Here is a 115,343-nt window from a genome sequence, read left to right as displayed (position 1 = left end):
TTGCTTTTCCTTTTTCCAACTCCTTTGCCATGAGCAGGGCTCCGAAAGGACATGAAGGCAGGTATATGGCTATTTTTACTATGAGCTACAGCTTAGCCCATATTCTTTCTGCCAAAACAGGTTTTACCATCATTGAATTTTTCGGTGGTTACCAGACCAATTGGATCATCATGGGAATTTTAGGGCTGATCGGTACACTCTTAGGGATTTTAGTTTTTATTCTGGTTCGCTATGAAGACAAAACATTTAAAAACGTTTTCTTTATTGTACTGGCTAAGTTTAACAAGCTTATCCTACCTAGTTTCACCAAACAAAGACTTGATCCTATTAAAGGTAAAAAATGGCAGAAAGCCATTATTGCATGGCGCTATTATGTTACGGCAAGAGCTTTAGAAGATACTGAAAAACGTAAAATTTAGTTAAATAACTATTTTTATAGTTGTGTAACTAAAAAAATAGTTGTAAGTTTGACTCATCAATGTCGAAACAACTATTGCTATGCAAAAATTAACCAATAAAGAAGAAGAGATCATGCACATTTTATGGAAGCTTAAAAAAGCTTTTGTAAAAGATGTATTGGCTGAGATCGTAGAAGAGAAACCACATTACAATACGCTGTCAACAATAATCAGAAATTTAGAAGAAAAGGGCTATGTTTCTCATACTGCCTACGGCAATACGCACCAGTACTTCCCTATCGTAAGCAAAGAAGAGTATCGCAAAGCTTTTATGAATACGGCTATTTCTCACTATTTTAACAACTCGTATAAAAATTTAGTTTCCTTTTTTGCTGAAGAAGAAAAAATCACTGCTGACGAACTTCGGGAAATTTTAGATCTAATCGAAAAAAAGAAATAGTATGGATGTTTTATGGCTCTACTTTCTTAAGGTAAATGGTTTATTACTACTCCACTATGGTGTGTACCAGTTTTTCTTGAAAAAGGAAACCTTTTTTCAAACTAACCGCTGGTTCCTTATTGCCGGAGTTTTCATTTCTTTTCTCTTGCCTTTATTCAGTTATACCAAGATCATCTGGGTCGACCCGGAACCTCAGGTTCAAAATTATTTTCCTTTTGTAAGCGCTAATTCTACCGCTAGCATTCCCTCAGTGGATGTTACAGAAATACCTATCGACTGGAATTTTATTGCTACTTCTGTTTACAGTATCATTGCTCTATTACTGGCTACTACGCTACTACTTGAGATCTTTTCACTCATCAGAATTTTTCGTCAAGGCAATCGTCGGAAAGAAAATAACATCTGGGTTGTAGAAACCTCGCAGGGTCAAAATCCCTTCTCATTTTTTAATATTTTAGTATACAACAAAGAAAAATTTACAACAGAAGAGCTTAATCTGATCTTTTTACACGAAAGGGTACATATTGAACAGCGTCATTCTTTTGATGTACTACTGGGAAAAATACTTTGTTTTATCCTTTGGATCAACCCCGTATCCTGGTTATACCGCAAAGCTATTCTCCAAAACTTAGAATATATTGCGGATTCAGAAACGGCACGTTTGAGTAATAATTCTTATCAATATCAAAAAACATTAGTAAAGACTATTATCAATCACAATCAATTATCAATCACCAATCAATTTTATCAATCATTAATCAAAAAACGAATCGTTATGTTAAACACCAATCCATCAAGCAAGAAAAAGATGTGGAAATACACTGTAGTACTTCCTTTATTGACCTTATTCTTTTTGGCATTCCAGATCAAAACATTAGCTCAGGTTAAAGAGCGGGTCTTCATCACTCCTAATGATGAAACAACCGAATTCATCATTACTAAAAACACTACCGATGAAGAAATCAAAAAAGAAACAGCTATTCTTAAAAAAGAGCACGATGTTACTTTCAAGGTTTCAAAACTAAAAAGAAACACAGACAATGAAATTATTGCCTTAGATATTAAGTTCAAAGACAAAGACGGTTCCACCGGAAGAATGTCAGCCAATGGTGATCAGCCGATACAACCGATCCGTTTCTTTAAAGAGGTTGATATGAGCGGAAAAACGAATATGGGTTTCGGAGGAAAGCAGCTTCGAACAGTTTTCAAAAAGATCGAAACAATGGGGCCGAAATCAGTCAAAATCGGTGACAGCCTTATCAATATCAAAACAGTAGAGATCCGAAAATCAAGCAATTCCGATCAATCAGAACTATATATCATCAACGGTAAAGAATACACAAAAGATGAGCTAAAGAATCAAAAGATAGAACTGGAAGAAGGTTCAGTTCTGCAATTGTCTGAAGAAGATGCTATTGAAAAATTCGGAAAAAAAGGAAAAAACGGAGTAATTATCATGAATGGTAATGCTACTTTTAAATACGATGACGATTCCGATGAAGAAGCGATCTATATCGTAAATGGCAAACAAATTTCTCCTAACGAATTTAAAACGCTAAAAACAAAACAAGCTAAAACCGTTCATGTTTATACTAATACGAATGACGAAGAAGAAACAGAATTTATCATTATGAATGATATGATGGCTGATCTACCGGAACCGCCGGCACCACCGACATTCAATTTTGACAACTTACCTCCGGCGCCCAAAGCACCTTCCTTTCCAAACCCGCCAGCTTTACCTTCCGATCTTAGTGATGAAAAAGCCATGAAAGATTACGAAAAGCAAATAAAAGCTTTTGAGAAAAAAATGGAGAACATGGAGCCTCAGATAAAAGAATTTGAAAAGAAGATGGAGAAATTTGAAAAAGAAATGCTGAAAAGAGAACCTGCCATGAAAAAATACGAAGAGGCTATGAAAGTCTATGAAGAAAAGATGAAAGCTTATGAGGAAAAAATAGGGGCTTATCAAAAGAAACTGGAAAAAATGTATTAAATACCTGAATATCTACTAACGGAACTTATTCCATCTAAACTTTCTGAGCAAAAAAATCCCTTGGTACATTCGTCCAAGGGATTTTTTTATTTCTTTTAAAAACACTGAATATCAACTGTGTAGTTTTTACAGCTGTATTTTTTATTATTTTTTTCTTTTTTTGATTTGCAGGTTACACAATTATGGCTATATTTGCACCCACAAAACAATGGCCTCGTGGCGCAACTGAATAGCGCATCTGATTACGGCTCAGAAGGTTACAGGTTTGAATCCTGTCGAGGTCACAATTTAATCCCCAATCCCTTATAAATAAAGGTTTTGGGGATTTTTATTTGTTACTTGTTTCTTTTTTTGTGTCAAAATATTTTATAACCTCTTTTCACTTAATAGATAAAATTATTTTTTAAATAGTTTTAAAAATGCAGCAGTATCCGAAAAATAATCTGCCCTTTATCGATTGTAAGTAAATATTTATTAGATTTGATAAAATTAAAAATGCGTATTTTTAAATATAATTTCATAAAACACTAATTAACAAATAATTAAACAACAAAAACTCTTAATAGACTTTCGTATATATGAGAGTTACCTGCAAGCTGAAAAAAAACGAAATTGAATGGACATAAAACACTACGAAATTGAAATTGTGCCTGAGAACCCATTTACGAACTGTAAGTTAGGTAGACAAAAATATTCGAGTGTCCTAACAAACATTATCAAATCTTATCCTTATGGTTTTGTTCTTGCACTAAACAATAAATGGGGAACAGGAAAAACCACGTTTGTTAAAATGTGGGAACAGGATTTAAAAAATAATGGTTTCCAAACACTTTATTTCAATGCTTGGGAAAATGACTTCGAGAATAATCCTCTTACAGCATTAATGGGAGAATTAAAAACTCTAACAAATAAAGAAACCGAGCCAGCATTTAAAAAGACTTTAAAAAAAGCATCAACATTAACCAAACATATAGCACCAATTATTGCTAAAGCGATAGCTGATAGATATATTGATACAGAAGGTGTAAAAGAGGCTATCGTTGGTGTAACAGAAGGATTGTCTGACGTTTTTGAAAATGAAGTTCACGAGTATGAAAAAAAGAAAAAAAGTATTTCTGATTTTCGACAAAGCTTATCGGAATTTATCGCTAATACAAATGAAGGGAAACCTTTAATTTTTATAATCGACGAACTTGACAGATGTCGTCCAAATTACGCTGTTTCAATATTAGAACAAATTAAACACTTCTTCTCTGTTCCTAATATAGTTTACATATTATCAATCGATAAGGAACAACTTGGTAATGCAATTAAAGGTGTATATGGTAGTGATGCCATTGACGCTGATGAATATTTAAGAAGATTCATCGATATAGAATATTCAATTCCAGAACCCGAAGTAGATGTTTTTTATAAATATTTATATGACTATTTTAGATTTGACGAGTTTTTTCAATCAACAGAAAGACTGAAACACTACGAGCTAAAATCAGACAAATCCAACTTTTTAGAAACGTGTAAGCTGTTGTTTACGAATGCAAATATACCATTAAGACAACAAGAAAAGATTTTTGCCCATTCAAGATTAGCACTAAGAAGTTTCACTTCAAATATGTATGTAACACCTCATATTTTTCTATTACTCACATTTATAAAGGTTAAGCATAACAAGTTCTATAATGAGTTGAAAAGTAAACAACTATCTATTGAAGAAGTACAAGAAAAGTTTTTATCAATAATTAAAATCGATATTAATGAACAAACCGACAGACAACTTATGTGGTTAGAAATTTCATTGGTAAATGTTTATAACAATTTTTCACAAGACAGATATTATCGTAGACAGTTGTTTGAAAGGGTAAAAGAAACAGGAGAAAATAAATCATTAATTGGTTCAGTGATAAAAAAGAACGCTGAAAAAGATGTAATGAACATTTTAGAAAGCATTAATCGTGGACATAGAGAAGGCGATTTAGACTTGTCGTATTACGTTAACAGGATTGACCTATTAGAAGAAATGAAAATATAAAAAAGCCAGCAGGTAACAATGGCTATAAGTAATTGCTTGTTCTCGCCATCCAAAATTTAAAATACAGCTCCCATGAAAATTATTCAAATAATGTTTCTAATGTTAGTTTCCATTACTTCTTTTGCTCAAAAGAAGATTGAAATTAATTTTAAAATTGAGAACGATTCCACCATTATTCACTATTTAAAAGCTAAAAAAGTTGACTTTTCAAACGATCAAATAGCAACTTTAAAAGGAATCGGAACCTTTGCGGAATTTAGCAAAACCGGAAGACTGGTAGTTCCCGATGCCTTTTTCTTTAATTCTAAAGGTGAATTAATCAAGAATAAGGGAAAAGGAATGTATTGCGGAGCAGAATTAAAAAAGTTAGAAAAAATTTCAAAAATGAAATCCGATCCCGGTCAAACATTAGAGAACTTCCTGAAAGAAATAACTATTTTAGATGGTAGCACCATAACTGATGAAAATGTCGACATGTATATTTTTATCACTTGGGGGAAATTTTTGAGTGCTGAAAGCGAAACCTCTTTAAATTGGTTCTCAAATCTCGCAAACCAAGAAAATTTAAAAATAAAAGTTCTGCTTCTTAATCTGGATATTCAGGAAAACTGGAACTTAACAGAGAATCAGAAAGAGTATTTAGGGATAACCGAATAAAAAAATCGGTTACAATAATGACTCGGTTTAGAATTTTCCGAAAATCTCCCGAATCCTTTAAATTTTGCCTACATTAGCTTTGGTATAACCTAACATTTTTAGCCAATATTTCTATGAATGATATTCTGAATAAGGTCAAAACTGAAATTTATGACACATGCGGACTACTACTTTCTGATCTACAAACAGAACCGGAAGGTCAGGAATATGATGCCTGTCGATTTGAGTTGGACGGATTGAAGGTCATCAGCAGAACCGCTAAAATAACCCCTAAAAAAATAGGGCAGTTCGTTACTTTCTGGAAACGGAATAAAAACGGAATTACAGAACCATTCTCTGAAAACGATCCTGTTGATTTCTTTGTTATTCATGTTCTTAAAGAAAATAAGCTGGGACAATTTGTCTTTCCAAAATCGGTTTTAAAAAACCAGGGAATACTACGTACAGATAAAAAAGACGGAAAAAGAGGATTTCGGGTATACCCGGTTTGGGATACGGCAAACAACAAACAAGCCGAAAAAACTCAGAAATGGCAACTTGATTATTTTTTCCGGATAACAGATGCAACCGAACTCGATCGGGTCAAAGAATTATACACAAAGCCAACCTACTGATCTTATTTTCTATTTTAATTGATAACCTCGATAGCGAAATCGTATTTAACTTCTTAAAACCTCAACGGTTCATACACTCTGAGCACACTCCTGAAATTGATGCGTTAAAATTTTGAAAAACATAATTTTCAGGCAAAGAGATCTCTATTTCTGACGTTAAACACTCTACTTTCCCACAAACGGTACATCTGAAATGAAAGTGATTGTGCTTATGCTTTTTCTCTTGACAATTCGTGCAAAAAGCAAAATATTGCTTTCCGTCATCTCCCATGACTTTATGAACAAGCTTATCTTCACAAAAACGATTAAGTATTCTATAAATTGTAGCTCTGTCCGCATTACTAGTTAGTTTTGACCGGATCATATCGTGGCTTAATGCCGATTTAGATGCTTTAAGCAATGCGTATATTTCATTAGTCGATTCTGTATTTCTTCTTTTCATATAAATGCAACTTTGTCGCAATAATAAAAATTTTTTATATCTTTACCAAAAAAGATATGGTTACAGTATTAAAAATTATAGCAATTGGGATCGGAGCAACTTTAACAATGGATATCTGGGCTTACATTTTGAGTATTTTTAATATAAAATCTTTAGATTACAGATTAGTAGGAAGGTGGATCGGAAGCATGACAAAAGGGAAATTTAAACATGATAAAATAATTCATACAACTCCTTTTCCTAATGAATCCCTGATCGGGTGGATTGCTCATTACTTCATCGGAATTGCTTTTGTCTTCCTACTTGTTTTAATTTATGGTACGGAATGGATTGAAAATCCTACTCTACAACCCGCACTATTTATCGGACTACTGACGACAATTGCTCCGTTTTTTTTAATGCAGCCTTCTTTCGGTTTCGGAATAGCCGGCTCTAAACTTCCTGAGCCTAACATTGCCCGCTTAAAAAGTATAATTACTCATTTCATATACGGACTTGGAATATATATAGCTTCATTAGGCTCAAGCAAATTAACTGAGTTCTTATAAATAAAGAATCGCTATTCTGTTCCGTAATTTTCATGCTAAAAAAATTAATCTTACATTTATATCTCTTATAAAAAACAGATTCCAATTCTTTCAGCATGGAAAAAAAACAACTTAAAAAGCTTAACGAACTTGCTTCGACAGCTATTTGCGGAAATGATATCAGTTCTTCTTGTTTATACGTATCGGCTTTAGCCATTGTTTACTCCGGACAATATGCCTGGCTCGCTTTACTGATGGTTGGTGTTGTTCTCTTTTTATTCCGTAAAGTATACGGAGAAGTGGTAGGCGCACTTCCTTTAAACGGTGGTGCTTACAACGCCCTACTGAATACCACCAGTAAATCATTAGCTTCTCTGGCAGCTACCTTAACCCTGCTATCTTATATGGCTACTGCTGTAATTTCAGCCAATGAAGCCATGCACTACGCTTCAATTGTATTTGACCATTTACCTATAATTATTGCAACAATCGTTTTGCTTGGCATTTTTATGGGATTAAGCATAATCGGGATCGGAGAATCTTCTAAAGTCGCCATCTTTATTTTTATCTTTCATTTAACCTCACTGGTCATTCTGGCTTCTTTTACGATATTTTATCTCTTTCAAAACGGCTTTACCGTTTTTACCGAAAACAATCTTTTACCCACCAAAGGGGGAAACATTACCACAGCCTTATTTTTCGGTTTCTCGGCAGCCATGTTAGGGATCAGCGGGTTTGAAAGTTCGGCTAATTTTGTAGAAGAACAAGAACGCGGCGTTTTTCCGAAAACATTGCGAAACATGTGGGTCGTTGTAACCATCTTTAACCCGCTGATGGCTTTTTTAGCTTTGGCCGTGATTCCTATGGGAGATATTGAGAACAATCAGGAAGCTTTATTATCCTATATGGGAAATATCTCCGGAGGATCCTGGCTTTCGGTTCTGATATCTATTGATGCTGCTTTAGTGTTAAGCGGAGCCGTTTTAACTTCGTTTGTCGGCGTAACCGGTTTAGTAGAACGAATGACACTGGATCGGGTGTTGCCTCCTTTCCTACTCAAAAAAAACAAAAGAGGAAGCTCGTATCGCATTGCTATTGTTTTCTTTTTATTATGTGTTTCCATTTTATTGATCACAAGAGGAAAACTAAGCGCCTTAGCAGGTGTTTATACCATTGCTTTTCTATCCGTAATGGTCTTATTCGGTATCGGTAATATATTACTCAAAGTAAGGCGACAAAATTTGCCGCGACCGGAAAAATCTTCCTGGATCGCCCTGTTAATTGCTATCGGAGCCGTGATCATAGCCATAACCGGAAATGCCATCTTGAACCCTGCTTATCTGGGAGTATTCCTTCAGTATTTTTTACCTACAATATTAGTTGTTGCCGTGATGCTGAACCGGACCTCTATTTTAAAACTCCTTTTAAAGATCATTAAATATTTTCTGTCGCCCGTGCAGTCGTTTTTAACCCGATCCAATGACGGGATCCTGAAAGTTATAGACACCATCAATTCGCAAGAGTTTGTTTATTTCACCAAAGATGACGATGTGGCTACGTTAAATAAAGTAATGCTCTACATTCAGAATAACGAACATACTAAGAACCTCAAAATCGTAGCCGCTTTTAAAGAAGGTGAAAAAGCCTCCCCTCAATTCCTTGCCGATCTGGATGTACTAGACAGGGAATATCCCAATATTAAGATCGATTTCATTCAGCTACAAGCAGAATTCGGTCCGGGTCTGATCAATGAACTATCTGAAAAATGGAACATTCCGGTCAATTTTATGTTTATTGGTTCGCCCGGCGATCATTTCCCATATAAGATAGAACAATTGGGCGGTGTTCGATTGATTATTTAAGGTTTTCAAGGAATTGACTAAAAGACTAATTCTCTATTTTTCAATCGGATAGCAATTGTCTGGGTTTATGGAAAACCGTAAAAAAGACTTTCAATAAAATATTACATTTGAAAAATAATTCTTCTTTTTATAAAGAAAAGTTGTATATATTTGGTGATATATACTAGTTAGCAGAAAGCATATTCAACAACAAGAAATAATTATGGAAGAATACAAGCAAGAATTACATAGTATTGATACAAGTGGTAAAGTTGCTTTACCTTTTAATGAAGAGCAATTTAAAGATTTTATTGTTAGTTTACTTGGAAAACCACAAACTATTTCTAAATACCTAAGAGGATCTTTTGAAATTAATAAGGAAAATATTATTTCGTTGTTCGAAGTAATAAATCAACGCATTTATCAACAAAATGACTCAAAATTAATTCAGTTTCGAGCTTCTATATACTATAATGACAACACAACAGTTACATTAAACGGCTTTGACCATTTAGTACATTATAACGAAAAACTGCCGTTAGTTTCAAGAGCCGTACATCTAACTTGGCAATACCTTGTCAAATTTAGAGATAAAGAAACATTTGAAAAGCAAGAAATTTCTATTTCATTTGTAACAGATAATAATGGTCCAATTCCGAGTTTTGATGATGATATACATCATAGATATTATGACAGCGGTGTTAGTTTTAGAATTTCTCATACCGCAAGAACTTGGGGAGCTGATATAGAAGCAATGTTGACAAAAAACTTGCAGACTCTTATTAAAAAGGACAATAAAATAATAGACTTTTTTAAATTTAACAGTGAGAGAGTTGGTCATTTAATTTCAGCAGCTTTAATTGCAATCACATTAATCTTATCTCTAATAAACACAAATGAAAAGATTAAATTGAATGAAAATATTAATAATTCAACATTATGGATTCATCATTATGGTAATTATATATTTTTGTTTTTAGGAATATATTTTTTACAAAAAATTACTTTGATAGTGCTAGAAGAATTTGAGTTTTATGGTGCGCCAAGTTTTATTATTTTAACTCCCGAATCAGAAAAAAACAAAATTAAAGTACAAAATAGTTACAAAAGAAAATTGAGCAAATATTTATTAACAGTAATAGGTAGTTTAATTTTAGGAGTGGCTGGTAATTACTTATATACATATTTAACAACAAAATAATGCCTTCTGCTAACAGCGGTTAAAGTAAATGGCTAGGTCAAGAATTTCCTAAAAACCGCTCCCCTATGACCTTTCGGATGGAAACAAAACCGATATTTTCTAACGTAATCTCGGAACGCTTTACCCAAATCAAATCCTGAATTTCATCTTCGGCATTGATTCGGATAGTATCGGTTGCCAACGAACATTCATAAAAAATATCCATCGTTCGGTAGGGAACACTTTTATACAAATAATTATTAGGCGAAGTCGTGATGTATTTCAAATCTTTCGGTACAATCTGTAATCCCAATTCTTCCTGAATTTCCCGGCAAGCCGCTTCTTCCGCATTTTCACCCGGATCGATAAATCCACCCGGTAAATCCCACTTTCCTTTATCAGGATCCACATTGCGCACCGTAAACAAGATTTGATCTTCAAACGTAAACACAACCGCCACTGCAGCGGCTATATTATGGTAATACGTAAAATCACAATCCAAACAATGAAAACGAACGTTATTCGTAAATTCAAAATGTTCGGATCTGCAATTCGGACAGTATTTAAAAAATGTCATTTTTTAATTGTTCTTTTTTAATATCTTTAAACTTCTACTTTGAATTTTTGACTTTCTCAAAAAAGTAAACTTACACAATTACATTACAATTATTTATCTTCTATTATTAACATAAAGCGTTAATCCATAATAAATTAATCCAGTTCCTATAATTCTATAAATTACAGAAAATACAGGGACAGACAAAGTTTTTTCATCTATAAACAGAGCAATAAACATATTGGAAATAAAAAAACTTAATAAAACTCTAACAAATGTTATCTTTAAATATCTCATGAATAAAACTACTATTTTATCAACATCAATTTAATGTATTATGTTACTTTCCAAAACAATAAATACAAACCAGATTATTGATTATTCTGTATTCAACATTCTATATTCCTCATTCCTTATTCTTCTCCCTTTCAACTTGTGACTCGTGACTTTTGACTTTCAACTTTTAACTTTCAACTTGTGCCTTCTCATTCACTTCGTAAAAACCCGATTCTCCTGTTCGCTTACACAGATAAAAGTCGTTCGTTTTGACAATTCTTTCAGTTGAGCTGCGCCCACATACGTACAGGTACTTCGCAAACCGCCTAAAATATCCAAAACGGTATCTTCCACAGCACCGCGATACGGAACTTCCACCGTTTTTCCTTCGCTAGCGCGATATTCCGCAACACCACCCGCGTGTTTTTCCATCGCCGTAGCCGAACTCATCCCGTAAAACAATTTATAGCGTTCGCCGTTGCGTTCGATCAATTGGCCGCCGCTTTCATCATGTCCTGCTAACATTCCGCCCAACATCACGAAATCAGAACCCGCACCGAAAGCTTTCGCCACATCGCCCGGAATACTGCAACCGCCATCGCTAATAATGTGTCCGCCCAATCCGTGAGCCGCATCGGCACATTCAATAATTGCCGACAACTGTGGATAGCCTACTCCTGTTTTAACACGCGTGGTACAAACCGAACCCGGACCGATGCCTACTTTTACAATATCAGCGCCCGAAAGCAACAGTTCCTCTACCATTTCGCCTGTCACTACATTTCCGGCAATAATGACTTTTTCCGGTAAAAGCGCGCGCATTTTTTTGACAAATTCCACAAAATGTTCCGAATAGCCATTGGCCACATCAATACATAAAAATTGTAACCTCGGATTTTGTTCAAAAATGAGCTGCACCTTTTCAATATCCTCTTTTCCCGTTCCCGTACTCACCGCAATAAAATGTTCAACACCGGCAGGAGCTTTAGCCATAAAATACTTCCACTCTTCTACCGAATAATGTTTGTGAACAGCCGTAAACATACTTTTTTGAGCCAATGCCAATGCCATTTCAAAAGTTCCCACCGTATCCATATTAGCCGCCATGATCGGTACTCCTTTCCATACGAACGGACTGTGCCTGAATTTGTATTCGCGTTCCAAATTGACCTGTGACCGACTGCTTAGTGTTGAACGTTTAGGGCGAATCATAACATCTTTAAAACCCAATTTTAAGTCTGTTTCTATTCTCATGCGATACCATTTTGTTTCTATAAAATTACGATAAAGTGTTTTTTACAGTACATTTAGTTATCAAGAAAGCACATAATTTATCAACAATTAGCCTTAAAAAGCTATTTTTGTGGCATGCAAAAACTCGTTATCATAGGAAGTGTATGGCCGGAACCGGAATCGACAGCAGCCGGAAGCCGAATGTTGCAGCTCATTACTCTTTTTCAGGAAATGAATTTTGAGATTTCTTTTCTTTCGGCGGCAACAGCCAATGAATTTTCCTTTGATGTCAGCCAATGGAATATTGCAGCGTATTCCATTCAATTGAATCACGACAGTTTTGACGAACTGATTACAAAACTGCATCCGGATGTGGTGGTTTTCGACCGCTTTATGATCGAAGAACAATTCGGTTGGCGCGTAGCCGAAAATTGTCCGGATGCCTTACGGATTCTGGATACCGAAGATTTGCATTTTCTACGAAAAGCCCGGGAAACCGCTTTCAGGCAGAACCGAACGCTACGTTTTGACGATTACCTCAACGATACGTTTAAACGCGAACTGGCTTCGATCTACCGTTGCGACCTCAGCCTGATCATTTCTAAATTTGAAATGGAATTGTTAACGCAGACTTTTAAAGTTGATCCGGTTCTTTTAGAATATCTTCCGTTTTTAGTCGAAACTGATATACTTTCAGACAAGCCAAGCTTTTCGGAACGAGAACATTTTGTAAGTATCGGTAACTTTTGGCACGAGCCCAATTGGCAAACGGTGCTACAATTGAAAAAACTGTGGAAATCCGTCAAAAAACAAATTCCGCAAGCCGAATTGCATATTTATGGTGCTTATGCTACCGATAAAGTTTACCAACTGCACAATGAAAAAGAAGGCTTTTTGATTAAAGGCAGAGCCAACAGTGTTGAAGAAGTCTTCTCAAAAGCCAGAGTTCTACTGGCTCCTATTCCGTATGGTGCGGGTTTAAAAGGAAAATTGCTGGAAAGTATGCTTTTCGGCTTGCCGAATGTCACTACCGAAATAGGCGCTGAAGCTATGAAACACAGCGATCTCTGGAATGGTTGTATTGCTGATGACGAATCGGAATTTGTGGAAAAAGCGGTCGAATTGTATACTAACAAAAGGCTTTGGAACCAATGCCGGCAAAACGGTTTTGTAATTCTCCGAAACGAATTTGACAGAGAACTATTTACATCTCATTTTCAAAACAGAATACAACATTTACTGGAAAACTTGGAAGCACATCGCCGACAAAACTTTTTAGGACACGTTTTGCAACATCAATCTCTTCAAAGTACTAAGTTTATGAGTAAATGGATTGAATTAAAGAATAAATAATGTAATTTTCAATCCTATTATTTTCCAAGTTTTAATATTCTTACTGCTCCTTGAATCACTAAAACAAAAACGATTGTACCAATAATCAGATCCGGTTTATTTGACTTAAACCCATTGACTAAAATTGCCGCTATTATTACGCCCAAGTTGATAATCACGTCATTTGAAGTAAAGATCATACTGGCTTTCATGTGAGCTTCTTCTTTATTTTTTGATTTAAGGAGTAGATACAAACAAATTCCGTTTGCAATAAGTGCAAAAATTGAAACGATAATCATTGTTGAAAAATCCGGTAATTTAGCGACTCCTAAAAACCTTCTTAATACTTCTATGAATCCTATAATGGCAAGGGTTATCTGAAAATATCCGGCAAGTTTTGCAACTCTGCTTTTCATTATTAAAGTTCCTCCGACGGCAAAAAGGCTAATCCCATAAACAAAAGAATCGGCAAGCATATCCAAACTATCTGCAACCAATCCCATTGATTTTGAAACAAATCCGCTTATCATTTCGATAATGAAAAAAGCAAAATTTATTCCGAGTATTGTCCAAAGTACCTTTTTCTGGTCAGCATTGTCTTCAAAACGGACTTCTTTAACTTGTTCAGTCGATATCTTTTTACCTCCTAAATTCAATTCCGAGACTGATCTCTCGATCTGATCAATTTGACCGCTGTGAAAAACGGTTAATTTGCGGTTAGGTATGTCAAAATCTAAATTTGCGATACATGGAATTCCATCCAATTTCATTCGAATTAAATGCTCTTCCGAAGGACAATCCATTTTTGTTATCTCAAATATAGTTTTTTCCATTCACGCTCTCGCCTTTAGCATTATTAGGATTTGGTTTATCCGTGAACCGTTTCTTTCGTTCCGTAGTTTTGAATAATTTTTGCTTCAGCTTCTAACCATTCGTTCCAACGTTTTTCAACATCAATAGTTTCTGAATATTTACGGGCAAAATTGATGAATGAAGTATAATGCATCGCTTCGCTTTCCATTAATTCACGGTAAAACTGTGCCAGTTCCTGATCTTCAATGTTCTCGCTCAACACTCTGAAACGTTCGCAGCTACGTGCTTCGATCATAGCAGCAAACAACAAACGCTCAATAAGTCCGGATTCTCTTGAACCGTCCTGATTCTTTTTTAAATATTTCAACAATTCGTTAACATAATCATCTTTTCGTTCGCGTTTAAACTCATAGCCGCGTTGAATAATGATATCGTGAACCATTTTAAAATGTTCCATTTCTTCAATAGAAATTTTTAGCATTTCTTCTACCAGATCCTGCTTTTCGGAATTATTAATGATTAAATTAATGGCATTAGTCGCTGCTTTTTGTTCGCACCAGGCGTGATCTGATAAGATCTCTTCTAAATTTCCTTCGGCTATGTTTGCCCAACGCGGATCAGTAGGTAATTTTAAACGAAACATATATAAAAAATATTAACTTTAAATGTAAAGCGAATTAAGCCACAAAATTACTATTATCTATGAAATATTAAAATTATATAACAAACTATCTAAATGTTATAAAACGTTTGGGATAAAACAGAGCTAACTTGCGAAAGAATTAAAAATCAAATTATTATGAAGAAAATGAGTTTAGCTATCGCAGGAATTGCACTATTAGGTATAGTCGCTTGCAACGAAAAAAAAGAAGAAAGTCCGGAAAACGTAGCTGTTGAGCAAGAGGCTGCACCGCAACAGGAAGAAACTGACGGAACTTCGCTAAGTGTAAGCGAAGACGGTGTTGAGTTTTCAACGCAGGACGGAGAAAAGAAAACAGAAATTGATATTAACACCTCTGAAGAAGAAAAGAAAGAAGAAAAATAAACAAGAACTTGCAATGCGTTATATAAAAAATCCCGAATTCAGTTCGGGATTTTTTATTATTTCTAAGCCAGGTGCAATCCGTTCTTGACTTTAAAATCAGGCGATAAAAGGGTAACTTCTTTTCCTTCTCCCACTAACCCCAGTACCAAACATTCGCTCATGAACTTCCCTATTTGTTTTTTCGGAAAATTGACTACACTTATAATCTGTTTGCCTGTAAGATCTTCTTTCCGGTATAAATCGGTTATCTGAGCCGATGATTTTTTAACACCGATCTCTTCTCCGAAATCAATGGTTAGCTGATAAGCCGGATTTCTGGCCTCCGGAAAATCATTTACCGCTATAATAGTTCCTACTCTAATATCTACTTTCTCAAAATCACTCCAAGAAATCTGATTATCTTCCATTAAAAATTGAATGTAAGACCCATGCCGGGCCGATTAATAAAAATTGTAAATCTTTAAAAAAAGAAGGTTTCTTACCTTCTACTTTATGTCCGTAAAATTGTCCGATCCAAGCCACTGTAAAAATCAGCAACGAAACTTTCCATAGCGTCACATATTGTGCAATATAATAATTCAACAGCAAACATACCAATGAGAACAGAACAATCTGAAATCCCATTTTTACGGATAATCGGAAATAAAATATTGATACGAATACTAAGGCTACAAAAGCCCAATTGGCTAAAAATGCCGGTAAAAAATGTAATATTCCGTTAGGAATACTCATCAACAATCCTACAATAGATAAAAAAATAGCCGGTACACAAATATAGTGAATCGCTTTGTTGGTTTTGTTTTGGTGGCTTTGGCTATACTCTCCGAACCAGTCCTGTAATGTTCTCATGATCGTTCTTATTTATTTTGTTTTTGGTGTAACTAATTTAAAAATTATAGCGTATAATAAAAAGAGAATCTCATATTTTCATCAAACCGACAAACTATAAACATCTTAAAATGGCTCGAACACCTTCAAATATGCTTCCGCTTGGCACAAAAGCGCCTGATTTTAAATTACCCGCAACTAATTTCAATGATTCATATACTTATAATGACGTAAAAGGAACCAAGGGTACTTTAGTTATGTTCATTTGCAATCACTGTCCTTATGTTGTACATGTAATTGACGAAGTTGTCATGATCGCTAATGATTACCGAGTGCAGGGAATTGGCGTGGTGGCAATTTCGAGTAATGATGTAGTGAACTATCCACAGGACGCTCCTGATAAAATGGCTGATTTTGCTTTGGGAAACAGAATTGACTTTCCCTACCTGTACGACGAAACACAAGAAATAGCTAAAGCTTATGATGCTGCTTGCACCCCTGATTTTTATTTATTTGACAATCGCGACCAACTGGTGTATAGAGGTCAACTCGATGATTCCCGCCCGGGAAATTCTATTCCCGTAAGCGGTAGTGACTTACGTGCGGCTATAGATGCTATCTTATATAACCGAAAAATTGACGAAGATCAAAAACCAAGTATGGGTTGTAATATTAAGTGGAAATAAACGCTATAGTCTCACTAAATACCGGACTGAACAGTAGATTAAATGCCGAATAAAATCATGACACAAACCGAACTTATACTTTTAAATCTATCAGAGATCAGGCGAAGAAGCATCAAACTTTGGAAAGCGCTACCTGAAGAATATTACCATTGGCAACCGGATAACGAGGCTATGACCGCTATTCAAATGATTCGGCATGTTCTGGAAGCCGATTACGGCTGGAATATTATTATCAATCAAGGAGATATGACGCATTATAGAACACCGTGGGAAAATCGTCCGTATCGGAATGTAAATGAAGAACTTGAATTTGCTCAGCCCTATCGAGAACAATTTCTGGATAGTATCAAAAAGTTTTCTGCTGAAGAACTCTCAGAAAATCAGATCATCCATCCCGGAAACGGTGAAAAGAAAATACTCGGAGACTATTTATTGCGTATCGGTTACCACGAAGCCGTTCATGCCGGCAATTTTTTATCGTATTTAAGAGCTATGGGAGTTGACCGACCTAATGTTTGGGATTAATTTTTTTAATACTTTCCGCTTTTAAAAATAGAATATGCTAATCGCAGGCTCAACAAACCGGAAATTATAAAACCGACAAAACCTAAAAAAGGAACGTTGTAGATCTTAGGTGGCATATTCGCAAAAACCAATATGGACGAACCGATGGATAAGGCTGCAATAATGACGGCCAAAACCAAACGATTGCTGGCTTTTTGAATAGTATCACGCATCTCTTCAAGTCCGTGAACTTCATGCTTTATTTTTAATTCTCCCCGTTTTGTTTTTTCTAAGATCTCTTTAAGATCCGAAGGCAGATTATCAACCAGATCATAAATCTCTTCAAAGCGTTTGACCAATTTATTGAAAATGCGTTTCGGACTGAACCTTCTGCTGATGATCGATGTGATATACGGCTCCACATTTGACATCAGACTATATTCCGGATCAAGTTTTAACCCGATAGCATCAATAATTAACAAGGCTCTCATCAACATATACAAATAATGCGGCAGAACGACTTTGTTCTCAGTCAGGATCTCTTTGAACTTCCCGATTCCTTCTTCCAGTTTAATATCCTGAAGTTTCATGGAATCAGCTTCACCTAAAAGCTTATTCAGTTCATATTCTACTTTTTTTCTGTCGGCAATATCACATTTTATGGCGATCCTTTCAACGGTACTGATGATCTTTTTGGTATCTTTTCTAACAAAATACAGGATCAGGTCTTCCAGTAATTCACGTTCAGAAGTAAGGATTCTCCCCATCATCCCGAAATCAATAAAACACAGTTGTTCCCTATCGGGCAAGAAAAATAAATTACCCGGATGCGGATCGGCATGAAAAAAGCCGAATTCGAGAACTTGCTTCAAATACAGATCAACACCTACTTTCGCTAATTCCTTTCTGTCAACCCCTAATCCGTCTAAAGCAACAACATTACTGATTTTGATTCCTTCAATATATTCCATACAAATTATTCGTCGGTTCGACAATTCTTTGTAAGCTCTTGGAACATGTAAATAAGGTTCGTCTTCAAAATTTTGAGCAAAACGCTCTAAATTGTATAATTCTCGGGTAAAATCAAGTTCTTCTAAAATACTTTCTTCAAAAGTCTCTACCATATTCACCGGCTGGAAAGACTGCAAAGTTGCACTGTAACTTTCCAAAGTCTTAGCCAGCGATTTCATGATCTCAATATCGGCTTCAATGACTTCTTTGATATCCGGTCGCTGAACTTTAAAAACGACCTTTTCACCATTTGTTAATGTTGCTCTGTAAACCTGAGCTATAGAAGCAGCTGCCAAAGGTTCCTCTTCTATTTGCTGAAAATAACTATTCGGATCAATTTCAAATTCGGCTTCCAATAACACCCGTATATCAATACTGTCACGAGCCGGAACTTTATCCTGTAATTTTGTTAACTCTTCCAACAACTGTTTCGGAAGCAGATCTTCTCTATTGCTGAATATCTGACCGAATTTAATATACGTTGGTCCCAGTTCTTCCAAAACCATCCGTATTCTTTCATAAGTAGAATGTTCTAAATTTTGCTTTAAAGCCTGATGTTTCTCCAAATAAGAAACAGGCAGGTAATTGAACAAGCCGGAAGCGGCAATCAAATCCTCAAAACCGTATTGGGTTAACACCATTGCCAGTTTTTTGTATCGGCTTGCCTGTTTTTTATCTAAAACACTCATACTTATAATTTCTTTACTTTTTTTCTAAGACCACCTCAATCGGTCGGTTACTTCTCGGACCGAAAGAACGTGCTTGACGCTCATTTTCCGCCGAACATAAGATATAAAGGTTATAACTCTGTAAAGGAAGCATCTGACTTTTATAGATACCATTGGGATCTTCGATCTTTATACTGAATTGCTCTGCCGGAAATGTATTGGTAACCGAAATAAAGTATTGATCTTTTGCGTACGGAAAAAAATAACGCTCCTTTTCGCCTTCATTACTCACCAGATAATTCTGAGTAAACACCATCGGCAGATTGGCTTTATTCCAACTGTACAAATTATTTACATTGACTACTTCATTTCCGTTTTCATCTACAATTGAGATTTTTAACTCTTTTACATTTTCCGTTTTTCCGTTTTCGTAAACATCCACCACCAGATAAGACGTAAAATCGTAACCGCAATGCTGAATCTGGCTAAAAGAGTTCCAAGAGAAAAAGAAAATTAAAAGAGAAAAGATGCACTTCATATTTTAAAATTTATCTTGTAAAAATACAAAACATTTTTCTACTTAATACTAATTGAATACAACAGTTTTTTCTTATCTATTTAATATGTAATTTCATCTATAAAATCACGGAATTCATCTATTTGTTGCTTAATCATGCTTCTTTTATCTGTATATTTGATATGAGTTTTAAATTTAATCAACTAAAATTTAAACAAGTATGAAAGCACTAAAAAAAATAGGATTGACAGCTTTATTGTTAGCTGCATTCGTAGGAACAAATGCTCAGAACAGAAGATCGTCTTCTACAGCTAATCCTCAGAGAACTGATGGCAGGACTCAACAACCCAGATCTACTTCTGTTGACAATCAACCTAAACCTTATAATGTAGATAGAGAACAGGTAACTTATAAAAGAAATGAGCCCAAAGTAGTTGTTGTACGAGATGACAACAATCGTGATATGCGTAAGATTGTGCATCAAAATAACGAATATTACACGAATGCCGGCTTCTATTATAAAAGAGTAAACCATAACTATGTTCGTACAGCTCCGCCGATCGGATTGCACATTACCATTTTACCGGTAGGCTACATTATTGTAACGATCAACAGCGGAACGTATTTCTATTATGAAGGAACTTATTACATAAGTTCCGGAAACGAATATGCTGTTGTAAACCCTCCTATCGGAGCTATTGTGTATGCGATCCCTGTCGATTATGAAAAAGTGATTGTAGACGGTAAAACGTACTATGAATACAATGGAATTCTATACAGTAAAATATACTATAACGGAGAACGTGCTTATCAGGTTATAGGATATGTAAATTAGTAGATTAAATTTTAAATTAGCACACCTCAAAACCAAAAAATCCCGACAGACTGTAGTCTTCGGGATTTTTCATTTATCTTTTGAATTAAAGGATAAAAGCTTACTTCACATCCATCAATTCTACATCAAATACTAATGTTGCATTAGGTGGAATAACTCCTCCTGCTCCACGGCTTCCGTAACCTAAATAAGAGGGGATCACAAAACGAGCTTTATCTCCTACTTGTAACAAAGCAATTCCTTCATCCCAACCTTCTATTACCTGACCTACACCTAAAGTAAATTCAATTGGTTCTTTTCTTTTATAAGAAGAATCGAAAACCATTCCGTTATCTAAAGCACCTTGGTAATGTACGGAAACTTTACTTCCTTTTTGCGGCTTTTTACCGTTTCCTTTTTGAATAATCTGGTAGCGTAAGCCACTTTCTGTTTTTTGAAAACCGGCAGCTAATTTTTCAAGAGCTTCTTCTGCTTGTTTCTTCTCTTCTGCAATACGTTGCTCTCTTGATCCTTCAAACGTTCTGAAAGCTTCAATAGCATTCCATTTCTTTGCTTCTTCACCTACTCTTATAATTTCTACAGAATCAATTCTGTCTCCCTGAGCAATAGCATCCACTACATCCTGTCCTTCCACCACATGTCCGAATACGGTATGCTTTCCGTCTAACCAAGGAGTCGGAACGTGCGTGATAAAAAATTGAGAACCGTTCGTTCCGGGACCTGCATTTGCCATAGACAATACCCCGGGACCATCGTGAACCAAATCAGGATGAAATTCATCATCAAACTGATATCCCGGTCCGCCTACTCCGGTTCCCTGAGGGCAACCTCCCTGTATCATAAAATCAGGAATCACTCTATGAAACGTCAGTCCATCATAATAAGGTTTTCCCATTGGTAACACATTGTTCTCTAAATGTCCTTCAGCTAAGCCGACAAAGTTACCAACTGTACCCGGTGTTTTATCGTGAGTTAATTTCACCAAAATACTACCTTTTGGCGTATTAAATTTTGCGTAAATTCCGTCTTGCATTATTGTAATTTTTAGTTGAGTGGCAAAAATACTAATATTTTTTGACTATTTTTGACCCTAAAGGACATCTTTTAGCAATCCTGATCACCGGTAATACGATTTAAAATGAACTACGAAAATTATTTTGAAATCAACAAACAAACCTGGAACACTAAAGTTCCGGTACACATTGATTCTGATTTCTATGATATGGAAGGTTTTTTAAACGGAAAGAATACGCTGCCTGATCTTGACCTGAAACTCTTAGGAGATGTCTCCGGTAAAAAAATCCTGCACTTACAATGCCATTTCGGTCAAGATTCTTTGTCTCTGGCACGCATGGGAGCTCAGGTTACCGGAATAGACATTTCTGATAAAGCTATAGAAGAAGCCCGAAAACTGAATGACCAATTAGGGTTAGATGCCCGGTTCATTTGTTGCAATGTGTATGACACTCCGGAATATGTTAAAGAACAATTTGATATCGTTTATACCAGTTACGGTGTCATCGGTTGGTTACCGGATCTGAACAAATGGGCTGAAGTCATTTCAAAATGTTTAAAACCAGGAGGTAAACTGGTCTTTGTAGAATTTCATCCGGTAGTATGGATGTTTGATGATGATTTTACAAAAGTTAATTACCATTATCATAACGAAAGACCGATCATAGAATCGTATACCGGAACCTATGCTCAAAAAGAGGCTGACATCAAAACCGATTATGTCGGTTGGAACCATTCCTTAGCAGAAGTCCTTACTGCCTTACTCCAAAACGGTTTAACGCTGACTGATTTTCAGGAATTTGATTATTCTCCTTATAATTGTTTCAATAAGACGATCGAATTTGAAAAAGGCAAATACAGAATTCAGCATTTAGAAAATAAAATCCCGATGCTTTATTCATTAATTGTAAAAAAATAATTAAGTTTAAAAAATTAACTTTTTATTACGATTTTTTTTCTTAAATTGTCACTGACAAGAAATTTTTATTTCTATTAACTCGTTACAACACTCTGTTGTAAGCAACGATCCCCCCCTTCACAAGACTGTTATTGTATTTATTGTTAACACAAAAATCAAGTGTATGAAAAGTATTTTTAACGCCCTTGATAACAAACAGATTATTATGAGAATACATCTGTTAGATGAAGATTCAAAAACAATTAGCGGTAATTTTACTGCCGAAATGCTATTTCGTCAATCTCTCTTAGAGTTAGACATTGCTTTCGGCAAACAAGACGTTAAGGTGGATCAAGTCAGAAAAGTCATGTGTCGTTTTTTTAAAGATCAGTTCATCAAATCAGTTATTTATGATGAATCGCAAAGGTTTTACAAACGTAAAACACCTAAAGAAGCAAATAAATCGCAACTCAAAGAAGAACTGATCCAGAAGATCAACCGCATCGGAAATCAAGGCAAACATGCCATCATGCGCATGCACCATCCTTTTTGGGGCAGAATGACTTATAACGATTGGAACTATTTAGTCTGGAATTATATTGACAATCATTTAAGTGATTTGGGAGTATAATACCGTTTCAATAGGTAAGTTTACTTTAAAGTTTTACCTTTGCGTCAGTAAAATATTTTTTCCATGCGCATTGATATCATCACCGTTTTACCTGATCTGCTTCGTAGCCCGTTTGAAGGCTCTATCATGAAACGTGCCATTCAAAAAGGTTTAGTTGAGGTACACTTTCATAATCTAAGAGATTACAGTACTAACAAGCATAAAAACGTAGACGATTATCAGTTCGGAGGCGGTGCCGGTATGGTTATGATGGTTGAGCCAATTGATCTGTGTATTTCCAAATTAAAAAGTGAGCGTCATTATGACGAGATCATATACATGACACCTGACGGAGAAACTCTCGATCAAAAAATGGCTAATTCCATGTCAATGTTGGAAAATATCATTATTCTATGCGGACATTACAAAGGTGTTGACCAAAGAGTTCGGGATATGCACATCACTAAAGAAATCTCTATCGGTGATTATGTACTGAGTGGCGGGGAGATCGGAGCTATTGTATTGTGTGATTCGATCATTCGCTTAATTCCCGGTGTTTTAAGTGATGAAACCTCTGCTCTGACAGATAGTTTTCAGGATAATTTATTGTCACATCCTATTTATACACGTCCGGCAGAATACAAAGGCCTAAAGGTTCCTGATATCTTATTAAGCGGTAATTTTCCGGAGATCGAAAAATGGCGTGAACAAAAAGCCTATGAGCACACCAAAGAACGAAGACCTGATCTGTTAGAAGAGTAAATTTCTAAATTGAAACTTATTAACTTATAAAAAATCCCGACTTTTCAGCCGGGATTTTTTCTATTCATTTGAAATAATAATTTTAATTGCTTTTTCTTTTGCACCATCCAGAAAAACCTGATAGGCATGCTCAAGTTCATCCAGTTTAAAATGATGAGTGATCATTTTTTTCAGTGGTAATTTATTGGTCGCTGCCGCTTTAAGCAACATTGGTGTTGTATTCGTATTTACTAAACCTGTAGTAATGGTCAGGTTCTTTATCCATAACTTTTCAATTTCAAAGTCTACTTTTTTACCATGAACCCCTACATTAGCAATATGTCCGCCCGGTTTCACTATTTTTTGACAAATATCCCAAGTTTGCGGAATACCTACTGCCTCGATCGCTACATCTACTCCCTCTTCTTCTACTATTTTTTTGATAACCTCTTCTACGTTCTCACTTCCGGAATTAATACTATGTGTAGCGCCTAATTCTTTTGCCATTTCCAAACGGTTTTCATCCAAATCTATCATTATAATTTTAGAAGGCGAATAAAACTGAGCTGTCAATAAGGCTGACATTCCAACAGGTCCTGCTCCTACAATAGCAATTTCATCACCCGGTTTAACATTTCCGTATTGCACTCCGATTTCATGTCCGGTAGGTAAAATATCGCTTAACAAAACAGCCGTTTCATCATCAATAGTTGACGGAATTTTATGCAAGCTGTTATCTGCATGAGGAATACGTACGTATTCTGCCTGAACACCGTCTATCATATACCCTAAAATCCATCCGCCATCTTTACAATGCGAATACATTTGTTTTTTACAATAGGAACAAGATCCACATGCTGAGATACAAGAAATAAGTACTTTGTCCCCTGCTTTAAATTGGCTTACACTACTTCCAACTTCTTCTATAATCCCTACTCCTTCATGCCCTAAAATCCGGCCACTGGCTATTTCCGGGTTTTTACCTTTGTAAATTCCTAGATCTGTACCACAAATCGTTGTTTTTAAAACTTTTACAATCACGTCTGTTGGTTTCAGGATCGTCGGTTTTGGCTTTTCCTCTAACTTAATGTTATGATCGCCATAATATACCATTGCTTTCATAAGAATATTTTTTTCATTTATGTAAAAATATCAGTAACTTTAGAGAAGAATTTGAAGTATTCTGCTAAAATATATCACAATTCTATCATTTTTTTAATTTTTATATTCCGTACTTTAATTTAAGTTTAACTTTCATTTTTTAATGAACATTACAGACAAAATATATCAAAATCGAAAATTAGAAACTTGGGTTGAGAACAAAACCTCTCATACTTTAAATAGTGCCGAAATGCACATTTTTGAAACCCATCAAACGGAGAAGAATTTTTTATTAAAGTTCAGGCATCCGGTTTTAGCAACTATGTTTGAGGGTAAAAAAGTAATGCATCTCAGAGGAATGGACTCTTTTGATTTTTTGCCCGGCGAATCATTAATTTTACCTGCAAATGAACTGATGACCGTTGATTTTCCTGAAGCAAGTTTAGATACGCCTACAAAATGTTTGGCAATGACTATTTCTGAAGAAATGATTAGGAAAACCATTGACGACATGAATGAAAGAAGAGCTAAAATAGACGGTGAATGGGAATTTAAGGATTATAATTTCCATTTTACCAATGATATGGCTATTCAGCAAATTATTGAACGATTATTATTTCTTTTCACTGAAAATCACCGTTCTAAAGACATCTTCGCTGATTTTATGCTACGAGAATTAGTCATCAGAATTTTACAGGCTGAAACCAGAAGCCAGTTAGTTAACGACTCTAAATCGTTAGCTATAAACAACCGATTAGCCTTTATTGTTGATTATATCCGACAAAATTTAGACAAAAACCTTACGATCAAAGAATTGAGTAACAAAGCTTATATGAGTGAATCGCATTTTTATAGGGTTTTTAAAAACGAATTGAACCTTTCTCCTATCGATTTTATTAATAATGAACGTATAAAATTAGCCACTGAATTATTAAGAGATCCTAAAAAGCAGATCAAAGAAATTTATATGGAATGCGGGTTTAACAGCCCTTCTTATTTCAATAGAATTTTTAAACGAGTAGAATTAATTTCTCCCAGTGAATATAAAATGCGTTTTATGAAAGAATAATTTTTAAAATTGAGGTCCTATTCACAACAACCTCAGATATTTATTTTCTTCTGAAAAAGAATCGATTTTGAACTTAAATTCACGAACTGATGTAAAAAATTAAGAATTCAAAATTAAGAATTCAATTTTTTTTATATATTTGCACCCACATTTGGACTAACCTCTGGCGAAAGACGTGATATGTTATTCTGAATCAAACTTTTATATTAAATAAAATGGCTAATTTAGTTGATTTCGTACAAAGCGAATTTGTAGCAAAAAAAGATTTTCCTGAATTTAATTCAGGGGACACAATTACTGTGTATTACGAAATTAAAGAGGGTGAAAAAACAAGAACTCAGTTCTTCAAAGGAGTTGTAATCCAAAAAAGAGGTGCTGGTTTAACTGAAACTTTCACTATCCGTAAAATGTCCGGATCAGTAGGTGTTGAGCGTATCTTCCCTATCAATATGCCGGCTTTACAAAAAATCGAAGTGAATCAAAGAGGTAAAGTTCGTAGAGCTCGTATCTTCTACTTCAGAGAACTTACCGGTAAAAAAGCAAAAATTAAAGAAAGAAGAAGATAATCTGTTTTTCTCTTTCGAAAAAAATAAAAAAGTCTCAACAATGTTGAGACTTTTTTATTTTACGCACTTTTCATCTTCTTAAAATTAAGGATTTCAAAAAATATTCCTTATAAATTATCATATTCTCAATTCAATCGTTTTCGAGAGCTATTCGTCTGAAATTCACTGTAAAATTGTTATATTTGCGAGATTTTCTTTTGAAATTCTTAAAAAACAAACAAACTTAAAAATAAATTTTCATGTCAAATCAACCAAAAATCATCTATACGATTACCGATGAGGCTCCTATGTTAGCCACACATTCATTTTTACCGATTGTACAAGCCTTTTCTAAACCTGCCAACATTACTTTAGACACAAGAAACATCTCTTTAGCAGGAAGAATTTTAGCTAATTTTCCCGAGTTCTTAAAAGACGATCAAAAAGTTAATGATGCTTTAAGTGAATTAGGACAACTGGCAACCACTCCGGAGGCTAATATCATTAAACTACCGAATATTTCTGCATCTGTTCCGCAATTAAAAGCAGCTATTACAGAATTACAATCACAAGGATATGCTGTTCCTAATTTTCCGGAAGAACCAAAAAATGACGAAGAAAAAGCAATTAAAGCTAAATATGCTAAAGTATTAGGTTCTGCAGTTAATCCTGTATTACGTGAAGGAAACTCTGACCGTCGTGCGCCTAAAGCCGTTAAAAATTATGCTAAAGCTCATCCGCACTCTATGGGAGCTTGGTCAAAAGATTCTAAATCACATGTTTCTCACATGGAAGAAGGTGATTTTTATGGTTCTGAAAAATCAGTTACTGTTAATGAAGCCAATAGCTTTGCCATTGAATTTACTGATGAGAACGGAAACACTACCACTTTAAAAGCCGCTGCTCCTTTAAAAGCAGGAGAGGTTATTGATTCTGCTGTAATGAGCATGAAAGCTTTGAAAAAATTCATTTCTGAACAAGTAGAAGATGCAAAAGCTAAAGGTGTTTTATTTTCTGTTCACTTAAAAGCTACAATGATGAAAGTATCTGATCCGATCATGTTCGGTGCTTTTGTCGAAGTATATTTCAAAGATGTTTTTGCCAAATACAATGACTTGTTTGAAGAATTAGGTGTAGATACTCGTAACGGTTTAGGCGATGTGTATGCTAAAATTGCCGGACATGCCAAAGAAGAGGAAATCAAAACAGCTATAAACGAGGCTATTGCAAATGGTCCGGATTTAGCTATGGTAAATTCTGATAAAGGTATTACGAACTTAAATGTTCCTTCAGATGTAATTGTAGATGCTTCAATGCCTGCCATGATCCGTAATTCAGGGCAAATGTGGAATAAAGAAGGTAAATCACAAGATACAAAAGCCAATATTCCGGACAGATGTTATGCAGGCGTTTATCAGGCAACTATCGATTTTTGTAAAGAAAACGGAGCTTTAGATCCAAAAACTATGGGAAGTGTTCCTAATGTAGGTTTGATGGCTCAAAAAGCTGAAGAATATGGTTCTCATGACAAAACATTCCAAATGACTGCAAATGGTACCGTAGCGGTAAAAGATGCAGAAGGAAATACTTTAATGGAACAAAAAGTTGAAGCCGGAGATATTTTCAGAATGTGCCAAACAAAAGATGCGCCTATTCAAGACTGGGTAAAACTAGCTGTGAACAGAGCTAAAGCTACGGGAGTTCCTGCTATTTTCTGGTTAGACGAAAACAGAGCTCATGACAGAGAACTGATCAAAAAAGTAAATACTTATTTAAAAGATTACGATACAACCGGATTAGACATCCGTATTATGAACCCTGTTGATGCTACTAAATTCTCTTTAGAAAGAATCGTTAAAGGTTTAGATACAATTTCTGTTACCGGAAACGTTTTACGTGACTATTTAACAGACTTATTCCCTATTTTAGAGGTTGGTACTTCTGCTAAAATGCTTTCAATTGTACCATTGATGAATGGTGGCGGATTGTTTGAAACAGGTGCCGGAGGATCAGCTCCTAAACATATTGAACAATTCTTGCAGGAAGGCTATTTGCGTTGGGATTCTCTAGGTGAATTTTTAGCTCTTGGCGTTTCTTACGAACATTTAGGAAATTTGTACAACAATGCTAAAGCTTTAGTCCTTTCTGAAACTTTAGACGATGCTACTGAAAAGTTCTTAGAGAACGACAAATCTCCTGCTCGTAAAATTGGCGGAATTGATAACAGAGGTTCTCACTTCTATTTAGCATTATACTGGGCTAACGCTTTGGCTAATCAGGATAAAGACGCTGAATTGAAAGCTAAATTTGCTCCGATCGCTGCTGAATTAAATGCAAACGAAGCTAAGATCAACGAAGAGTTGATTGCTGCTCAAGGTAAAGCGCAAAATATTGGCGGTTATTATCACCCGAATGAAGAATTGACCACTAAAGCAATGCGTCCTAGCGAGACTTTTAATGCTATCTTAGCAAAATTGAATTAAGAATAAAATTCTCAATTTATAAAAAAACGGCTTCTGAAATCAGAAGCCGTTTTTATTTTTTTAAAGGATAAGAGTGAGTTTACTCATCCATCGGTTTAACATATTCTATAGTAAATTTTGCCGAAACTCCTGTTTTTAAATTCCAATCGTTAGCTGTAATCAAATTTTCATTAGCATCGTAGATCGCAAAGTTTGCTGTATTAGGTCCTGCAAGCCCTTGATTAAGAGCCATAATGTTAACTAAATTATCTCCTTCTCTCAGATTAATAATATAGGTGTTATAATGCCCCTCTAAAAGCTCATTTGAATACATGGTTTCCGCATTCAACATGATTCTTACTCTGTCCCCGTCCGGATCCATATAATCCCTCATCTTCACTATAATCGACGAGGTATGCACCACAAATTTACCGAAGAAGACGTCTTCCCAATCTCCGTCTCTGTTGATCTCTCCATTCAATTTATCCTTTACCTCATCTCCCGGATTCTTAAAATCAGTCGTCTTATCAAAGACACTTTTAGTTTCCTCTTTCTTATTTAATATCGAATATCTTTTTAAAATATTATCGTCATTATTTTCAAAAGGGCTTTTATAATCCAGACTTGGCAAAGAAGAACCATCAAAAGAATTAGTACTGCTACTTGGCAGCCTAAGGTCTAAGTTCAAAGATTCTTTTTTAGTATCGATCTGGGCAAAAACCGAAGCAGTAACTAAAAAAAACACAAATACTAATTGATTTTTCATCAATACCTATTTTTAAAACAAATCTATTTAAAAGCAGTCTATTTTACCACAAATTAACCAATGATTAACAATTGTTTTGAAACAAAAAGCAATATTAATCGTCAAATTTGTAACTCAAAAAATATACCATGTTGACAAACATTAGGCAAGTTAGTATTTTTTTATTCTTTTTTATCGGATTTATCAGTTATTCTCAGGAAAAATTCACGATAAGCGGAACAGTAAAAGACAGTCTATCAGGAGAAACACTCATTGGTGTTACCATTGCTATTACAGAATTAAAAACCGGAACCACTACAAATGAATACGGTTTTTATTCGCTAACCTTGCCTGAAGGCGAATACACATTATGGGTTAGTTATATTGGTTTTGGTGATTTTACTCAAAAAATCAATTTGAATAAAAACAAGAAGATCAATATTAATCTAAAAGAATCGCTACAGAATCTCCAGGAAATTATAGTTACTGAAAATCCGAATAAAGTCAATATTCAAAAACCGGAAATGAGTACTCATAAAATAACCGCAGCTACCATCAAAAAAATGCCGGTGGTTTTAGGAGAAACTGACGTACTGAAATCCATACTGACACTACCCGGCGTTACCAATGCCGGTGAAGGGCAATCCGGATTCAATGTCCGTGGCGGTGCAGCCGATCAAAATTTAATTTTACTGGACGAAGCTACACTTTACAATTCCTCTCACTTGTTCGGCTTCTTTTCTGTTTTTAATACAGATGCCATAAAAGATATCAAACTATACAAAGGAGGAATTCCTGCCCGTTTCGGCGGACGGGTTGCTTCTGTCTTAGAAATTTACCAAAAAGACGGAAACAATTCCGACTTTCACATGAACGGCGGAATCGGACTGATCTCCAGTCGGCTATTAGCAGAAGGTCCTATTGTTAAAGACAAAGGCTCGTTTTTAGTTGCCGGAAGAAGCTCATACGCTCACTTGTTCCTTAAAATGACCGGAAACAACAATTCTGCTTACTTTTATGACTTAAATACCAAACTGAGCTATCAATTAAATGACAACAATAGTTTATTTATTTCCGGATATTTCGGCAGAGATGTATTCAGTCTCAATGACCAATTTAAAAACACCTACGGTAATTCTGTTTTCAACTTAAGGTGGAATCATTTATTCTCCGAAAAATTATTCTCTAACCTATCAGTTATTTACAGTGATTACTATTACGGTTTAACCTTAGACTTTATAGGATTCAATTGGGATAGCGACATAAAGAATTACAATCTGAAATACGATTTCAAACATTATCTTTCCGATAAGATCAAATTATTCTACGGTGCTAATGCGATCTACTATGATTTCAATCCCGGAAAAATAGAGCCGACCGGTACTGATTCAGGAATCAATCCGGATCAATTGGCTAAAAAATATGCTTTTGAGCCTTCAATTTATGCTGATATCGAACAAAAGATCTCAAAAAAACTAACCGTGAACTACGGTCTCCGTTATAGTAAATTCTATCGCCTAGGAGATGAAGAGATCAATTTATATGCAAATAACGAAGCTGTTATCTTCAATGAAGCTTATCAAATTTACGAGAAAGCGACACCCGTCGGCACTCAAAAATATGGCAAAAATGATATTATTTCGCAATTCGGATACTTAGAACCGCGTTTCTCATTGGCTTATACACTAAACGAAAACAGTTCGGTAAAAGCTAGCTATAATCGAATGACACAGTATCTACATCTGATCTCTAATACACAATCTCCTACTCCACTGGATGTTTGGGCACCAAGTGACGATTACCTGAAACCACAGATTTTAGATCAGGTAGCATTGGGATATTTCAGAAATATTAAGAACGGAGATTACACTTTAGAAGCAGAAACTTTCTATAAAAAAGTAAAAAACAGATTGGATTATATTGACGGTGCCGACCTAATTGCGAATGATGATATTGAACAAGTCGTTTTAAAAGGAGAAGCCAGGGCCTATGGATTGGAACTGTTAGCTCGAAAAAACAATGGCAACCTGACAGGCTGGGTATCCTACACGCTTTCACGTTCTGAACAACGAACTCCGGGAAGAACGGCTAATGAAACCGGGATCAACAATGGAGAATGGTACAAAACCGGTTGGGATAAACTACATAACCTTTCCGTTACAGCGATGTATCAACTAAACAGTAAATGGAGTTTTAGCAGCATCTTTACACTACAAAGCGGACAACCTGTTACCTATCCTAATGGACAATATCAGTATCAGGGTATTACTGTGCCGACCTACGGTTTACGAAATGAAGATCGTTTGCCAGCTTATCATCGTTTAGATGTTTCTGCGACTTTGGTTCCTAGCAAAAATAAAAACAGAAATTGGTACGGCGAATGGGTATTCGGAATCTATAATTTATACAGCAGAAAAAATGCGGCTTCCATCAGTTTCAGACAAAATCAGGATTCCGGACAAAACGAAGCTGTTCGATTGTCGATTTTCGGTATTGTTCCTAGTGTAACCTATAATTTTAAATTTTAGTCATGGTTAAAATTATTTATAAAATAGTAAGCTTTTTTCTTCCGCTTTTACTGATCCTTTTGAGTTTAATCAGTTGTGAAGATGTTGTTAATGTTGATCTGGATACAGCTCCTCCAAAATTAGTTGTAGATGCCTCTATCAAATGGCAAAAAGGAACTTCCGGAAACGAACAAATCATTTATTTAACGACTACGGGAGATTACTACACTACAGATGTCCCTAAAGTTTCAGGTGCAACTGTTTACATCACAGATGAAAACAGTAATCAGTTTAACTTTACCGAAAATCCGGGAACGGGGCAATATATTTGCGGAAATTTTATTCCGACAATTGACGGGATCTATACATTAACCGTAAACTATAACGGAGAAATTTACACTGCTACAGAAACATTAAAAGCTGTTCCTACTATTGATAGTGTTTCTCAAAATGATAATGGCGGTTTTACCGGAGATGAAATAGAACTTAAGTTTTTCTTTCAAGACAACGGAAATGAAGATAACTTTTACCTGATCCAGTTTACCGGTAGTTTTACTTCCCTACCCGAATATACAGTCGTTGATGATGAATTTTTTCAGGGAAATCAAATGTTCGGTCTTTATATTAATGAAGACATGCAGGCGGGTGATGATGTTACCTGTACACTTCAAGGAATTTCTGAGACCTATTACAATTACATGAACATTTTATTGAGTATTGCCGGAGATAACAGCGGAAGCCCTTTTCAAACACCACCGGCTACCGTACGGGGAAATCTGGTGAACCAGACTGATTTTGACAATTATGCTTTAGGGTTTTTCAGATTATCAGAAATTGACACAATGAATTACATAGTTGAATAATTATTGCTAATTTCGCAATTCTAAACGGCTAATTCTAAATTCTTAAATGTCTTCACATCATATTGTACGCGACGATCAGGAACCGGCATTAATCATTGCTAACGGTGCTTCTTGCAGCATCGAACTAATGGGACAATTACTGGAGTGGTCTCCTTATGTAATAGTTCTGGACTCAGCAATGGACAGAGTATTAGAATTAGGTGTAAAAGTAGATGTCTTATTAGGAGATTTTGACCGTGATTTTGATCCGGGTTCCTACAAAGATTCTCAGTACCCTTTAGAAATAATTCACACACCGGACCAAGATAAAACAGATCTGGAAAAAGCGTTTGATTTCCTTATTGAAAAAGGGCACCAAGCTGTAAATGTTATTTGGGCCACCGGAAAAAGAGCCGATCACACGATTACGAACATCACAAATATTGTTCGCTACCGTAATTCTTTAAAAATAGTCATTTTAGATGACCACTCTAAGATTTTTCTTCTTCCTCAGAAATTTCAAAAATGGTATCCGAAAAACACACCGCTTTCTTTAATTCCCATTGGAAAAGTAAGCGGTATACACTCTCAAAACCTTTTTTATCCTTTAAAAGACGATGAATTAACTATAGGATACAGAACCGGAAGCAGTAATCATACTACTGAAGATGGAATTGTAGTTATTGAACACCAACAAGGCGATCTTTTATTAATGGAATGTTGGGATTAACATAAACTATTTTATGAAGCAAAACTACAATCTTACACTCATACTGTTCTTCATATTGCTTAATTTAAGTAATGTCTACTCACAAATTGTCGTTAACGGAGAATACGGAATAGGGAGAACCTCACCCGCAAACAGCTTTTTTCCTGAATTAAAAGCAAATCAGACTGCCAGCCTTTCCATCGGAAAAAAACACAATTCCGATCTTGCCTGGTCTCAAGAATTAAACCATCCGGAAACAGGACTTACCTTTGAATACAGTAATTACGGTAACAATCAGATCATCGGTTCATCCTATTCTCTTTTACCTTATCTTGAATTGCCTTTTCTGAAATCTAAAATCAAAGGACTGGCTTTAAATACTGCTATGGGTGTTTCTTATTTTGATAAAACGTATGATAATGGTGCTAATTGGACAAACAAAGCGGTTTCAACCCATTTCACTTGGTCCTACAGAATGTTTTTATACTATTCACTGTTTTCTAATTCCAACTTAAAAACAAGACTCAGCTTAGGTTATACACATCATTCTAATGGGCATGTAAAATGGCCTAACAATGGTTTAAACACCTTTCTTTTAGGGCTAAACTTTAAATTTCAGAAAGAAAAAGTAAACCTTGAAAAAGATTCTATTATCAGTTCTCTACCAGTAAAGTTCTTTTCTATCAGAACCGGAATCGGACAACATTCTTTATCTCGATTAGAAAATAAAAACAAAGAAGTATATAACGTGGCTCTTTCTTATGGAAAAATTTATAAGAACACTTATAAAGTAGGAATCGGATTATATTACAGATTTTATGAAAGTTATTATGATTATATCAAATCGGAAGGCTATCTAATTAACGAAGAATATCCCGAATTAAAGAAAAACGCCTTTTATAATTCTTCTACTTACGGAGTATTCATCAATGGAGAACTCTTATTAAATCATATTGCCTTTGAAGCTGAATTAGGCTTTAATATTGATAAGCCTTTTTACAAAGTAGATTATCGTTTAAATGACGAAAAATATATTCCTGAAACCAATTCCTATGAAGTCGGAACACTTGGTGGTTATTACAACGTAAAGCGATTCGTTGCCGGAAAGCTCGGTTTAAAATATTACCTCTTAAACACAAAAAACTCCCCTAAACACAACCTGTCAATCGGAGCTTCAATTTGTAGTAATTTAGGACAGGCAGATTATAGTGAATTGGCTCTAAGTTATACTTATTGTTTAAAATAAGTCTTCTCAGAAACGAGACGCATTTTGTTTTATTGAATTATGATCTTCTTTTGAATAAATTGATCGCCTGATCCCAGTTTAACCAGATACATTCCTTTAGAAAGATCAGTAATACAGATGTTCTCTACAACCTTCGGATTCTCAAAATTCTGTTCCAGAACTATTCTCCCGTTGCTATCGATAATTTTTAAGTTTGACTTTTTATTTGTTAAAGTACCGAAATTAATGTTTAAATAATCTTTTACCGGATTAGGAAAAAAACTCACTTTTAACGCATTATCAAAAGTATTGCCCGATAATGCCGTAGTAGCAATTGCAAAATGTAAAATAGCTCCGGTTGCTGCTTTCGCTACATTATAATTATAAACCGGATCCATATTAACGAATAGATCCGTTGACGAATGCGGATGAGTTGATTCATTGGTCTCATAAAAACCAGTGATAATTTCATTATTATCCTCAAAAGGCATATAATCAGATGCATAAGCGTATGATAAATTTGCATTTAAAGGCGAATACAAACCTACACAAGTCATCAATTCATTGGTAACAGTAGTAGACGCAGCATTGTTTGTCGTAGGATTCCCCGTATCTCTTTCACAAGTAATTGTATTATTAGTAACTCCGGCTACACCGCCAACTTCATCAATGTTAAAAACTAAACGAATATCCATTTTAGGAGTAGTCGCATTGACCACGTTATTAACGTAATGCTGGCTTCCTACTAAACCGTCTTCTTCCCCGCTGAAATGAATAAATTTAATAGAATATTCCGTATCTACATTTTGCAACAATCGGGCTGCTTCTAAAATGGTCACGGTCCCGCTTCCGTTATCATTAGTTCCGGTTCCGCCAATGGAATCGTAATGTCCGCAAACAATCACATACGTATTCGGATATACCGTTCCTACTTTGGTTACAATCAGATTTTTACAAGTATAGCCTGCATTCGTAAAAGTATCTTCCTGCATTTGTCCGGATACATAGCCATAACTTAGGTATTTATTCACAAGCCAGTTATAGGTATCTTCTAAAGGCTGTGTTCCTCTTCTTTTTATTCCTAATGCCTCAAATTCTGTTAAATAATCAGTGACATTCGTTTGGGAAACCTGATTCACAATATCGGAATAAGCCTGAACAAAAGTTTGCGAAAAAGACATGTTAGTCAACAACAATAAAATAGAAGAAACCAATATTTTTTTCATAAGCTATATTATTTTGAGGGTGAAACAAATATACTCTTTTTCATTTAATCGCAAAGTCTTATCTGCTTTTGGGAAGTTTAGCTTAAATTTGCAAAAAACTATTCCGAATAGATGAAATTCCAAGTTGTATCTGAATATCAGCCTACAGGTGACCAGCCACAAGCTATAAAAAAACTTTCCGACGGTATCGTTAATGGTGAAAAGTACCAAACTCTTTTAGGAGTTACCGGTTCCGGAAAAACATTTACTATGGCTAATGTTGTTCAAGAAGTACAACGCCCGACTTTAGTTTTAGCGCATAACAAAACGTTAGCAGCTCAATTGTATTCAGAATTCAAACAATTTTTTCCGAACAATGCTGTAGAATACTTCGTATCTTATTACGACTATTACCAGCCTGAAGCCTATATTCCTGTTACCGGAACCTATATCGAAAAAGACCTTTCCATCAATGATGAACTGGAAAAAATGCGTTTAAGCACCACTTCTGCTCTGCTCTCCGGACGCAGAGATGTTCTGGTCGTAGCGTCCGTCTCTTGTTTATACGGTATCGGTAATCCGGTAGAATTTCAGAAGAATGTAATTTCTATTGAGAACGGACAAGAAATTTCCAGAACCAAATTATTACACCGATTAGTTCAAAGTTTATATGCCCGAACTGAAGCCGATTTCCTTCCCGGAACTTTCCGTATAAAAGGCGATACCGTTGAAGTTTTCCCTAGTTATGCCGATGAACCGTTCCGTATTCATTTTTTCGGGGATGAAATTGAAGAGATCGAGGCTTTTGATGCCAAAACTTCTCAGGTTCTTGAACGTTATGAAAAATTAAATATTTATCCGGCTAATATGTTTGTAACTTCTCCTGATGTATTGCAAAAAGCCATTTGGGAGATCCAACAGGATTTAGTTAAACAAGTCGATTATTTCAAAGAAATAGGCAAACATTTAGAAGCCAAACGATTAGAAGAACGAACCAATTTTGATTTGGAAATGATCCGTGAACTAGGATATTGTTCGGGTATTGAGAACTATTCCCGCTATTTAGACGGAAGAGCTCCCGGAACTCGTCCTTTCTGCCTTTTAGATTATTTCCCTGATGATTATCTAATGGTCATTGACGAAAGTCACGTTACCATTTCTCAGGTTCACGCGATGTATGGCGGAGACCGAAGCCGTAAAGAGAACTTAGTGGAATATGGTTTCCGATTACCGGCAGCTATGGATAATCGTCCGTTAAAGTTTGAAGAGTTCGAAAGTTTACAAAATCAGGTGGTTTATGTTTCCGCTACTCCGGCAGATTACGAACTGAAAAAATCAGAAGGTATCTATGTGGAACAAGTTATTCGCCCTACAGGTCTACTGGATCCTATTATAGAAGTCCGCCCAAGTGCCAACCAGATCGACGATCTGATTGAAGAAATTCAGCAAAGAGTTGAAGTTGACGAAAGAGTTTTAGTCACCACTTTAACCAAGCGTATGGCCGAAGAATTAGCTAAATATCTAACCAAAGTTGCTATTCGTTGCCGTTATGTCCATAGTGACATTGATACTTTGGAACGTGTAGAGATCATGCAAGACCTGCGCAAAGGTTTGTTTGATGTATTAATTGGTGTCAACTTATTACGGGAAGGTCTGGATTTACCCGAAGTTTCTTTGGTTGCCATTTTAGATGCTGATAAAGAAGGTTTCTTACGCAGCCACCGTTCGCTAACACAAACTGTTGGTCGTGCAGCGCGTAATGTTAACGGAAAAGCCATTATGTATGCCGACAAAATTACAGATTCTATGCAACGAACGATTGACGAGACAAATTATCGTCGCGAAAAACAAATGAATTACAACCAAAAGCACAATCTGGTTCCTAAAGCATTGAACAAATCGATTGAAAATCCGTTAATGAAAAACAATTACGTAGAATCAGATTTTGTGATCAAAGCAAATCAAGCGGCTGAAAAAGAGACCGAATACCTTTCAAAAACCGAAATTGAAAAACGCATCCGGGAAAAACGAAAAGCTATGGAAAAGGCGGCTAAAGATTTAGACTTTATGCAAGCCGCAAAGCTCAGAGATGAAATAAAAGCATTACAGGAAAAAATTTAATATTTCAAAAGCACCCATGGTTATGCCTTTTAATTGTGTTGCTCACTAAAGACAGATAAAAGAGTTTCTCCGTCAACCATTCGTGTCGGGGATTCCTTCATCAAATGCAATACACGCTTCATCGCATAAGGATTCAACCCCATATTAATTCCTATTTCATTTATTTTTATTTGTTCTCTTTCATGCAATACACCATCACAATGCATTAACAAAGCTAAGCGGTAAAACTGGCACACTCTGTTAAATTCATCTTTTATTACTACTTTCTCCTGTTTCTTGTCAAACAACTTAAAAACCGTTTCTTTATCCACCTCTAATTCACTGGCAATAACCATGATAAAGTCAAACTCACGATCATGCAGTTCTCCGTCAACAAGTGAAAAAGCAATCATTTCTTGTAGCAATCCTATCTTTTCCTGATAAGTACTGTCCATAATTTCACAAAGATTTTTAACTAAAATAAACATTTTTTTGATTTCAACAATTATTTACGGCAGTTAATCGATAAAATGAATTCATTTCTTTAACAAAATTGTAGCTTTACTATAGTTCTTTAACAAAATGTAATCGGTAACAAATAAATAAATTTTCTATGAAGCATTTAATTACTCTAGTTACCATTTTGAGTATCAGCTACGGCTACACTCAAGTTGGTATTGGTACAACGTCCCCAAATGCTCAATTAGAAATCGCTGCTTCAAACCCCGCTAACCCCACCAATAGCGATGGTTTGATCATTACGAGATTAAACAGCTTACCTACTGCGAACCCTACTGTTAATCAACACGGTATGTTGATTCAGTTATTAAACACAAGTGGTGCGAAATCGCCTGGTTTCTATTATTGGGACAATACTGTTCCGGACTGGATTCCATTCGTAACCGGCACTTCTATAGGAGGATATCAGGATGCTGATTGGTTTGAAGAGGGAACCTTAACAGCACCGGATGACATTAACGACTCTATGTTTCACATTGGTAATACTGCTATTGGTAAGAATACGGCTACAACCCAATTAGATATTTCCGAAACTACAGACACGAACAATTCCACTTTATTAGTCACAAGGACCAATACGAGTGCTACCGCAGCATCCGCTATAAAAACTGCATTTACTGTAGCCGGTAACTCAGCTTATGGCCTTGAAAATAATTTAACCGGAACAGCTAATGCAAGTGTCGTTGGTGGCGTACACAATATATTAAACCATTCCGGTTCAGGTGAAAAAAGAGGTTTATACAATGAATTCTTGGCCGGAAGCGGACCTGTTACAGGAGTATACAACCTGATCAGTGCTCCGTCAACTGGAGTACAAAACGGTTTGTTTACTCGTTTTGCAGGAACGAATAGTGCCGCTCATTACGGGATCAATATTGAATTCAGAGGTACCGGTAACGGGAATAATACCGGAGTTTACATTGATAACGCTAAAAACGGTTCAGGCGTTTTTCACGGAGCTTTATTTGAAGTAGGCGGAAACGGAAACAACACTAAATACGGTGTTCAGAATATGATTTCCGGTTCGGGTTCAGGTGATAAATACGGGACTTACAATTATGTAGACAGTAGTGCCGGTGGTATACACTACGGAGTTTACTCAGCCGCTTTAAAATCAACTGGTTATGCAGGTTATTTCTTAGGAAGAGTTTCCATTGGAACAACCAGTACTAACAATTATATTTTACCGTTATCAAGAGGTACTGACGGACAAATCATGGTTACTGATGGCAGTGGCAATGTGAGTTGGTCCAATCCAAGCAGTGTCAGCTCTGTTCAGAGTATCAGCACTGTCAGTTCCGGTACCTATAACGTTACGGCAAATGACTATACATTACGAATCAGCAACTCCGTTTCTTCTATTGTTTTGCCGGATCCGGCAACTGTTAACGGAAAAATATTGGTCTTAATAGGTATTCCCGGCATAAGCTCTAAAACGATAAGCTGTTTAAGCGGAAGTCTTTTTGACGATGCTACAAACAGTACTATCACAGCATTAGCGGCCGGAGAACGCTACATGATTCAAAGCAATGGAACTAATTGGTATGTAATCGGAAACTAACTGCCAATTATTCCATACAACTGTTGAACTTTTACTTAGAGAACATTTTCACTCTATAACCATAACAACACTCTTCTTTAAGACGTTCAACAGTTGTTTTTTTATCTTTCATTTAAAAATATACTTACCTTTGCCAAAAATCCATTGGCAGAAAAGCCTTTCCTAAAAGAAACAGAATGAATAATAATGACGTTATAAAAAAACTAAGAGTAGCACTACAACTACGAGATGATCAAATTGTAGAAATTTTAAAATTAGTTGATTTTAGAATGTCAAAAGGAGAATTAGGCAATTTTTTCAGAGATGAAAAACACCCTAAATACATGGATTGCGGAGATCAGGTATTGCGAAACTTTCTAAATGGTTTAGTCATTTATCTACGTGGAACCAAAGAAGAGCCAAAGAACCCGATGGAAGTATTAACTGAAGTAAATCAGAATAAACAAAAACCGCAACCTAAAAAAGCAATTAAGAAAAGTGTTGCTCCAAAAAATAAGCCCATACTACAAAACATTAAATTTAAAAACGGTAAAAAGAAAAACAATCCCGAATAAATGCTCTTACTCAGTATTAGTGCTATTCCTGTATTAATCCTGTTCTTTGACGGATATGCTAAAGGAAAACTAAAGCTTGGTTTTCTGTACATTATATACTTTCTGTTGTTTCTGACCTTTACAGGGTTCATGCTTCATTTCTTTACAATTTACAGCATCTTCATTTTTCCGTTAAGTTTGTTCTTTTTGATTGCATTCAAAATAATGAAGAAGAAAAAAACAGAAACGAACCATAGTGTTTTTTAGAATTTTTATGCGCTATAGTAAACATCTGTTTCATTTCTTTTCGTATTTTTGGCAATTATATCTTTTAGTGAAAAACTAAGTAAATGCAATTCAAACATCCTGAAATTCTATATTTCCTTTTTCTTTTGGTTATACCAATTTTAGTGCATTTATTTCAACTTAGAAAGTTCAAAAAAGAATACTTTACCAATGTTAAGCTTTTAAAAGAACTGCAATTACAGACCCGAAAAAGCAGTTCGATCAAAAAATGGCTATTGCTTGCCACTCGCCTATTATTGCTTGCGGCCTTGATCTTTGCCTTTGCCCAACCGTTTTTACCGGCTAAGGACTCAAAGGCTCAAAATAACGAATTGATCTTACTGGTCGACAACTCATTTTCCATGCAGGCGAAAGGTTCTGAGGGCGAACTCCTGAAAAAAAGCATTCAGGATATTTTAGAAAATATTCCGGAGAACCAAACGGTTTCCATAGTAAGTCCGTCAAAAAGTTTTTGGGATATTACCCCTAAAAGCATTCTGAAAGAATTACAGAACTTACAATACACGTCATACTCTTTTCAACCGGATTATTTATTGTCGCAAGTTGAAAATAAAAAACCGAATACTACTAAGGATTATATTTTTATAACTGATGGCGTAGATGTATCGTCTGAAAAAACAACTGATTTAGTGCAAAAAGGAACCCTTTACGGAATTTTTCCGAAAGCTGAGAATAGTGCTAATTGCAGTATTGACAACATTTCTATCTCTGCTATTACGGATTCTTTCTACGAGATATCCGTTTCTCTTTCCAAAAACGGAAACGTAACCGATAATATCCTCTTCTCTATTGTTAGTGATTCAGGCGAAACCGTTGCAAAATCTACAATTTCTTTTGAAAATGACAAAAACGAAAAGGTTCTTAAAATAAACGTACCGAAAAAAGATTTCAAAGGAAAAGCTATTCTTGAAGACAACAGCCTACCGTATGACAATACCTTTTACTTCAGTCTGAGCAAACCTAAAAAATTAAATGTTTTAGTTATTGGTACACCTGAAAAAAATAATTTCATCCGCAAGATCATTACTCCGGACGAATTCCAACTAACCGAAACGACTCTCGACCAACTGGATTTCAGTAGTATTGAGCAGCAGCATACGATCATCATAAACGAACCGGAAAACATTACCCCTTCCTTAAGCAATACTTTACTTGCTTTTTATGAAAAAGGTGGCAATCTAATCATCATTCCGAGCGAAAACAGTAACGTCGAGAACCTGAATACATTGCTAAGCCAATTAGGAAACCTGAGAGTTAACGAATTACAACAAAATGAAAAACTGATCACAGAAATTCATTTTGAACATCCTTTGTATAAAAATGTCTTCGAAAAAAAGATCCATAATTTTCAGTATCCTAATGTTCAGACGTATTTTCCGGTTTCGGGTACTATTTCTTCCATTTTATCCTTTGAAGACCAATCCCCTTTTTTAAGTTGGATTACAAATAAAAAAGGAAATGCCTTTATCTTTTCAGCGCCTATAAACAAAAAGCTGTCTAATTTCCAAAACTCCCCTTTAATTGTACCTACTTTTTACAACATGGCACAATACAATTCAGGAACAGCTCAAACGCACTATACCATCGGACAAAACGAACAATTGTTCATTGAGACCGGTATAGGAAAAGATCAGGTTTTATCGGTACAGAACGAATCTTACAGCTTTATCCCTTTACAACAAGTTCTGAATACTAAAGTAAAGATCAGCTTTGGTGATTATCCCGAACAAGCAGGGAATTATTCCATTGTACACGGACAGGATACATTAGCCAATGTAAGTTTTAACTATCCCAGAACAGAAAGCGATCTGCAAAAGATCAATTCTTCATTTTTTGATACCTTTACCAAAATAAACTCCGTATCAACTGCACTTAACGAGTTGGACTCCGAAAGAAACGATACCGGTTTATGGAAATGGTTTATTATAACAACACTACTTCTTTTATTTATTGAACTACTAATCCAAAAATTTGTAAAATGACAACGGTTTTAATAAAAAATGTCACCATTATTGATCCTGAAAGCCCTTTTCACAATCAAAAGGTCGATCTTAAAATTCAAGATGGTAAATTCATTGAGATCGGCAATAACTTATCCAAAGATAACGATACTACTGAGATCAATATTCCTGACCTGCACGCATCACAAGGTTGGTTTGACACTTCTGTTTCTTTCGGAGAACCGGGTTATGAAGATCGAGAAACCATTGCTAACGGTTTAAAAACAGCTGCTTTAAGTGGTTTTACCGGTGTTGCTTTACAACCTAACAGCCATCCTGTTATTGACAACCAGGCCTTAGTGAAGTTCGTCTTAGACAAAGCTCAGGATCAAGCAACATCGCTTTATCCGATAGGCTCTTTAACGATCAACAGTGAAGGAACAGACTTAGCTGAACTTTACGATATGAAAAATGCAGGTGCTATTGCTTTCGGAGATTATCAAAAAGCAATTCAAAATGCTAATGTTCAAAAAATCGCTTTGCAATATGTTCAGGATTTTGATAGTTTAGTTATCAGCTTTTGTCAGGACAACTCCGTTAAAGGAAAAGGTATTGTTCACGAAGGGGTCACTTCAACCAAACTGGGATTAAAAGGTATTCCTGCTTTAGCAGAAGCCTTGCATGTAGCTCGCAATTTATATCTGTTGGAATATACAGGCGGTAAAATGCATATTCCGACTATTTCCACGCAAGAATCCGTTCAGCTTATTAAAGAAGCAAAAGCTAAAGGATTAAATATAAGTTGTAGTGTAGCCGTTCACAACCTTATCCATAACGACACGGTTCTGGATAATTTTGACTCTCGTTATAAAGTTTTACCTCCGCTACGTGACGAAGCTACCCGAAAAGTACTTATAGAAGCCGTTTTAGACGGAACAATAGATTGCATTACCTCAGACCACAATCCTTTAGACATTGAACATAAAAAATTAGAATTTGATCTGGCTAAAGACGGAACCATTGGCTTAGAAAGTGCTTTCGGGGCTCTATTAAGTATCTTACCGTTAGAAGTCGTGATTTCTAAACTCACAGCTGGTAAAAAAGTGTTTGGTTTGTCTCAGCATACCATCAATACTGATAATAAAGCTGAGATCAGTTTGTTTACTACGGTAGAAAACTGGAACTTCGAAAAAGAAAATATCCTTTCAAAGTCTAAGAACTCTGCTTTTTTAGGTCAAAAAATGAAAGGAAGAAGTATAGGAATTTACAACAACGGAAAACCGGAAATCAACTTCTCTATTTAACTTCTATACTAAAACTAAAAAATACAACACATTATGAACGATATTGAAAAAGGGAAAAACACGGCGATTATAAGTTATATTACCATTATCGGTAGTGTAATTGCTATTTTCATGAATCAGGACGAAAACAAAAGCAATTTTGCCAGTTTTCATATCCGACAGGCTTTAGGTATTTTTTTAACTTTCTTTTTATTAGGCTATCCTATCGGTTACTTTAACAGTTGGATGGTTTCCTCTGCCTTTTGGTTATTTATTTTCATTCTTTGGATCTATGGCTTCTTAGGGTGTCTGAACAATGAAAAAAGAATAGTTCCTATCGTGGGAGATTTCTATCAAAAGTTTTTTAAAAATTTATAATTTCATTTATCTTAATAATATTCTAACTTGCCAATAATAATGGCAAGTTTTTTTATTAATTTTTTATCGATCTTAAAAGCTGTTTCGTCATATTCACCGACACATTTTAACTTTTCGTCTTCGCCTTCTACAGCATATAATCTTTTTATCAGTATCCCTTGATCCGTATATAAAACATATTGCCTACCATAGATTATAAAAGTATTCACAGAAACTTCTTTACACCCGTAAATTGATTTTTTATTTTCGACTAAAAATTCAACTCCGAAACTTTTAAGCTTACTTATTATATAATCTCCTGATACTAAATCATTTTCATTTCCATTTTTATAAAAATGTTGATAATTTAACAAAGGAAGATATAAACTCGGCTCATACTCTTTTTCATTTTGCTTTCGCAACATTTCTCCCTGACCGGTTACCAACCAGTCTGACGAAACATCTTTAAATCTCTCAAGAATGGATTTAACTATATTAAATGTTACCACAGGATACCTTCCGTTTCTAGGGTCTTTTGTAAATAATCTGTTAATCCTCGGCTGACTTATTCCTATTTCTCTACTAAATTGTAGCTCATTTCCGTTACAGAAATGTTCTATCACTTTGCGAATTCTTGCATTTTCTTTAGGTAAAATCATTGTAAATATTTTTTATTCATTTTTTTATAATTATTATTGATAATTAACCACTTGTTTATATATTTGTCCAAAATTCATATAAAGCAAATTTAGCTAATGTGCAAATGCTTTTTGTGAAAAGTCAACAAATTAAGGAAAAATTAAAAAATGAAAATTATACAAAAGCATTAAAATTTCCAAAATACTGTTTTAAGAATCAAACTTATAATTTAAATATTTTAAAAAGCTATTAAACACTAAAAAAATATTAACCTAAATATTAATTTAAATTAAGTATTATGTCAGATTTTATCAAAACTTTCATCGAAGAAGTGAAAACAAACACGCCAGGGTACATTGCAACAGCTGTAGCAGACGTTAAAACAGGCGTATTATACGGTTCTGATAGTGCCGTTCCTTCTTTTGATCCCGCAATTGCTTCTGTTTACAACTTAGAAGTAGCAAAAGCAAAAATGACTGCTATTAAAGCATTAGGCCTGGACAGCAAATTAGAAAACATTCTGGTAAACCTAAACAACCAAATCCACATTATTGACCTTGCTGAAGACGGCGCTTATTTTGTTTACTTAGCTGTAGATAGCACAAAAGCAAACTTAGGTATGACAATGGCCTTGTTAAACAAATACAAGAAAACATTGAAAGACAACCTATAAAATTACACTTTAAAACTAGCTAATTAACCCATTAATCTAATGAAGATAATTCTTACTGCTATCTGTTCTTTACTTATATCTACCAATTCTTTTTCTCAATCTATACCTGATTTAATTCTTGTGGAAGGTGGAGAATTCAGAATGGGAACCAAAAAAAACAGTTCCATTGAAGGTGACGAACAATTAGATCACGATGTAGAATTAAATTCGTTTTACATCGGTAAATATGAAGTCACATTAGCCGAATGGAAAATCTACGCTTTGGCGAATAAAATCAAAATGCCAAACTTCAGAAACTGGAATCCTCTTAATCATCATCCCATAACCAACATTAGTTGGACTGACGCTATCAAGTATTGCAACTGGCTTAGTAAAAAACATAAGTTTAAACCAGTTTACAAGAGAGTCGGCACTGTTTGGGTCAGAGATCTCAAAGCTAATGGCTACAGACTTCCCACAGAAGCAGAATGGGAGTACGCGGCTAAAGGAGGAAAGTTATCAAAAGGTTACAAATTCTCAGGAAGCAACACTCTTGACAAAGTCGCATGGTATAACAAAAATGCCAAATCACCTAACGTTGTAGGGACAAAACTCCCGAATGAATTAGGTCTTTACGACATGTCCGGAAACGCTTGGGAATGGTGTTGGGATTGGTACAACAGGGATTTCTACTTAACAGAAACGAAAAACAACCCCAGTGGTCCGGAAAACGGAACTGAAAGATGTTTACGCGGAGGCTCCTGGGATAGCAGAACCTATTCTTTAAGAGTAGCAAATCGTTGGGCAGCCAAACCCTTTATAGAAAATGATTTTTTCGGATTTCGTCTTGCACGGAATGCAGATTAAGTAAAAAACAAAAAAAACAGAAACAATATGAGAACAAATGTTGAACCTGTAAATATCGAAGTAAACTGGGACAAAACCTTAGAACTCGTAAGTAAAACCAATAGAATAGGAATTATCAACTATGTAAATTCAGCATTCGTTAATGTTAGTGGCTATGAAGAAAGTGAACTTCTGGGACAGCCTCATAATATTATCAGACATCCTGATATGCCAAAAGCTATTTTCAGAATGCTTTGGGAAAATCTTAAACAAGGCAAAGACTTTCATGCCATTATTAAGAACAAAGCAAAAGACGGAAAATATTATTGGATCATTACCCAGTATGATTTTTTCAAAGATACCGAAGGCGACATTAACGGATACATGGCCAGAAGAAAGGCTGTTACTCCCGAAGTGATAAGCAAAATAGAAGGTGTCTATAAAAAAATTAAGAACATTGAAGATACTAAAGGATTAGATGCTTCAATGGCTTATTTCGCAGGTTTTTTAGACGAGCAAAAACAAACTTATGATGAATTTTTAACTTCAATATTAAAATCTTCTGACAAAAAAGAAGAGAAGAAGGCTACAGAAAAAAAATCTTTTTGGAATAGCTTATTTAGCTAACCGCCCCCCCTATCATAAAACTTCCTATTATAGTCCATTCTATTAACACAACGAGATTTGGTGCAAAATACCTTCGTTAATAGTCTGGACTTTTTTTCATTTTGCTTTTTTAATTACTTTTGCGATAAAAGTCATAATTAATGAATCTACACTATCTACTACGCGAACCTAAAGAAAAGAAAGATAAAAACCCGGCATTAATTTTATTACACGGCTATGGCAGCAATGAAGAAGACCTGTTCTCCTTTGCCGGTGAACTACCGGAAGATTACTATATCTTTTCTGTAAGAGCGCCTTATAATCTACAACCATTCGGTCATGCGTGGTATGCCATACATTTTGATGCCGATGAAAATAAATTCTCCGATGACGAACAAGCGCGTCAATCCAAAGACCTAATTGCCGAATTCATCGACCAAATTGTAAATGAATACCCTTTAGATACTCAAAGCATAACACTTATCGGCTTCAGTCAAGGTGCTATTTTAAGCTATGCTACTGCCCTGTCCTATCCTGAAAAGATCGCCCGGGTAGTTGCCTTGAGCGGTTATATGAACGAAAACATATTATCTGATAACTACACGACTTTTAATAACAAACATTTACAATTTTTTATTTCTCACGGAACAGTTGACCAGGTAATCCCTGTTGACTGGGGCAGAAAAGCCAAACCTTTTCTGGAAAAATTGGGACTAGCTGTAACCTACAAGGAATATCCTGTAGGACACGGAGTAGTTCCTCAGAATTTCTACGATTTCAAAAACTGGCTCGAAACAACAAAATAGAATACAAATAAGCGATTGCTCTAAATTCTGAAAAAGAGAATCCCGAAAAATTAATTTAATCTTAAGGAAACAAATATTTCTTAATTTAGTAATTTTGCCCACTAATATTTTACAGATGGCAACAATTACACTAAAAGGAAATCCCATAACTACTAACGGTACTTTACCTGAAGTAGGTTCTAAATTAGTCGATTTCTCCTTAGTCAAGAATGATTTATCCACTACTTCTCTTTCAGATTTTAACGGAAGTAAACTGGTTCTGAATATCTTTCCGAGTATCGATACAGGAACCTGTGCTACATCTGTAAGACAATTTAATACCAAAGCCGGAAACCTTTCTAACACAAAAGTATTGTGCATTTCACGAGATTTACCTTTTGCTCAAAAACGTTTTTGTGGTGCCGAAGGCTTAGATAATGTGATAACTCTTTCAGATTTTAAAGACGGTTCTTTCGGTAAAACTAACGGCTTGGAAATGATTGACGGTCCCTTAGCCGGATTAAATTCCCGGGCAATTATTGTAGTTGATGAAAACGGCATCGTAAAATATACCGAACAAGTTGTTGAAATTGCCAATGAACCGGATTATGAATCAGCCTTAGCAGTATTATAATATGGAATTTAAAAAAGACGAAACGTTCTTCACCGGAAGACTTAAGAGCATCACCTTTGCCGTAAAAGGTGCATTCAAACTAATAACTACTGAACATAGTGTAATGGTACAATCTTCCGTAGCCCTATTAGTTACTCTTGCCGGTTTTTATTTCGGGATCAGTAAATCAGAATGGCTGATCCAAACTTTAGCAATCGGTTTAGTTCTGGGAATTGAAGGTTTAAATACCGCTGTTGAAAAAATCGCTGATTTTGTACATCCTGAATTTCATGAACGTATCGGTTTTATAAAAGATATTGCTGCCGGGGCAGTGTTCTTTGCTGCTTTAACTGCAATTGCTGTTGCTGCTATAATTTATATTCCGTATTTAGCATAAATTCTCTATTTTTGTAAAATAGAGTTAAGTCTAAAATGGCAAAAAAAGAAAAGCAAAACAAAAAAAACTCCGTACCTCTAAAAGAAAAAATATCTTGGCAACCTACTAAGCAGCAAAAATTTGCTATAGGTGTGTTGCTCATTTTATTGGCTGTAGCATTACTGCTATCTTTCGTTTCTTATTTTGTTACCGGAAACTACGATCAAAGTCAGGTTAATGATGTCCTGAACAGAGCGGTTAAAGTCAATAACTGGTTAGGAAAATTCGGTGCCTTTCTATCCGATTTCTTCCTGTACAAAGGTTTCGGGGTTGCTTCATTCATTTTTGTCCGAATGTTATCTTTAACAGGCGTATACCTTATTTTAGACCTTTCCGTTACTAAACTTAAGAAGATATTTTTTTGGGATCTCTACCTGATAATTGTATTATCAATACTTTTCGGTTTCTTTTGGGATCTCCTTCCCCAACTTTCCGGGGTGGTTGGTTTTGAGATGAATTTATTCATTCAGGATTACATCGGTAAAGTGGGTACATTATTAAGCCTTGTATTTGGCGTGGTAATCTTTCTCGTTTTCCGAATCAAAATCTCCGTTGAAAATGTAAAGAACTTTTTTGAAAAACCGGCTAAAGTATTACAGGAAGAGGCTGAACTTGCAGCTTCAGAGGCAAGTCCAACTTCTACCTTTGAGAATGAATACTCCGTTGAAGACACTTCCATTCCTGTAGAAAACGGTAAAAATGAAGACGATTTTGTACTCCGTGAAGACGAAGAAGAACTTTCTAAAATTGAACTAAAACCGACTTCTTCTTTTGAGATCAATAAGGAAGAATTAAAACCGACTATATCTAATGCTTCAGAATTAAGTCTGAATGCAAAACCTAATACAGAGAACAATAGTCAATCGTTGAATATACAAACACCGGAGTCTTCAAAAGAAGAAGAAAACACTACTGAAAGCGACTTTGTTATTGAAAAATACGAAGAAGAAGAATCTGTTACCGAAAATTTAGCGGCTAAATTAGTTCAGGATTTCGGAGAATTTGATCCTACTTTAGAACTTTCAAACTACCAGCTACCTCCTATCGATCTGCTGAAAGAGTATTCAACAGGAGGAATTACTATAGATCAAAACGAGCTGGAAGAAAACAAAAACCGAATCGTTGAAACGCTACGCAACTACAATATTGGAATCTCTCAGATCAAAGCTACAGTAGGACCTACAGTAACGCTTTATGAGATTGTGCCGGAAGCCGGAATCCGTATCTCAAAAATTAAGAATCTGGAAGACGATATTGCTTTATCATTATCCGCATTAGGAATCCGTATCATTGCTCCTATTCCGGGTAAAGGAACTATCGGTATTGAAGTTCCGAACAACAAACCGACAATGGTTGCCATGAAATCGGTTATTGCTTCACCGAAATTCCAGCAAGCCGAAATGGAATTACCGATTGCTTTAGGAAAAAACATTTCCAATGAAACCTTTGTCGTTGATCTGGCTAAAATGCCGCACTTACTGATGGCAGGAGCAACAGGTCAGGGTAAATCAGTAGGTTTAAATGCTATTCTAACCTCTTTATTGTACAAAAAACATCCGGCAGAGGTTAAATTTGTTTTGGTCGATCCTAAAAAAGTGGAACTAACACTTTTTAATAAAATTGAACGACACTACTTGGCAAAACTACCGGATACGGAAGAAGCTATTATTACCGATAACACCAAAGTAATCAATACTTTAAATTCATTGTGTATTGAAATGGACAACCGTTACAATCTCTTAAAAGATGCTATGGTTCGTAACATTAAAGAATACAATGAAAAATTCAAATTACGCAAATTGAATCCTGAAAACGGACACCGTTTTCTACCTTATATTGTACTCGTTGTTGATGAGTTTGCCGATCTGATCATGACGGCAGGAAAAGAAGTGGAAACCCCTATTGCCCGTTTGGCACAATTAGCCAGAGCCATCGGTATTCACTTAATCATTGCTACACAAAGACCTTCCGTTAATGTGATAACAGGTATCATTAAAGCTAATTTCCCGGCTCGTATTGCTTTCCGGGTAACTTCAAAGATAGATTCCAGAACAATCTTAGACAATCAGGGTGCAGATCAATTGATCGGTCGCGGAGATTTATTATATACTCAGGGAAATGACCTTACAAGGGTACAATGTGCTTTTGTAGACACTCCTGAAGTTGAAAAAATATGTGATTTTATCGGTAATCAAAAAGCTTATCCTGATGCTTATCTTCTGCCGGAATACGTTGGAGAAGAAAGTGGCACAAGTCTTGATATAGATATTTCCGAACGTGACTCTTTATTCAGAGAAGCAGCCGAAGTGATTGTAACAGCACAACAAGGAAGTGCTTCTTTGATCCAGAGAAAATTAAAATTAGGCTATAACAGAGCCGGAAGAATCATCGATCAGTTAGAAGCAGCTGGAATTGTAGGACCTTTTGAAGGTAGTAAAGCCCGTTCTGTACTGGTTCCGGATTTAGTAGCCTTAGACGAATTTTTAAACAATGAACAAAACCATAATTAAAATGACTAAATTTTTAAAAGTAGCATTACTTTTTTTATTGAGTATTACAACTTTACAAGCGCAAAACGCACAAAAGGCTAAAGCCTTATTGGATGAAGTTTCTGCTAAAATCAAAACATACGAAAACATTACTATTGATTTCAAATACGCTTTAAGCAATCCTAAAGAGAATATCAATCAGGAAAGCAAAGGGAATGTAGTTTTAAAAGGAAATCTATACACCTTAAACTTTATGGGAGTAACCAAGATTTTTGATGGCAAAAAAGTGTACACCATTGTTCCTGAAGATGAAGAGATCACAATCTCTAAATATGACGAAACAGACAAAGATGCGATCACTCCTAACAAAATGCTGACTTTCTTCAATTCGGGATACAAATATGCATGGGATATTTTACAGGATATCAAAGGAAGAAAAATCCAATATGTGAAATTAACACCGATCAGTTCAAAAGATCAACGTAAAGAGATCTTAATCGGGATCGATATTCAGACTAAAAATATTTACAACCTGATCGAAATCGGTAAAAACGGTACCCGAACAACCTTAACTGTTAATTCTTTTAAAACAAATCAGCCTTTGTCAAAAAATCATTTTACCTTTACCGAATCGAAATACCCTAATTACTATATTAACAGATTGGATTAATTTTTTTCGGTGAAAATATTAGACAAATATATTATCAAATCCTTCATGATTACATTCGCTTCTGTGTTTGTAATCTTGTTTTTTATATTCGTATTACAAGGAATCTGGCTATTCATCTCTGAATTAGCCGGTAAAGACCTGGATACCTTTACTGTTTTAAAGTTCTTATCCTTCTATGCGCCTACGATCGTTCCTTTAGTTCTTCCGCTATCTGTTTTACTGGCTTCAATCATGACCTTCGGTAGTTTTGCCGAGAACTATGAGTTTGCCGCCATGAAATCATCCGGTATCTCACTACAGCGTTCTATGCGTATGTTAACGGTCAGTATCTTTATACTGAGCCTGGTTTCCTTTGTTTTTGCCAACAATGTTATACCGGAAGCTCAATACCGCTTTATCAACCTGCGAAAAGACATCGTTCAGCAAAGTCCTGCTATGGCTATCGGTGAAGGGCAATTCAACAGCATCGGTAACATTAATATTAAAGTTGAAAAAAAATCAGGTAACAACGGTGAAGTATTGGAAGACGTTATCATGCACGTTAAAAATACTAAACACGGATTGGGTGCCAATACTGTAATTAAAGCTAAAAGCGGACTCCTACAAAGTCAGGAAGGGTCTAATTATTTACAATTACAGCTTTTTAACGGTGACTATTATGAGAACATTATTCCGAAAGAATACAAAGACCGAAAAAAATACCCCTTTGCAAAAAGTAGTTTTAAAAAATATACCATCAATATTGACCTCACAAAACTAAACACTGCTGACAATAACGATGACGACGTTACATCGGAAAAAATGTTAAACCTGAGAGAATTAAGCTACACCGTAGATTCTTTGCAACGCAACTATGACAAAGACATTATCTCAATGGCAGACAATATGGCGCAACGTCAGGAAGTGATCTTCACTAAAAAACTGAATCTGTTGCCTGCAAACAAAGACACCACTATAGTAGATAAAACAAAAAAAATAGAGGATCTATTAAGCCTCTACGACGAAAAAGATCAAAAACGAATTCTGGAAGCTGCAAAGAACAATGTTACCAGTACAGAATTCAGCATTCATAACAGCAAAACCGATCTGGAAAACAAAAAGAAACAGATTAACAGCCATTGGATCGTGATCCATGAAAAATTCATGATCGCCTATTCTTGTCTGCTAATGTTCTTTATCGGAGCTCCTTTGGGGGCTATTATCAGAAAGGGAGGAATCGGGTTACCTATAGTATTTGCCATAGTGATCTTTATTGCTTTTCACTTCACTAATACTTTCGGAAGAAAATTAGCTCAGGAAGACTCTATTCCTACCTTTTTAGGAGTGTGGATGGCTTCTATCTTGTTAACCCCTCTTGCCATCGTATTAACTTACAGGGCGACCAACGATATAGGACTTATGGGAAGCATTAATTTTGATTGGTTAACGAAACCTTTTAAACGATTATTCAACAACAATAAAAATAAAGAAAATAACAACTAAACATGATGTCACACAACATACAACTCAACACTATTGAAGAAGCGATCGAAGATATTCGTCAAGGAAAAGTCATTATTGTAGTAGATGATGAAGACCGTGAAAATGAAGGAGATTTTATTGCAGCAGCAGAAATGGTCTCTCCTGAAATGATCAACTTTATGGCCACTCACGGACGTGGATTAATTTGTGCTCCACTTACAGAAAGTCGTTGTAAAGAACTGGATTTACACCCGATGGTTACCAACAATACCGTATTGCACCAAACAGCATTTACCGTTTCTGTTGATTTGATCGGTAATGGCTGTACAACAGGGATTTCAGTTCATGACAGAGCCAAAACCATAAAATCATTAATTGAAGAAGATACAAAATCTGAAGATTTGGGTCGTCCCGGACATATTTTCCCTTTGATCGCCAAACAAGGTGGGGTTTTAAGACGAACCGGACATACTGAAGCCGCTGTTGATTTTGCCCGATTGGCCGGTTTAAAGCCAGCCGGTATCTTAGTCGAAATTTTAAATGAAGACGGAACCATGGCTCGCTTGCCTCAATTAGTAGAAGTAGCTAAAAAATTTGATCTCAAATTAGTTTCTATTGAAGCTCTTGTTGCTTACCGCATGCAACACGATAGTTTAATCCAGAAGAAAGAAGACTTTGAAATCGAAACCCGCTTCGGAACATTCCGCTTAAGAGCCTATCTTCAAACCACTAACAAACAGGTACACCTTGCTTTAACAAAAGGCAACTGGACCAAAGGTGAAGAAGTTCTGACGCGTATCAATTCCACACAGGTCAATAACGACATCTTAGGCACATTGACAAACGATGCCGATAAGAAACTGGACGATATGTTCAATAAGATCAATGCTGAGGGAAAAGGAGCTATTATCTTTATCAATCAGGAATTACAATCCGGTAATCTTCTTCCGCGTTTAGCAGAACTAAAAGAATTACAGGAAAAAGGAATAATGAAAGCTCCTCAGGTTAAAATGGATGCTAAAGATTTCGGGATCGGTGCTCAGATCCTTCACGACTTAGACATTTCCAAACTTCGTTTTCTAAGTAACACCGAAGAACACCAGAAACGAGTGGGAATGATCGGTTACGGATTAGAAATCACAGAATATGTAAATTACTAAAAAGGTTAAAAGAACCAAAGTTTTATAGCTAAAGACGATACGGTTATCACTAAGAAGATTTTGATAACTCTATCGTCTTTTTTTACAGACCAACGACTCCCCACCCATGCTCCGGAAGTATTTCCTATCGCTAAAATTCCGGCTATACCATAATTTATTTTATGCTCCAGCGCAAAAACAATAACTGCACTTACTGTATACAAAGCCACCACAAAAACTTTCGTAACATTGGCCTGTAAAAGAGTTAACCCGTTAATGTAAGGTAAGATCACCAGCATTAAAAAACCTATACCGGCATTAATAAAGCCACCGTAGATCCCTAAAAAGAAGAAAATGACCGTTGTTACCCATAGCGGCTTTCCTGTCACTTTAGCCACATAATCCTTATTGTATTTTACCGGATTGAAGATTGTGGTCAATAAAACCATGATCATCACCACGGCTAAAATTTTATTGAATACGACTCCACTGATGTCAGAAGCCAGTTTAGCCCCGATAAATGCACCCAAAAAAGCAGAAATACCGAGATACAAGCTAAAAGGATACATTGAAACTCCTTTGCTTTTAAACCCTCTTACAGCGGCAGTAGTTTGCGCTAAAATAGCGATTCTGTTCGTTCCGTTTGCAACAGAAGCCGGAAGTCCTAAAAAAATCAATGTCGGTAATGTCAATAAAGTCCCTCCTCCGGCAATTGTATTCAAAAAACCGGCAATAAAACCAATGGGAATTAAGATCAGGTAAGAAAATTCGAAATGCATAATCTGTTACGAAGAGCTACAAAGGTACAGAAATACCGATTAGAATACTCCGTTTTACTAATTTGTTTTTTTATTTAAAAATCGTAAAAACTGATTATCAAACATTTAAAAAAAAGATTAAAAAAAAGTTAGTTTTTTTATCGAAAAACATTTTGAAACTAAAAAAAGCTTCCTATATTTGCACTCGCAATCACGAAATGATAGCGACTTACTGGAGAAATGGCAGAGTGGTCGAATGCGGCAGTCTTGAAAACTGTTGACTGTAACAGGTCCGGGGGTTCGAATCCCTCTTTCTCCGCGAGCTGAAAAGCAAACGATACTAAAACCCGCTAAATTCAATGATTTAGCGGGTTTTTTCTTTTAAGGCTACACCAAATTATTCATTAAATCTCAAAGTTTAGGTGTCTTTCGAGGTGTCACTAAAAAATTAAAATTTCAAGTGACTCCTCGCAACGAAAACACCACTACTACAAGGTGTTCAACAACATATTCAAAAAATGTACATCTTGTGTGTAGTTATTAAATCGAATAAATTTAATACTAACTTTAAGGTCACCAACAATGAACACATCAGTAGCAATTCTCTTCTACATTAAGAGAGCAAAAGTCAACAATTTAGGAGTTTGTCCAATCTACACCAGAGTAACTGTCAATGCCAAACGATTTGAGTTTAGCACCAACAAATACATCAATCCCGATAAATGGTCTTCAGAAGGTAGCAAAGCAAAAGGCACTAATGAAGAAGCTAGAACAATCAATAGTCATCTTGATTATCTAAAAAATCAAGTTTTAGAAGCAGAGAAGAAACTATTCAAAAAAGACATTAGCATAACATCAGAGAATTTAAAAAATGAATTGTTTGGTTTTTCCGAAACCAAACGTATGCTCGTTCCCATCTTCCAAGACCACAACAATAAAATAAAAGAATTGGTTGGAAAAGAATACGCACCAGGAACACTGGAACGCTACACTACTTCATTGAAGCATACTATCGAGTTCATGCAATGGAAATACAACGTTTCCGATATCGATATTACAAAGATAGATCATGCTTTTATAACCGATTATGAATTTTGGCTACGAAGCGTTAGAAACTGTGCCAACAATACAGCAGTGAAATACATCAAAAACTTCAATAAAATAATCAAGATATGTTTGGCCAATGATTGGCTTGATAAAAATCCATTTGCAAACTATAAATCAAAAGTCAAAGAAGTAGAACGTGTGTACCTCAACGAAGAAGAAATTCAAACTATAATTGAAAAAGACTTTAAAACAGAGCGATTGTCTCTAGTACGTGATATTTTCCTTTTCAGCTGCTTTACTGGTTTAGCGTACATAGATGTCAAAAACTTAACAAAATCACATATAAGCTATGGTATTGATGGTGAAAAATGGATATTTACTCACAGACAAAAAACAGAATCCGCTTCTAAAATTCCAATCCTTCCAGTTACACAAATGATAATCGACAAATACGAAAATCATCCGCAATGCTTAAATGAAGATAAACTACTTCCTATTTTATCCAACCAAAAAATGAATGCGTACCTAAAAGAAATAGCCGGAGTTTGTGAAATCGATAAAGAGTTAACTTTCCACATAGCTCGACATACATTCGCAACTACTGTAACTTTAACAAACGGTGTTCCTATTGAAAGTGTTAGTAAAATGCTAGGACATAAAAATTTAAGAACTACCCAGCATTATGCCAAAGTATTAGATAGAAAAGTAAGTGAAGACATGAAGATTTTGAAAGATAAATTTTCAGTTGTTTCTGTGGTAACTAAATTAGGATAAGTATTCCTAATTTTCTCTTTTGTATAAAAATTATAACATTTGGTATAAATTTTATTTTACTGATTACTGATGTGACTAATTTAGACTGGTTAAAAAAAAATAATAACAAAAAACATTCTCCATGAAAAAATCAATCATTATCACATTATTTATAAGTATCTTTAGTTTAAATACTTACGCACAAGATAATCTTCTAGGAACTTGGAAAACAGACACAGATAATACTTTAGTTAAAATTGAAAAGCAAGGAAATAGTATTGTTGGGAAAGTTATATCGTCTGATAATAAAGAAGCTGCTCCTGGTACAGTAATCATCAAAGAAACAAAGTATGAAAAGGGAATTTTAAGTGGTCAACTTTATCTTTTTAAGAAAAAAAGATGGTTTCAAACAACCTTTGAAGTGCAAGGTAATAAATTAAAAGTTACAGGTAAATTGTCTATTATGAGTCATACTGTTCATTGGACAAAAGTCACAAGTAAATAAAAATAATCTTTTATTAATATATGGGATTCGGTAATAAACAAAGACTTCCTTGGTGGAGAAGTAAGTTTATACTTTGGTTATTTCTAATGTTACCAGGATTAATGTTACTTCTTGGTTTAGTTAATCGGAGAATGGATTATGACAGACTAATGCATGTAACAGGAGAATTGAGTGCAAGATTTTTGGTTTTTTCATTAGTAGCTACTCCTCTAATAATGCTCTTTCCTAAAAGGAAATTTCCCAGATGGCTTGTTCGAAATAAACGCTATTTTGGTGTTGCTGCTTTTGTTTATGGACTATTTCATACCACTATCTATTTAATTGAAGTTCCGATTAGTCAAGTTAAAAAAGAGTTTTTTGAGTTTAGTTTAATCATAGCTTGGATTTCGTTAGCCATCTGGGTTCCTATGGCTATTACTAGTACAGATGGTTGGGTGAAACGTCTCAAAGCTACTTGGAAAAAAATTCATAATTGGGGATATTTAGCAGCATTATTAGCATTCACACACTGGGCATTTATTCATTATCAATGGAAACCAGCTTTAATTCATGCTGTGCCTGTTATTGTTTTACAAGGATATCGTTGGATTAATATTATTATAAATAAAGAAAAAGAAATATGAAAATTGCAATTATTGGAGCAACTCGTGGTATTGGCTTTGCTCTCACAAAACAAGCACTTGAAGATGGACATCAAGTTACTGTATTGGCACGCGTGCCAAGTACAATGTTAATTTCGCATCAAAATCTTTCAATTATAGAAGGTTCTGCAGAGGATCCTGAAGCTATTAAAAAAATTGTAACAGGACAAGACGTTATTTGTGATTGTTTAGGTACAAAAAATGTAACAAAACCTCAAACAATGTTTTCTAAATCGGCTGAAAATATTTCAAAAGCTATTAAACCAGAACAATTACTCATTGCAGTTACTGGTTTAGGAGCAGGTGATAGTAAAGGACATTGTAGTTTTTTATATGATACTATATTTATGCCTTTAGTATTAAAAAGGCAATACGATGATAAAAATCGTCAAGAAGAAATTATTATGAAAAATATTAAACGATGGATAATTGTTCGCCCAGGTTTTTTAACTAATGGAAAACGAACAGGTAAATACAATGCAATATCAGAAATGACAGGTAAACATGGTGCAAGAATTTCTAGAGAAGATGTTGCTGATTTTATTCTTTCACAAGTAAAGACACCTACATTTTTAGGAAAAACCCCAATGTTAGTTTCTTAAAAATATTAAATGAAACCTAAGTATAAAAAAATATTAAAACGAATGTTCTACACTATAGCAATAATCATTGCAGTTGTATTTATTATTGGTGTTTGGTTTTTAAATCAACCTCAATTTGGTAAAGCTCCCTCAGGGGAGCATTTAGAAAGAATTAAGAAATCGCCAAATTATAAAAATGGTAAATTTCAAAATATCAACAATGTTCCTTTATTGTCAGAAGGACATTCGTTTTTTGGATTAATCAGAAAAGCTATTACAGAAAAATACCCAGACAAAGTACCATCAAATACTATTAAATCAGTAAAAACTAATTTAAAGACTTTAAAGCAAGATGAAGATTTTTTGGTATGGTTTGGTCATTCTTCTTACTACATTCAAATTGATAAAAAAAGATTTTTAGTTGACCCTGTTTTTAGTGGGAATGCTTCCCCAATACCAGGTAATGGTAAAGCTTTTGAGGGTAGTAACGAGTATCAAGTAAGTGACTTGCCTTATATTGATTATTTACTAATTACCCATGATCATTATGACCATTTAGATTATGAAACCATTTTAAAATTAAAAGATAGGGTTGGTAAAGTAATTTGTGGTTTAGGGGTGGCTTCTCATCTAGAATATTGGGGTTTTAATAAAAATAAAATTATTGAAAAAGATTGGTATGAAACAGAATATTTAACAAAACAAACTATTATTCACACTACACCAACACAACATTTTTCAGGTAGAAGTATATTTAGAAACAACACCCTTTGGTTATCTTTTGTTATTCAAACTCCAAATTATAAAATTTATGTAGGAGGTGATAGTGGTTACAGTATGCACTTTAAAGAAATTGGAGAAAAATTTGGTCCTTTTGATTTAGCAATTTTAGAAAATGGTCAGTATAATAAAGCTTGGGAATCAATCCATCTATTACCCGAACAAGTATTAAAAGCCGCACTAGATTTAAGAGCAAAACGATTGTTGCCAGTTCATTCTTCAAAATTTAGATTATCTACACATCCATGGTATGAACCTTTAGAGATGGTTACGGGCTTACATAAAAAAGAAAAATATGATTTTGATATAAGTACTCCAATTATTGGTGAAAAATTAGATTTAAAATCTAAAACTCAATCCTTTTATAAATGGTGGGAATCAAACATGTTAAAAGATAAAATAGATGATTCAAATTAAAGAATAAATGAAAAACTTATATGAGTTTATCGAAAATAACTGGATATTAATAGCAACAATTATTATTGTTGTTATTTGTATTTTCTCATATATCTACTTATTTTATTCAAATTAATCTAAAAAACCTAAGTTAGCGACTTAAGATGCGCTTAGTTACATATTCATTAAAAAAATAATCTCGATAAACATTTCCTATTGGTATCTCATTTTTTCCAATATAGACAGTATTATTATCAATTGATTCTATGGATTTTGAGTTGATTATATATGATTTACTAACTCTTACAAATATACTTTTAGGTAAATATTCATGTATTGTCTTTATATTCATTGCAGTAATGATTTTTTGATTTTCAGTGTGTATAACCACATAATCTTTTAATCCTTCCACAAAATTAATTTCATTAAAATATACTTTAAACATTTTACGATCAGCCTTCACAAAAAAGAATTCTTCAGTAAAATCTTCTAATTGATTATTATTAGACTCTAAATCAAATAATTTTGAATAAGTAACCACTTTTTCAACAGCCTTTTTAAATCTTTCAAATTTAACTGGTTTTATAAGATAATCTATGGCATCTACTTCATAACTATCAAGGGCAAATTCTGAAAATGCAGTTGTAAAGACTACAAAGGTATCTTTGGGGATTAGTTTTGCAAATTCAATACCATTAACTCCTGGCATTTGAATGTCTAGAAAAATCAAATCAACTTTATTTTTGGAAATGAATTTAGATGCATTTTCTGCACCATTAAATGAACCTACTAAATTTAAGCCATCATATTGCTCAATTAACATTTCTATAGCTTCTCTAGCTAAAGGCTCATCATCAACGATTATACAAATCATAATTTAATAGTTAGGGTTACACAAAAAAGACCATTATTTTCATCAATATCCAGATGATGTGTAATTGGAAATAACAACTCCAATCTTCTTTTGATATTTGCTAACCCTATACCTCCAGTTTTTTGAATAGCTTTTACACTTGGCACAGAGTTTTCACACTTAAAAATAAGAATGTTATTCTCAATATTAAAGTATAAATTAATAAAAGAAGAATTAGAACTGTCATTATTATGCTTAACAGCATTTTCAACAAAAGAAATAAATAATAAAGGAGGAACTTGTACTCCATTTAAATCTCCTTCTTTTGAAATTAAAAAACTAAAATTATCTCTTCTAACTTTTTCTAAATTAAGAAAATCTTCAAGAAATCTTATATCAGAAGTTAGTAAAACATTATCTCTACTACTATCATATAATTGATAGCGTAATAAATCACTCAATCTCATCAATACCTGTGAAGCTTTTTCAGGATCCTTTTTAGTAAGTACGTTTGCATTATTGAGCATATTAAAAAGAAAATGTGGATTTATTTGGTTTTTCAATTGGTCAAGTTCTACAAGTGCTTTAGATCTTTCCAATTCATTAATAATTTGTGTATCTAACATCCATTGTTGAAATAGTTTAATTGCTGCAGATGCGGAAATAATAATAAAAATCACTAATGAAAAAGGCAAAAAATTAATATGTTCTTTTTCTGGTTCAAGTCTTACATCAATAGTATAAATATATTGACCAATATAATTCGTAATATTTGATATAATAATAAGACCTATTACACATAAACCATATCGTTTATAATGATTTTCAAAAAGTAATTTTGGTACTAAAAAATACATATTTATATAAATCAAAACTAGAAATAATACTATTGCTATTATTCTGCTTATCGTTTCAGTCGGCTCAGTATATTCGGGTGTAGTATTGAATATTGCTAATATAAAAAGGGTAATCATCACAGCATGCCTTTTTAACCTATACTTTTTATTGGTCAAAAACTGTATTAATTGGTCTTCTCTTCTTTTTTTCTCTTCTAGATTCTTACACATAATATTAGTTTTACAAACTACAAAATTAGCTTCAATAATTAAAGCAATTCGCTTTTTATACAAAACCCTTTTCTTTTTATACAAAATTAGTTAATAACTAGTGACAAAGCTGTTTTAATTATAATCATCCTATAAGCTTCAATTTCGTATAATAAATATGGGACTTGGTATAAAATCAATAATCTCATTTCTATTAAAAAATAATTTTGCTTGTTGAAATAAAAATTACTTGAAGATGAAAAATAATCTTAAGACAACACTATTATTCTTTTTTGTATTTATTATTCAAGCAATGGCTCAAGAAAAAGTTACCCTAAGCGGTACAATTTCTGATTCTGAAAATAAAGAAACTTTGCTTGGTGTTAGTATATATATAAAAGAGTTAAATACAGGTACCTCAACAAATAATTATGGTTTTTACTCAATTACTGTCCCTAAAGGAGAATATACTGTTTATATAACTTATATGGGCTATGGCACAATAGAAGAGAAAATATCTTTAACGCAAAGTTTCCAAAAAGATTTCAATTTAACTTATGAAAGTACAAATCTAGATGAAGTCGTTATAACGGCAAATACACAAAAGACAAATATCAAAAAACCAGAAATGAGTACAAATAAACTTTCAATAGCTACCATAAAAAAAATGCCAGCTGTTTTAGGTGAAGTTGATGTATTAAAAGCAGCATTACAGTTACCCGGTGTAACTAATGCTCAAGAAGGTGCTACAGGGTTCAATGTAAGAGGTGGTTCATTTGATGGAAATTTAGTTTTATTAGATGAAGCTATTGTTTACAATACTTCCCATGTCTTTGGTTTTTTCTCTGTATTTAACTCTGATGTAATTAAAGATTTAAAATTATATAAAGGTGGAATTCCTGCTAATTACGGAGGGAGAATTTCTTCAGTATTAGATATTTACCAAAAGGAAGGAAATAAAAATGAGTTTCATGTAAATGGAGGAATTGGAGCTGTATCCAGTAGGTTATTAGTAGAAGGACCTTTAGTAAAAGATAAAAGTTCATTTGTTGTTGCAGGGAGAGGATCTTATGCTCATTTATTTTTGCAATTAGCTGATGAACCTAACACAGCATATTTTTACGATTTAAACACAAAGTTTAACTATAAATTTAACGATAAAAATAACGTTTTTATATCAGGTTATTTTGGAAATGACAAATTAAACTTTGGAGATGATTTTGTTAATAATTATGGAAATACACTTTTTAATGTAAGATGGAATCATATTTTTTCAGATAAACTATTTTCAAATGCTTCAGCTATATATAGCCAGTATAACTATGGTTTTGAATTAGATTTTATAGGTATCGATTGGGAATCAGATATTAAGAATTATAATTTTAAATATGATTTTAAGCATTATGTTTCAAATAATTTGACTCTTAGTTATGGTTTAAATTCGATATATTACAAATTTAATCCAGGTACAATTACCCCTTTGAATGAATCTTCTGGGATTAATCCGACTCAAATTAACCGCAAATATGCTTTTGAAAATGCTTTATATATTAGTGCGGAACAGAAAATTTCAGATAAGTTAACCATAAACTATGGTTTGCGATACAGTAATTTTATGAGACTTGGAGATGAAGAAGTAAATATTTATGAAAATAATCAAGCAGTAATATTTAATCAAGATTTTCAAGTTTATGAAGAAGCTACTCCTATTGGAACAAAAAAATATGAAAACAATGAAAAAATTGCAAGTTTTGATAACCTTGAACCACGAATAGCTTTAGCATATTCATTAAATGACAATCAGTCTATTAAAGCTAGTTATAACAGAATGAGCCAATACATTCATTTAATATCTAATACAGCTTCAGTTTCTCCATTAGATATTTGGGCTCCAAGTGATCAATTCTTAAAACCTGAAATTTTAGATCAATTTGCAGTTGGATATTTTCAAAATTTTAAAAACGGTGATTACTCACTAGAAACAGAAGCTTTCTATAAAACTGTAAAGAATAAAGCAGATTATATTGATGGTGCCGATTTAGTAGCAAATGATGCTATAGAAAGTGTTATGTTAAATGGTGAAGCTCGCTCTTATGGTTTAGAATTAATGTTTAAGAAAAATACTGGAAAATTAACAGGTTGGCTTTCTTATACACTTTCAAAAGCAGAACAAAGAACTCCTGGTAGAAATAGCTTAGAACCAGGAATTAATAATGGTGAATGGTACAGAGCAAATTATGACAAACTACATAATCTTTCAGTAACTGCCGCATATCAATTTAATAAAAAGTGGTCTTTTGGCGGAATTTTCACTTATCAAACAGGTAGAGCCGCAACTTTTCCTGTAGGTAAGTATGAATATCAAGGAATTACAATAGCTAATTATGGCGTAAGAAATGATGATTCATTGTCTGCATACCATCATTTAGATTTATCTGCAACTTACATTCCTAAACCTGAAAAAAACAAAGGATGGCAAGGAGAATGGGTTTTTAGTATTTATAATGTTTATAACAGAAGTAATGCAGCTTCATTTTCATTTGGTCAAAATGCTGATACTGGTTTAAGTGAAGCGAGAAGAACATCTATTTTCGGAATCATCCCTAGTGTTACTTATAATTTCAAATTTTAAAACATCATATTATGAAAATAATTAAATCAATTCTTACTTTAATATTGATAGTTTCTTTAACAGCTTGTGAAGAAGTTATTGATGTAGATTTAGACACAGAAGCACCTCGATTAGTCATTGATGCATCTATAGATTGGATTAAAGGAACAGCTGGAGACCAACAAAAAATAAAACTTACAACCACTACTGGTTACTATGAGGAATCATTTCCTATTGTTTCAGGAGCAGTTGTTTTTGTAAGCAATTCTACTGGAACTATTTTCAATTTTATTGAGAATTCAGGTACTGGAGAATATATATGTACAGACTTTCAACCAGTTATTGGAGAAACTTATACATTAACAATAACATTAAATGGAGAAACATATTCAGCTACCGAAACAATGAAATCTGTGCCTTTTATTGAAAGTACTATTGAACAAGATAATACTGGCGGTATTGCGGGAGATGAAATTAGTATAACGGCAAAATTTCAAGACGATGATACACAAGAAAATTATTATTTAAGTAGCTTCAAACCAAATTTTGCTCCATTTCCTGAATATCAACTGGATGATGATGAATTTTTTCAAGGTAATTTAATTCCTATTTACTATTCAAATGAAGATTTAAATGCCGGAAACATTGTAGATATTAAATTGTATGGTATTTCAAAACAATATTTTGATTACTTCAATAAATTAATGATTGCTTCTGGAGGGGATGGTAGTCCTTTTCAATCAACTCCAACAGCAGTTAGGGGGAATATTATTAATCAAACCAGCTTTAACAATTTCGCATTTGGTTATTTCAGACTTTCTGAGGTAGATATCAGACAATACACAATACAATAAATATTGCAAATATATTTTATAGTTCATTAAATAGATTGAAGAAAAATGAAAAAAAGTGTCTTCTTATTTTCAATATTATGTTTCTTTTTAAATGGAAATGCACAAGAGTTACATCTTGAAAAATGTTTAGAAGAGGTGTCAAAAAATTATCCTCTTTTAAAACAAAAAGAAATAGAGATTGAAATCAATAACATTAACAATGATTTAATACAACAGGACTGGAATCCTAAAATAAGTATAAATGGACAAGCTACTTATCAGTCTGATGTAACTTCTATAAGCGCTCCGGGTATAAACTCTCCAGAGCTAAGCAAAGATCAGTACAAAGCCTATTTAGATGTCAGTCAAACGATATATGATGGAGGATTAAATAGAATACGAAAAGATATTCAAAATTTAAACTATCAAATAAATACATTAAAAATTGAAATCCAATTAAGAGATATATTACTACAGACCCAAAAATACTTTTTTAATGCCCTCTTGATGCAAGAAAACATTAATGCTTTAGAAATAAGTAACGATGAAATTAATAAACGTATTAAGATTTTAGAAAGTGGTGTTAAAAATGGTTCTGTAAAGCAAAGTCAGGTTGATATTCTTAAAGTAGAATTAATTAAAACAGACCAAAAAATTATTGAATTAAGAACAGGAAAGAAAGCATATTTAAAAATTATAGCTCTTTTCTCAAAATTAGAAATATCTGAAAATGAAAAATTAGTCAAACCTAGTCCTTATTTAGAAACGAGCGAAAATTTTAACAAAAGACCAGAAATATTAAGTTTAGATTTTCAAAGTAAAGCTTTAGATAAAGATATTGAAATGTCAAACTCTAAACTTTTACCTAAAGCTAGTTTATTTGGACAAGGCGGTTATGGTAGACCTGCTTTAAATATGTTGAATAATAGCTTTGATGCTTACTATATAGTTGGAGCAAGGATTAACTGGGATATAAACTCTTTTTTCAATTCAAAAAAAGAAAAAAAACTAACATTAAAATTTAAAGATAATATTTCAATTCAAAAAGAGGTAATAGAAACAACCTTAAACTCCCAGTTATTTAATTTAAATGAGTCTCTTAATAAATTAAATTCTTTAATCGAAAAAGATAAACAAATCATTGATTTAAGAGCAAAGATTTCTAAAGTAAGTGCTTCTGAATTAGATAATGGTATCATTACAGCAACAAACTATCTTATTGAAAAAAACGCTGAAACATTAGCAATTCAAACGCTCAAATCACACGAAGTTGAATTATTATCAATTCAATACGAAATTAAAAATCTATACGGAAATTAATCACTTTTATTATGAAAAGAAATAGCATATTCTTATTACTAACTTATATTCTAATTAGCTGTAATAATAATGAAAATTCATTTGATGCTTCTGGAACATTTGAAGCTGTAGAAACAATTATTTCAGCTGATGCAAATGGGCAAATTAAAGAATTATCAATTGAAGAAGGGCAAATTTTGAAACCTAATCATATGTTGGTTACATAGATAGTACTCAGTTATATCTCAGAAAAACACAACTTGAAGCACAGATAAACGCTTTATTACAAAAAAAACCAAATATTGGTATTCAATTGGCTTCACTTAATAACCAATTAAATAAATATAAAAGAGAGAAAAACAGGCTGGTGAATTTATTAAAGGATGGTGCAGCAACTCCAAAACAAATCGATGATATCGATGCTGAAATTGAAGTTTTAAAAAATCAAATTAAAGCACAAGAATCTACATTAAATATTACTAGTTCTGGTATAAACAAAGATGTTATTCCACTTACTATTCAAATTAGTCAAATTAATGATCAACTAGAAAAATCAAAAATCATTAATCCCTTAAATGGTAGTGTTTTAGTAAAGTATGTAGAACAAAATGAAATGGTAACTATTGGCAAACCAATGTATAAAATTGCTGATTTATCTGAAATCATTTTGAGGGCATATATTACAGGGAATCAATTACCAAATATAAAAGTTAATCAAAAGGTTAAAGTGTATATTGACAGTATTAATGGAGAGTACAAAGAAACAACTGGTGTAATAACATGGATTAGTGATAAAGCCGAGTTTACTCCTAAAACTATTCAAACCAAAGATGAAAGAGCCAATCTAGTATATGCAATTAAAATAAAAGTTATCAATGATGGTAGTTATAAAATAGGGATGTATGGTGAAATTAAATTTTAGATATCATGTACGATGTAATTGTAGAAAAACTTCATAAAACCTATAATAAAAAGAGTCTAATTGCTGTAGACCAAGTTTCTTTCTCAGTTAAAAAAGGAGAAATATTTGGATTAATTGGTCCTGATGGGGCTGGGAAAACCTCTCTTTTTCGTATGCTGACAACATTACTTCTACCAGATTCTGGAAATGCTAGTGTTAACGGCTATGATATAATTAAAGATTATAAAAGTATTCGCTCTAAAATAGGATACATGCCAGGTAAATTTTCATTATATCAAGATTTAACTATTGAAGAGAATCTTAATTTTTTTGCAACGGTTTTTAATACAACAGTAGAAGAAAATTATGATTTGATTAAAGATATATATGTACAAATAGAACCATTTAAAGACAGGAGAGCAGGAAAATTATCAGGAGGAATGAAACAAAAATTAGCACTATGCTGTGCATTAATTCATAGACCTACTGTATTATTCTTAGATGAACCTACAACAGGAGTAGATTCCGTTAGTAGAAAAGAATTTTGGGAAATATTAAAACGATTGAAACATGAAGGAATCACAATATTAGTTTCAACTCCATACATGGATGAGGCAAGTATGTGTGAAAGAATAGCATTGATTCAAAATGGTAAGATAATGAGTATAGATACACCAGAAGGTATTACTGATAATTATCCATCTCAACTCTATGCTATCAAAGGCTCGAAAATGAGTAATTTACTTAATGAGCTAAGAAAAAACACTTTAATAGATTCCGCAATATCTTTTGGAGAATTTCATCATATTACAATGAAAAACAATAATCATCTACAAAAAGATTTACTATTTAATCAACTAAAAAATAAAGGAATATCTGATTTAGAAATTCATCCGATTAAAGCAACTGTAGAAGATTGTTTTATTCAGTTTATGCTAAACAATAATTCAAATACCACTAATGTAGAATGAAAGAGGTATTGATTAAAACAGAAAAATTAACAAAACAATTTGGAGACTTTATAGCAGCCAATGAAATAACTTTTGAGGTATACAAAGGAGAAATATTTGGATTCTTAGGAGCAAATGGAGCTGGTAAAACTACTGCAATGAAAATGTTATGTGGGCTCTCAATTCCTACAAGTGGTAATGCTAATATTGCTGGTTTTGATGTATATAAACAAACCGAACATATAAAAAGGAATATTGGCTATATGAGTCAAAAATTTTCTTTATATGAAGATTTAACAGTTTTAGAGAACATTTCTTTTTATGGAGGAATTTATGGATTAACTGATAAGCAACTTAAAGAAAAAAGCGAAATTCTTATCAATAGATTGGGGTTAAACAAAGAGTCTAAAAAATTAGTAGGCTCTTTACCTCTCGGATGGAAACAAAAGTTAGCTTTTTCAGTTGCAATACTCCACGAACCCAAGATAGTATTTTTAGATGAACCTACTGGAGGTGTTGATCCTATAACTCGAAGACAATTTTGGGATTTAATCTATGAAGCTGCAGATAGAGGAATAACAATTTTTGTTACTACTCATTATATGGATGAGGCAGAATATTGTGACAGAATTTCAATGATGGTTGATGGTTATATAAAAGCCTTAGACACGCCATCTAACTTGAAAAAAAAATATAATGTAGCAACTATGGACGAAGTCTTCTTCGAATTAGCTAGAGGTGCTAAACGTAATGGTAATTAAAATGAAACAGTTTTTATCGTTTGTAAGGAAAGAATTTTTTCATGTTTTTAGAGATTCAAAGACATTGATTCTCTTATTTGGTATGCCTATAGTTCAAATTATTTTGTTTGGGTTTGCCTTAACAAATGAAATAAAAAATTCTAAAATTGTAATATGTGATTATGCAAATGACAATGCTTCAAAAGCAATTATTAATAAGTTAGATGCAAGTAGAAATTTTGAAATAGAAAAATTAATAACTAGTCATGACGATATTGAGAAATCATTTAAATCCGGAAAAATAAAACTTGCAATCATTTTCCCAGATAATTTTGAAAATGATTTAATGCATCAAAATTTAGCTAAAGTTCAGATAATAGCTGATGCTAGTGATCCTAATACCGCTACAACTTTAACAGGATATGCATCAAGCATAATTATAGATTATCAAAATAGTCTAAATGGTTCATTAACAAGCGTAACTAAAATTCAAACTGACACTAGAATGATTTATAATCCTCAATTAAAAGGAGCATATAATTTCGTTCCAGGAGTTATGGCATTAGTATTGCTTTTAGTTTGCGTTTTAATGACAAGTGTTTCTATCGTTGGAGAAAAAGAAAGAGGTACTATGGAAGTCTTATTAGTATCACCTTTTAAACCTATTTTAGTTGTTATCAGCAAGGCAGTTCCATACTTCTTTTTATCACTTGTTAATCTTACTATTATTCTAATATTAAGCACAACGCTTTTAGATATGCCAATTAATGGAAGTATATTCTTGCTTTACTTTGCCAGTTCTATTCTAATCATTACAGCTTTAGCATTAGGATTACTTATTTCAAATAGTACTCAATCTCAACAAACAGCAATGGTACTTTCTTTGATGGGAATGTTAATGCCTACTTTATTATTTACAGGCTTTATGTTCCCCCTTGAAAATATGCCAAAAGCAATGCAAATTATTTCAAATATTGTTCCTTCAAAATGGTATTATATAATTATCAAATCTGTTATGATTAAAGGATTAGGTATTACCGCTATTTGGAAAGAATTAACAATTCTCACATCTATGGCTGTAATATTATTAGCAATAAGTGTGAAAACTTTTAAAATTAGATTGCAATGAGAACAATGAAGTTTTTGTTATTAAAAGAGTTTAGGCAAATTTTTCGCGATATATCAATTTTGCGAATGATTTTTGTACTTCCATTAGTACAGCTATTGGTTATGCCACTAGCTGCAGATTTTGAAATTAAAAATATAAATGTATCAATTGTTGATAACGACCATTCGACGTTTTCAAAAAGATTAAGTGATAAAATCATTGCCTCGGGATATTTTAAATTAAATGATTATGGCAACTCCTTTAATGATTCCTTTAATCAATTTCAAAAAGACAACTCAGATTTAGTTCTTGAAATTCCTAAAAACTTTGAAAAGGAATTAACAGTAGAAAATAGATCAAATCTATTTTTAGCTGTAAATGCTATAAATGGAACAAAGGCAGCAGTTGGTAGTGGTTATCTTAGTAGAATTATAGAAAATTTTAATACTGAAATTAGAACTGAAATTAATACATCAGCTAATAATACTCCAACTCAAATTATTCAAATTGAAACATCTAATTGGTTCAATCGATTCTTAAAATATACATTTTTCATTGTGCCTGGCATTTTAGTTTCTTTAGTAACTATGGTAGGAGTAAACATGTGTGCTATGAATATCGTAAGAGAAAAGGAAATAGGTACGATAGAACAAATTAATGTTACACCAGTAAAAAAATATCATTTCATTTTAGCAAAATTAATTCCATTCTGGTTTATAGGAAATATTATTTTTTCTTTAGGATTATTAGTTATTGCAAGGCTTGTATATGGTATAGTACCTTTAGGTTCATATTGGGTTTTGTATAGTTTTCTTTCTTTGTTTTTGATAGCTGTTTTAGGTATAGGATTATTGATTTCAACATATTGTACAACCCAACAACAATCAATGTCATTAGCATTTTTCTTTACATTAATATTTTTCCTAATGAGTGGATTGTTTACATCCGTTGACAGTATGCCTGAATGGGCAAAATTTATCTCTAAACTAAGTCCGGTAACACATTTTATTGAAGCTACGAGAATGGTTGTCCAAAAAGGAAGTGGATTTGAAGATATAAAAGGTCAATTTATAGCTGTTGGGTTAATGGCTATATTTTTTAATACTTGGGCAATTTTTAATTATAGGAAAACTAATTAATCTAAGCCTATCTGTATAAAATTATAATAAAAACTTAAATGAGTTATATATATTTTCTGTTAACATTTTTTATCTCATATTCAGTGTTTTCACAAAAATTAGAGGGAAGAGATAGTTTATATGTAAAAAATGGTTTAAATAAATTACCATCCTTTACAATAAATGGTGATAATTACTTTATAACAGGTTCATCAATTGAAGGACAACCTAAAGCAGAAAATAGTGATACTAAAATACAAATTGGATTTAAGCAACGATTAACAGATAGTGAGTTGCCTTGGAATACATATTTATTTTTCACTTATAAGCAAAAAGCTTTTTGGGATACTTATAAAAAATCACTTCCTTTTAGGGAAACAAACTACAATCCAGGAATAAGTGTAATTAAACCTTTTTTTAAAAATGGGATGCTTGAAGAGTTTTTAATTTTTCAATTTGAGCATGAGTCAAATGGTAGAGACCTTGAATATTCAAGAAGTTGGAATTATGTTTCAATTAGATATATAAAATATTTATCAGATAAATTTACTGCTAGCATAAAGTTTTGGCTTCCAGTAGGCAGTTTAGATGATAATCCAAACATTATTAAATATAGAGGAAATCAACAGATTGATATGGCTTTTAAACTTAATGAAAATATATTTTTTGATTCAGAAATTAGAAAAACATACAGTTTTGATTTAAAAGGGAGTCTATTATTAGGTCTAAATTTAAGACTTTCAAAAAAAACCAATCAATATCTCTATTTACAATATTACTTAGGGTATTCTGAAAGTCTTATCGACTATGATAAACATACTCAAAAAATTAGAATAGGTATTGCGTTTAAAGACCTCTTTTTAAAATTTAGAAAATAGAAATTTGACTAAATTGAAATGAATTATGAATATAAAACTTAATGATTCAGAAATAAACTTTCTGAAAGGACCACGCAGTAGATGGTTGGAATTAATGTTTACACTAAAAACTTTAAAAGAATTTATTAAAGGTTTTAGAACATTTCATTTTATTGCACCATGTATAACAGTCTTTGGTTCAGCTAGATTAAAAGAAGACAATCCCTTTTATGATAAAGCACGTAAACTTGGTGCTGAAATTGCAAAATTAGGTTACACAGTAATGACTGGAGGTGGTGGTGGAATCATGGAAGCAGCAAATAGAGGAGCTAAAGACGTAAAAGGTAGTTCTATAGGGTGTAATATTATACTTCCTATGGAACAAAAACAAAATGATTATCTCGATAAATATGTCAATATTGAATTATTCTTTGTTAGAAAAGAATTACTACGTAAATATTCATTGGCATTTATAGTCTTCCCTGGTGGTTTTGGGACTTTAGATGAATTCTTTGAGACATTAACATTAATTCAAACAAGAAAATTAAAAAAATTCCCTTTAATTATAATTGGAACTGAATATTACAATGACATTAAAAATCAGCTTGAAAAGATGCTAGTATGGGAAACTATTAGTTATGATGATAAAGATTTAATTTTATTCACTGATGATATTGATGAAGTAATCAATTATTTGAATAAACAAGAACATTTAATTGTGAAGAAAAAATATAGACCAATTACTTTTTTAGGTGAAAAAAGGATGAACTCTAATTAAGAATAAAACTTTCTCTTATTTTATTAAAATAGTTGCCACATTGAAGCAAAAAATACAGTCGTTAATTTTAAATATTACAGAACAATTAAACTTCATCGATTTAGAAATTGATAACCCTATTACTAAGTCAGAAAAGGCAATAGAAGTAATATTATTGGCTATTTCAAATGTAAAAAAGATTGTTACAAAAACGGGGTTTAAATCTGATGCTGAAGAAATATATTTTTTTAAAGAATTAAAGCCACAATTTACCTCCAAATTAATTTACTATAACATGGTCTATAAAATAGAAATGAAAAGACCTAATGGTGGTAATCGAATTTTGAAAAAATACTATAACAATGAATTACAAAAATTAAAAGCCTATTTTGACAACGAATTGGATTTTTACAAATATTATCGTTCTGGTAGTTCCTACCTTGATTATAAATATTTCCTTAGAGGAAAATACGATATAAAACTAGCTTTAGACAGCTATTACTTTGAAACCGATAGTTCATTTTCTACCTCTCACGATTTCAAAGTAGCTAGAATTCTAGCAAACGATTTAATACAATTATACCTCGAAGACCAGTTGATTATGATAGAGAATAAAGACCTTGGGGATAAATCACAACGCAAACCGAACGTAAAAATGATTTGGACTGCTCCAAAAGTATCATTAATAGAATTAATTTACGCTTTACATTCCGAAGGAGTTTTCAATAATGGTGCTGCCGATTTAAAAGAGATTGTCAATTATTTTGAACATACTTTCGATATCGATTTAGGACAATACCGTCGTACATTCCACGAAATCAGAGCTAGAAAAGTAGATAGAACAAAATTTATTATGACTTTAAATGAAACTTTAGTTAAAAGAATGGATAATGCAGATGAATTAATTTAGTTAAAAATCGTACCGAACACAAACCGAATTCTGAAATAAAACAAACCAAACTTCACAAATTTGTCCCATAACAATCTAAAACACACGTTATGGCTGTAGAAGTAATCACTCGCGAAGACTTAAATGAATTCAGAAGTCTTCTTTTGAACGATTTAAAAGAAATCATTCAATCCAAACCGCAACAAACAAAACAGTGGCTCAAATCCAATGAAGTCCGTAAGCTGCTAAACATTTCTTCAGGCACTTTACAAAATCTCCGCATCAACGGAACACTAAGCTATACCAAAATTGGTGGTATCATGTATTACGATAATTCAGATATCGATAAACTTTTAAATGGAAATAAGGTAAACGTTCTACCTACTCTCTTTAAGTAGAATACCTTTTTGTCATACTGAGCTTGTCGAAGTGTCGAGGTATCTCATAATCTTAGTCAAAGTCTTAATACTTAATACTCCAATCTTAATACTTATAAATGAATTACATCAAACACCTCACTGGTTTCTTCGAAAAAGTAGCTATTGATAAAACGCTCAATCCAACTCACGTTAGCTTATACATTGCACTATTCCAATTTTGGAACTGCAATCGTTTCAAAAATCCAATCAGCATCAATCGTGATGAGGTAATGCGAATAAGCAAAATCAGCTCCAAAGCTACCTATCACAAATGTCTGAAGAACTTGCATAGTTTGGGTTATATCAACTACGAACCATCATACAATCCATTCAAAGGAAGTCATGTCATTTTATTCAACTTTTCAGAAGATTTAAAACCTCTGCCAAAATCCGAAAGAAAACCAAAAAATGAACCACTTATTGAACTTGTTTCTGAACAAGCTTTGAACAAGTCTTGTACTAGTAGTGAGACAGGTACTGAACAAGCAGTAGTACCTTCTATAAACTATATAAACAATACAAACAGTTTAAACGATAAAAACGTTTCAAACTTGGAAAAGCACATAAAAAAAATTGAAGAAAGTGAAAATGATTTTGTTATTTCGACGATAGGAGAAATCACATCCCAAGAAAAAAAGTTGCGCGAAAAAAAGAAAGGTTTCATTAAACCTAACTGGCAGGAAATCGAAACCTATTTCCAAGAAAATAACTTTCCGGAACAAGAAGCTCAAAAATTCTTCAACTACTTCAAAAGTGTCGGTTGGTTAGTCGGTGGCAAAACACCAATGGTCGATTGGCAAGCAGCAGCACAAAATTGGATGATTAACGCACCAAAATTCATTTCAAATGCAGAACAACCCAACAGAGCAAAACAACTCAACACAACAACCGACAAAGACTATTCTGAACCGTTGTAACTGTCATTGCGAGGAACGAAGCAATCTCAAATATATTCTATGGAAAAAGAAAATAAATCCAACTATAACTATTCAGAAGTAATCAATTGGCTCGAAGCTAAAGGAGTTGAACTATACGGAAATCATTTCAAAATCCTTGAAACCGATTATCCAATTGTATACAAACTAATCGCTTATTTCCTAAAAGACGAACCAACTTGTTTTCAATACGGAATAAACCTCAACAAAGATTTGATATTAAGAGGAGGACTGCCAGTGGCAGTCAGGTATAAAAATTATAAGTTATGAATACGACATTAAGTTATTTAGAAATCATTTCTTGGTTAGAAAAAAAAGGAATTGAGTTGTATGGTAAGAAATTCAAAATCTTAGAAACAGACCATGAAATAATATACAAACTAATTGCATACTTTTTGAAGGATAAACAAGCATGTTATCAATTCAATATCGATTTAGAAAAAGGCATCTTATTAACCGGACCAATCGGCTGTGGCAAAACATCATTGATGAGCTTAATGAAATACTTAACAACAACAGAACATAAATTTTTCGTAAAACCCTGCAGAGACATAAGCTTTGAATTCATCCAAGACGGCTACCAAATCATCCACAAATACAGCATCGGCAAACTCTACCAATCAGAACCAAGAACCTATTGTTTCGACGATTTAGGAACAGAAAACAATCTAAAATATTTCGGAAACGAATGCAATGTAATGGCAGAAATTCTATTAAGCCGATACGATCTATTCATTTCAAAAAAACTCCAAACCCACATAACCACAAACCTATCAGCCACAGAAATAGAAAAACATTACGGCAACCGAGTTCGCTCCAGATTACGAGAGATGGTAAATCTAATTGCCTATGATAAATCAACATTAGATAAACGCTAACGTCAGTTCGAGTGTTCTAATAAAATTGCGACTAGCTATTTTATTAGAATGTATCGAGAACCTTTAAAAGATAAAAATCCATATAAATCCGCGTTTCGCCCTGGTGAATCCGTTTCATCCGCGTTCCAACAAAAAGTAACAACATGAAAACAATAACCAACTTCTGGAACCACTTCCAACAAAACAACTTCGTTTTCCTATTCCTAAACGAAATTCCACAAGACGAACTAAAAATTCATTTCGACAAACTAATCGAAATACTACACCAATATAACAAAGACCTAGACCTCATCATTAAAAACAAAAAGAATGGTGCAGAATTAATCATCACAGCAAACGGAAATCCCTACCTTTTCAAAGAAGTAGAATTACTAGTCCATCATGCACCAGTTGTAGAACGTTGGAAAATAACCGCATTCCTCCAACCTGAAACCAACCTAACCAAATACGAAAACGGCACCGACAAACCACTAGAATATTACGGCATCAGCTTACGGATAAGCGAAATGTATTTCATCCCACTTGAAAACTCAAACAAACCAACTGATTTAGGAATAAAAGTATTACTCAAAAACTACATCGTCCACAAAAACAATCCAAGACTTCGAGAAGCTGTTTACGTTCATATTGAGCATCTGATTGGAGAAAAGTCTTTTGCCAACAATATTGCGTTTATTGAAATAGGTCAATTGGAAGGAGATTATGAAAACCAAATTGAATTATTTGAATTATCAACTTTTATTGATTTAAAAAAAAATGAAAACTAAAATATGTCAAAATGCAACTTTTTACACCTTAACAATTATTTTGACAGAGTTAAATTGACATAAAAACTGACAATTTGTCTAATAATCAAATATTTAATTATGATAAACAAAAATTGATACAACAGGAATGATTTTTGACTTTTTAACATATTATTTGTAATATATGGAAAAGGAATTTAAGATTTTATCAATCGATGGTGGAGGAATAAAAGGTTTATACTCTGCAAAAATATTAGAGCAATTTGAAGAAAAATTCAATTGTTCAATTTCTGATTATTTTGATATGATTTGTGGTACTTCGACAGGAGGATTGATTGCACTTGCATTATCATTGAAAATTCCAGCTTCTGAAATTTGTAAATTTTACGAAGAAGAAGGACCAAAAATATTTCCAAACTTTAAAAAAGTAAAATTTGGAAAGACTAAAATTAGTAGAGGTACATTAAAACAAGTTCTTTATGGTGGTAAATTCTCTGACAAACCTTTAAGAATTGCATTAGAAAATATTTTCAAAGATAGTAAAATTGGAGATAGTAATAATTTATTGTGTATACCAAGTTATACCATAACAGAAGCCAGACCATTTGTTTTTAAGTTTGACCACAAAGAAGGAAATCTTGACAGAGATAATGGTGCTTCAATGGTTGATGTTGCACTAGCTACTTCAGCAGCACCAACATATTTCCCAATGGCAGAAATAAAATATTACGATAATAAACAGTTTATTGATGGAGGAGTTTGGGGTAATAATCCAACGCTTGTAGGTTTGTTAGAAGCTCTTGATTATTTCGTGGGAAAAAATAAAGAATTTGATAAATTAAAAATATTATCAGTTAGCAGTCTCTCACTTACGGGAGGAAAAAAAACTGGTCTAAAAAGAAGTAGATCATTTTTAGATTGGCGTGATGAATTATTTGAAACATCACTTACCGGACAAAGCTATTTCTCTCATTATTTTATGGAAAAAATACAGAACCTTTCTGATATATCAATTGATTATGTCCGAATTCCTACTTCTGAAATCTCAAGTGACCAAGAAAGTTTAATTCAACTTGATGTTGCAACAAAAAAAGCTTTAGACTTGATTAAAGGAAAAGGGAAAGATATGGCAGATGTTTTTAAGAAAAAACCTGAAATCGCCGATTTCTTTAAAAATAAAAAATTATATAACACAACTAAAAAATAATAAAATGGCAGATTTACATGAAACATTTGTTAGTTTTAATGACAACATTAAGCTTTCTGAAAATAGAAAAAAAGAATTGAGAAAATCTAGAAATGCAGTTCGAGAGGATATCAGAAAATATTTCACAGACAATAGAGATAAGCATACTGTTAAATTTAAAGGACAAGGTTCGTTCTCTATGAATACCTCTATTCTTCCTTTAAGCGGTGAATATGATGTTGATGATGGAGTTTATATTTTTGGAAAAGAAGAAGATAGACCTACTCCATCACAAGCGCATGGTTGGATTTTGAAGGCTGTTGAAAATCGAACAAATCAAAACAGTATTGATAAAAATACATGTGTTAGAGTTCAATACGCTGCTCAATATCACATAGACTTGCCAATTTACTATAAAACTACAGATAATGACAATGAAAGTTTCTTTGATAGTTCTGATGTACCGGAATTAGCTCATAAAGATAAAGGATGGATACCGAGTGATCCTTATGCTTTTAGAATATGGTTTGAAGAAAAGGCAAAAGGTAAAGAACAGCTAAAAAGAATTGTACGTTATTTAAAAGCTTGGACTGATAATAAAAGTCATTTAAAATTACCTAGTGGTATGGTGTTTACAATTTTAGCAGTTAATAATTATGTTTCAAAAGTTAGGGATGATGAGGCTTTTTTAGAAACTTTAAAATCTATTCAATCAGCAATCGATACTTCAAAAAACTTTTGGGCAAGATATGAATGTTTTAGACCGACTATTGATACAAATGAAAATTTGTTAGATAAATACTCTTCAGAAACAAGAAAGAAAAATTTCCTTGACGCACTAGATAGTTTAATTACTTCTGGTAATCAAGCAATAGAGGCTAAAAGTAAAAAGGACGCTTGTGCAAAATGGCAAAAACATTTAGGAGACAGATTTCCATGTTCAACTATAGAGGAAAAAGATGAAGATGTTGCAAAAGCATTTTCTTCACCAGACCAATTACGATACGATAACAAATCTGCTTAATGATTGACTACAACTTACTTTTAAAAGAATTTGGGAAACTTGAAACTTGTAAAAAAATAGATACTCAAGTACTAAAAACACTTGATTATAAATTTTATGAAGATAGTATTGTTTGGGAAATTCAAACAGAATTAACATTTGATAATAGAAATATTGATGTTGTTTTCTATTTGAATTTTCCCAGCGATTTTCCTTTTACATCACCCAAAATATTTATTAATAAGGAAAGTTATCAGGATTTAAAATACATTCCACATGTAAATGAAGATTTAAGCATTTGTATTTTTGATGAAGGACTAAATCTAATTCTACCCAAAAATGATTTTATTGGTTTAATTGAATTAATCGTTTCTAAAGCAAAAAAAATAATTCGAGATGCCGAAAATATTGAGTATAGAAAAAATGAGTTCAAAAGAGAATTTAAAGCATACTGGGAATTAAATTATTCTAAAAATGATATTGTTCACAATTTAGGGTTTCACTCTATAAATGAAGATAAAACAGAAGAAGTAAAAGGAATAAAATTTACAAATAAATACTTATCAAATTATGAGTATTTCATCAGTAATATTGATGCTGATTTTAAAAAAATTAGAGAATACGCAAAAGAACATAATTGTAATTTCAAAGAAGTTGGAATATTGTTTGTTGAAAATGAATTCATTGAACCACCATTTGAATTAACATTTTCAGATACATTAGCTATTTTAAAGAAAAATAATAACAACTACATTAAATTTAAAGAGTTATGTAGAAATAATGATTTTGATAGCGTTTTAGTAATCTTTACAAACAATAATAATTCTTCAAAAGAATATTATGGTTGGACATATCAAAAGGCTGAAATTGTTCCTAGAAAGAAAGGTGGAGTTAGAAATATTTCTTCAAAAGTAGATCATTTATCAAATAAGATTAATGAAAAAAAATATGTAACAAGATTAACTTTTGATAACATAAGTTTGGACAGATTACAATTAAGGACAACTGGTTACACAGAAACTCAAAGAAGTGTTTCAATTAGCGGTTTGGGTAGTGTTGGTTCAAATCTTGTTTTTTTTCTAAAAAACTTACCAATAAACAAGTTTAATTTAATTGATAAGGAAGCTCTATCTTCAGAAAATATCAAAAGACATTTATCTGGTTTTTCTCTTTTAAAAAACAATAAAGTTGATGCATTAAAAAATGAATTGAAAAATTCAAATCCATTAATTGATGTGGAAACTAGAATACAATCGGTAACCACAATTATTCAAACTGAAACAGATTTTATAAATGATTGTGATTTTCATATTGTAGCAATAGGTAAAACAATGATTGAAGAGTTTATACTTAATGCTATAATTGAAAGCAAATTAACTAAACCAACTTTTATTTTTTGGGTTGAACCATTTTTAGCAAGTGGTCAAATGTTATTTGTAATGCCTGAAGATGCTGAAAGAGCTTTGGAATTAATTAAAAAAGAAAATTATAATTATAGTGTTTTATCAAATTCAGAAAATCAACAAGAAAAAACATATTTGATTGAAGGAAGTTGTCAAACAGGTTATTTTCCCTATTCTGCTTCATACTTAATCCAATTCCTTTCAACTATTTTTCCATATTTAAAAGATCATATCACAAAAAAGAATAATGTTTCAAAGGTTTATTCTTGGGTTGGAGATAAAGAACTATTAAAAAATAGAGGGTTGGTAATAACTGAATTTGGAACAAACAATAACTCTTTTCAACTAATAATAAATGATTTATGATAGAATTTGAGTTAGGAGATATATCAATCAAAATATCCGAAGAAGTATTTGAAATAATGAAGTCTTTTATTCAAGATAAAAACCACAAGCCTGAAGCTGGTGGTATTCTAATTGGTCATTATTTAGAAGATAATAATTATTCTATTACTGATGTTTCCTCTCCAAGTGAACTTGACAAATCGAGTAGATTTAATTTTGTTAGATCGAAAAAGAATGCACAAAAAGTAATTAATAAAATTTTTAAAGATAGTAAGGGAAAGAAAATATATTTAGGTGAATGGCATACACATCCCGAAGATTTTCCTACTCCTTCCGGTCTTGATAAAAAATCTATATTAGAACAAATTAGAGGCAATTTTCTTAATTCTGAGGTAATCTTTATGCTAATAATTGGTAGAAAAGGTCTTTACATTTCTTATGTTGATAAAACAGGAATTAAGACTGAAAAAAATATTAATTTTGAGGAAATAATTTATAACAAATAATGCTCAACCCAACCGAAATAAAATCAATAATAGCTTCTGGAGAAGGCTATAATGCCGAATTCAAAGTAAGTATTCCAAGTAAGATAAAAGAAATTACAGAAGAAGTATGTGCTTTTGCCAATGCTTCAGGTGGTATTGTTTTGATTGGCGTTGATGATGCTAATACTATCAAAGGAATAACCATTGATAATGCAAAACGTTCAGCAATACAAAATTCAATCAGCGAAATATCTCCAGTGCTGAAATGTGATTTTAATATTGTTGAGGTAGATGGCAAAGATATAGCGGTAATCGAAGTTCCTTCAGGTCAAAATAAGCCTTATGTGCTATCAGGCGCAATTTATGTACGTCAAGGTCCAAATTCCCAAAAATTGACAACAGTTGAAGAAATGAGAGATTTTTTTCAACAAGCAGACAAAATTTATTTTGATGATGCCATCTGCAAAGAAGCCAATATAGAAAATGACATTGCAAAAGAAAATATCAATACATTTCGGTTTGAAGCAGGTTTAGTCAATGCAACTTCAGACGAACAATTATTTACCAATCTAAAGTTAGTAACCAATGATGGCCAATTAAAAAACGGAACCGTTTTATTTTTTGGGAGTAATCCGGAAAAGTTTTTCGAAAAAGCAGTAATTCGTTGCGTAGCATTTGAAGGAACAGACAAACGTTATATTGTTGATGATAAAGTAATGACTGGAACATTATACCAACAATATCAAAAAAGTATGATTTGGTTAAAATCAAAACTAGATGTAAGATATGATATTGAAGGCGAAGGTGGAAAACCAAGAAAAGAATTATGGGAAATTCCGGAAACAGCATTCAAAGAAACAATTATAAATTCATTAGCACATCGTGATTATTACGATAAAGGAGCAAGAATAACTATAGAGGTATTTGATAATCGTGTAGAAATATCAAATCCTGGTGGTTTAGTAAGTGCTGTTCCTAGAAGTGAATTTGGTAAAAGAAGTGCCAGTAGAAATCCTTTGATTTTTGGTTTATTTGAAAGAATGCGATTAGTAGAACAGATAGGTTCAGGTATTACTCGTATTCGTGATGTTATGAATGATGAAGGATTAAATCCTCCAGAATTTAATATAGATGGAATGTTTACAGTTACATTAAGAAGACCTTTCGATTTTGAAAAGTGGGTAGAAAAGTGGGTAGAAAAACTAACAGATAATAGAGTTAAAATTCTTAGAGAAGTTCATAATAATCATAAAGTAACTAAAAAAGAATTAGAACAAGCTGTAGGTATAAGTGCTTCTGCTATAGATAATAACATAGATGTTTTAAAAGATTTAGGATTACTTAGTAGAGAAGGTAGTGATAAAGGTGGTTATTGGAAAATCATTCCTATTTTGCCATAAGTGGGTAGAAAAGGTGGGTAGAAAAACAAAAACAAATTTTAAATAAATTATCTCATTCACCTGCACAAAAATCGCTCCTAGTCCAAGTATTCCTAGCATCAATTCTTTGTTTGCTTCATTTCGTTAATTTCATTTAAAAAATATGAGTAAATATTTAGGTTTAGATTTAGGGAGTAATTCAATTGGCTGGGCTATAATAGACGATTCAGCAAAGAAAACTATAAATTATGGTGTACATAATTTTGACAATACAAATGGCAAAAAAAGGATTAAAATAAAAAAGCCAAAAAGCCAAACAATTTTAATATTAAATATATTAATCGGTATATCGGCTACGTTTTGTATTGTTAATCTTGAAAATTGGCAATTTTGGCTAAATATCATTCTAACAATTTTTATTGCTAAAATCACATTATCAAGTCAATAAAGTTCTTTATGAAATTTAGAAATCCTTACTACATAGTTCCTCCAGGTTCCGCTAAACAAATTTTATCACATCCATTTTTGAAAAGAGGAGTTACTGAATTAGCCATTTTTCAAGAACACCGATATGCTTTTTTTTATTGGCTAAAATGGACTAGAGAAAACACAGGTTCTAAACCACCTTGTTTAGTAAGCTTAGATTGGCATCAAGATTTGTGTTATCCGAGTGAAACAGAAAAGAAGTGGCTATCTAAACTTGATCAATCTAATGATGGCGAAGTAGCTTTATTTAGTTGGGCTAAATTAGCAGGGAATAATGACGGTCACATTTTATCTGCAGCATATCTGAATATTATTGGAGATATTTATGTTCACTGCCGACAAGGTACTTTTGAAAGCAACTGGGAAGATGAAGAACTTATCGATATAAATGGCAACAAACATATAATTAAAAAGTTTAAAACACATAAAGAACTTGAAGATTATCTGATTGCTTCTGATGAAACCAAAGTATATTTCGACATAGATTTAGACTTTTTTACCTTGGATAATCCTTATAATGGAAAAGGTAAAAAATTCACATATATGAAAAAAGAAGAAATGCAAAATATACTTTCAATAGATAATCCTTTAACAAAATGGATATTTGAGAGGCTGTGTGGTTTCACTATAGCAACTGAACCAGAACATTGTGGAGGACTTCTAAAGTCTAATAAACTTTTGGATATTATTAACAGGATATATTTCAAGCCAGGTATTTTTTCTGAAAATTGCGATTGGAAACACAAAAAAGAGAATAAACGATAAGATTTTCATTCCAATTGCCACTCCTTGCCAACGCTCCTAAAAAAATTACTGTCATGGTTTTTGCCCCACCGCACATCAAGCACATTGCCTGCTGGCTAGAGCGGTTTGTTTAAAATAGATAAAACTAATAAGCCATCAGTCAAAGAGCTTGCCCATTGCTAATACAAAAATACGTACGCTTCGCAACTCATGCCAGTAATTTTTTCTCCAAAGCTTAGTTACATAATGTGGCATTATAATCCCTTCGGGCAAGGGACAAGCCATTATAATAACATTATGTAAAAAAGCCGCACACCCAACGCTCGTGCCAGTGGCTCCAGGACAACATTTTTTGCAGCTTCCATCGCATCACCCAGCTACAAAAAACACCGTCCTTCGCCACCGCCTTAAACGACGTTCTCTATTTCATAGGAATAATTTCTGTTATTATCGATTTTAAGAACGTTCACTGTAGCTGTTTTTATCTGTTTTATGGTTAAATAGGTAGTATTTGAATTGCTTTTGTAAGTAATAAAATGGCTTTGAAATTAAGTTAATTAGCCTATGGTAAAAGCCTTTTTATTACCCACAAAACCAAACTTCCCAGTAAGAGTATCATTTTTTATTTGCCAGAAAACAAGTAGTAATTACTCTAGCGAAAAAGTTGATGCTATAACGTTTTTTTTTAAGATAATCTGTTGCAAACTGAATACCGCGACTACCAACTGTATCTCAGGCATCAGCTTTTCCACTAAAGCAATCAGAAACATCGCAGTAAGCAAATAAAAAATAATACCCTTACTTGCGCTACTGCCACATCGCACTCGGTATTTTAATGCATTGTTTTTTGAAGATGCTTCCCATTTTCAGAAGACACTTTTCTGTTAACTGAACACTGCGACTACCAACTGATTTCTAGGCATCCTCAAAAATCAAATCCAAGAAAGAGTATCAAATTCTTTGGCCGGATAAATAGCTTTATTATTTTCTGATTAGGTTTATTCATCCATCCAAAGAATTTGATACCCTTTCCAAAGACATCTATCTTTCAAATCAACACTCATTTCATCAGCTAAAATCCGTTTAAACAAGAACATTCCGATTGGATATTTCAAAAAAAAAATAAAGTAAAAAAGGAAGCAAAAATAAGTTCCAGGTATTCAAAAAAGCAAGTTCAAGCCCTTCGGGTTTCAGAAAAAATCTCCACCCAAAAAAATTTAAAAACACATTTCTATTCTGCTTAACTATTTCCGATTTCAATCACGTATCGGGTAGTATTTTTTCTGAAAAACTTGCTTTTTTGAAACCTTCCACTTGGACGAATGGCTTTCTTTTTTTCTTTTTTTTCTTTTGAAAAATTTTATTGGGCGAAGCTTAGCGAGGCACATCTGCATTTCAATAGGAAATCTGCGAAAAATTGAAAAATTAATCAATTTTAAAGCCTAATGTTATGCAGAATTTTATCATTAAAACCCACCAAAAAGACACGATTTACTCGAAACCTCATTTATTCATACTTAACAAAGGAATGAACAGCGGAAAGCCGAAAAAAGAGTCATTTACGAACTGTTTTGTAGTCATATTTGATTTAGAACAGGATTGTGAAAACCTTTATTTCGTTGCTTATAGTTTATGGAAAATTAACTTTTGGCATCAACATTTGGTTGGTTCCGTAATTCCATTTTTACGTCTTAACGATTTTAAAAAGGAGTTTTTTATAAAGTCTAAAGTTATGATGGATGAACACGAAGCTCACATTAAACACGTTGCAGCTCTCAAACTTTTGGAGCAAAAAGAAAATCAATTTCACGAAAACATCAACCTTATCAACGATATGCGAAGAGTTATTATACATCGTTATTGTAATACTAAATAACCCAGCACTGCTGGGTTATTTTCTTGTGGACAGTCAGGGATCGAACCTGAGAAGTTAACTACAATATGTTCATTCTTAGCTTTAAATCGATTAGACTTTTTTACTTTTGGTCTGTCCGCGTTAACTCCAATCCACCTTTTCAAAAAAATTCCAATGTCATTCATATCTTCTAGATTTTTAATATAGTTATAAACTGTTATTCCACCCAGTGCAAACTGGAAAAATGTTGCTGGAGGACATCTAAAAAGAGTAACCGATAAAAAACTAAGGATTACTAGTATTCATAAATTAGTTAATTCAAATATAATTAATAAATAAAAAAAGTCAAGTCTTTTCAGACCTGACTTTCGTTTTGTTTAACCCAAAGGTCACCACAACTAGGGCTAAACTTATTTTTTGTGCTTCTTATTCAGACTTTTAAGTACTAACGAAATAGTAAAACTGACTACAGCTCCAATAGTGGCTAAGATAACCGTTTTTGCAATATCTTCAGATTGAATATTGGGTGCAATACTTAAAAATGTACCTCCTGCAGTACCTATTAGCGTGTGATTATTCGCTGTCATTTGGAATTGTCAACTGACTTGCAGCTGTCAAAACACTTCCTGCAACTGCAACATAACCGCCAATGGTTGTAACAACAACTGGCAAAGCTACTGGAGCTGCTAAAATAGTTCCACCAACTGCCGCTAATGCCAAACCAATAGTACGAAGCACTTTAAAAAACTTAGGTGTGGGAGCCGAAACTCTATTAACTATATTTTTCATAATTAAAATTTAAGATTGAACAATTAACGTAACACTTTCTTGATTATCCAAAGCTTTGTAAACAATGCTTTTAAGCTTCTCAAAAGCTTTTCGGGATAACAACCCTAATCCTGGTCCTGAAAGTTTAGTAACCGGAGCAATACAGCCTTGTAATTCCTTCAGTGCATTATTAGCCGGATGAAGAAGAATGTATTTTCTATTCGGTACATCCACTAATTCTAAATGCCATTTGTATTTTGAGCTATATCGCTTTCTAATAAAATATTTCCCTTCCGGAATACAGGAAACTCTTGTTTCGTTCATCTTCCAAGGCAATTCTATGGTATTACATATCAATTTGCCTTCACATTCGAGTTTTCCATTAGTTCCTTCAGGGAAATAAGTTCTAGTTAACCAAATAACCATTACACGCCACCATCAACTTTAACAATCGATAACGGGTTGAAAGCACCATTTTTCAAAGGGTACATTTGCCCATTAATCTCTTGGTAAAACTCAATACCTAAAGCCAAAACTAAAGGTTGAGTTGAGTTAGCCGTAACGGCGTTACTCAAGTTGATTACAGCCGTTGCAGTTCCATCCCAAGGCAAAATTGCCGTTTCGGTAGTTTCTACAACATAGGTTTCGTTCGTAAAATCGATTTCAGCTCCTCCAGAAATCACTTTAAAGTGAGTTGTTCCACTTGGAGCAGCAATCATATTCGCAGGTACAAACGATGGAATAGAAACGCTTAACGTTCCGGCAGCTCTATCAATTGCTGAGGTAAATGGAGCAAATAAAGAAGTACCTAGTTTTCCACGAATATTAAATTCGAATCCAAGTACCAATTCAATTTCACCATCAATTACATTTCGTAATCCTCTTTCACTCACAGCATCCGCTTGAATAACTTTTACCATGTTTTGAGTCAAACGACTCACCATTCTACCATCAGCAGAGTTCAACAACAATGGTCGTAAAGCCGTTCTTAAAACCTTTCCGGCTTTTCCAGCTCTACCAAACTCGGAACCATTTTCACGCGTTCTCTGGAACGCAGGATCACTCGCAATTCTGCTCGCGTCAATTCCACCTTTCTCACGAGCCAAATGACCATCTTGCGTTTTGTAAAAGGTAATATCCCCGATAGTACCTTTCAATTTAATTATGCCTTTCTGTCTAGCCATAACTTCAAAATTTCGTTAAACATTCTTTTAAAATCTCCTTCATTCTTTCAATCAGTTGCAACCACATTTTGAATGATTAATACAAAGTTTACAAAGCATTTCTGCAAAGAAAAAGTCATAAGTGTACCATATGTCCAAAATCGACACAAGTGTCTTAAATGAGCATAAAGGCATAATTAATGAGTATAAAAAATTATAATTAAATTGCAGAAGATTTTCTGCTCGTCAGAAGTATAGCATCGCTATATCAAAGCTATAGATAAAGTATGAAATTGAAAAATCAGAGGGTGTGCATCTATCCAAAGGACATACAACGAATAACAGGCAAGAGTTATCGTCAAAGTACTAGATTGTTGCAAAAGATAAAAAAAGACCTCAATAAGCTCGAAAATGAGTTTCTAACGATTGATGAGTTCTGTACATATAGTGGCATAAAATATGAACAAGTAACTCACTTGATTTTTGGTTAAAATTGAAAAATACTTCAGACAAATTTTAATCAAAAAAGCACTACTAAGCTTTAAAATAACTAGTTCAATTATTAGTCTTGATACTTTAATATTCAAATAATTATGCTTATATTTGAGTACTTTGAATTTAGAATAATAGTAGCCTTATAAAAGAGGAGTCAGTCGAGGAGTCACTTAAACAACATACTTTGCGAAGTATTGATTTTACTAGTGTTTTTAGACTTTAATAAATCCCTCTTTCTCCGCTGAAAAAATCCTAAACGGTAGCAAAACCCTGTAAATCTTATGATTTACGGGGTTTTTTCTTTTGCAACCATATCAAATTATTCATTAAATCTTATTCTAATCGAGATAAAATCGAGACCCTAAAAAAATCCAAAATTAGGGTCTCGCTAAAATCTCGGAAGTATTGCAAATAGGCGGTTTAATGACTTGTTCAATAGCTTGTTCACTCATCAAACATCTTGTTTGTTTTTAATTAGGAAATTAAATTGAGTAATAATTAATTGGTCACCACAATGAAAACAAAAATCACACTTCACTTTTATGCCAAAAACACAAAAGCTAATGCAAACGGACTACTTCCTATTTATGTAAGATTAACAGTTGATGGAAAACGATTAGAGTTTAGTACCAAAAAGTTTGTAGAAAAATCAAAATGGTCAAATGAACTATCTAAAATGAAAGGTACTTCAGAAGAAGCACGTTCAATCAATAGTTACCTTGATTTGATGAAAGCGAAAGTTTTAGAAGCACAAATGGAACTACTCCACCGAAACGAAGCACTAACAATCGAAAACTTCAAAAGTAAAATACTAGGAACCGAAGAAAGACAGAGAATGTTGGTTCCCATCTTCCAAGACCACAACGACAAAATAAAAGAATTGGTTGGAAAAGAATACGCTCCAGGAACACTGGAACGCTACACTACTTCACTCAAGCATACTATCGAGTTCATGCAATGGAAATATAATGTTTCCGATATAGATATTACAAAAATAGATCATGCCTTTATTACCGATTATGAATTTTGGTTGCGTAGTGTTAGAAACTGCGCTAATAATACAGCCGTGAAATACATCAAAAACTTCAATAAAATTATCAAGATATGTTTGGCCAATGATTGGCTTGATAAAAATCCATTTGCAAACTATAAATCAAAAGTCAAAGAAGTGGAACGAGTTTATTTAACTGAAGCTGAAATCCAATCTATTATTGAAAAAGATTTCAAAACAGAGAGACTTTCGCTAGTTCGCGATATCTTCCTTTTTAGTTGCTTTACGGGTTTAGCCTACATAGATGTCAAAAACTTAACGAAGTCACATATTAGCTATGGTATTGATGGCGAGCAATGGATATTCACTCACAGACAAAAAACAGAATCCGCTTCCAAAATTCCAATACTTCCGGTGACACAAATGATTATCGATAAATACGAAAATCATCCACAGTGTTTAAATGAAGATAAATTGCTACCTATTTTATCAAACCAAAAAATGAATGCCTATTTAAAAGAAATAGCTGGAGTTTGTGAAATCGACAAAGAACTAACTTTTCATATTGCCCGACATACTTTTGCAACTACTGTAACGCTTACAAATGGGGTTCCTATTGAGTCTGTGAGCAAGATGCTTGGGCATAAAAATTTAAGAACCACTCAACATTATACCAAATTATTAGATTGAAAAGTAAGTGAGGATGTAAAGGCTTTAAGAGATAAATTACTCTATTTAAGCCCTATAAAACCAGCTCATTTAGATAGAAAAGTTAAATAATTTCAAAAAAATGAACGTTGTTCAAAAAATAAACATATATTTGCAGTGTAATTTACAAGTCATGAGTATAGCAGATAGAAAAGCCAAAGAAAAGGAAGCGTTAAAAATGCTTATTCTAAAAGGAGCAAAAAAGCTCTTTATAGAAAAAGGAATTGAGCAAACTACAATTAGAAATATAGCAGATGAAATAGATTATAGTGTAGGAACAGTATATGTTTATTTCAAAGATAAGAATGCCATTTTACATGATCTTCATTCTATTGGATTCCAAGAATTGGGAGGATACTTTAAAGAATTGTTTAGTATAGAGAACCCAATGGAGCGACTTCGAAAAATGGGATTTATCTATATAAAGTTTGCCTTGGAAAATCAAGAGATGTATGATTTGATGTTTAATGTTAAAGCTCCAATGGAATTTTTAGAAAACTCCAATAATGATGATTGGGATGAAGGAGCAGCCACTTTTGGTCATGTTAAGCAAACGATTAAGGAATGCATCGATAAAGGGCATTTTGTAGGACACAATGTAGAACCACTTTCTTTTATGGTTTGGAGTTTAGTACACGGTATGTGTTGTCTTCAAATTCGTCAGAGAATCACTGGAGTAAAATTCACCAATCCTGAAACTATTCTACTTGATGGATATAATGAGTATTTAAAAATAATAGAAAAATTATAATATTTTTTTTGACTTAAAAAATGAACAATGTTCAATTAATAAACGATGTATAAAATGAAAAAGAAAACACTAACTCTGATAATGGTCTTACTTGGATATCTAGGATATTCACAAAGTAAGCTTGACGACTATATTGAAGTCGCACTAAAAAATAATGAGGTTATAAAACAGCATAACTTCGATATTAATAAAAGTATATGGGCTTTAAAGGAAGCACGTTCCTTATTCTACCCCACCGTTTCTTTAAATGGAAGCTACACCAAGGCAGAAGGCGGAAGAACTATTGACATTCCTGTAGGTGACATGTTAAATCCGGTATATACTGCTTTGAATCAAATTACAAATTCAAATGCGTTCCCAATGTTAGAGAACCAATCTGTACTAATTAATCCGGATAATTTTTATGATGCTAAAATTCACACGACAATGCCTTTGTTAAATTTTGAAATCATTTATAACAAAAGGATTAAAAACCAACAAACAACATTACAAAAAATAGAATTGGAAATCTACCAGCGAGAATTGGTTAAGGATATAAAAATTGCCTATTACAAATATTTACAATCGTTAGAAGGAATTAAAATTTACGAAGATGCTTTGGCTTTAGTTAAAGAAAATCAAAGAGTAAATCATTCCTTATTCAAAAACGACAAAATTAATCGTACAGCTGTTTTGCGTAGTGATAATGAAGTTATTCGCATTACAGCAAATTTGGAAACTGCTAAACAAGTAAGTAATAATGCCAGAGCCTATTTTAATTTCCTACTCAATCAAAAACTCGATACGGAAATAATAGTTGATGAAATCAATGAAAAAATTCCAAATGCATTGGTCGAGGGAAAAACAGAGAACAGAGAAGAATTAAAAAAACTGGAGCAAGTAAAAGAATTAAACGATAACGTTAGCAAACTTACAAAATCACACTGGTTTCCAACATTAAGCGGTTTTGCAGATTTTGGAGTACAGGATTTTGATTTTGAAATGAACAAGGATTCACGTTATTATTTTGCTGGCCTAGGTTTAGAATGGAATATTTTTTCAGGAAATAAAAACAAATATAAACTCAAACAGGTTGAAGAAGACAATAAAAAAATAAGTTCACAAATTGACAATGTAAAGCAACAATTACAACTTCAGTTTCAGGTCACACAAAATAATTTGAAATCGGCCTTAGAGCAATTTTATGCTGATAAAAATCAAAAAGAATCTGCAAAAAAATACAATGAAGATGTAACTAAATTATACAAAGAAGGTCAGGCTATCTACATTGAACTTTTGGATGCTCAAAATCAGTGGGTAAATGCACAATTAAATACCAATCTCTCATTATATAACACTTGGATTGCATTTGCAGAGTTAGAAAGAGCCAATGCATCATTCACATTTAAAAATTAAAAATCAATTATCATGAAATCAACGATTCACAAATACAGAAAAAACAACTTTACACTTATGAGTAAAAAATCAATAATTATTTCCCTTTTAGCCCTTCCTCTTTTTTATGCATGTAATGATGAGAAAAAGGAAAACAATCCATTTGAATCAGCTGATATTATTTCAGTAAAAACAGCAACAGTTGAATCATTAGCATTTGTCAACAATATAAGTGCTTCGGGATTAGTAACCACAGAAAACCAAGCTAATTATGGTTTTAAAATTGGTGGTGTGGTGAGTCGCATTTATGTAGAAGAAGGTCAGTTTTTCAAAAAAGGACAACTTTTAGCGAGCTTAGATAACACTGAGATAAGTGCAGGCTTAAATCAAGCAGATTTGAATGTAAAAAAATACGAACGTGACTATACACGTGCTGTTAATTTGTATAAAGACAGTGTTTATACTTTGGAACAACTTCAAAACACAAAGACAGGTTTAGACATTGCTAAAAAGCAAAAAGAAGCAGTTGCATTTAATTCCCGTTACTCCAAAATATACGCTACTGCCGATGGATTTGTAGCTCATAAAATAGCAAATGAAGGTGAAGTAGTTGGTCCTGGATCCCCAATATTAGCAATAAATGAAACCAAACAAAACAACAATTATCTGTTGAAAGTAGGCTTAACTGATAAAGAATGGGCTTCAGTAAAAATAGGACAAAAAGCAAAAGTAACACTTGACGGATTTCCTGATGAAGAATTTGAAGCTAGCATTTTTAGAAAATCGCAAGCGGCTGATGCTGCGCTCGGGTCATTTCAAGTTGAACTAAAACTGAATATGAAAAATCAAAAACCAGCTGTAGGAATGTTTGGAAAAACAGAAATACAAACCGATAAAGCTGATGATTTTATGGCTATCCCTTATAATTCACTTATTGAAGCTGATGGTAACAAGGCCTTTGTTTTTGTAGTGGAAAACAACAAAGTGAAACGTCAACCCATTACGATTTTCAAATTTGACAATGATCAGGTTTTTATAAAAGATGGTCTTCAAAAAACAGACCAGATAGTAATTTCTAATAGTGCCTATCTAAACGAACAATCAACGATAAAGATTATTAAATAATAACATCATGAAAATAACAAATTTTTCAGTTAAGAATTATCAGTTTACACTGATTCTCGCTCTTTTAGTCGCTGTGGTAGGAGTTCTTACTTTATTCACGATGCCAAGAGCCGAAGACCCTAGTACGCATCCTCCACAATATTTAATTACAGTTATTTATCCAGGAACAAGTCCAAAAGATATGGAAGAACAGGTTGTAAAACCTATTGAAAATAAGATTTATGGCTTAGAAAATATCGAAAAAATACTAACAACTGTAGAAGACGGTGTGGCTGCTTTTCAGGTAAAATTCAAATATGGAGTTGATGTTGATAACAAATATCAGGAAATCTCTACTGAAATGAATGCTCTTAAAAGTAGTGAACTGCCAAAAGATATTTATCAAATCAAAACGGAAAAAATTTCGTCTTCAGATGTAAAAGTTCTGCAGGTAGCTTTGGTTTCTGAAAATGCATCTGACAAAAAACTGCGAGATGAAGCTGATAAACTAAAAGCAAAAATTGAAAAGATAACCAATCTTAAAGATGTAAAATACAGTGGTATTCCAGAACAGGAGATCCGTGTGGATTTGAATTTGGAAAAATTGGCACAATTGAGAATTCCATTGAATATAGTAATGGGAAGTTTACAAAGTGAAGCGGCTGACATTCCCGGTGGAAGTATTGATTTAGATACCAAAGTATTCAATGTAAAAACAAGTGGTAAATTCAAAAATGCGGAAGATGTTGCTAATACGGTTGTTTACAATGCCAATGGAAAAATCATCTATATGAAAGATATAGCTGATGTTAATTACAAATCTGAAGTTCCCTATCACATTACAAGAATTAATGGACACCGATGCGTTTTAGTAACTGCAGGAATGAAAGACAATGTAAACATTAGTGATGTTCAGAAAGAATATTTGCCAATAGTTGATGCATTCGCTAAAGAGTTACCTGCTAACATCAAATTAATAAAAAACTTTGACCAAGCCGATATGGTATCAAAACGTCTGGGGCATTTAGGTTTTGATTTTGGATTAGCTATTATTTTGGTTATTGTTACATTATTACCGTTAGGATTAAGAGCATCCGGTATAGTTATGATTTCCATTCCTTTATCTTTAGGTTTAGGATTAATCGCGATGAATGCTTTAGGATATTCATTAAATCAATTAAGTATTGTAGGCTTGGTTGTTGCATTAGGATTACTGGTTGATGATAGTATTGTTGTTGTTGAAAATATAGAGCGTTGGCTCCGAGAAGGGCATTCAAAAATGGATGCTGTTTTAAAGGGTACAAAACAAATCGGTATTGCTGTTGTAGGTACTACGGCTACTTTAGTTATAGCCTTTATACCACTGGCTTTTCTTCCTGATATGGCTGGTGAATTTATCAGAAGTTTGCCTATGGCGGTAATCACAAGTGTATTAGCTTCTATGATTGTGGCTTTGACCTTGGTTCCATTTTTAGGAAGTCGTTTCTTAAAAACACACGACCATGAAGGAGGAAATATATTCCTTCAGTATTTGCAAAAATTCCTTACAAATGCATATAAAAACATTATGCCTAAAGCATTGAAGTTTCCAAAAACTACGATTGCAATTTCTATATTTTTAAGTGCTATTGCTTTTGGACTGCTTTCTATAGCAGGGTTTAAATTGTTCCCAACTTCAGAAAAACCAATGTTTTTAATCAACATAAAAATGCCACTTCAAGCCAATATTTTAGAAAGTGACAGGGTAACCAAAATTGTGGAAGCCGAGTTGAAAAACCATAAAGAAATTGTATATTTTACTTCAAATGTTGGGCACGGAAATCCACAGATATACTACAATGTGCATCCTCAGGACAGAAAATCAGATTTTGCTCAAATTTTCGTGCAACTAGAAGAAGAAGCCAAACCTTCAGACAAAACCAGTCTTATACAAGAATTGCGCGAAAAATTTAAAGCGATGCCTTATGCTAAAGTTGAAGTAAAAGATTTTGAACAAGGACCACCATTGGAAGCCAACATCGTAGTACGATTATTTGGAGAAGACCAAGAAGTTTTACGCAAATTGTCTTCTCAGGTAGAGACTATTTTAAGAAATCAAGAAGGAACGGTATACATCAACAACGAGTTAAACACCTATAAAACTGATGTCAAAGTAAAAATCAATAAAGAAAAAGCCAGAACATTAGGCGTATTAACTAGTGAAATTGATAAAGTAATTCGTCTTGCTGTTGCTGGTCTAACAGTTGGAGATTATATAGATGACCGTGGTGATGCAAGAAATGTAACTATTACACTCCCAAGAGAGAAATTTTCCACACTTGATGCCCTTAAAAATCTATATGTAAATAATGTTCAGGGAACACCAATTGCACTAAACCAAATTGCGACTGTATCTTTTGAAACAGCACCAACAGCCATTAACCACTTTAACAAATCACGCTTTTCAAAAGTTAGCGCGATGACAAAAGAGGGTTATTTAGCAAATGACTTGCTGGTAGATATTATACCGAAATTGGATAAACTTGAAATGCCCAAAGGGTATTATTACAAACTATCAGGTGAAAAAGAATCGGAAGGTGATGCATTAGGAGGGAATTTTCTCTCTGTAATTATATTGAGTACGTTTTTATTCATTGCAGTTTTATTACTACAATTCAAAACATTTAAAGGAATCATTATTGTTATGTCCATCATTCCGTTAGGCGTTTTAGGAGGAGTATTGTTTTTAATAGCATCAGGAAACCCAATGTCTTTGGTTTCTATTATCGGTTTCATTGGATTATCAGGAATTCAAGTAAAAAACTCTCTCCTTCTAGTGGATTTTACAAATCAATTAAGACAAGAAGGAAAATCCATTGATGAAGCTATAGCAATTGCAGGTGAAACACGTTTTCTTCCAGTAGTATTAACATCAGTTACCGCAATTTGTGGTTTGATTCCACTGGCAGTAAATCCAAATCCTCAAATATCTCCATTAGCGATTGTATTAATTGGAGGATTGATAAGTTCAACTATTCTGGCAAGAATTGTAACACCAGTAATGTACAAATTGATTCCTCCTAAACTAGATGAAGAATAAAAATGAATGCTATCCATTATAATATTAAAAGCGATGCAATAGTCAATGAATTAAAAGTGACTATCAATTCCAAAATTGACAAAATATATTGGATGGATACGCTAATTCTAATTGAACCTGAGAAATCAACTTTTAAAAATATTGTAGAGCTTCTATATGGCTTCTTTAAAGAACACAAACTAGAAATAGAAGATTTTGTTTACATCTACAATTTTTCAAGCTATAAAGAAAATAATTGGTATTGTGAAAGACTAAAAAGAAAAGGATTAAAACGAATGAGTTCTAATTTTAAATAAAAACTATATAAACATAACTGAAGATATTAATAATCAAAATTTAAGAAAATGAAAAAAACAATTTTAATAACAGGAGCATCATCTGGTTTTGGTTTGATGTTAGCAAACAATTTACACAATCAAGGATATAACGTTATTGGTACAAGTCGTAATGCTAAAAAACTGCAAGCCACAGTTCCCTTTAAAGTATTGGATTTGGATATTACTGACGAGAATTCCATAAAAGAGTTTACAAAGCAACTTTTTGAAACAGTAGATAAATTAGATATTTTGGTGAATAATGCAGGTTATATGCTCACTGGTGTAGCAGAAGAAACTTCAACAGAAGTAGGGAAACTTCAATTTGAAACTAATTTTTGGGGAACAGTAAATGTAACAAAAGCAATACTTCCTTATTTCAGAAAACAAAAGTCTGGTCAAATTATTACAGTGAGCTCAATGATGGGGCTCGTGTCATTACCTATGAAACCAATCTACGCTGCATCTAAACATGCTTTAGAAGGTTTCTTTAAATCATTGCGATTTGAGGTAAGTCAATTTAATATCAAAGTTAGCATGGTACAGCCTATGTGGGCAAAAACAAATCTTGGTACAAATATGATTGCTGTTGATGGAAACATAGCAGATTATAAGAACTATAAGGAGCAAGTAAATAAGTATATTAAAAAAGCGATGTCAGAAGGTGATGAACCATCTGTAATAGTGAACAAAATTATAGAAGTGATAAACGCTAAAAACCCGAAGTTTAGAAACATTGTGGGTAAAATGGCAGGAATGGTCTTATTCCTTAATAATTATGCATATTCAATGTTTGAAGGTGCAATACATAAAAGTGTAAAAACAACAAAATAAAGAAAAATTAAAATGGAAAATACAAGACTACAATTGCTTCAAAGTTTCATTGGAAAACCATTTTCAGGTAGCCCGTCTCCATTCGCCAAATGGCTGAATGGAACGGTGATTTCTGTTGATGAAAATTCAGTAGAATTTCAATTTGAGGTAAGAAAAGAAATGACCAATCCTGCTGGGACTCTTCATGGTGGAGTAATTTGTGGAATGTTTGATGATTGCATAGGCGTAAACTTTATGATCTTAGGAACGGAAAATTTCTACCCAACGATTAATTTAAATGTTGAGTTTTTTAGTGCTGCAAAAGAGGGAGATACTGTCATAGTAAAAACTAATGTTATTAAAAAAGGGAAATCTGTAATCAATGTAAAAGCAAATATGTTTAGTTCTAAAGGAATTATTGCTTCTGCTACATCAAATCTAGTGTTAAGTGAAATGAAGATTAATATGTAAACACATAACTGTAGATTCTTCTGGAATTTTTAAAGAATTACACATGAAATCTACTAATGAAATTTTTTAATTGATATAACATATCATAATAACAAATAAATATGAAAGATGTTTTTATAGTTGCTGCAAAGAGAACTCCAATTGGTGGGTTTTTAGGTAATTTTTCAGAAATAACAGCGACAGAATTAGGTGCTATTGCAATTAGAGGAGTTTTAGAAGAATCGAGAATTGCCCCTGAAAATATAGATGCTGTTTATATGGGAAATGTTTTATCTGCTAATTTAGGACAATCACCTGCGAGACAAGCTTCAATATTTGCAGGAATTCCAAATCATGCGGATAGTACAACCATTAATAAAGTTTGTGCTGCCGGAATGAAAGCAACTACAATTGGAGCACAACAAATCCAATTAGGTTTGGAGAATTTAGTAGTAACTGGAGGTATGGAAAGTATGAGTAATGTACCACATTACACCAATAAGCGTAAACCAAACAAACTGGGGCATGAAACATTAATTGATGGGCTCCTTAAAGATGGGTTAACAGATGTTTACAATGATTTTCATATGGGAAATGCAGCTGAATTATGTGCTCAAAAATATAAGCTTACAAGAGAACAACAAGATGAATATGCATTACAATCTTATGAAAAAGCGACCATTGCTACTAAAAAAGGTAAATTCTTTAATGAAATAATTCCCATTAAAGTAATCCAAAAAAACAATGAAATTATACTCAATGAGGATGAAGATATCTATAAAATAATTCCTGAAAAAGTAGCAAAATTGAAAGCTTCTTTTGTTGAAGGAGGCACAATAACTGCTGCTAATGCCAGTAACTTAAATGATGGAGCAGCTGCTATAATTTTAGCATCAAAAGAAGCTGTCGAGAAATACAATTTAACACCATTAGCTAAAATAATTGGTTATGCAGACGCGGCACAAGCTCCTGAATGGTTTACAACAGCACCTTCACTAGCAATTCCAAAAGCAATAGAAAGAGCTAATTTAAAATTAGAAAATATTGATTTTTTTGAAATAAATGAAGCTTACTCTGCAGTTGCAATTGCAAATCAAATTGAGTTAGGAATTGAATCAAATAAAGTTAATGTTTATGGCGGTGCTGTTGCTTTAGGTCATCCGTTGGGAGCTTCAGGAGCTAGAATAATATGTACATTAATTTCAGTGCTTCATCAAGAAAATGGAAAGTATGGTGTAGCAGCTATTTGTAATGGTGGAGGTGGTGCTTCAGCAATGGTATTAGAGAAAATGTAATTAAAAACTAGTAAAATGAAATTTGTAAAAGAGAATTGGATATCAATCGTAGCATTTATAGTGGTATTAATTGTTGCTTATTCGTTTTACTGTTTATGCTAAATTCTAAAATTTAAGATTTTGAATACTAAAGCAATAAAGATAAATATTGAGTTAAATGAACAATTAAATTTTATCGATTTAGAAATAGATAACCAAATTAAAAAATGTGAAAATGCAATTGACATTATATTAAAATCAATAAATGCAATCAAGAAAATTGTATCTAAAAGTTCTTTTAAAACTGATCAAGAAGAAATTATTTTTTTTAAAGAAATAAAACCTCTATTTACTTCTAAGTTAATTTTTTACAACATGGTTTATAAAATTGAAATGAAGAAACCAAACGGAGGAAATAGAATTCTAAAAAAGTATTATTTAAATGAACTTTTGAAACTAAAAGCTTTTTTTGACAATGAATTGGAATTCTATCAATACTACCGTTCAGGAAGTACTTATTTGGATTATAAATATTTTCAAAGAGGGAAGTTTGATATAAAATTAGCATTAGATAGTTACTATTTTGAAGCTGACACTTCTTTTAGCACGTCACATGACTTCAAAGTAGCCCAAATTCTTGCCAACGACTTAATTCAATTATATTTGGAAAATCAGTTAATTATGATTGAAAATAAAGATAACTCAGAAAAATCACAACGCAAACCGAACATCAAATTGATGTGGACTGGAACAAAAGTTGCATTAACCGAACTATTATATGCGCTGCATTCAGAAGGTGTTTTCAACAATGGCACTGTAGATTTAAAAGATATTGCCGAATATTTCGAGCATACTTTTGACATCGATTTAGGTCAATATCGACGAACTTTCCTTGAAATTAGGGCAAGAAAAAGTGATAAAACCAAATTCATTACAGCATTAAATGAAGCTTTATTAAAAAGAATGAATAATTCAGATGATATAATTTAAATAAAATCGTACCCAACACGAACCCCGTTGTGAAATAAAACAATCCAAACTTCACAAATTTGTGCCATAACAATCTAAAATATACGTTATGGCTATCGAAGTTATTACTCGCGAAGACTTAAACGAATTCCGTAGTCTTCTTTTGAAAGATTTAAAAGAAATCATTCAATCCAAACCGCAACAAACAAAACAGTGGCTCAAATCTAATGAAGTCCGTAAACTGTTAAACATCTCTCCTGGAACACTCCAAAACCTCCGCATCAACGGAACACTTTCCTATACCAAAATTGGTGGTATTATGTATTACAATAATGCTGACATCGAAAAATTATTACACGGTAATATGGTGAATTCTTTACCAACACTTTTCAAATAAACTCATTTGCACAAACCGACTAATTACTTTTCACTAATTACTCATTACTAGTAAAATGAACTACATCAAACACCTAACAGGCTTCTTCATTCGCATAGCAGCTGAAGAAACCATATATCCAACACACATAAGTCTATATCTCGCTTTATTTCAAAGTTGGAACATTAATCGTTTTAAAAATCCAATTGCCATTTCACGAGACGAAATGATGAAAGCAAGCCGAATTGCTTCAAAAGCCACCTACCATAAGTGCATTAAAGAACTGCAAAGTTTAGGCTTTATCGACTACATCCCATCCTATAATCCCTATTCAGGTTCAGAAGTGATTTTACACGATTTGTCAGATAGGAAAAGTGTTTTTAAAACGCAAACCAGTTCAATCATTGACCAAACCCAACCAATAAATAACCAAGCTAATAGTAAGGGTACTGAACAAGTCAATGAACCCAATATATATAATAAGAAGAAAACATCTAAAAACAATAAAAACATATTTATAGATACCAATTCCAAAATTTTAAATGAAGAAAAGTTTTTAGAGACTAAAGAAAAAGAAATGCCTTTGGCATTCGCCAATACCAATGAAAAAAAAATAGACGATAATTGGCAAAAAAAAAGTTCCGCGAAAAAAAAAGAAATAGAAAATCCATCATTCGAACAAGTCAAAGACTATTTCAAACAAGAGGAGTTCTCAGAATTTGAAGCCGAACGATTTTATAATTATTATACCAGTAACGGTTGGCTTATTGGCGGAAAAACCAAAATGATAGATTGGCATGCAGCAGCTCGTAATTGGATATTAAATACAGCCAAATTCACAATTAATCTTCCACAAAACCCAAAAGTAAAAGAACAACCACGAGCCAAACAATTACAAGTTGTTGAAGATAAAAATTATGCAGAACCGCTTTAATAATCGACCTAAGAGTTCGCAATCGAGTGTCAATTATTTGAAGAATTGGTAAAAATGAAAAGCTGTTTGAGGCTTTAGCCGAGTTCTTTTCATTTCCAATTCAAAAATTAAATTGACCGATGAGAACTCAAGTCTTGACCTTTTGTTTCTTTTGGGTCAAGCCAAAAGAAAATGTAAAACAAATACATTCAGCAAGATATTTATTTATGAGATTAATAAGAATACTATGAGCTCTCAATACAACTACCAAGAAATCCTAACATGGTTAGAACAAAAAGCAAAACAGGATTATGGTTCCAATTTCCATTTCGTTGAAGAAGATAAGGTAAACATAACTAAACTAGTTGCTTATTTCTTGAAGGATGAAATAACTGCGAATCAATTCGGATTAGACTTGTCAAAAGGCATTCTACTTACTGGACCAGTGGGTTCCGGTAAGACAACCTTGATGACCATAATGAAATACATCACCCAAAAAGAAAACAAGTTTTACATGCGAACCTGTCGCGATGTAAGTTTTGAATTCATTAAAGAAGGTTACGAAATAATTCACAAGTACAGTCGTGGAAGTTATCCCCAAACAGATTGCAAAAACTATTGTTTTGATGATTTAGGTGTAGAAAGTAATTTAAAATACTATGGCAACGAATGTAATGTTATGGCAGAAATTATCCTTTCACGATACGATCTATTCATTTCAAAAAAAGTCATAACACATATCACAACTAATCTTTCAGCTTCAGAAATCGAAACCATGTACGGCAACCGAGTTCGTTCAAGATTAAGAGCTATGCTCAACCTCATCGCTTTTGATAAATCCACACAAGACAAACGCTAACCAAACACATCAACAATGAGAAAAATAAACATCTTCTGGAATTGGTTCCAGGACAACAACCAAACCATTAAGAACCTAAAAAACGAAACACTAATAAATCAAAAACAAATCTGCTATTGGATAACCAAACAATTAGGTTATTACTCCAAAGATTTAGATTTTATGATAGTATTTCCAAAAAAAGAAAATCAAAAAACAGAACTCATCATTACAGCAAATGGTAATCCGAAATACTTTAATCAAGTCATTGAATTAATCAATAATGCACCGGAATTAAAGTATTGGAAATTTACAGCATTCATTCAACCAACAGGCAACATTGACGAAATCATAAATGGTTTAGACGAACCTTACGTTTTTCAAGAAATAACAATTAAAACCAGCGAAATCAAATTCCTGCCAATAAACTACAATGGCAAAATCAAAAAGCTAGATATAATCATTTACTTAAAAAACTACACCATCAACTGCAATACTAAAACATGGCAGCAAATAGTTTTCATAATCCTTCAAGATTTATTAGGTGAAAAGTCTTTATATCAAAACATAAACTTTGTCCAACTAGCACAACTATCAAACGCTATTGAAGAATTAATCGAATTGTACGAATTGCAGTTTTATATTGATACGATTAACAAAAGTGATGTTTCATAGTTAAACAGTCAGGTTTATCCTGATAATTCAGCTATAAAAAACAATCCATATCGCATATTGCGATTTGCGATATAAAGTATAGTTTAAGCTCACAATCAAAGAATAGATTCTAAAATAGTAAATACTTCAGATGATACTTATAAAGAAAAATAACAAGCAAAAATGTTTGTTATTTTATACAAAAATGTTAGTTTTGTTCATATTAATGAACATTTGTAAAAATGAGTAGAAAGAAACAAACAATATTTCCAAAGCATCTAATCATATTAGAACAGATGGGAGAGAATATAAAGTTAGCTAGAAAAAGACGTAAGTTAACAGCTGTACAAGTTGCTGAAAGAGCAGATATTGTTAGGACTACTTTATACCAAATAGAAAAAGGAAATCCTAGTGTAGCTATCGGAGCTTATTTTAATGTACTCAGAGTATTAGGACTACAAGATGATTTTCTAAAACTAGGGGCAGATGATGAATTAGGTAGAAAATTACAAGATTTAGAACTTTTAAAATAACTATAAAAGATAAATTAAACGTCAGTTCGAGTAATTTTCGCGTAATGCAATGGAGCGAAAATTGTATCGAGAACCTTTAATATTAAGAGAAGAATGTCCAACAACAAATTCGACATATACGTTTACGCACATTGGGTAGGAATGCCCGAACCTCAACTCATTGGTACACTTTCGGCTCATTTTGCAAAAGGGAAGAAAGCCTTTAGTTTTGAGTATGACAAACAATGGCTTAAATCCGGAAATCAATTCCTACTAGATCCCGATATTCAATTGTATAGCGGACAACAATTTCCAAATGGCAAAGAAAACTTTGGTGTCTTCTTAGACAGTATGCCTGACACTTGGGGTCGTACACTAATGAAACGAAGAATAGCCCAGCAAGCAAAAGAGAAAAATGAAAAAGCACCAACATTATATGATATTGATTACTTATTAGGTGTGTACGATGAAAGTCGCATGGGAGCTTTACGATTTAAAACGGAAAGTGATGGCCCATTTTTAGACAACAATAACGAAACACCTACACCGCCTTGGTCTTCAGTTAGAGAATTACAACAAGCTGCGAATAGCTTTGAAAATGACGAAAATAATGAAGAGGCTAAAAAATGGTTGGCAATATTAATGGCACCAGGTTCTTCATTAGGAGGAGCAAGACCAAAAGCAAACATTTTAGACGAGAATAAAGAACTTTGGATTGCCAAATTCCCTTCAAAAAACGATACCATAGACAAAGCAGCTTGGGAATACCTAGCTTACATATTAGCTACAAAGGCAGGCATCAATATGGCGCCATGCAGAATAGAAAAGATTGCAGGAAATTACAATACTTTTTTCACGAAGCGTTTTGATCGCGAAAAAGAAGAACGCATACATTTTGCATCAGCCATGACCATGACCGGCAATAACGAAGACACCATTCGCGACAATACAGCTAGTTATTTAGATTTAGCGGAATTCGTTAGTAATTACGGGGTAAATGTAGAAGAAAACTTGCATCAGTTGTGGCGAAGAATAATCTTCAATATAGCCATTTCTAATACCGACGACCATTTAAGAAATCACGGTTTCATTCTAACCGATGAAGGTTGGATTTTATCACCAGCCTACGACCTCAATCCATCAATCGACAAAGACGGTTTGGCACTCAACATCGACACCAATAACAATGCATTAGATTTTGAATTGGCTAAAGAAGTAGGTGAGTATTTTAGATTAGATGTAGAGAAAATGAACATCATAATTAATGAAGTTCTGGAAAGTGTAAGTCAATGGAAAGAAATAGCAAAAGAAATTGGCATTCCAAGAAGTGAACAGGAATTAATGGAAAAAGCTTTTATATAATAATCATCAATGCTTTATTTCATCTCCAAACCAAACACCATATTTTTGCCATTGTTCGTAAAAAATTATCCATTCTGTAATCCAAGGAATCATTTTGTATAAGGGAATAAAATTCAATGTTGGTCTGTCAAAAATTGGATGATATAAACACAAAGACATATCTCTATATAAATGAATTTCATTATTAAACTTAATTACTTTATCATTTATAAAAATTCTGTCATATCGGTATTGGTTGAACGGAGAATATGAGAGCAAAATTTCATATTTTTTACCCTCAACATTCAACATTCCTTTTCCAATTAAAGATTTACTTTCAGTACTTATTTTTAAATCAATCCACTCAAAATATTTTTCTACTAATAGTTTCTCAATTAGTAAAAATGAATACCAATTTTTTTTATGATTCGATTTAATATTTTCCTCCAAAATTGCGATGAGGTTCATTTTTTATTCCTTGATTTTGATTAATATTTCCTAAAGAATTTGTCAAAGCATTACCACCTACAATTAAGCCACTTGCTTTTGCAAAGCCATCAGAAGTTGATTTTGAAAATGTTTTGAATTGCTCATTTAATGATTGTTTATATACTCCTTCGCCAAATAATTTTATGTAATCTTCTTTTCCAGTTTCAAATGATGTTTTAAGATTTTGCCATTTCTTATAAAAATCTGTAATGAAATTGTAAAAACTTTCGTAATGTTTATTAGTCCACGAATCTGTAAAATCTTCTGCTGTATTTACAGGATTTAATACTTTGAACCTTTCTCTTTTGTTTACGGATTCTAAATAATTATCTTTAATTCTTCTTGCTACATTATCAATTGTTTCAAAAATTGAACTTTCACGTTGATAAAGAGTTGCAACCAATGTTGTAATAACTACACTTGATACTGGATAGTCTTTATCTTGAAAATATATATCACGATACCTTTTAAACAACTGAACTGCTCTTTGTAGTGGCGTTTTCAAATATAGTTCTTCTGGTAAAGGTTCTGTTTCTACTTTTGCTTCAAGTAATACAGTAGAATATTTACTAAGCATTGGCATTTCAACAGAATTTGCGATATTTAAAAACCAATTTGCAAATCCTTTTGGATTTCCTAAAGACCAATCTCTCAATGCTTTTTCGGGAATTTTAATATTTTCTTTATCAAAACTATTAGGCATACAAGCAGGTAAAATATCCATGTGAAAATCACTCTTATAGTTTAACCTTACACACCTTTTTTTCTTTTCCATTATGGTTTTATAGTATCCGTCTTTTTCTAAAGCTGTAACTAAAGCATTATAAACTTTTTCCGGCGAATGATTGTAGAAAACATCATAAATATGTAAAACTGTATCTAAATCAAAATCTTCTTGATTTATTGGTTTTACTGTTGTTCCTATTCTCTTTGAACCTTGAGCATAAACCTCAATTTCCAAATCATTGAAAAAATCATCATCCTTTTTTAAAACTTCTGCAACAGCATTATATGCAGTTTCCATTCGTTCTAACCTTGTTTTATCAAGTTGTAACTCTTGTGCAATTCTTGCCAATAGTTCTTCTCTTTGAAGAACGTAATCTTTAAAAATATCAATCATCATTAAAATGTTTTATTTATTATTAATTTCGTGTGTTGCCCTATTCGTGCAACTTGTTTTTCATTTTCCATATATCTTAGTTGTTCAATGTTATCACAATCAACAATAGCGTAATCTTTATTTAGGTTCGTGCCAATTTTGTTTAATTCAATTAAAGCCAGTTTTTGTTCTTCGTTTGGAATCAATTCAAAAACATCATAAACTAAAACTTCATAACAACTAAAAAATTCACTCCAAACCAAGTTTTTAGAAAATCTTCGTATGTGCTTATAGTTAATGTTTTGAAATATTTTAGAGTCTAAAATGTTTGTATCTAACAATTCTTCTTTAAATTCTCTGTTTGGATTAATTTCTCTCTCTTGCATACTTTCAAACCAGTTCATTACTTCTATTGCAAATTTTCCTTTTACCATAAATCGTAAGTCTGAAGCACTTTTTTCATCTACATTTAATCCATTTCTATTGTTGTCGGGTTTATATTCCCATTTATTAAAAAGTGAATCATCGCCATATCTTTTATAAGCACCTCCAACTGGTTGTAATTGATTTTCAATTCTTCTATTTTTCACAAGTAAGTATTTGTTTGTATTCGGAATTTGAATTTTAAACAAATAACTTATTGAAAATCGAATATCTTTATTTTTATAACTTCCTATTTTAGTTTTAAAATAAGTAGTTAAATTATTCCTGTTTTCCCAAACAATTGTAGCTCCTTTACTTAGTATTGGTTTTAATAGTGTTGTTAATAGTTCAGCCATTAGAAATATTTTTAATTTAAAAATAGGGGCGTTTCACCCCAGTTCGTTTTTTTAATTTGATTTTGATATTGCTGATATGCCAATTAGTACAAACATTGCAAAAGCACCAATCGCTAATAATTTTGCGTTTGAACCTTTTGCATGAATACAACTATTTTTATAGCATAAACTCACATCATCATTTGAAATAGATAAATTATTTTTCATTTCAATGAAATTTAATTATGTTCTTCATTTTGGGTAGAAAAACTTAACCCAGTACTATTAAGAGGTACCATTACTTTTCTTTTCTAACTCCTTTGAATGGTTCTGGACTTGATGTTTTTACATCAATAAATCTTCCAGTTTCGGTATCCCTTTTAGTCCATAATCCAGTAACTGGATTTTGAATTTGAGAACGTTCTTTAACCATTCCTTTTCTTGAATTGTCTTTTGGTGGATTAGTTGCCATCGTTTTACAATTTTTTAATTAAACATATTCTTTCAACTTCTCGACATGAAAGACTTGACGAGCGTAATCACTTTTACATATACTAATTCCGTTAGGTTAAATTATTTAATAAAATTTTATTATCTTCGTTTTTATAGTATAAGTGCGCCTCAATCATATACTAATTCCATTACTAACGCTTTTAGTATATAAATGAAAATAGAGTTAAAACAAGAAGATATAGATTTTGATGTGCTTACAAGTGATGAGCTTATTGAATACATTTCTTTTAAAAATGAATTTCCTAGCGAAGCAGAAAAGGCATTTATTGTATTCTGTAATAGATTTCAACAAGATGTTATAAAAACAGCTGAAATTTATTCTAATAAATATGGACACAGCGAAGTAATTGCTCTTGATATTGCAAACTGTACTTTTGCTAAAGTATGGAAATACCATTCTTTTAATAAAAGTAAGTCAAAGATTAAGGATATTGATAAAGCAATAAAAATATGGCTTCATGCGATTGTTTTTAATGAGTTAATGAAATATGGAGTAAAAGATACTTGTAGCGAACCCGAGGAAGACGATTTGTCAATAGTTGAGAATTTAGATGATTTAGTTTCTCTTACAGTAGGTGAAGACTCTGAAAAAAGAAAAGATTTAAAAATTAGATTGGAAATAATTGAAAGGGCAATGTTAGGCTTATCTGAAAAGCATAAAATAATCTATCTTACTTATAAAGCATACGAAAACAATGGGAAAAATATTCCAAGAATAGTAGGTAAGAAATTAAGAGAAAAATTAAATCTGGTTCAAAGTTCAATTCAAGTCTATAAAAAAGAAGCAACCGACCACATTAACAATTATTTGAATAGTTTAAATGGCAATAGATAAAAAATATATTGGCAAAGTAACCAATGATAATCTTGATGATTGGTTACATTCTACTGGTTTTTTGTATCCGACAAATGAAAAACAGTTAGATAGATTTAATAAATTATATGAGGAATATGATTTTAAGTTAAAAAATGCAACTATTGATGTGAAATCCATAATTGAAGGGACTCTTTGTAATAAATCAAAAGTTATCTCTTTAGATATTAGTAATAGTGTTATCAACGAAATTGAAAGTTTGAAAATGGTTGCTAGAAAAGGTCAAAGTAATCTACCAAAACATATTATTGATAAAATGAAAAAAAAGCATCGAGGTTCAGATGATACAAAATAATTCGAAATCTAAAATCAGAAAACTTGCTGAATCAATTGCTTTAAAATACGATGAAAAGATTACACCTCTTGAAAAAATAGTTGAAGCTGAAGATTTAGAAGTTTTCTATGATGATTATGATAAAGGAACATTTGATGGAATGACTGTTTATGATGACGAAAATTTTTACATTCATATTAATACTGCTAATGGCAATAGAATAGACTCAGCTAGAGGACGATTTACTTTAGCACATGAACTAGGTCATTATATCATTGATTCTCATAGGATAGGTTTAAAATTGGGATTATTAGAACCACATCCATCAAGAACTAACCAAAAGCAATTTAATGAGATTGAAAGAGAAGCTGATTATTTTGCTTCTTGTTTATTAATGCCCGAAGAAAGATTTAAAAAGGATTTTTTTAGAAAGAATTTTAGTTTTGAGTTAATAGATTCTTTGAGTAAAGAATATGGAGTTAGTATTACGGCTTGTGCATTTCGTTTTGCTCAAATAGGTTCTCATCCTATTTTGATTATTTATGCTGAAAATGGAATAATTAAGTGGACTTATTCTAGTGATGATTTTCCATTTAAATACCTCCTTAATAATCAAAAAATTTCTGATTCATTTGTTATGGGTGAATACTTCAAAAATACTGCTACAGAAATTTCTAAAACAGCTCAAATATGGGCTATTGACTGTTTCAATTACGTTAAAGCAGAAGATTCGAATAAAAAATTTTATGAACATTGCATAACTCATAAAAGTTCCGCTTTAAGTATAATTTGGGAGGATTGATACTTTATTTTAAAGAGCATCCTTTATTCTGCTTTATATTTTTAGGATCTAACTCAGTAATTATTTAAATTTAAGTTAATTAGGGTAACTCATTACCTCATTCACCTGCACAAAAATCGCTCCTAGTCCAAGTATTCCAAGCATCAATAATTTTTTTGCTTCATTTAACTGATTTTTTCATGAGTTTAAGAATAATAATTATTTTTTATTTATTACAAAATTTGATTTATCTAAATTTGCAAAATGTTTTATAGAAGAAAAATCATATTAGCACTAATACAACTTTTGGGTGGTGAATTAGAAAAAATTCGCATCCAGAAATTGTTGTTTTTATACAGTCAAAAAAAGAAAAACCCAGAATACGAGTTTATACCTTATAAATTTGGTTGTTATTCATTTTCTGTAAAAGCCGATTTAAACACTATGGTAAAAAATGGGAGTTTAATAGAAACTGAAAATTATTTTATCAAAAATAACCAAGATGATTTTGTAAAGTCATTAAAAGTTGAAGACAAGAAAATAATAACAGAAGTGGTGCAATTATATGGCAGTATGAATAGCAATAGTTTGATAAAACATACTTACATTAATTTTCCTTATTATGCAATTAATAGTACAATTGCTGATAAAGTGCTAGACGAGAAACAACTTGAAAAAGTAACTAATTCGAAAAAGGAATGTAATGCAACTATACTTTTTACAATTGGTTATGAAGGTATTTCATTGGAAAAATACTTAAATAAATTAGTTAACAATGATGTCAAACTTTTAGTTGATGTTAGAAAAAACTCATTGAGTATGAAGTTTGGATTTAGCAAAAGTTTGTTAAAAAAATATTGTGAAAGTTTAGGAATTGAATATATACACATACCTGAAGTTGGTATAAATTCAGACCAACGCCAAGAATTAAATACTCAACAAGATTATGATGCGTTGTTTGAAGTTTATAAAAAAACAACGCTCAAAGAAACAGATAGTTATCAAACTAAAATAATTGAATTACTTGCAAAACATAAAAGAATAGCTCTAACCTGTTTTGAAGCAAATATCTGTCAATGTCACAGAAAACCATTAGCTGAAGCTATTGCAAAAAATCCTATATTTGAATATGAAGTAAAACATATCTAAATATGGCTAAAACAAGAGTATTAATTACCGTTAAAACCTATTCCACAATATCTGGCAAATATGATGAATTAGTTTGTACAGCAGGTTTTCTAGAAGACGGCTCTTGGATTAGAATATACCCTATTCCTTTTAGGAAAAAATCGTACGAGGAGCAATATAGTAAATATGATTGGATTGAAATAGATTTGGTTAAAAATGAAAGTGACTTTCGTTTTGAGAGTTATAGACCATATTCTATTGATAGCGAAATAGCTATTATAGGTCATTTAGACACCGGAAAAGACAGGTCTTGGTCAGAACGTAAACAAATAGTCCTAAAAAAAGTTTACACCAATATGACTAAATTGATTGAAGAAGCTAAAAATAAAGAAATTAGGACTTCATTAGCTGTTTTTAAACCAACAAAAATTCTTGATTTTTATGCTGAACCAACCGAAAGAGAATGGAATAAAAAAAAGATTGAGCAATTAAAAGCGAATAGAGATCAGATTAATATGTTTGAATATGAACATCCTGAAAATCCTTTTGAAGTTGTAAACAAATTACCTTATACTTTTAAATTCAAATTTGAAGATGAAAATGGTAAAGTAAGCAATATGATGATAGAAGATTGGGAAACAGGTCAATTATTTTGGAAATGCCTAGCTAAATATGAAGGCAATGAAGCTAAAGCTATTCAAGACGTTAAAAATAAATATTTTGAAGATTTTGCGAAAACAAAAGACTTGCATTTCTTTCTAGGGACTTCGGCTTTATTTCACTATACTTCACATAACCCTTTTATGATTATCGGAACTTTTCAACCAAAAATTGAAACTCAATTTAGTTTAGACTTATTTTAATTATGATATGCCTTTTTTGCAAAAAAGACTCAACTAATTCAAAAAGCGTAGAGCATATTATACCTGAAAGTCTTGGAAACAAAGAGCATATTTTGCCAAAAGGAATTGTTTGTGATAAGTGTAATCAATACTTTGCTATTAAACTAGAGAAACCTCTACTGGAGAAACCATATTTTAAAAATGTTAGAAGCAGAAATATGGTCGAAAGTAAAAAAAATAATATACCACTAGGCGATGCTTTTGTTTTTGGAAAAAAAATAGATAAAGTGCAGTTCGGCTTTGAGGATGGAAGCAATTTTATTGTATTTGAAAAGGAAGAAACTTTATCAAGAGTTCTTTCAAAAAGAAAAGGAAGTTTTATTATTCAAATGAATGATGAACCCGAAAAGGATGATTTAATAGTATCTCGATTTTTAGCTAAGTGTGCTCTTGAGTTTTTAATCACTTACATAAAAGATGATTTTTGGTTAGATGAAATAATAAATAAAAAAGAATTAGACTTGTTACGGAATTATGCTCGTTATGGTAGTGGTAAGTTTTGGAAATATAATCAAAGGAGAATTTATAAAGAAGAAGATAGGTTTACAGATCATATTAATCATCCTGAACCATATGAAATACTCCACGAAATAGAGTTTTTATATCTTGAGTGCCAAGTTATGTATTTTGTAATTGTAATTTTTGGTATTGAGTATGTTATTAATCTCGGAGGCTCAGAATTAGAATTATATCATGATTGGTTAAAAAATAATAATAATATTTCTCCGGTTAGAAGACCTTCTGAAAAAATTATAAAGCGAAAACTTTAATTTAAAAAACAATCATTACCTCATTCAGACTGCACAAAAATCGCTCCTAGTTCAAGTATTCCTAGCATCAATTCTTTGTTTGTTTCATTTCGTTAATTTCATATATAAAAAAGAAATAGGTACGCTAACGCTGAGGTATTTTCATCCCACCCAGTCCAACGCTCCCCACCGCACAAGTGGTATTTCCCATGCGCACAGCATTTGTTTTTCCCTATGTAAGCCAATAAAAAAAGGGTTCCAGTTTTCCCAAACCCATCGCACACTGTAACCCTTTTTTTATCCGCTTACTGCCATCGCCTAAAAACAAAAGCTGTCTTCCAACAGCTAAACCACTCCCAAGCTATGTTACATAATAAACCTTATAATTCCTTCCTTAAAAATTCCTACGCTCCGGCAGCGGCAGTTATAAGGGTTATTATGTAAAATATCCGCGCTCCAACGCTCCCACCCAGAAGCGGTAAGTATTTGCATTGTTTTTTAGAGTGGCTTTACATTTCCACAACACATAATCTTTTTAAAATTCACGTATTACTTTCCACTCAACAATTAGCCACCCTAAAAATCAAAAAAGAAAGGATGTACAATTAAAAATTGCACACCCTTTCCGACGAATCGTTTTCAAATCACGTTTAGTTTTCCATAACAACAGACCAAATACCATCGTTTTTAAATCGAAAATCAGTATTTCAAAACAAAAAAAGTAAAAAAAAGAAGGCAAAGGTTTGTTCCAGGTATTCAAAAAAGCAAGTTCAAGCCTTCGGTTTCAGATAAAATCTCCACCCTAAAAGTTTCATAAACATAATCCATCTGAACACTGCCACTGAATACTGCTCACTTATAAGGGGTAGTATTTCATCTGAAAAACTTGCTTTTTTGAAACCTTCCACATGAAATGATGGCTTTCTTTTTTTTCCTTTTTTCTTTTGAAAAGAAATTTTGTGTGAGGGCTGTCCGAACCAAATCATCTTTGGGAAATAACCATAGACTGGAGAAGAAAGAAGAATTAACCTTTAATTCTTTACTTATGACCAATTTCATTGTTAAAAGCCACGTAGTCGGTAAATCGTATGCAAAACCGCATTTCTTTGTGTTAAACAAAGGTCTAAACAGCGGAAAACCACAAAACGAGCCTTTTACAAATTCCTTTGTCTTGATCTTCCAAAAAGAAGAAGACAAAGAAGACGTGTTTTGGATTGCTTCCAGTTTATGGAAATCTAAATTTTGGATGCCTTATTTGAGAGGTTCTGTAATTCCATTTTTGGCACTTTACGAGTTTCAAAAGGAATTTTTTCCTAAAGTGAATCGTTTTCTACAAGAACACGAGCAACATCAAAAAAATGTAAAAGCGTTACAGCTCTTGCAACAACAAGAAGCACATCACGCAAAAAACATACACTTAATCAACGAGCTTCGCAATGCCATTTTGATGAGGTATCGCAACAAATAAAAAAAGCCCGGTCTTACGACTAGGCTTTCGTTTTGTTTAACCCAAAGGTCACCACAACAAGGGCTAAACTTATTTTTTGTGCTTCTTATTCAGACTTTTAAGTACTAACGAAATAGTAAAACTGACTACAGCTCCAATAGTGGCTAAGATAACCGTTTTTGCAACATCTTCAGATTGAATATTGGGTGCAATACTTAAAAATGTACCTCCTGCAGTACCTATTAGCGTTTGATTATTCGCTGTCATTTGGAATTGTCAACTGACTTGCAGCTGTCAAAACACTTCCAGCAACCGCAACATAACCGCCAATGGTTGTAACAACAACTGGCAAAGCTACTGGAGCTGCTAAAATAGTTCCACCAACTGCCGCTAATGCCAAACCAATAGTACGAAGCACTTTAAAAAACTTAGGTGTGGGAGCCGAAACTCTATTAACTATATTTTTCATAATTAAAATTTAATATTGAACAATTAACATAACACTTTCTTGATTATCCAAAGCTTTGTAAACAATGCTTTTAAGCTTCTCAAAAGCTTTTCTGGACAACAACCCTAATCCTGGTCCAGAAAGTTTAGTAACCGGAGCAATACAGCCTTGTAATTCCTTTTGCGCATTATTAGCAGGATGAAAAAGAATAAACTTTCTATTCGGAACATCCACTAATTCCAAATGCCATTTGTATTTTGAGCTATATCGCTTTCTAATAAAATATTTCCCTTCCGGAATACAGGAAACTCTTGTTTCGTTCATCTTCCAAGGCAATTCTATGGTATTACATATCAATTTGCCTTCACATTCGAGTTTTCCATTAGTTCCTTCAGGGAAATAAGTTCTAGTTAACCAAATAACCATTACACGCCACCATCAACTTTAACAATCGATAACGGGTTGAAAGCACCATTTTTTAAAGGGTACATTTGCCCATTAATCTCTTGGTAAAACTCAATACCTAAAGCCAAAACTAAAGGGTGAGTAGAGTTAGCCGTAACGGCATTACTCAAATTGATTACAGCTGTTGCAGTTCCGTCCCAAGGCAAAATTGCCGTTTCGGTAGTTTCTACTACATAGGTTTCGTTT

General features: G+C 33.0%; 124 protein-coding genes, 2 tRNA genes and 1 pseudogene (1 of these 127 cut by a window edge). 95 read left to right on the top strand and 32 right to left on the bottom strand.

Annotation, left to right across the window (positions count from 1 at the left end; translation table 11 throughout):
* The 7 genes from NHF50_RS13105 to NHF50_RS13075 form a co-directional block, all read left to right on the top strand.
* Positions 1-419, top strand: partial view of an MFS transporter gene (locus NHF50_RS13105; RefSeq protein WP_252776885.1) — the 3' portion only. Its footprint begins 976 nt before the window's first position; only the last 419 of its 1,395 coding nucleotides appear in the window; the start codon falls outside the window, past its left edge; the stop codon is at positions 417-419.
* A gap of 79 nt (positions 420-498) precedes the next feature.
* Positions 499-858 carry a BlaI/MecI/CopY family transcriptional regulator gene (locus tag NHF50_RS13100; RefSeq protein WP_109570088.1) on the top strand — a complete coding sequence of 120 codons (360 nt, stop codon included), beginning with the start codon at positions 499-501 and terminating at the stop codon, positions 856-858.
* 1 nt (position 859) lies between these two features.
* Complete coding sequence (locus tag NHF50_RS13095) at positions 860-2,854, top strand: M56 family metallopeptidase (protein ID WP_252776884.1); 1,995 nt, start codon at positions 860-862, stop codon at positions 2,852-2,854.
* A 210-nt stretch (positions 2,855-3,064) separates the two neighbouring features.
* Positions 3,065-3,138: transfer RNA gene (locus tag NHF50_RS13090), tRNA-Arg, on the top strand.
* A gap of 332 nt (positions 3,139-3,470) precedes the next feature.
* Positions 3,471-4,883, top strand: coding sequence for a P-loop NTPase fold protein (locus NHF50_RS13085; RefSeq protein WP_252776883.1), 1,413 nt, complete (start codon positions 3,471-3,473; stop codon positions 4,881-4,883).
* 72 nt (positions 4,884-4,955) lie between these two features.
* Positions 4,956-5,540, top strand: a complete 585-nt coding sequence (locus NHF50_RS13080; RefSeq protein WP_252776882.1) for a hypothetical protein — start codon at positions 4,956-4,958, stop codon at positions 5,538-5,540.
* Between the two features lie 113 nt (positions 5,541-5,653).
* Complete coding sequence (locus tag NHF50_RS13075; protein ID WP_252776881.1) at positions 5,654-6,154, top strand: MepB family protein; 501 nt, start codon at positions 5,654-5,656, stop codon at positions 6,152-6,154.
* Between the two features lie 61 nt (positions 6,155-6,215).
* On the opposite strand, the gene NHF50_RS13070 is transcribed toward NHF50_RS13075, so the two are convergent.
* Positions 6,216-6,596 carry a Fur family transcriptional regulator gene (locus NHF50_RS13070; protein WP_109570074.1) on the bottom strand — a complete coding sequence of 127 codons (381 nt, stop codon included), beginning with the start codon at positions 6,594-6,596 and terminating at the stop codon, positions 6,216-6,218.
* 56 nt (positions 6,597-6,652) lie between these two features.
* On the opposite strand from NHF50_RS13070, the gene NHF50_RS13065 reads away from it, so the two are divergent.
* From NHF50_RS13065 to NHF50_RS13055, 3 genes are all read left to right on the top strand, one after another.
* Positions 6,653-7,144 (top strand): DUF2938 domain-containing protein, encoded by a 492-nt coding sequence (locus tag NHF50_RS13065; RefSeq protein ID WP_109570073.1) that lies wholly within the window; start codon positions 6,653-6,655, stop codon positions 7,142-7,144.
* Positions 7,145-7,239: 95 nt separating this feature from the next.
* Entirely contained in the window at positions 7,240-8,985 is a 1,746-nt protein-coding gene (locus NHF50_RS13060) for an APC family permease (protein ID WP_252776880.1), read from the top strand.
* 202 nt (positions 8,986-9,187) lie between these two features.
* Positions 9,188-10,165 (top strand): hypothetical protein, encoded by a 978-nt coding sequence (locus tag NHF50_RS13055; RefSeq protein WP_252776879.1) that lies wholly within the window; start codon positions 9,188-9,190, stop codon positions 10,163-10,165.
* A gap of 37 nt (positions 10,166-10,202) precedes the next feature.
* Here the strand turns inward: NHF50_RS13055 and NHF50_RS13050 are convergent, their stop codons facing one another.
* Positions 10,203-10,721, bottom strand: a complete 519-nt coding sequence (locus tag NHF50_RS13050) for an NUDIX domain-containing protein (RefSeq protein ID WP_252776878.1) — start codon at positions 10,719-10,721, stop codon at positions 10,203-10,205.
* A gap of 468 nt (positions 10,722-11,189) precedes the next feature.
* A complete protein-coding gene (locus NHF50_RS13045; protein WP_252776877.1) occupies positions 11,190-12,230 on the bottom strand; it encodes a GMP reductase in 1,041 nt (346 codons plus the stop codon).
* A 114-nt stretch (positions 12,231-12,344) separates the two neighbouring features.
* Here NHF50_RS13045 and NHF50_RS13040 point away from each other — a divergent pair, with 114 nt between their 5' ends.
* Complete coding sequence (locus NHF50_RS13040) at positions 12,345-13,562, top strand: glycosyltransferase family 4 protein (RefSeq protein ID WP_252776875.1); 1,218 nt, start codon at positions 12,345-12,347, stop codon at positions 13,560-13,562.
* A gap of 17 nt (positions 13,563-13,579) precedes the next feature.
* On the opposite strand, the gene NHF50_RS13035 is transcribed toward NHF50_RS13040, so the two are convergent.
* Both NHF50_RS13035 and NHF50_RS13030 read right to left on the bottom strand, forming a co-directional pair.
* Positions 13,580-14,374, bottom strand: coding sequence for a cation transporter (locus NHF50_RS13035; RefSeq protein ID WP_109570060.1), 795 nt, complete (start codon positions 14,372-14,374; stop codon positions 13,580-13,582).
* Between the two features lie 35 nt (positions 14,375-14,409).
* On the bottom strand, positions 14,410-14,997 hold the full coding sequence (locus tag NHF50_RS13030; protein WP_109570059.1) for a tRNA-(ms[2]io[6]A)-hydroxylase: 588 nt from the start codon (positions 14,995-14,997) through the stop codon (positions 14,410-14,412).
* A 156-nt stretch (positions 14,998-15,153) separates the two neighbouring features.
* Here NHF50_RS13030 and NHF50_RS13025 point away from each other — a divergent pair, with 156 nt between their 5' ends.
* Complete coding sequence (locus NHF50_RS13025) at positions 15,154-15,399, top strand: hypothetical protein (protein WP_252776873.1); 246 nt, start codon at positions 15,154-15,156, stop codon at positions 15,397-15,399.
* Between the two features lie 62 nt (positions 15,400-15,461).
* On the opposite strand, the gene NHF50_RS13020 is transcribed toward NHF50_RS13025, so the two are convergent.
* The gene (locus tag NHF50_RS13020; RefSeq protein WP_252776871.1) at positions 15,462-15,806 is read right to left on the bottom strand and encodes a tRNA-binding protein; all 345 of its coding nucleotides are present in this window, start codon (positions 15,804-15,806) and stop codon (positions 15,462-15,464) included.
* Positions 15,796-16,248, bottom strand: a complete 453-nt coding sequence (locus NHF50_RS13015; protein WP_252776869.1) for a DUF962 domain-containing protein — start codon at positions 16,246-16,248, stop codon at positions 15,796-15,798. Before NHF50_RS13015 ends, NHF50_RS13020 begins: the two co-directional genes overlap by 11 nt.
* A gap of 110 nt (positions 16,249-16,358) precedes the next feature.
* Between NHF50_RS13015 and NHF50_RS13010 the strand changes: the two genes are divergently transcribed.
* On the top strand, positions 16,359-16,913 hold the full coding sequence (locus NHF50_RS13010) for a thioredoxin family protein (protein ID WP_252776868.1): 555 nt from the start codon (positions 16,359-16,361) through the stop codon (positions 16,911-16,913).
* Between the two features lie 42 nt (positions 16,914-16,955).
* A complete protein-coding gene (locus NHF50_RS13005; RefSeq protein ID WP_252776865.1) occupies positions 16,956-17,438 on the top strand; it encodes a DinB family protein in 483 nt (160 codons plus the stop codon).
* 5 nt (positions 17,439-17,443) lie between these two features.
* Here NHF50_RS13005 and NHF50_RS13000 read toward each other — a convergent pair whose 3' ends face one another.
* A complete protein-coding gene (locus NHF50_RS13000) occupies positions 17,444-19,117 on the bottom strand; it encodes an AarF/ABC1/UbiB kinase family protein (RefSeq protein WP_252776864.1) in 1,674 nt (557 codons plus the stop codon).
* Between the two features lie 13 nt (positions 19,118-19,130).
* Positions 19,131-19,634 (bottom strand): hypothetical protein, encoded by a 504-nt coding sequence (locus NHF50_RS12995; protein ID WP_252776862.1) that lies wholly within the window; start codon positions 19,632-19,634, stop codon positions 19,131-19,133.
* A 199-nt stretch (positions 19,635-19,833) separates the two neighbouring features.
* Between NHF50_RS12995 and NHF50_RS12990 the strand changes: the two genes are divergently transcribed.
* Complete coding sequence (locus tag NHF50_RS12990; RefSeq protein ID WP_109570053.1) at positions 19,834-20,448, top strand: DUF6515 family protein; 615 nt, start codon at positions 19,834-19,836, stop codon at positions 20,446-20,448.
* 100 nt (positions 20,449-20,548) lie between these two features.
* Here the strand turns inward: NHF50_RS12990 and NHF50_RS12985 are convergent, their stop codons facing one another.
* Complete coding sequence (locus NHF50_RS12985) at positions 20,549-21,481, bottom strand: peptidylprolyl isomerase (RefSeq protein ID WP_109570052.1); 933 nt, start codon at positions 21,479-21,481, stop codon at positions 20,549-20,551.
* Positions 21,482-21,586: 105 nt separating this feature from the next.
* On the opposite strand from NHF50_RS12985, the gene NHF50_RS12980 reads away from it, so the two are divergent.
* The 3 genes from NHF50_RS12980 (at position 21,587) to trmD (ending at position 23,732) form a co-directional block, all read left to right on the top strand.
* Positions 21,587-22,381 (top strand): bifunctional 2-polyprenyl-6-hydroxyphenol methylase/3-demethylubiquinol 3-O-methyltransferase UbiG, encoded by a 795-nt coding sequence (locus tag NHF50_RS12980; protein WP_252776860.1) that lies wholly within the window; start codon positions 21,587-21,589, stop codon positions 22,379-22,381.
* A 163-nt stretch (positions 22,382-22,544) separates the two neighbouring features.
* Positions 22,545-22,991, top strand: coding sequence for a hypothetical protein (locus NHF50_RS12975; RefSeq protein WP_109570050.1), 447 nt, complete (start codon positions 22,545-22,547; stop codon positions 22,989-22,991).
* Positions 22,992-23,054: 63 nt separating this feature from the next.
* Entirely contained in the window at positions 23,055-23,732 is a 678-nt protein-coding gene (gene trmD, locus NHF50_RS12970; RefSeq protein WP_252776859.1) for a tRNA (guanosine(37)-N1)-methyltransferase TrmD, read from the top strand.
* A 60-nt stretch (positions 23,733-23,792) separates the two neighbouring features.
* Here the strand turns inward: trmD and NHF50_RS12965 are convergent, their stop codons facing one another.
* A complete protein-coding gene (locus NHF50_RS12965; protein WP_252776858.1) occupies positions 23,793-24,833 on the bottom strand; it encodes a zinc-dependent alcohol dehydrogenase family protein in 1,041 nt (346 codons plus the stop codon).
* Between the two features lie 142 nt (positions 24,834-24,975).
* On the opposite strand from NHF50_RS12965, the gene NHF50_RS12960 reads away from it, so the two are divergent.
* The 3 genes from NHF50_RS12960 (at position 24,976) to NHF50_RS12950 (ending at position 28,909) form a co-directional block, all read left to right on the top strand.
* Complete coding sequence (locus NHF50_RS12960; RefSeq protein ID WP_252776857.1) at positions 24,976-25,881, top strand: AraC family transcriptional regulator; 906 nt, start codon at positions 24,976-24,978, stop codon at positions 25,879-25,881.
* 215 nt (positions 25,882-26,096) lie between these two features.
* Positions 26,097-26,447: a 50S ribosomal protein L19 gene (gene rplS, locus NHF50_RS12955; protein ID WP_109570048.1), complete on the top strand. Its 351-nt coding sequence runs from the start codon at positions 26,097-26,099 to the stop codon at positions 26,445-26,447.
* A gap of 239 nt (positions 26,448-26,686) precedes the next feature.
* The gene (locus NHF50_RS12950) at positions 26,687-28,909 is read left to right on the top strand and encodes an NADP-dependent isocitrate dehydrogenase (RefSeq protein WP_252776856.1); all 2,223 of its coding nucleotides are present in this window, start codon (positions 26,687-26,689) and stop codon (positions 28,907-28,909) included.
* Positions 28,910-28,988: 79 nt separating this feature from the next.
* Here the strand turns inward: NHF50_RS12950 and NHF50_RS12945 are convergent, their stop codons facing one another.
* On the bottom strand, positions 28,989-29,654 hold the full coding sequence (locus tag NHF50_RS12945; protein ID WP_252776855.1) for a hypothetical protein: 666 nt from the start codon (positions 29,652-29,654) through the stop codon (positions 28,989-28,991).
* A 128-nt stretch (positions 29,655-29,782) separates the two neighbouring features.
* On the opposite strand from NHF50_RS12945, the gene NHF50_RS12940 reads away from it, so the two are divergent.
* From NHF50_RS12940 to NHF50_RS12925, 4 genes are read left to right on the top strand one after another with little or no spacing between them, the layout of a single operon-like run.
* Complete coding sequence (locus tag NHF50_RS12940) at positions 29,783-32,161, top strand: TonB-dependent receptor (protein WP_252776854.1); 2,379 nt, start codon at positions 29,783-29,785, stop codon at positions 32,159-32,161.
* A 2-nt stretch (positions 32,162-32,163) separates the two neighbouring features.
* Positions 32,164-33,003 (top strand): DUF4249 family protein, encoded by an 840-nt coding sequence (locus NHF50_RS12935; RefSeq protein WP_252776853.1) that lies wholly within the window; start codon positions 32,164-32,166, stop codon positions 33,001-33,003.
* A gap of 46 nt (positions 33,004-33,049) precedes the next feature.
* Positions 33,050-33,712 (top strand): thiamine diphosphokinase, encoded by a 663-nt coding sequence (locus NHF50_RS12930; protein ID WP_252776851.1) that lies wholly within the window; start codon positions 33,050-33,052, stop codon positions 33,710-33,712.
* A gap of 13 nt (positions 33,713-33,725) precedes the next feature.
* Positions 33,726-34,937 (top strand): acyloxyacyl hydrolase, encoded by a 1,212-nt coding sequence (locus NHF50_RS12925; RefSeq protein ID WP_252776850.1) that lies wholly within the window; start codon positions 33,726-33,728, stop codon positions 34,935-34,937.
* A 29-nt stretch (positions 34,938-34,966) separates the two neighbouring features.
* Here NHF50_RS12925 and NHF50_RS12920 read toward each other — a convergent pair whose 3' ends face one another.
* The gene (locus tag NHF50_RS12920; protein WP_252776849.1) at positions 34,967-36,142 is read right to left on the bottom strand and encodes a M28 family peptidase; all 1,176 of its coding nucleotides are present in this window, start codon (positions 36,140-36,142) and stop codon (positions 34,967-34,969) included.
* Between the two features lie 111 nt (positions 36,143-36,253).
* On the opposite strand from NHF50_RS12920, the gene uvrB reads away from it, so the two are divergent.
* On the top strand, positions 36,254-38,242 hold the full coding sequence (gene uvrB, locus NHF50_RS12915; RefSeq protein WP_252776848.1) for an excinuclease ABC subunit UvrB: 1,989 nt from the start codon (positions 36,254-36,256) through the stop codon (positions 38,240-38,242).
* 29 nt (positions 38,243-38,271) lie between these two features.
* Here the strand turns inward: uvrB and NHF50_RS12910 are convergent, their stop codons facing one another.
* Complete coding sequence (locus NHF50_RS12910; protein ID WP_245896400.1) at positions 38,272-38,709, bottom strand: excinuclease ABC subunit B; 438 nt, start codon at positions 38,707-38,709, stop codon at positions 38,272-38,274.
* 125 nt (positions 38,710-38,834) lie between these two features.
* On the opposite strand from NHF50_RS12910, the gene NHF50_RS12905 reads away from it, so the two are divergent.
* The 5 genes from NHF50_RS12905 (at position 38,835) to NHF50_RS12885 (ending at position 44,741) form a co-directional block, all read left to right on the top strand.
* A complete protein-coding gene (locus NHF50_RS12905; protein ID WP_252776847.1) occupies positions 38,835-40,301 on the top strand; it encodes a hypothetical protein in 1,467 nt (488 codons plus the stop codon).
* Between the two features lie 176 nt (positions 40,302-40,477).
* A complete protein-coding gene (locus tag NHF50_RS12900) occupies positions 40,478-40,855 on the top strand; it encodes a DUF1456 family protein (protein WP_252776846.1) in 378 nt (125 codons plus the stop codon).
* Between the two features lie 329 nt (positions 40,856-41,184).
* Positions 41,185-43,122 (top strand): BatA and WFA domain-containing protein, encoded by a 1,938-nt coding sequence (locus NHF50_RS12895; RefSeq protein WP_252776845.1) that lies wholly within the window; start codon positions 41,185-41,187, stop codon positions 43,120-43,122.
* Positions 43,119-44,384: a dihydroorotase family protein gene (locus tag NHF50_RS12890; RefSeq protein WP_252776844.1), complete on the top strand. Its 1,266-nt coding sequence runs from the start codon at positions 43,119-43,121 to the stop codon at positions 44,382-44,384. Before NHF50_RS12895 ends, NHF50_RS12890 begins: the two co-directional genes overlap by 4 nt.
* Positions 44,385-44,417: 33 nt before the next feature.
* Positions 44,418-44,741, top strand: a complete 324-nt coding sequence (locus NHF50_RS12885) for a DUF4870 domain-containing protein (RefSeq protein WP_109570033.1) — start codon at positions 44,418-44,420, stop codon at positions 44,739-44,741.
* An 11-nt stretch (positions 44,742-44,752) separates the two neighbouring features.
* Here the strand turns inward: NHF50_RS12885 and NHF50_RS12880 are convergent, their stop codons facing one another.
* Positions 44,753-45,379, bottom strand: a complete 627-nt coding sequence (locus NHF50_RS12880) for a hypothetical protein (protein ID WP_109570032.1) — start codon at positions 45,377-45,379, stop codon at positions 44,753-44,755.
* A gap of 278 nt (positions 45,380-45,657) precedes the next feature.
* On the opposite strand from NHF50_RS12880, the gene NHF50_RS12875 reads away from it, so the two are divergent.
* The 10 genes from NHF50_RS12875 to ribB all read left to right on the top strand — a co-directional run bounded on the left by NHF50_RS12875 (position 45,658) and on the right by ribB (position 55,077).
* Positions 45,658-46,032, top strand: a complete 375-nt coding sequence (locus NHF50_RS12875; protein ID WP_109570031.1) for a hypothetical protein — start codon at positions 45,658-45,660, stop codon at positions 46,030-46,032.
* 39 nt (positions 46,033-46,071) lie between these two features.
* Positions 46,072-46,878 (top strand): SUMF1/EgtB/PvdO family nonheme iron enzyme, encoded by an 807-nt coding sequence (locus NHF50_RS12870; protein WP_109570030.1) that lies wholly within the window; start codon positions 46,072-46,074, stop codon positions 46,876-46,878.
* Positions 46,879-46,905: 27 nt separating this feature from the next.
* Positions 46,906-47,484, top strand: coding sequence for a PAS domain-containing protein (locus NHF50_RS12865; RefSeq protein WP_109570029.1), 579 nt, complete (start codon positions 46,906-46,908; stop codon positions 47,482-47,484).
* 140 nt (positions 47,485-47,624) lie between these two features.
* Complete coding sequence (locus tag NHF50_RS12860) at positions 47,625-48,269, top strand: alpha/beta hydrolase (protein ID WP_252776843.1); 645 nt, start codon at positions 47,625-47,627, stop codon at positions 48,267-48,269.
* A gap of 115 nt (positions 48,270-48,384) precedes the next feature.
* Positions 48,385-48,882, top strand: coding sequence for a thiol peroxidase (tpx, locus tag NHF50_RS12855; RefSeq protein ID WP_252776842.1), 498 nt, complete (start codon positions 48,385-48,387; stop codon positions 48,880-48,882).
* 1 nt (position 48,883) lies between these two features.
* Entirely contained in the window at positions 48,884-49,258 is a 375-nt protein-coding gene (locus NHF50_RS12850; RefSeq protein ID WP_109570026.1) for a diacylglycerol kinase family protein, read from the top strand.
* A gap of 35 nt (positions 49,259-49,293) precedes the next feature.
* On the top strand, positions 49,294-51,807 hold the full coding sequence (locus NHF50_RS12845; protein WP_109570025.1) for a DNA translocase FtsK: 2,514 nt from the start codon (positions 49,294-49,296) through the stop codon (positions 51,805-51,807).
* A 1-nt stretch (position 51,808) separates the two neighbouring features.
* The gene (locus tag NHF50_RS12840; protein ID WP_245896397.1) at positions 51,809-52,456 is read left to right on the top strand and encodes an outer membrane lipoprotein carrier protein LolA; all 648 of its coding nucleotides are present in this window, start codon (positions 51,809-51,811) and stop codon (positions 52,454-52,456) included.
* A gap of 9 nt (positions 52,457-52,465) precedes the next feature.
* Positions 52,466-53,938, top strand: a complete 1,473-nt coding sequence (locus NHF50_RS12835; RefSeq protein ID WP_109570023.1) for an LptF/LptG family permease — start codon at positions 52,466-52,468, stop codon at positions 53,936-53,938.
* Positions 53,939-53,940: 2 nt separating this feature from the next.
* Positions 53,941-55,077, top strand: coding sequence for a 3,4-dihydroxy-2-butanone-4-phosphate synthase (gene ribB / locus NHF50_RS12830; RefSeq protein ID WP_109570022.1), 1,137 nt, complete (start codon positions 53,941-53,943; stop codon positions 55,075-55,077).
* Between the two features lie 5 nt (positions 55,078-55,082).
* Here ribB and NHF50_RS12825 read toward each other — a convergent pair whose 3' ends face one another.
* Complete coding sequence (locus NHF50_RS12825) at positions 55,083-55,835, bottom strand: sulfite exporter TauE/SafE family protein (RefSeq protein WP_252776841.1); 753 nt, start codon at positions 55,833-55,835, stop codon at positions 55,083-55,085.
* 213 nt (positions 55,836-56,048) lie between these two features.
* On the opposite strand from NHF50_RS12825, the gene NHF50_RS12820 reads away from it, so the two are divergent.
* The 6 genes from NHF50_RS12820 to NHF50_RS12795 all read left to right on the top strand — a co-directional run bounded on the left by NHF50_RS12820 (position 56,049) and on the right by NHF50_RS12795 (position 60,538).
* A tRNA-Ser gene (locus tag NHF50_RS12820) sits at positions 56,049-56,133 on the top strand.
* 263 nt (positions 56,134-56,396) lie between these two features.
* A complete protein-coding gene (locus NHF50_RS12815) occupies positions 56,397-57,635 on the top strand; it encodes a site-specific integrase (RefSeq protein WP_252776840.1) in 1,239 nt (412 codons plus the stop codon).
* 121 nt (positions 57,636-57,756) lie between these two features.
* The gene (locus NHF50_RS12810; protein WP_252776839.1) at positions 57,757-58,119 is read left to right on the top strand and encodes a DUF2147 domain-containing protein; all 363 of its coding nucleotides are present in this window, start codon (positions 57,757-57,759) and stop codon (positions 58,117-58,119) included.
* A 20-nt stretch (positions 58,120-58,139) separates the two neighbouring features.
* Positions 58,140-58,742: a ferric reductase-like transmembrane domain-containing protein gene (locus NHF50_RS12805; RefSeq protein ID WP_252776838.1), complete on the top strand. Its 603-nt coding sequence runs from the start codon at positions 58,140-58,142 to the stop codon at positions 58,740-58,742.
* Positions 58,739-59,362 carry an SDR family oxidoreductase gene (locus NHF50_RS12800; protein ID WP_252776836.1) on the top strand — a complete coding sequence of 208 codons (624 nt, stop codon included), beginning with the start codon at positions 58,739-58,741 and terminating at the stop codon, positions 59,360-59,362. Before NHF50_RS12805 ends, NHF50_RS12800 begins: the two co-directional genes overlap by 4 nt.
* Before the next feature lie 9 nt (positions 59,363-59,371).
* Positions 59,372-60,538, top strand: coding sequence for an MBL fold metallo-hydrolase (locus NHF50_RS12795; protein ID WP_252776833.1), 1,167 nt, complete (start codon positions 59,372-59,374; stop codon positions 60,536-60,538).
* A gap of 130 nt (positions 60,539-60,668) precedes the next feature.
* Here NHF50_RS12795 and NHF50_RS12790 read toward each other — a convergent pair whose 3' ends face one another.
* Both NHF50_RS12790 and NHF50_RS12785 read right to left on the bottom strand, forming a co-directional pair.
* Positions 60,669-61,391 carry a LytTR family DNA-binding domain-containing protein gene (locus NHF50_RS12790; RefSeq protein ID WP_252776831.1) on the bottom strand — a complete coding sequence of 241 codons (723 nt, stop codon included), beginning with the start codon at positions 61,389-61,391 and terminating at the stop codon, positions 60,669-60,671.
* Positions 61,388-62,500 (bottom strand): sensor histidine kinase, encoded by a 1,113-nt coding sequence (locus NHF50_RS12785; protein WP_252776828.1) that lies wholly within the window; start codon positions 62,498-62,500, stop codon positions 61,388-61,390. The genes NHF50_RS12790 and NHF50_RS12785 overlap by 4 nt, the downstream gene beginning before the upstream one ends.
* 172 nt (positions 62,501-62,672) lie before the next feature.
* On the opposite strand from NHF50_RS12785, the gene NHF50_RS12780 reads away from it, so the two are divergent.
* The 25 genes from NHF50_RS12780 (at position 62,673) to NHF50_RS12660 (ending at position 86,364) form a co-directional block, all read left to right on the top strand.
* A complete protein-coding gene (locus NHF50_RS12780) occupies positions 62,673-65,048 on the top strand; it encodes a TonB-dependent receptor (RefSeq protein WP_252776826.1) in 2,376 nt (791 codons plus the stop codon).
* Between the two features lie 11 nt (positions 65,049-65,059).
* Entirely contained in the window at positions 65,060-65,881 is an 822-nt protein-coding gene (locus NHF50_RS12775) for a DUF4249 domain-containing protein (RefSeq protein ID WP_252776825.1), read from the top strand.
* 45 nt (positions 65,882-65,926) lie between these two features.
* Positions 65,927-67,180, top strand: coding sequence for a TolC family protein (locus tag NHF50_RS12770; RefSeq protein ID WP_252776824.1), 1,254 nt, complete (start codon positions 65,927-65,929; stop codon positions 67,178-67,180).
* Between the two features lie 11 nt (positions 67,181-67,191).
* The gene (locus NHF50_RS12765; protein ID WP_252776823.1) at positions 67,192-67,386 is read left to right on the top strand and encodes a hypothetical protein; all 195 of its coding nucleotides are present in this window, start codon (positions 67,192-67,194) and stop codon (positions 67,384-67,386) included.
* A gap of 86 nt (positions 67,387-67,472) precedes the next feature.
* Positions 67,473-68,081, top strand: coding sequence for an HlyD family secretion protein (locus NHF50_RS12760; RefSeq protein WP_252776822.1), 609 nt, complete (start codon positions 67,473-67,475; stop codon positions 68,079-68,081).
* A gap of 5 nt (positions 68,082-68,086) precedes the next feature.
* The gene (locus NHF50_RS12755) at positions 68,087-69,031 is read left to right on the top strand and encodes an ABC transporter ATP-binding protein (RefSeq protein ID WP_252776821.1); all 945 of its coding nucleotides are present in this window, start codon (positions 68,087-68,089) and stop codon (positions 69,029-69,031) included.
* Positions 69,028-69,771, top strand: a complete 744-nt coding sequence (locus tag NHF50_RS12750; protein WP_252776820.1) for an ABC transporter ATP-binding protein — start codon at positions 69,028-69,030, stop codon at positions 69,769-69,771. Before NHF50_RS12755 ends, NHF50_RS12750 begins: the two co-directional genes overlap by 4 nt.
* Position 69,772: 1 nt before the next feature.
* Positions 69,773-70,879 carry an ABC transporter permease gene (locus tag NHF50_RS12745; protein WP_252776819.1) on the top strand — a complete coding sequence of 369 codons (1,107 nt, stop codon included), beginning with the start codon at positions 69,773-69,775 and terminating at the stop codon, positions 70,877-70,879.
* A complete protein-coding gene (locus tag NHF50_RS12740) occupies positions 70,876-71,997 on the top strand; it encodes an ABC transporter permease (protein WP_252776818.1) in 1,122 nt (373 codons plus the stop codon). Before NHF50_RS12745 ends, NHF50_RS12740 begins: the two co-directional genes overlap by 4 nt.
* A 38-nt stretch (positions 71,998-72,035) precedes the next feature.
* The gene (locus tag NHF50_RS12735) at positions 72,036-72,854 is read left to right on the top strand and encodes a phospholipase A (RefSeq protein WP_252776816.1); all 819 of its coding nucleotides are present in this window, start codon (positions 72,036-72,038) and stop codon (positions 72,852-72,854) included.
* A gap of 25 nt (positions 72,855-72,879) precedes the next feature.
* Positions 72,880-73,611, top strand: a complete 732-nt coding sequence (locus NHF50_RS12730) for a TIGR00730 family Rossman fold protein (RefSeq protein WP_252776814.1) — start codon at positions 72,880-72,882, stop codon at positions 73,609-73,611.
* Positions 73,612-73,651: 40 nt separating this feature from the next.
* A complete protein-coding gene (locus tag NHF50_RS12725) occupies positions 73,652-74,500 on the top strand; it encodes an RteC domain-containing protein (protein ID WP_252776813.1) in 849 nt (282 codons plus the stop codon).
* An 89-nt stretch (positions 74,501-74,589) separates the two neighbouring features.
* The gene (locus tag NHF50_RS12720) at positions 74,590-74,877 is read left to right on the top strand and encodes a helix-turn-helix domain-containing protein (RefSeq protein ID WP_252776810.1); all 288 of its coding nucleotides are present in this window, start codon (positions 74,590-74,592) and stop codon (positions 74,875-74,877) included.
* A 98-nt stretch (positions 74,878-74,975) separates the two neighbouring features.
* Entirely contained in the window at positions 74,976-75,815 is an 840-nt protein-coding gene (locus NHF50_RS12715) for a transcriptional regulator (protein WP_252776808.1), read from the top strand.
* A 39-nt stretch (positions 75,816-75,854) separates the two neighbouring features.
* Positions 75,855-76,103, top strand: coding sequence for a hypothetical protein (locus tag NHF50_RS12710; protein ID WP_252776807.1), 249 nt, complete (start codon positions 75,855-75,857; stop codon positions 76,101-76,103).
* Positions 76,100-76,711: an ATPase gene (locus tag NHF50_RS12705; RefSeq protein ID WP_252776805.1), complete on the top strand. Its 612-nt coding sequence runs from the start codon at positions 76,100-76,102 to the stop codon at positions 76,709-76,711. The genes NHF50_RS12710 and NHF50_RS12705 overlap by 4 nt, the downstream gene beginning before the upstream one ends.
* A gap of 143 nt (positions 76,712-76,854) precedes the next feature.
* Positions 76,855-77,478, top strand: coding sequence for a hypothetical protein (locus NHF50_RS12700; RefSeq protein WP_252776804.1), 624 nt, complete (start codon positions 76,855-76,857; stop codon positions 77,476-77,478).
* A gap of 163 nt (positions 77,479-77,641) precedes the next feature.
* Complete coding sequence (locus NHF50_RS12695) at positions 77,642-78,664, top strand: CBASS cGAMP-activated phospholipase (protein WP_252776803.1); 1,023 nt, start codon at positions 77,642-77,644, stop codon at positions 78,662-78,664.
* Positions 78,665-78,668: 4 nt separating this feature from the next.
* Positions 78,669-79,667: a cyclic GMP-AMP synthase DncV-like nucleotidyltransferase gene (locus tag NHF50_RS12690; protein WP_252776802.1), complete on the top strand. Its 999-nt coding sequence runs from the start codon at positions 78,669-78,671 to the stop codon at positions 79,665-79,667.
* On the top strand, positions 79,667-81,415 hold the full coding sequence (locus NHF50_RS12685; protein WP_252776801.1) for a ThiF family adenylyltransferase: 1,749 nt from the start codon (positions 79,667-79,669) through the stop codon (positions 81,413-81,415). Before NHF50_RS12690 ends, NHF50_RS12685 begins: the two co-directional genes overlap by 1 nt.
* Positions 81,412-81,900, top strand: coding sequence for a Mov34/MPN/PAD-1 family protein (locus NHF50_RS12680; RefSeq protein ID WP_252776800.1), 489 nt, complete (start codon positions 81,412-81,414; stop codon positions 81,898-81,900). The genes NHF50_RS12685 and NHF50_RS12680 overlap by 4 nt, the downstream gene beginning before the upstream one ends.
* Positions 81,900-83,279 (top strand): ATP-binding protein, encoded by a 1,380-nt coding sequence (locus NHF50_RS12675; RefSeq protein ID WP_252776799.1) that lies wholly within the window; start codon positions 81,900-81,902, stop codon positions 83,277-83,279. Before NHF50_RS12680 ends, NHF50_RS12675 begins: the two co-directional genes overlap by 1 nt.
* Before the next feature lie 142 nt (positions 83,280-83,421).
* Positions 83,422-83,706 (top strand): hypothetical protein, encoded by a 285-nt coding sequence (locus tag NHF50_RS12670; protein WP_252776797.1) that lies wholly within the window; start codon positions 83,422-83,424, stop codon positions 83,704-83,706.
* 8 nt (positions 83,707-83,714) lie between these two features.
* A complete protein-coding gene (locus NHF50_RS12665) occupies positions 83,715-84,509 on the top strand; it encodes a UPF0489 family protein (protein ID WP_252776795.1) in 795 nt (264 codons plus the stop codon).
* A gap of 1,429 nt (positions 84,510-85,938) precedes the next feature.
* Complete coding sequence (locus NHF50_RS12660) at positions 85,939-86,364, top strand: hypothetical protein (RefSeq protein ID WP_252776794.1); 426 nt, start codon at positions 85,939-85,941, stop codon at positions 86,362-86,364.
* Here the strand turns inward: NHF50_RS12660 and NHF50_RS12655 are convergent.
* From NHF50_RS12655 to NHF50_RS12635, 5 genes are all read right to left on the bottom strand, one after another.
* Positions 86,346-86,528 (bottom strand): hypothetical protein, encoded by a 183-nt coding sequence (locus tag NHF50_RS12655; protein WP_252776793.1) that lies wholly within the window; start codon positions 86,526-86,528, stop codon positions 86,346-86,348. The two genes, NHF50_RS12660 and NHF50_RS12655, sit on opposite strands and share 19 nt — an antisense overlap.
* A 225-nt stretch (positions 86,529-86,753) precedes the next feature.
* The gene (locus tag NHF50_RS12650) at positions 86,754-86,930 is read right to left on the bottom strand and encodes a hypothetical protein (RefSeq protein ID WP_170108208.1); all 177 of its coding nucleotides are present in this window, start codon (positions 86,928-86,930) and stop codon (positions 86,754-86,756) included.
* Complete coding sequence (locus NHF50_RS12645) at positions 86,917-87,132, bottom strand: hypothetical protein (RefSeq protein WP_109569995.1); 216 nt, start codon at positions 87,130-87,132, stop codon at positions 86,917-86,919. Before NHF50_RS12645 ends, NHF50_RS12650 begins: the two co-directional genes overlap by 14 nt.
* A gap of 9 nt (positions 87,133-87,141) precedes the next feature.
* The gene (locus NHF50_RS12640) at positions 87,142-87,537 is read right to left on the bottom strand and encodes a DUF5675 family protein (RefSeq protein ID WP_252776792.1); all 396 of its coding nucleotides are present in this window, start codon (positions 87,535-87,537) and stop codon (positions 87,142-87,144) included.
* Positions 87,537-88,295 (bottom strand): hypothetical protein, encoded by a 759-nt coding sequence (locus NHF50_RS12635; protein ID WP_252776790.1) that lies wholly within the window; start codon positions 88,293-88,295, stop codon positions 87,537-87,539. Before NHF50_RS12635 ends, NHF50_RS12640 begins: the two co-directional genes overlap by 1 nt.
* Positions 88,296-89,283: 988 nt before the next feature.
* On the opposite strand from NHF50_RS12635, the gene NHF50_RS12625 reads away from it, so the two are divergent.
* The 16 genes from NHF50_RS12625 to NHF50_RS12550 all read left to right on the top strand — a co-directional run bounded on the left by NHF50_RS12625 (position 89,284) and on the right by NHF50_RS12550 (position 105,251).
* Entirely contained in the window at positions 89,284-90,450 is a 1,167-nt protein-coding gene (locus NHF50_RS12625) for a site-specific integrase (protein WP_252776789.1), read from the top strand.
* Positions 90,451-90,550: 100 nt separating this feature from the next.
* A complete protein-coding gene (locus tag NHF50_RS12620; RefSeq protein ID WP_252776787.1) occupies positions 90,551-91,219 on the top strand; it encodes a TetR/AcrR family transcriptional regulator in 669 nt (222 codons plus the stop codon).
* A gap of 54 nt (positions 91,220-91,273) precedes the next feature.
* The gene (locus NHF50_RS12615; protein ID WP_252776785.1) at positions 91,274-92,614 is read left to right on the top strand and encodes a TolC family protein; all 1,341 of its coding nucleotides are present in this window, start codon (positions 91,274-91,276) and stop codon (positions 92,612-92,614) included.
* A gap of 12 nt (positions 92,615-92,626) precedes the next feature.
* Positions 92,627-93,718 carry an efflux RND transporter periplasmic adaptor subunit gene (locus NHF50_RS12610; RefSeq protein ID WP_252776783.1) on the top strand — a complete coding sequence of 364 codons (1,092 nt, stop codon included), beginning with the start codon at positions 92,627-92,629 and terminating at the stop codon, positions 93,716-93,718.
* 7 nt (positions 93,719-93,725) lie between these two features.
* Positions 93,726-96,776 (top strand): efflux RND transporter permease subunit, encoded by a 3,051-nt coding sequence (locus tag NHF50_RS12605; protein ID WP_252776781.1) that lies wholly within the window; start codon positions 93,726-93,728, stop codon positions 96,774-96,776.
* 2 nt (positions 96,777-96,778) lie between these two features.
* The gene (locus NHF50_RS12600; protein ID WP_252776780.1) at positions 96,779-97,072 is read left to right on the top strand and encodes a hypothetical protein; all 294 of its coding nucleotides are present in this window, start codon (positions 96,779-96,781) and stop codon (positions 97,070-97,072) included.
* Positions 97,073-97,120: 48 nt separating this feature from the next.
* A complete protein-coding gene (locus tag NHF50_RS12595; protein ID WP_252776779.1) occupies positions 97,121-97,924 on the top strand; it encodes an SDR family oxidoreductase in 804 nt (267 codons plus the stop codon).
* A gap of 12 nt (positions 97,925-97,936) precedes the next feature.
* Positions 97,937-98,374 carry a PaaI family thioesterase gene (locus NHF50_RS12590; protein WP_252776778.1) on the top strand — a complete coding sequence of 146 codons (438 nt, stop codon included), beginning with the start codon at positions 97,937-97,939 and terminating at the stop codon, positions 98,372-98,374.
* A gap of 101 nt (positions 98,375-98,475) precedes the next feature.
* Entirely contained in the window at positions 98,476-99,648 is a 1,173-nt protein-coding gene (locus NHF50_RS12585; protein ID WP_252776777.1) for an acetyl-CoA C-acyltransferase, read from the top strand.
* Positions 99,649-99,768: 120 nt separating this feature from the next.
* A complete protein-coding gene (locus tag NHF50_RS12580) occupies positions 99,769-100,617 on the top strand; it encodes an RteC domain-containing protein (RefSeq protein ID WP_252776776.1) in 849 nt (282 codons plus the stop codon).
* Positions 100,618-100,705: 88 nt separating this feature from the next.
* Positions 100,706-100,993 carry a helix-turn-helix domain-containing protein gene (locus NHF50_RS12575; protein ID WP_252776775.1) on the top strand — a complete coding sequence of 96 codons (288 nt, stop codon included), beginning with the start codon at positions 100,706-100,708 and terminating at the stop codon, positions 100,991-100,993.
* Positions 100,994-101,048: 55 nt separating this feature from the next.
* The gene (locus NHF50_RS12570) at positions 101,049-101,906 is read left to right on the top strand and encodes a transcriptional regulator (RefSeq protein WP_252776774.1); all 858 of its coding nucleotides are present in this window, start codon (positions 101,049-101,051) and stop codon (positions 101,904-101,906) included.
* Between the two features lie 226 nt (positions 101,907-102,132).
* Complete coding sequence (locus tag NHF50_RS12565; RefSeq protein ID WP_252776772.1) at positions 102,133-102,744, top strand: AAA family ATPase; 612 nt, start codon at positions 102,133-102,135, stop codon at positions 102,742-102,744.
* Positions 102,745-102,759: 15 nt separating this feature from the next.
* Positions 102,760-103,398 carry a hypothetical protein gene (locus NHF50_RS12560; RefSeq protein ID WP_252776770.1) on the top strand — a complete coding sequence of 213 codons (639 nt, stop codon included), beginning with the start codon at positions 102,760-102,762 and terminating at the stop codon, positions 103,396-103,398.
* A gap of 221 nt (positions 103,399-103,619) precedes the next feature.
* A complete protein-coding gene (locus NHF50_RS12555; RefSeq protein ID WP_109570005.1) occupies positions 103,620-103,910 on the top strand; it encodes a helix-turn-helix domain-containing protein in 291 nt (96 codons plus the stop codon).
* A gap of 93 nt (positions 103,911-104,003) precedes the next feature.
* Positions 104,004-105,251 carry a type II toxin-antitoxin system HipA family toxin gene (locus NHF50_RS12550; protein ID WP_252776769.1) on the top strand — a complete coding sequence of 416 codons (1,248 nt, stop codon included), beginning with the start codon at positions 104,004-104,006 and terminating at the stop codon, positions 105,249-105,251.
* 6 nt (positions 105,252-105,257) lie between these two features.
* Here the strand turns inward: NHF50_RS12550 and NHF50_RS12545 are convergent, their stop codons facing one another.
* From NHF50_RS12545 to NHF50_RS12525, 5 genes are all read right to left on the bottom strand, one after another.
* Positions 105,258-105,698: a hypothetical protein gene (locus tag NHF50_RS12545; RefSeq protein WP_252776767.1), complete on the bottom strand. Its 441-nt coding sequence runs from the start codon at positions 105,696-105,698 to the stop codon at positions 105,258-105,260.
* Entirely contained in the window at positions 105,664-106,839 is a 1,176-nt protein-coding gene (locus NHF50_RS12540; protein ID WP_252776766.1) for a nucleotidyltransferase, read from the bottom strand. Before NHF50_RS12540 ends, NHF50_RS12545 begins: the two co-directional genes overlap by 35 nt.
* A 2-nt stretch (positions 106,840-106,841) precedes the next feature.
* Positions 106,842-107,597, bottom strand: a complete 756-nt coding sequence (locus tag NHF50_RS12535; RefSeq protein ID WP_252776764.1) for a hypothetical protein — start codon at positions 107,595-107,597, stop codon at positions 106,842-106,844.
* Positions 107,598-107,648: 51 nt separating this feature from the next.
* Entirely contained in the window at positions 107,649-107,804 is a 156-nt protein-coding gene (locus tag NHF50_RS12530) for a hypothetical protein (protein ID WP_252776762.1), read from the bottom strand.
* Positions 107,805-107,874: 70 nt separating this feature from the next.
* The gene (locus NHF50_RS12525; RefSeq protein WP_181142916.1) at positions 107,875-108,048 is read right to left on the bottom strand and encodes a hypothetical protein; all 174 of its coding nucleotides are present in this window, start codon (positions 108,046-108,048) and stop codon (positions 107,875-107,877) included.
* A gap of 192 nt (positions 108,049-108,240) precedes the next feature.
* On the opposite strand from NHF50_RS12525, the gene NHF50_RS12520 reads away from it, so the two are divergent.
* The 7 genes from NHF50_RS12520 (at position 108,241) to NHF50_RS12490 (ending at position 114,265) form a co-directional block, all read left to right on the top strand.
* Positions 108,241-108,924 (top strand): RNA polymerase subunit sigma, encoded by a 684-nt coding sequence (locus NHF50_RS12520; protein ID WP_252776760.1) that lies wholly within the window; start codon positions 108,241-108,243, stop codon positions 108,922-108,924.
* Positions 108,911-109,258, top strand: coding sequence for a hypothetical protein (locus tag NHF50_RS12515; protein ID WP_252776759.1), 348 nt, complete (start codon positions 108,911-108,913; stop codon positions 109,256-109,258). The genes NHF50_RS12520 and NHF50_RS12515 overlap by 14 nt, the downstream gene beginning before the upstream one ends.
* Positions 109,245-110,039 carry an ImmA/IrrE family metallo-endopeptidase gene (locus tag NHF50_RS12510; RefSeq protein ID WP_252776758.1) on the top strand — a complete coding sequence of 265 codons (795 nt, stop codon included), beginning with the start codon at positions 109,245-109,247 and terminating at the stop codon, positions 110,037-110,039. The genes NHF50_RS12515 and NHF50_RS12510 overlap by 14 nt, the downstream gene beginning before the upstream one ends.
* A 243-nt stretch (positions 110,040-110,282) precedes the next feature.
* Positions 110,283-111,167, top strand: coding sequence for a DUF488 family protein (locus NHF50_RS12505; protein ID WP_252776757.1), 885 nt, complete (start codon positions 110,283-110,285; stop codon positions 111,165-111,167).
* Between the two features lie 2 nt (positions 111,168-111,169).
* A complete protein-coding gene (locus NHF50_RS12500) occupies positions 111,170-112,009 on the top strand; it encodes a hypothetical protein (protein WP_252776756.1) in 840 nt (279 codons plus the stop codon).
* Between the two features lie 2 nt (positions 112,010-112,011).
* The gene (locus tag NHF50_RS12495; protein ID WP_252776755.1) at positions 112,012-112,818 is read left to right on the top strand and encodes an HNH endonuclease; all 807 of its coding nucleotides are present in this window, start codon (positions 112,012-112,014) and stop codon (positions 112,816-112,818) included.
* A 940-nt stretch (positions 112,819-113,758) separates the two neighbouring features.
* A complete protein-coding gene (locus NHF50_RS12490) occupies positions 113,759-114,265 on the top strand; it encodes a hypothetical protein (protein WP_252776754.1) in 507 nt (168 codons plus the stop codon).
* A 69-nt stretch (positions 114,266-114,334) separates the two neighbouring features.
* Here the strand turns inward: NHF50_RS12490 and NHF50_RS12485 are convergent, their stop codons facing one another.
* From NHF50_RS12485 to NHF50_RS12470, 4 genes and pseudogenes are all read right to left on the bottom strand, one after another.
* A complete protein-coding gene (locus NHF50_RS12485; RefSeq protein WP_252776753.1) occupies positions 114,335-114,511 on the bottom strand; it encodes a hypothetical protein in 177 nt (58 codons plus the stop codon).
* Positions 114,498-114,713, bottom strand: a complete 216-nt coding sequence (locus NHF50_RS12480) for a hypothetical protein (RefSeq protein ID WP_109569995.1) — start codon at positions 114,711-114,713, stop codon at positions 114,498-114,500. The genes NHF50_RS12485 and NHF50_RS12480 overlap by 14 nt, the downstream gene beginning before the upstream one ends.
* Before the next feature lie 9 nt (positions 114,714-114,722).
* Positions 114,723-115,118: a DUF5675 family protein gene (locus NHF50_RS12475; protein ID WP_252776752.1), complete on the bottom strand. Its 396-nt coding sequence runs from the start codon at positions 115,116-115,118 to the stop codon at positions 114,723-114,725.
* Positions 115,118-115,343: pseudogene (locus NHF50_RS12470) on the bottom strand (hypothetical protein); the annotation flags it as partial. The gene NHF50_RS12475 and the pseudogene NHF50_RS12470, both read right to left, overlap by 1 nt.

Origin of the sequence: Flavobacterium sp. NRK F10 (assembly GCF_024054235.1) — a bacterium.
Classification (GTDB): domain Bacteria; phylum Bacteroidota; class Bacteroidia; order Flavobacteriales; family Flavobacteriaceae; genus Flavobacterium; species Flavobacterium sediminis.
The sequence above is the reverse complement of the archived record's forward strand: the minus strand, read 5'-3'. Positions and strand labels throughout refer to the sequence as shown.

Coding starts and splice junctions, on each gene's coding strand:
- NHF50_RS13100 (WP_109570088.1), top strand. CDS start 499: ATGCAAAAATTAACCAATAAAGAAGAAGAGATCATGCACATTTTATGG.
- NHF50_RS13095 (WP_252776884.1), top strand. CDS start 860: ATGGATGTTTTATGGCTCTACTTTCTTAAGGTAAATGGTTTATTACTA.
- NHF50_RS13085 (WP_252776883.1), top strand. CDS start 3,471: ATGGACATAAAACACTACGAAATTGAAATTGTGCCTGAGAACCCATTT.
- NHF50_RS13080 (WP_252776882.1), top strand. CDS start 4,956: ATGAAAATTATTCAAATAATGTTTCTAATGTTAGTTTCCATTACTTCT.
- NHF50_RS13075 (WP_252776881.1), top strand. CDS start 5,654: ATGAATGATATTCTGAATAAGGTCAAAACTGAAATTTATGACACATGC.
- NHF50_RS13070 (WP_109570074.1), bottom strand. CDS start 6,596: ATGAAAAGAAGAAATACAGAATCGACTAATGAAATATACGCATTGCTT.
- NHF50_RS13065 (WP_109570073.1), top strand. CDS start 6,653: ATGGTTACAGTATTAAAAATTATAGCAATTGGGATCGGAGCAACTTTA.
- NHF50_RS13060 (WP_252776880.1), top strand. CDS start 7,240: ATGGAAAAAAAACAACTTAAAAAGCTTAACGAACTTGCTTCGACAGCT.
- NHF50_RS13055 (WP_252776879.1), top strand. CDS start 9,188: ATGGAAGAATACAAGCAAGAATTACATAGTATTGATACAAGTGGTAAA.
- NHF50_RS13050 (WP_252776878.1), bottom strand. CDS start 10,721: ATGACATTTTTTAAATACTGTCCGAATTGCAGATCCGAACATTTTGAA.
- NHF50_RS13045 (WP_252776877.1), bottom strand. CDS start 12,230: ATGAGAATAGAAACAGACTTAAAATTGGGTTTTAAAGATGTTATGATT.
- NHF50_RS13040 (WP_252776875.1), top strand. CDS start 12,345: ATGCAAAAACTCGTTATCATAGGAAGTGTATGGCCGGAACCGGAATCG.
- NHF50_RS13035 (WP_109570060.1), bottom strand. CDS start 14,374: ATGGAAAAAACTATATTTGAGATAACAAAAATGGATTGTCCTTCGGAA.
- NHF50_RS13030 (WP_109570059.1), bottom strand. CDS start 14,997: ATGTTTCGTTTAAAATTACCTACTGATCCGCGTTGGGCAAACATAGCC.
- NHF50_RS13025 (WP_252776873.1), top strand. CDS start 15,154: ATGAAGAAAATGAGTTTAGCTATCGCAGGAATTGCACTATTAGGTATA.
- NHF50_RS13020 (WP_252776871.1), bottom strand. CDS start 15,806: ATGGAAGATAATCAGATTTCTTGGAGTGATTTTGAGAAAGTAGATATT.
- NHF50_RS13015 (WP_252776869.1), bottom strand. CDS start 16,248: ATGAGAACATTACAGGACTGGTTCGGAGAGTATAGCCAAAGCCACCAA.
- NHF50_RS13010 (WP_252776868.1), top strand. CDS start 16,359: ATGGCTCGAACACCTTCAAATATGCTTCCGCTTGGCACAAAAGCGCCT.
- NHF50_RS13005 (WP_252776865.1), top strand. CDS start 16,956: ATGCCGAATAAAATCATGACACAAACCGAACTTATACTTTTAAATCTA.
- NHF50_RS13000 (WP_252776864.1), bottom strand. CDS start 19,117: ATGAGTGTTTTAGATAAAAAACAGGCAAGCCGATACAAAAAACTGGCA.
- NHF50_RS12995 (WP_252776862.1), bottom strand. CDS start 19,634: ATGAAGTGCATCTTTTCTCTTTTAATTTTCTTTTTCTCTTGGAACTCT.
- NHF50_RS12990 (WP_109570053.1), top strand. CDS start 19,834: ATGAAAGCACTAAAAAAAATAGGATTGACAGCTTTATTGTTAGCTGCA.
- NHF50_RS12985 (WP_109570052.1), bottom strand. CDS start 21,481: ATGCAAGACGGAATTTACGCAAAATTTAATACGCCAAAAGGTAGTATT.
- NHF50_RS12980 (WP_252776860.1), top strand. CDS start 21,587: ATGAACTACGAAAATTATTTTGAAATCAACAAACAAACCTGGAACACT.
- NHF50_RS12975 (WP_109570050.1), top strand. CDS start 22,545: ATGAAAAGTATTTTTAACGCCCTTGATAACAAACAGATTATTATGAGA.
- trmD (WP_252776859.1), top strand. CDS start 23,055: ATGCGCATTGATATCATCACCGTTTTACCTGATCTGCTTCGTAGCCCG.
- NHF50_RS12965 (WP_252776858.1), bottom strand. CDS start 24,833: ATGAAAGCAATGGTATATTATGGCGATCATAACATTAAGTTAGAGGAA.
- NHF50_RS12960 (WP_252776857.1), top strand. CDS start 24,976: ATGAACATTACAGACAAAATATATCAAAATCGAAAATTAGAAACTTGG.
- rplS (WP_109570048.1), top strand. CDS start 26,097: ATGGCTAATTTAGTTGATTTCGTACAAAGCGAATTTGTAGCAAAAAAA.
- NHF50_RS12950 (WP_252776856.1), top strand. CDS start 26,687: ATGTCAAATCAACCAAAAATCATCTATACGATTACCGATGAGGCTCCT.
- NHF50_RS12945 (WP_252776855.1), bottom strand. CDS start 29,654: ATGAAAAATCAATTAGTATTTGTGTTTTTTTTAGTTACTGCTTCGGTT.
- NHF50_RS12940 (WP_252776854.1), top strand. CDS start 29,783: ATGTTGACAAACATTAGGCAAGTTAGTATTTTTTTATTCTTTTTTATC.
- NHF50_RS12935 (WP_252776853.1), top strand. CDS start 32,164: ATGGTTAAAATTATTTATAAAATAGTAAGCTTTTTTCTTCCGCTTTTA.
- NHF50_RS12930 (WP_252776851.1), top strand. CDS start 33,050: ATGTCTTCACATCATATTGTACGCGACGATCAGGAACCGGCATTAATC.
- NHF50_RS12925 (WP_252776850.1), top strand. CDS start 33,726: ATGAAGCAAAACTACAATCTTACACTCATACTGTTCTTCATATTGCTT.
- NHF50_RS12920 (WP_252776849.1), bottom strand. CDS start 36,142: ATGAAAAAAATATTGGTTTCTTCTATTTTATTGTTGTTGACTAACATG.
- uvrB (WP_252776848.1), top strand. CDS start 36,254: ATGAAATTCCAAGTTGTATCTGAATATCAGCCTACAGGTGACCAGCCA.
- NHF50_RS12910 (WP_245896400.1), bottom strand. CDS start 38,709: ATGTTTATTTTAGTTAAAAATCTTTGTGAAATTATGGACAGTACTTAT.
- NHF50_RS12905 (WP_252776847.1), top strand. CDS start 38,835: ATGAAGCATTTAATTACTCTAGTTACCATTTTGAGTATCAGCTACGGC.
- NHF50_RS12900 (WP_252776846.1), top strand. CDS start 40,478: ATGAATAATAATGACGTTATAAAAAAACTAAGAGTAGCACTACAACTA.
- NHF50_RS12895 (WP_252776845.1), top strand. CDS start 41,185: ATGCAATTCAAACATCCTGAAATTCTATATTTCCTTTTTCTTTTGGTT.
- NHF50_RS12890 (WP_252776844.1), top strand. CDS start 43,119: ATGACAACGGTTTTAATAAAAAATGTCACCATTATTGATCCTGAAAGC.
- NHF50_RS12885 (WP_109570033.1), top strand. CDS start 44,418: ATGAACGATATTGAAAAAGGGAAAAACACGGCGATTATAAGTTATATT.
- NHF50_RS12880 (WP_109570032.1), bottom strand. CDS start 45,379: ATGATTTTACCTAAAGAAAATGCAAGAATTCGCAAAGTGATAGAACAT.
- NHF50_RS12875 (WP_109570031.1), top strand. CDS start 45,658: ATGTCAGATTTTATCAAAACTTTCATCGAAGAAGTGAAAACAAACACG.
- NHF50_RS12870 (WP_109570030.1), top strand. CDS start 46,072: ATGAAGATAATTCTTACTGCTATCTGTTCTTTACTTATATCTACCAAT.
- NHF50_RS12865 (WP_109570029.1), top strand. CDS start 46,906: ATGAGAACAAATGTTGAACCTGTAAATATCGAAGTAAACTGGGACAAA.
- NHF50_RS12860 (WP_252776843.1), top strand. CDS start 47,625: ATGAATCTACACTATCTACTACGCGAACCTAAAGAAAAGAAAGATAAA.
- tpx (WP_252776842.1), top strand. CDS start 48,385: ATGGCAACAATTACACTAAAAGGAAATCCCATAACTACTAACGGTACT.
- NHF50_RS12850 (WP_109570026.1), top strand. CDS start 48,884: ATGGAATTTAAAAAAGACGAAACGTTCTTCACCGGAAGACTTAAGAGC.
- NHF50_RS12845 (WP_109570025.1), top strand. CDS start 49,294: ATGGCAAAAAAAGAAAAGCAAAACAAAAAAAACTCCGTACCTCTAAAA.
- NHF50_RS12840 (WP_245896397.1), top strand. CDS start 51,809: ATGACTAAATTTTTAAAAGTAGCATTACTTTTTTTATTGAGTATTACA.
- ribB (WP_109570022.1), top strand. CDS start 53,941: ATGATGTCACACAACATACAACTCAACACTATTGAAGAAGCGATCGAA.
- NHF50_RS12825 (WP_252776841.1), bottom strand. CDS start 55,835: ATGCATTTCGAATTTTCTTACCTGATCTTAATTCCCATTGGTTTTATT.
- NHF50_RS12815 (WP_252776840.1), top strand. CDS start 56,397: ATGAACACATCAGTAGCAATTCTCTTCTACATTAAGAGAGCAAAAGTC.
- NHF50_RS12810 (WP_252776839.1), top strand. CDS start 57,757: ATGAAAAAATCAATCATTATCACATTATTTATAAGTATCTTTAGTTTA.
- NHF50_RS12805 (WP_252776838.1), top strand. CDS start 58,140: ATGGGATTCGGTAATAAACAAAGACTTCCTTGGTGGAGAAGTAAGTTT.
- NHF50_RS12800 (WP_252776836.1), top strand. CDS start 58,739: ATGAAAATTGCAATTATTGGAGCAACTCGTGGTATTGGCTTTGCTCTC.
- NHF50_RS12795 (WP_252776833.1), top strand. CDS start 59,372: ATGAAACCTAAGTATAAAAAAATATTAAAACGAATGTTCTACACTATA.
- NHF50_RS12790 (WP_252776831.1), bottom strand. CDS start 61,391: ATGATTTGTATAATCGTTGATGATGAGCCTTTAGCTAGAGAAGCTATA.
- NHF50_RS12780 (WP_252776826.1), top strand. CDS start 62,673: ATGAAAAATAATCTTAAGACAACACTATTATTCTTTTTTGTATTTATT.
- NHF50_RS12775 (WP_252776825.1), top strand. CDS start 65,060: ATGAAAATAATTAAATCAATTCTTACTTTAATATTGATAGTTTCTTTA.
- NHF50_RS12770 (WP_252776824.1), top strand. CDS start 65,927: ATGAAAAAAAGTGTCTTCTTATTTTCAATATTATGTTTCTTTTTAAAT.
- NHF50_RS12765 (WP_252776823.1), top strand. CDS start 67,192: ATGAAAAGAAATAGCATATTCTTATTACTAACTTATATTCTAATTAGC.
- NHF50_RS12755 (WP_252776821.1), top strand. CDS start 68,087: ATGTACGATGTAATTGTAGAAAAACTTCATAAAACCTATAATAAAAAG.
- NHF50_RS12750 (WP_252776820.1), top strand. CDS start 69,028: ATGAAAGAGGTATTGATTAAAACAGAAAAATTAACAAAACAATTTGGA.
- NHF50_RS12745 (WP_252776819.1), top strand. CDS start 69,773: ATGAAACAGTTTTTATCGTTTGTAAGGAAAGAATTTTTTCATGTTTTT.
- NHF50_RS12740 (WP_252776818.1), top strand. CDS start 70,876: ATGAGAACAATGAAGTTTTTGTTATTAAAAGAGTTTAGGCAAATTTTT.
- NHF50_RS12735 (WP_252776816.1), top strand. CDS start 72,036: ATGAGTTATATATATTTTCTGTTAACATTTTTTATCTCATATTCAGTG.
- NHF50_RS12730 (WP_252776814.1), top strand. CDS start 72,880: ATGAATATAAAACTTAATGATTCAGAAATAAACTTTCTGAAAGGACCA.
- NHF50_RS12720 (WP_252776810.1), top strand. CDS start 74,590: ATGGCTGTAGAAGTAATCACTCGCGAAGACTTAAATGAATTCAGAAGT.
- NHF50_RS12715 (WP_252776808.1), top strand. CDS start 74,976: ATGAATTACATCAAACACCTCACTGGTTTCTTCGAAAAAGTAGCTATT.
- NHF50_RS12710 (WP_252776807.1), top strand. CDS start 75,855: ATGGAAAAAGAAAATAAATCCAACTATAACTATTCAGAAGTAATCAAT.
- NHF50_RS12705 (WP_252776805.1), top strand. CDS start 76,100: ATGAATACGACATTAAGTTATTTAGAAATCATTTCTTGGTTAGAAAAA.
- NHF50_RS12700 (WP_252776804.1), top strand. CDS start 76,855: ATGAAAACAATAACCAACTTCTGGAACCACTTCCAACAAAACAACTTC.
- NHF50_RS12695 (WP_252776803.1), top strand. CDS start 77,642: ATGGAAAAGGAATTTAAGATTTTATCAATCGATGGTGGAGGAATAAAA.
- NHF50_RS12690 (WP_252776802.1), top strand. CDS start 78,669: ATGGCAGATTTACATGAAACATTTGTTAGTTTTAATGACAACATTAAG.
- NHF50_RS12685 (WP_252776801.1), top strand. CDS start 79,667: ATGATTGACTACAACTTACTTTTAAAAGAATTTGGGAAACTTGAAACT.
- NHF50_RS12680 (WP_252776800.1), top strand. CDS start 81,412: ATGATAGAATTTGAGTTAGGAGATATATCAATCAAAATATCCGAAGAA.
- NHF50_RS12675 (WP_252776799.1), top strand. CDS start 81,900: ATGCTCAACCCAACCGAAATAAAATCAATAATAGCTTCTGGAGAAGGC.
- NHF50_RS12670 (WP_252776797.1), top strand. CDS start 83,422: ATGAGTAAATATTTAGGTTTAGATTTAGGGAGTAATTCAATTGGCTGG.
- NHF50_RS12665 (WP_252776795.1), top strand. CDS start 83,715: ATGAAATTTAGAAATCCTTACTACATAGTTCCTCCAGGTTCCGCTAAA.
- NHF50_RS12660 (WP_252776794.1), top strand. CDS start 85,939: ATGCAGAATTTTATCATTAAAACCCACCAAAAAGACACGATTTACTCG.
- NHF50_RS12655 (WP_252776793.1), bottom strand. CDS start 86,528: ATGAATGACATTGGAATTTTTTTGAAAAGGTGGATTGGAGTTAACGCG.
- NHF50_RS12650 (WP_170108208.1), bottom strand. CDS start 86,930: ATGACAGCGAATAATCACACGCTAATAGGTACTGCAGGAGGTACATTT.
- NHF50_RS12645 (WP_109569995.1), bottom strand. CDS start 87,132: ATGAAAAATATAGTTAATAGAGTTTCGGCTCCCACACCTAAGTTTTTT.
- NHF50_RS12640 (WP_252776792.1), bottom strand. CDS start 87,537: ATGGTTATTTGGTTAACTAGAACTTATTTCCCTGAAGGAACTAATGGA.
- NHF50_RS12635 (WP_252776790.1), bottom strand. CDS start 88,295: ATGGCTAGACAGAAAGGCATAATTAAATTGAAAGGTACTATCGGGGAT.
- NHF50_RS12625 (WP_252776789.1), top strand. CDS start 89,284: ATGAAAACAAAAATCACACTTCACTTTTATGCCAAAAACACAAAAGCT.
- NHF50_RS12620 (WP_252776787.1), top strand. CDS start 90,551: ATGAACGTTGTTCAAAAAATAAACATATATTTGCAGTGTAATTTACAA.
- NHF50_RS12615 (WP_252776785.1), top strand. CDS start 91,274: ATGAAAAAGAAAACACTAACTCTGATAATGGTCTTACTTGGATATCTA.
- NHF50_RS12610 (WP_252776783.1), top strand. CDS start 92,627: ATGAAATCAACGATTCACAAATACAGAAAAAACAACTTTACACTTATG.
- NHF50_RS12605 (WP_252776781.1), top strand. CDS start 93,726: ATGAAAATAACAAATTTTTCAGTTAAGAATTATCAGTTTACACTGATT.
- NHF50_RS12600 (WP_252776780.1), top strand. CDS start 96,779: ATGAATGCTATCCATTATAATATTAAAAGCGATGCAATAGTCAATGAA.
- NHF50_RS12595 (WP_252776779.1), top strand. CDS start 97,121: ATGAAAAAAACAATTTTAATAACAGGAGCATCATCTGGTTTTGGTTTG.
- NHF50_RS12590 (WP_252776778.1), top strand. CDS start 97,937: ATGGAAAATACAAGACTACAATTGCTTCAAAGTTTCATTGGAAAACCA.
- NHF50_RS12585 (WP_252776777.1), top strand. CDS start 98,476: ATGAAAGATGTTTTTATAGTTGCTGCAAAGAGAACTCCAATTGGTGGG.
- NHF50_RS12575 (WP_252776775.1), top strand. CDS start 100,706: ATGGCTATCGAAGTTATTACTCGCGAAGACTTAAACGAATTCCGTAGT.
- NHF50_RS12570 (WP_252776774.1), top strand. CDS start 101,049: ATGAACTACATCAAACACCTAACAGGCTTCTTCATTCGCATAGCAGCT.
- NHF50_RS12565 (WP_252776772.1), top strand. CDS start 102,133: ATGAGCTCTCAATACAACTACCAAGAAATCCTAACATGGTTAGAACAA.
- NHF50_RS12560 (WP_252776770.1), top strand. CDS start 102,760: ATGAGAAAAATAAACATCTTCTGGAATTGGTTCCAGGACAACAACCAA.
- NHF50_RS12555 (WP_109570005.1), top strand. CDS start 103,620: ATGAGTAGAAAGAAACAAACAATATTTCCAAAGCATCTAATCATATTA.
- NHF50_RS12550 (WP_252776769.1), top strand. CDS start 104,004: ATGTCCAACAACAAATTCGACATATACGTTTACGCACATTGGGTAGGA.
- NHF50_RS12545 (WP_252776767.1), bottom strand. CDS start 105,698: ATGAACCTCATCGCAATTTTGGAGGAAAATATTAAATCGAATCATAAA.
- NHF50_RS12540 (WP_252776766.1), bottom strand. CDS start 106,839: ATGATTGATATTTTTAAAGATTACGTTCTTCAAAGAGAAGAACTATTG.
- NHF50_RS12535 (WP_252776764.1), bottom strand. CDS start 107,597: ATGGCTGAACTATTAACAACACTATTAAAACCAATACTAAGTAAAGGA.
- NHF50_RS12530 (WP_252776762.1), bottom strand. CDS start 107,804: ATGAAAAATAATTTATCTATTTCAAATGATGATGTGAGTTTATGCTAT.
- NHF50_RS12525 (WP_181142916.1), bottom strand. CDS start 108,048: ATGGCAACTAATCCACCAAAAGACAATTCAAGAAAAGGAATGGTTAAA.
- NHF50_RS12520 (WP_252776760.1), top strand. CDS start 108,241: ATGAAAATAGAGTTAAAACAAGAAGATATAGATTTTGATGTGCTTACA.
- NHF50_RS12515 (WP_252776759.1), top strand. CDS start 108,911: ATGGCAATAGATAAAAAATATATTGGCAAAGTAACCAATGATAATCTT.
- NHF50_RS12510 (WP_252776758.1), top strand. CDS start 109,245: ATGATACAAAATAATTCGAAATCTAAAATCAGAAAACTTGCTGAATCA.
- NHF50_RS12505 (WP_252776757.1), top strand. CDS start 110,283: ATGTTTTATAGAAGAAAAATCATATTAGCACTAATACAACTTTTGGGT.
- NHF50_RS12500 (WP_252776756.1), top strand. CDS start 111,170: ATGGCTAAAACAAGAGTATTAATTACCGTTAAAACCTATTCCACAATA.
- NHF50_RS12495 (WP_252776755.1), top strand. CDS start 112,012: ATGATATGCCTTTTTTGCAAAAAAGACTCAACTAATTCAAAAAGCGTA.
- NHF50_RS12485 (WP_252776753.1), bottom strand. CDS start 114,511: ATGACAGCGAATAATCAAACGCTAATAGGTACTGCAGGAGGTACATTT.
- NHF50_RS12480 (WP_109569995.1), bottom strand. CDS start 114,713: ATGAAAAATATAGTTAATAGAGTTTCGGCTCCCACACCTAAGTTTTTT.
- NHF50_RS12475 (WP_252776752.1), bottom strand. CDS start 115,118: ATGGTTATTTGGTTAACTAGAACTTATTTCCCTGAAGGAACTAATGGA.